102 protein-coding genes and 1 tRNA gene (2 of these 103 running past the window's edge) are annotated in these 115,343 nt (G+C 66.3%); 66 read left to right on the forward strand and 37 right to left on the reverse strand.

The window, feature by feature from the left end; all coding sequences use genetic code 11:
- The 3 genes in view from uvrB to N2K98_RS08845 are tightly spaced (at most 53 nt apart) and all read left to right on the forward strand, a layout consistent with a single transcriptional unit that may run on beyond the window.
- A protein-coding gene (uvrB, locus tag N2K98_RS08835) for an excinuclease ABC subunit UvrB (RefSeq protein ID WP_255797752.1) crosses the window boundary here: on the forward strand, positions 1–928 show its 3' end. 1,151 nt of this gene lie to the left of the window's left edge; 928 of the gene's 2,079 nt are visible here — the last part of the coding sequence; the start codon falls outside the window, past its left edge; the stop codon is at positions 926–928.
- Positions 929–981: 53 nt separating this feature from the next.
- Positions 982–1,461: a hypothetical protein gene (locus N2K98_RS08840; protein WP_255865569.1), complete on the forward strand. Its 480-nt coding sequence runs from the start codon at positions 982–984 to the stop codon at positions 1,459–1,461.
- Positions 1,424–1,609 (forward strand): hypothetical protein, encoded by a 186-nt coding sequence (locus N2K98_RS08845; RefSeq protein WP_255865570.1) that lies wholly within the window; start codon positions 1,424–1,426, stop codon positions 1,607–1,609. Before N2K98_RS08840 ends, N2K98_RS08845 begins: the two co-directional genes overlap by 38 nt.
- 66 nt (positions 1,610–1,675) lie before the next feature.
- On the opposite strand, the gene N2K98_RS08850 is transcribed toward N2K98_RS08845, so the two are convergent.
- The 3 genes from N2K98_RS08850 to N2K98_RS08860 are packed head-to-tail and all read right to left on the reverse strand — an operon-like array spanning position 1,676 to position 6,028.
- Entirely contained in the window at positions 1,676–2,941 is a 1,266-nt protein-coding gene (locus tag N2K98_RS08850; RefSeq protein WP_255865634.1) for an alpha/beta fold hydrolase, read from the reverse strand.
- Positions 2,942–2,988: 47 nt separating this feature from the next.
- Positions 2,989–3,477, reverse strand: a complete 489-nt coding sequence (locus tag N2K98_RS08855) for a GNAT family N-acetyltransferase (protein WP_255865571.1) — start codon at positions 3,475–3,477, stop codon at positions 2,989–2,991.
- Between the two features lie 10 nt (positions 3,478–3,487).
- Positions 3,488–6,028 (reverse strand): DEAD/DEAH box helicase, encoded by a 2,541-nt coding sequence (locus tag N2K98_RS08860; protein WP_255865572.1) that lies wholly within the window; start codon positions 6,026–6,028, stop codon positions 3,488–3,490.
- 68 nt (positions 6,029–6,096) lie between these two features.
- On the opposite strand from N2K98_RS08860, the gene N2K98_RS08865 reads away from it, so the two are divergent.
- Positions 6,097–6,876 (forward strand): trans-aconitate 2-methyltransferase, encoded by a 780-nt coding sequence (locus tag N2K98_RS08865; protein ID WP_255865573.1) that lies wholly within the window; start codon positions 6,097–6,099, stop codon positions 6,874–6,876.
- A gap of 31 nt (positions 6,877–6,907) precedes the next feature.
- Here the strand turns inward: N2K98_RS08865 and N2K98_RS08870 are convergent, their stop codons facing one another.
- On the reverse strand, positions 6,908–7,546 hold the full coding sequence (locus N2K98_RS08870) for an MBL fold metallo-hydrolase (protein WP_255865574.1): 639 nt from the start codon (positions 7,544–7,546) through the stop codon (positions 6,908–6,910).
- A 94-nt stretch (positions 7,547–7,640) separates the two neighbouring features.
- On the opposite strand from N2K98_RS08870, the gene N2K98_RS08875 reads away from it, so the two are divergent.
- The 6 genes from N2K98_RS08875 to N2K98_RS08900 all read left to right on the forward strand — a co-directional run bounded on the left by N2K98_RS08875 (position 7,641) and on the right by N2K98_RS08900 (position 16,420).
- The gene (locus tag N2K98_RS08875; RefSeq protein ID WP_255797746.1) at positions 7,641–9,374 is read left to right on the forward strand and encodes an ABC transporter ATP-binding protein; all 1,734 of its coding nucleotides are present in this window, start codon (positions 7,641–7,643) and stop codon (positions 9,372–9,374) included.
- Positions 9,371–11,356: an ABC transporter ATP-binding protein gene (locus tag N2K98_RS08880; RefSeq protein ID WP_255865575.1), complete on the forward strand. Its 1,986-nt coding sequence runs from the start codon at positions 9,371–9,373 to the stop codon at positions 11,354–11,356. The genes N2K98_RS08875 and N2K98_RS08880 overlap by 4 nt, the downstream gene beginning before the upstream one ends.
- A 9-nt stretch (positions 11,357–11,365) precedes the next feature.
- Positions 11,366–11,782 carry a GntR family transcriptional regulator gene (locus tag N2K98_RS08885; protein ID WP_255865576.1) on the forward strand — a complete coding sequence of 139 codons (417 nt, stop codon included), beginning with the start codon at positions 11,366–11,368 and terminating at the stop codon, positions 11,780–11,782.
- 233 nt (positions 11,783–12,015) lie between these two features.
- Positions 12,016–14,919, forward strand: a complete 2,904-nt coding sequence (gene uvrA / locus N2K98_RS08890; protein ID WP_255797743.1) for an excinuclease ABC subunit UvrA — start codon at positions 12,016–12,018, stop codon at positions 14,917–14,919.
- A 147-nt stretch (positions 14,920–15,066) separates the two neighbouring features.
- Positions 15,067–15,765, forward strand: a complete 699-nt coding sequence (locus N2K98_RS08895) for an HAD hydrolase-like protein (protein WP_255865577.1) — start codon at positions 15,067–15,069, stop codon at positions 15,763–15,765.
- A complete protein-coding gene (locus N2K98_RS08900) occupies positions 15,752–16,420 on the forward strand; it encodes a lysophospholipid acyltransferase family protein (protein ID WP_227921743.1) in 669 nt (222 codons plus the stop codon). The genes N2K98_RS08895 and N2K98_RS08900 overlap by 14 nt, the downstream gene beginning before the upstream one ends.
- An 18-nt stretch (positions 16,421–16,438) precedes the next feature.
- Here the strand turns inward: N2K98_RS08900 and N2K98_RS08905 are convergent, their stop codons facing one another.
- Positions 16,439–17,329, reverse strand: a complete 891-nt coding sequence (locus tag N2K98_RS08905; protein ID WP_255865578.1) for a DUF2510 domain-containing protein — start codon at positions 17,327–17,329, stop codon at positions 16,439–16,441.
- Positions 17,330–17,726: 397 nt separating this feature from the next.
- Here N2K98_RS08905 and uvrC point away from each other — a divergent pair, with 397 nt between their 5' ends.
- The 9 genes from uvrC (at position 17,727) to secG (ending at position 27,171) form a co-directional block, all read left to right on the forward strand.
- Positions 17,727–19,733, forward strand: coding sequence for an excinuclease ABC subunit UvrC (gene uvrC / locus N2K98_RS08910; RefSeq protein WP_255865579.1), 2,007 nt, complete (start codon positions 17,727–17,729; stop codon positions 19,731–19,733).
- Positions 19,734–19,813: 80 nt separating this feature from the next.
- On the forward strand, positions 19,814–20,713 hold the full coding sequence (gene rapZ / locus N2K98_RS08915; protein ID WP_255797739.1) for an RNase adapter RapZ: 900 nt from the start codon (positions 19,814–19,816) through the stop codon (positions 20,711–20,713).
- Positions 20,713–21,726, forward strand: a complete 1,014-nt coding sequence (locus tag N2K98_RS08920; protein ID WP_255797738.1) for a gluconeogenesis factor YvcK family protein — start codon at positions 20,713–20,715, stop codon at positions 21,724–21,726. The genes rapZ and N2K98_RS08920 overlap by 1 nt, the downstream gene beginning before the upstream one ends.
- Positions 21,727–21,736: 10 nt before the next feature.
- Positions 21,737–22,717, forward strand: coding sequence for a DNA-binding protein WhiA (whiA, locus tag N2K98_RS08925; RefSeq protein ID WP_227921727.1), 981 nt, complete (start codon positions 21,737–21,739; stop codon positions 22,715–22,717).
- Positions 22,718–22,820: 103 nt separating this feature from the next.
- Positions 22,821–23,447: a superoxide dismutase gene (locus N2K98_RS08930; RefSeq protein WP_229951956.1), complete on the forward strand. Its 627-nt coding sequence runs from the start codon at positions 22,821–22,823 to the stop codon at positions 23,445–23,447.
- 237 nt (positions 23,448–23,684) lie between these two features.
- Positions 23,685–24,689, forward strand: coding sequence for a type I glyceraldehyde-3-phosphate dehydrogenase (gap, locus tag N2K98_RS08935; protein WP_255865580.1), 1,005 nt, complete (start codon positions 23,685–23,687; stop codon positions 24,687–24,689).
- Between the two features lie 24 nt (positions 24,690–24,713).
- The gene (locus tag N2K98_RS08940) at positions 24,714–25,940 is read left to right on the forward strand and encodes a phosphoglycerate kinase (protein ID WP_229951954.1); all 1,227 of its coding nucleotides are present in this window, start codon (positions 24,714–24,716) and stop codon (positions 25,938–25,940) included.
- Positions 25,941–26,042: 102 nt separating this feature from the next.
- Positions 26,043–26,858, forward strand: a complete 816-nt coding sequence (gene tpiA, locus N2K98_RS08945) for a triose-phosphate isomerase (RefSeq protein ID WP_229951953.1) — start codon at positions 26,043–26,045, stop codon at positions 26,856–26,858.
- A gap of 61 nt (positions 26,859–26,919) precedes the next feature.
- Positions 26,920–27,171 carry a preprotein translocase subunit SecG gene (gene secG / locus N2K98_RS08950; RefSeq protein WP_229951952.1) on the forward strand — a complete coding sequence of 84 codons (252 nt, stop codon included), beginning with the start codon at positions 26,920–26,922 and terminating at the stop codon, positions 27,169–27,171.
- Between the two features lie 73 nt (positions 27,172–27,244).
- Here the strand turns inward: secG and pgl are convergent, their stop codons facing one another.
- Genes pgl through tkt form a run of 6 tightly spaced genes read right to left on the reverse strand, consistent with a single transcriptional unit; the run spans position 27,245 to position 35,510 of the window.
- Entirely contained in the window at positions 27,245–28,069 is an 825-nt protein-coding gene (pgl, locus tag N2K98_RS08955; protein ID WP_255865581.1) for a 6-phosphogluconolactonase, read from the reverse strand.
- Positions 28,066–29,001: a glucose-6-phosphate dehydrogenase assembly protein OpcA gene (locus N2K98_RS08960; protein WP_255797735.1), complete on the reverse strand. Its 936-nt coding sequence runs from the start codon at positions 28,999–29,001 to the stop codon at positions 28,066–28,068. The genes pgl and N2K98_RS08960 overlap by 4 nt, the downstream gene beginning before the upstream one ends.
- Entirely contained in the window at positions 28,998–30,542 is a 1,545-nt protein-coding gene (gene zwf, locus N2K98_RS08965) for a glucose-6-phosphate dehydrogenase (protein WP_255797734.1), read from the reverse strand. Before zwf ends, N2K98_RS08960 begins: the two co-directional genes overlap by 4 nt.
- On the reverse strand, positions 30,543–32,171 hold the full coding sequence (locus N2K98_RS08970) for a glucose-6-phosphate isomerase (protein WP_255797733.1): 1,629 nt from the start codon (positions 32,169–32,171) through the stop codon (positions 30,543–30,545).
- 7 nt (positions 32,172–32,178) lie between these two features.
- The gene (gene tal, locus N2K98_RS08975) at positions 32,179–33,294 is read right to left on the reverse strand and encodes a transaldolase (RefSeq protein WP_229951947.1); all 1,116 of its coding nucleotides are present in this window, start codon (positions 33,292–33,294) and stop codon (positions 32,179–32,181) included.
- 26 nt (positions 33,295–33,320) lie between these two features.
- Positions 33,321–35,510, reverse strand: a complete 2,190-nt coding sequence (gene tkt / locus N2K98_RS08980) for a transketolase (protein WP_255797731.1) — start codon at positions 35,508–35,510, stop codon at positions 33,321–33,323.
- 436 nt (positions 35,511–35,946) lie between these two features.
- On the opposite strand from tkt, the gene N2K98_RS08985 reads away from it, so the two are divergent.
- A complete protein-coding gene (locus tag N2K98_RS08985) occupies positions 35,947–36,885 on the forward strand; it encodes a heme o synthase (protein ID WP_255865582.1) in 939 nt (312 codons plus the stop codon).
- 807 nt (positions 36,886–37,692) lie between these two features.
- On the opposite strand, the gene N2K98_RS08990 is transcribed toward N2K98_RS08985, so the two are convergent.
- Genes N2K98_RS08990 through N2K98_RS09000 form a run of 3 tightly spaced genes read right to left on the reverse strand, consistent with a single transcriptional unit; the run spans position 37,693 to position 40,417 of the window.
- Positions 37,693–38,718, reverse strand: a complete 1,026-nt coding sequence (locus N2K98_RS08990; RefSeq protein WP_407079981.1) for a COX15/CtaA family protein — start codon at positions 38,716–38,718, stop codon at positions 37,693–37,695.
- A complete protein-coding gene (locus N2K98_RS08995; protein WP_255865635.1) occupies positions 38,709–39,419 on the reverse strand; it encodes an ABC transporter permease in 711 nt (236 codons plus the stop codon). The genes N2K98_RS08990 and N2K98_RS08995 overlap by 10 nt, the downstream gene beginning before the upstream one ends.
- A gap of 29 nt (positions 39,420–39,448) precedes the next feature.
- Positions 39,449–40,417 (reverse strand): ABC transporter ATP-binding protein, encoded by a 969-nt coding sequence (locus tag N2K98_RS09000; protein WP_255797728.1) that lies wholly within the window; start codon positions 40,415–40,417, stop codon positions 39,449–39,451.
- A gap of 152 nt (positions 40,418–40,569) precedes the next feature.
- On the opposite strand from N2K98_RS09000, the gene N2K98_RS09005 reads away from it, so the two are divergent.
- The 8 genes from N2K98_RS09005 (at position 40,570) to N2K98_RS09040 (ending at position 48,475) form a co-directional block, all read left to right on the forward strand.
- Positions 40,570–41,322, forward strand: coding sequence for a helix-turn-helix transcriptional regulator (locus N2K98_RS09005; RefSeq protein WP_255869319.1), 753 nt, complete (start codon positions 40,570–40,572; stop codon positions 41,320–41,322).
- A complete protein-coding gene (gene sufB / locus N2K98_RS09010; RefSeq protein WP_304660392.1) occupies positions 41,322–42,797 on the forward strand; it encodes a Fe-S cluster assembly protein SufB in 1,476 nt (491 codons plus the stop codon). The genes N2K98_RS09005 and sufB overlap by 1 nt, the downstream gene beginning before the upstream one ends.
- Complete coding sequence (gene sufD, locus N2K98_RS09015) at positions 42,797–44,131, forward strand: Fe-S cluster assembly protein SufD (RefSeq protein WP_229951941.1); 1,335 nt, start codon at positions 42,797–42,799, stop codon at positions 44,129–44,131. Before sufB ends, sufD begins: the two co-directional genes overlap by 1 nt.
- Positions 44,132–44,235: 104 nt before the next feature.
- Positions 44,236–45,006: a Fe-S cluster assembly ATPase SufC gene (gene sufC / locus N2K98_RS09020; protein WP_229951940.1), complete on the forward strand. Its 771-nt coding sequence runs from the start codon at positions 44,236–44,238 to the stop codon at positions 45,004–45,006.
- A 23-nt stretch (positions 45,007–45,029) separates the two neighbouring features.
- A complete protein-coding gene (locus tag N2K98_RS09025; RefSeq protein ID WP_227921694.1) occupies positions 45,030–45,359 on the forward strand; it encodes a metal-sulfur cluster assembly factor in 330 nt (109 codons plus the stop codon).
- Between the two features lie 92 nt (positions 45,360–45,451).
- Entirely contained in the window at positions 45,452–45,850 is a 399-nt protein-coding gene (locus N2K98_RS09030; RefSeq protein ID WP_255797726.1) for a nuclear transport factor 2 family protein, read from the forward strand.
- A 123-nt stretch (positions 45,851–45,973) separates the two neighbouring features.
- On the forward strand, positions 45,974–46,540 hold the full coding sequence (locus tag N2K98_RS09035) for an RNA 2'-phosphotransferase (protein ID WP_255865585.1): 567 nt from the start codon (positions 45,974–45,976) through the stop codon (positions 46,538–46,540).
- Between the two features lie 192 nt (positions 46,541–46,732).
- On the forward strand, positions 46,733–48,475 hold the full coding sequence (locus N2K98_RS09040) for an HNH endonuclease (RefSeq protein ID WP_255865586.1): 1,743 nt from the start codon (positions 46,733–46,735) through the stop codon (positions 48,473–48,475).
- Positions 48,476–48,577: 102 nt separating this feature from the next.
- Here N2K98_RS09040 and ypfJ read toward each other — a convergent pair whose 3' ends face one another.
- From ypfJ to N2K98_RS09060, 4 genes are read right to left on the reverse strand one after another with little or no spacing between them, the layout of a single operon-like run.
- Positions 48,578–49,480 carry a KPN_02809 family neutral zinc metallopeptidase gene (ypfJ, locus tag N2K98_RS09045; protein WP_255865587.1) on the reverse strand — a complete coding sequence of 301 codons (903 nt, stop codon included), beginning with the start codon at positions 49,478–49,480 and terminating at the stop codon, positions 48,578–48,580.
- 10 nt (positions 49,481–49,490) lie between these two features.
- A complete protein-coding gene (locus N2K98_RS09050; protein WP_255865588.1) occupies positions 49,491–50,147 on the reverse strand; it encodes an energy-coupling factor transporter transmembrane component T in 657 nt (218 codons plus the stop codon).
- Positions 50,144–50,851, reverse strand: a complete 708-nt coding sequence (locus tag N2K98_RS09055; RefSeq protein WP_255865589.1) for an energy-coupling factor ABC transporter ATP-binding protein — start codon at positions 50,849–50,851, stop codon at positions 50,144–50,146. Before N2K98_RS09055 ends, N2K98_RS09050 begins: the two co-directional genes overlap by 4 nt.
- On the reverse strand, positions 50,851–51,543 hold the full coding sequence (locus N2K98_RS09060) for a biotin transporter BioY (RefSeq protein WP_255865590.1): 693 nt from the start codon (positions 51,541–51,543) through the stop codon (positions 50,851–50,853). Before N2K98_RS09060 ends, N2K98_RS09055 begins: the two co-directional genes overlap by 1 nt.
- Before the next feature lie 253 nt (positions 51,544–51,796).
- Between N2K98_RS09060 and N2K98_RS09065 the strand changes: the two genes are divergently transcribed.
- Positions 51,797–53,395: an ABC-F family ATP-binding cassette domain-containing protein gene (locus N2K98_RS09065; protein WP_255865591.1), complete on the forward strand. Its 1,599-nt coding sequence runs from the start codon at positions 51,797–51,799 to the stop codon at positions 53,393–53,395.
- Between the two features lie 93 nt (positions 53,396–53,488).
- On the opposite strand, the gene N2K98_RS09070 is transcribed toward N2K98_RS09065, so the two are convergent.
- The 3 genes from N2K98_RS09070 to N2K98_RS09080 are packed head-to-tail and all read right to left on the reverse strand — an operon-like array spanning position 53,489 to position 55,030.
- On the reverse strand, positions 53,489–54,367 hold the full coding sequence (locus tag N2K98_RS09070) for an SURF1 family cytochrome oxidase biogenesis protein (protein ID WP_255865593.1): 879 nt from the start codon (positions 54,365–54,367) through the stop codon (positions 53,489–53,491).
- On the reverse strand, positions 54,368–54,622 hold the full coding sequence (locus N2K98_RS09075) for a hypothetical protein (RefSeq protein ID WP_255797717.1): 255 nt from the start codon (positions 54,620–54,622) through the stop codon (positions 54,368–54,370).
- A 9-nt stretch (positions 54,623–54,631) separates the two neighbouring features.
- Positions 54,632–55,030, reverse strand: coding sequence for a DUF3099 domain-containing protein (locus tag N2K98_RS09080; protein WP_255797716.1), 399 nt, complete (start codon positions 55,028–55,030; stop codon positions 54,632–54,634).
- Between the two features lie 137 nt (positions 55,031–55,167).
- Between N2K98_RS09080 and N2K98_RS09085 the strand changes: the two genes are divergently transcribed.
- Both N2K98_RS09085 and N2K98_RS09090 read left to right on the forward strand, forming a co-directional pair.
- On the forward strand, positions 55,168–55,896 hold the full coding sequence (locus tag N2K98_RS09085) for a beta-ketoacyl-ACP reductase (protein WP_255865595.1): 729 nt from the start codon (positions 55,168–55,170) through the stop codon (positions 55,894–55,896).
- Positions 55,897–56,018: 122 nt separating this feature from the next.
- Positions 56,019–56,783 (forward strand): SDR family oxidoreductase, encoded by a 765-nt coding sequence (locus N2K98_RS09090; protein ID WP_255865596.1) that lies wholly within the window; start codon positions 56,019–56,021, stop codon positions 56,781–56,783.
- Here the strand turns inward: N2K98_RS09090 and serB are convergent.
- On the reverse strand, positions 56,780–57,685 hold the full coding sequence (gene serB, locus N2K98_RS09095) for a phosphoserine phosphatase SerB (RefSeq protein ID WP_255865598.1): 906 nt from the start codon (positions 57,683–57,685) through the stop codon (positions 56,780–56,782). The two genes, N2K98_RS09090 and serB, sit on opposite strands and share 4 nt — an antisense overlap.
- Before the next feature lie 126 nt (positions 57,686–57,811).
- On the opposite strand from serB, the gene N2K98_RS09100 reads away from it, so the two are divergent.
- From N2K98_RS09100 to N2K98_RS09125, 6 genes are all read left to right on the forward strand, one after another.
- A complete protein-coding gene (locus N2K98_RS09100) occupies positions 57,812–58,600 on the forward strand; it encodes an ABC transporter ATP-binding protein (RefSeq protein ID WP_255865599.1) in 789 nt (262 codons plus the stop codon).
- Between the two features lie 13 nt (positions 58,601–58,613).
- Positions 58,614–59,417 (forward strand): TrmH family RNA methyltransferase, encoded by an 804-nt coding sequence (locus N2K98_RS09105; RefSeq protein ID WP_255865600.1) that lies wholly within the window; start codon positions 58,614–58,616, stop codon positions 59,415–59,417.
- A gap of 94 nt (positions 59,418–59,511) precedes the next feature.
- Entirely contained in the window at positions 59,512–60,420 is a 909-nt protein-coding gene (locus N2K98_RS09110) for a hypothetical protein (RefSeq protein ID WP_255865601.1), read from the forward strand.
- A gap of 131 nt (positions 60,421–60,551) precedes the next feature.
- Positions 60,552–60,809, forward strand: a complete 258-nt coding sequence (locus N2K98_RS09115) for a type B 50S ribosomal protein L31 (protein WP_146361982.1) — start codon at positions 60,552–60,554, stop codon at positions 60,807–60,809.
- A gap of 119 nt (positions 60,810–60,928) precedes the next feature.
- Positions 60,929–62,005: a lipoate--protein ligase family protein gene (locus tag N2K98_RS09120; RefSeq protein WP_255865602.1), complete on the forward strand. Its 1,077-nt coding sequence runs from the start codon at positions 60,929–60,931 to the stop codon at positions 62,003–62,005.
- A gap of 60 nt (positions 62,006–62,065) precedes the next feature.
- Complete coding sequence (locus N2K98_RS09125) at positions 62,066–62,404, forward strand: cupin domain-containing protein (protein WP_255865603.1); 339 nt, start codon at positions 62,066–62,068, stop codon at positions 62,402–62,404.
- A gap of 25 nt (positions 62,405–62,429) precedes the next feature.
- Here the strand turns inward: N2K98_RS09125 and pepN are convergent, their stop codons facing one another.
- The 3 genes from pepN to N2K98_RS09140 form a co-directional block, all read right to left on the reverse strand.
- Entirely contained in the window at positions 62,430–65,039 is a 2,610-nt protein-coding gene (pepN, locus tag N2K98_RS09130; RefSeq protein WP_255865604.1) for an aminopeptidase N, read from the reverse strand.
- An 8-nt stretch (positions 65,040–65,047) separates the two neighbouring features.
- Positions 65,048–66,649, reverse strand: a complete 1,602-nt coding sequence (locus N2K98_RS09135) for a glycosyltransferase family protein (protein ID WP_255865605.1) — start codon at positions 66,647–66,649, stop codon at positions 65,048–65,050.
- A 174-nt stretch (positions 66,650–66,823) separates the two neighbouring features.
- Complete coding sequence (locus N2K98_RS09140; RefSeq protein ID WP_370646408.1) at positions 66,824–67,864, reverse strand: YeiH family protein; 1,041 nt, start codon at positions 67,862–67,864, stop codon at positions 66,824–66,826.
- 201 nt (positions 67,865–68,065) lie between these two features.
- On the opposite strand from N2K98_RS09140, the gene N2K98_RS09145 reads away from it, so the two are divergent.
- On the forward strand, positions 68,066–70,828 hold the full coding sequence (locus N2K98_RS09145; protein ID WP_255865606.1) for a cation-translocating P-type ATPase: 2,763 nt from the start codon (positions 68,066–68,068) through the stop codon (positions 70,826–70,828).
- Here N2K98_RS09145 and N2K98_RS09150 read toward each other — a convergent pair.
- Together N2K98_RS09150 and glgC are read right to left on the reverse strand one after the other, a co-directional pair.
- Entirely contained in the window at positions 70,807–72,243 is a 1,437-nt protein-coding gene (locus N2K98_RS09150; protein ID WP_255797706.1) for an SDR family oxidoreductase, read from the reverse strand. The genes N2K98_RS09145 and N2K98_RS09150 overlap by 22 nt on opposite strands.
- Positions 72,244–72,396: 153 nt before the next feature.
- Positions 72,397–73,641 carry a glucose-1-phosphate adenylyltransferase gene (glgC, locus tag N2K98_RS09155; protein WP_308219825.1) on the reverse strand — a complete coding sequence of 415 codons (1,245 nt, stop codon included), beginning with the start codon at positions 73,639–73,641 and terminating at the stop codon, positions 72,397–72,399.
- A 78-nt stretch (positions 73,642–73,719) separates the two neighbouring features.
- Between glgC and glgA the strand changes: the two genes are divergently transcribed.
- Positions 73,720–74,916, forward strand: a complete 1,197-nt coding sequence (gene glgA / locus N2K98_RS09160; RefSeq protein ID WP_255797705.1) for a glycogen synthase — start codon at positions 73,720–73,722, stop codon at positions 74,914–74,916.
- Between the two features lie 921 nt (positions 74,917–75,837).
- Here the strand turns inward: glgA and N2K98_RS09165 are convergent.
- Together N2K98_RS09165 and N2K98_RS09170 are read right to left on the reverse strand one after the other, a co-directional pair.
- A complete protein-coding gene (locus tag N2K98_RS09165; RefSeq protein ID WP_255797704.1) occupies positions 75,838–77,937 on the reverse strand; it encodes an acyl-CoA dehydrogenase family protein in 2,100 nt (699 codons plus the stop codon).
- On the reverse strand, positions 77,934–78,659 hold the full coding sequence (locus N2K98_RS09170; RefSeq protein ID WP_255865607.1) for a TetR/AcrR family transcriptional regulator: 726 nt from the start codon (positions 78,657–78,659) through the stop codon (positions 77,934–77,936). The genes N2K98_RS09165 and N2K98_RS09170 overlap by 4 nt, the downstream gene beginning before the upstream one ends.
- Before the next feature lie 80 nt (positions 78,660–78,739).
- On the opposite strand from N2K98_RS09170, the gene N2K98_RS09175 reads away from it, so the two are divergent.
- The 4 genes from N2K98_RS09175 to N2K98_RS09190 all read left to right on the forward strand — a co-directional run bounded on the left by N2K98_RS09175 (position 78,740) and on the right by N2K98_RS09190 (position 83,643).
- Positions 78,740–80,077 carry an acetyl-CoA C-acetyltransferase gene (locus N2K98_RS09175; RefSeq protein WP_229951914.1) on the forward strand — a complete coding sequence of 446 codons (1,338 nt, stop codon included), beginning with the start codon at positions 78,740–78,742 and terminating at the stop codon, positions 80,075–80,077.
- Positions 80,078–80,079: 2 nt separating this feature from the next.
- Positions 80,080–81,420, forward strand: coding sequence for a 3-oxoacyl-ACP reductase (locus N2K98_RS09180; protein ID WP_255865608.1), 1,341 nt, complete (start codon positions 80,080–80,082; stop codon positions 81,418–81,420).
- Positions 81,417–82,337, forward strand: coding sequence for a MaoC/PaaZ C-terminal domain-containing protein (locus tag N2K98_RS09185; RefSeq protein ID WP_255865609.1), 921 nt, complete (start codon positions 81,417–81,419; stop codon positions 82,335–82,337). The genes N2K98_RS09180 and N2K98_RS09185 overlap by 4 nt, the downstream gene beginning before the upstream one ends.
- An 82-nt stretch (positions 82,338–82,419) precedes the next feature.
- Positions 82,420–83,643, forward strand: coding sequence for a kynureninase (locus N2K98_RS09190; RefSeq protein ID WP_255865610.1), 1,224 nt, complete (start codon positions 82,420–82,422; stop codon positions 83,641–83,643).
- Between the two features lie 6 nt (positions 83,644–83,649).
- Here N2K98_RS09190 and N2K98_RS09195 read toward each other — a convergent pair whose 3' ends face one another.
- The 4 genes from N2K98_RS09195 to N2K98_RS09210 all read right to left on the reverse strand — a co-directional run bounded on the left by N2K98_RS09195 (position 83,650) and on the right by N2K98_RS09210 (position 87,066).
- Entirely contained in the window at positions 83,650–84,042 is a 393-nt protein-coding gene (locus N2K98_RS09195; protein ID WP_255797699.1) for a universal stress protein, read from the reverse strand.
- A gap of 37 nt (positions 84,043–84,079) precedes the next feature.
- Positions 84,080–85,483 (reverse strand): APC family permease, encoded by a 1,404-nt coding sequence (locus N2K98_RS09200; RefSeq protein WP_255797698.1) that lies wholly within the window; start codon positions 85,481–85,483, stop codon positions 84,080–84,082.
- An 88-nt stretch (positions 85,484–85,571) separates the two neighbouring features.
- Positions 85,572–86,870: a hemolysin family protein gene (locus N2K98_RS09205; RefSeq protein WP_255865611.1), complete on the reverse strand. Its 1,299-nt coding sequence runs from the start codon at positions 86,868–86,870 to the stop codon at positions 85,572–85,574.
- Between the two features lie 113 nt (positions 86,871–86,983).
- Positions 86,984–87,066, reverse strand: a tRNA-Leu gene (locus N2K98_RS09210).
- Between the two features lie 192 nt (positions 87,067–87,258).
- On the opposite strand from N2K98_RS09210, the gene N2K98_RS09215 reads away from it, so the two are divergent.
- Together N2K98_RS09215 and N2K98_RS09220 are read left to right on the forward strand one after the other, a co-directional pair.
- Positions 87,259–88,581, forward strand: coding sequence for a M20/M25/M40 family metallo-hydrolase (locus N2K98_RS09215; RefSeq protein ID WP_255797696.1), 1,323 nt, complete (start codon positions 87,259–87,261; stop codon positions 88,579–88,581).
- Positions 88,582–88,610: 29 nt separating this feature from the next.
- On the forward strand, positions 88,611–89,762 hold the full coding sequence (locus N2K98_RS09220) for an acyl-CoA dehydrogenase family protein (protein WP_255865612.1): 1,152 nt from the start codon (positions 88,611–88,613) through the stop codon (positions 89,760–89,762).
- 32 nt (positions 89,763–89,794) lie between these two features.
- On the opposite strand, the gene N2K98_RS09225 is transcribed toward N2K98_RS09220, so the two are convergent.
- Positions 89,795–90,028 carry a DUF5703 family protein gene (locus N2K98_RS09225; protein ID WP_229951905.1) on the reverse strand — a complete coding sequence of 78 codons (234 nt, stop codon included), beginning with the start codon at positions 90,026–90,028 and terminating at the stop codon, positions 89,795–89,797.
- 41 nt (positions 90,029–90,069) lie between these two features.
- Between N2K98_RS09225 and N2K98_RS09230 the strand changes: the two genes are divergently transcribed.
- Genes N2K98_RS09230 through mshC form a run of 3 tightly spaced genes read left to right on the forward strand, consistent with a single transcriptional unit; the run spans position 90,070 to position 92,564 of the window.
- Positions 90,070–90,384 (forward strand): hypothetical protein, encoded by a 315-nt coding sequence (locus N2K98_RS09230; protein WP_255797694.1) that lies wholly within the window; start codon positions 90,070–90,072, stop codon positions 90,382–90,384.
- A 52-nt stretch (positions 90,385–90,436) separates the two neighbouring features.
- The gene (locus N2K98_RS09235; RefSeq protein WP_255797693.1) at positions 90,437–91,261 is read left to right on the forward strand and encodes an undecaprenyl-diphosphate phosphatase; all 825 of its coding nucleotides are present in this window, start codon (positions 90,437–90,439) and stop codon (positions 91,259–91,261) included.
- A 22-nt stretch (positions 91,262–91,283) separates the two neighbouring features.
- Positions 91,284–92,564: a cysteine--1-D-myo-inosityl 2-amino-2-deoxy-alpha-D-glucopyranoside ligase gene (gene mshC, locus N2K98_RS09240; RefSeq protein WP_255865613.1), complete on the forward strand. Its 1,281-nt coding sequence runs from the start codon at positions 91,284–91,286 to the stop codon at positions 92,562–92,564.
- 33 nt (positions 92,565–92,597) lie between these two features.
- On the opposite strand, the gene N2K98_RS09245 is transcribed toward mshC, so the two are convergent.
- A complete protein-coding gene (locus tag N2K98_RS09245; RefSeq protein ID WP_255865614.1) occupies positions 92,598–93,482 on the reverse strand; it encodes a PAC2 family protein in 885 nt (294 codons plus the stop codon).
- A 104-nt stretch (positions 93,483–93,586) separates the two neighbouring features.
- Here N2K98_RS09245 and N2K98_RS09250 point away from each other — a divergent pair, with 104 nt between their 5' ends.
- The 18 genes from N2K98_RS09250 to N2K98_RS09335 all read left to right on the forward strand — a co-directional run bounded on the left by N2K98_RS09250 (position 93,587) and on the right by N2K98_RS09335 (position 114,258).
- Positions 93,587–94,315 (forward strand): HAD family hydrolase, encoded by a 729-nt coding sequence (locus N2K98_RS09250; RefSeq protein ID WP_255865615.1) that lies wholly within the window; start codon positions 93,587–93,589, stop codon positions 94,313–94,315.
- Complete coding sequence (locus N2K98_RS09255) at positions 94,312–95,466, forward strand: site-2 protease family protein (protein WP_255865616.1); 1,155 nt, start codon at positions 94,312–94,314, stop codon at positions 95,464–95,466. The genes N2K98_RS09250 and N2K98_RS09255 overlap by 4 nt, the downstream gene beginning before the upstream one ends.
- A 77-nt stretch (positions 95,467–95,543) precedes the next feature.
- Positions 95,544–96,593, forward strand: a complete 1,050-nt coding sequence (locus tag N2K98_RS09260) for a tRNA (adenine-N1)-methyltransferase (RefSeq protein ID WP_255797689.1) — start codon at positions 95,544–95,546, stop codon at positions 96,591–96,593.
- A 105-nt stretch (positions 96,594–96,698) separates the two neighbouring features.
- The gene (gene arc, locus N2K98_RS09265) at positions 96,699–98,456 is read left to right on the forward strand and encodes a proteasome ATPase (RefSeq protein ID WP_255797688.1); all 1,758 of its coding nucleotides are present in this window, start codon (positions 96,699–96,701) and stop codon (positions 98,454–98,456) included.
- A 14-nt stretch (positions 98,457–98,470) separates the two neighbouring features.
- Positions 98,471–100,066 (forward strand): depupylase/deamidase Dop, encoded by a 1,596-nt coding sequence (gene dop, locus N2K98_RS09270; RefSeq protein WP_255865617.1) that lies wholly within the window; start codon positions 98,471–98,473, stop codon positions 100,064–100,066.
- A 40-nt stretch (positions 100,067–100,106) separates the two neighbouring features.
- Positions 100,107–100,307, forward strand: coding sequence for a ubiquitin-like protein Pup (locus N2K98_RS09275; protein WP_227921592.1), 201 nt, complete (start codon positions 100,107–100,109; stop codon positions 100,305–100,307).
- Between the two features lie 3 nt (positions 100,308–100,310).
- Positions 100,311–101,135, forward strand: coding sequence for a proteasome subunit beta (gene prcB, locus N2K98_RS09280; protein WP_255865618.1), 825 nt, complete (start codon positions 100,311–100,313; stop codon positions 101,133–101,135).
- 2 nt (positions 101,136–101,137) lie between these two features.
- Positions 101,138–101,878, forward strand: a complete 741-nt coding sequence (gene prcA / locus N2K98_RS09285) for a proteasome subunit alpha (RefSeq protein ID WP_229951896.1) — start codon at positions 101,138–101,140, stop codon at positions 101,876–101,878.
- Positions 101,878–103,239 carry a Pup--protein ligase gene (pafA, locus tag N2K98_RS09290; RefSeq protein ID WP_255865619.1) on the forward strand — a complete coding sequence of 454 codons (1,362 nt, stop codon included), beginning with the start codon at positions 101,878–101,880 and terminating at the stop codon, positions 103,237–103,239. Before prcA ends, pafA begins: the two co-directional genes overlap by 1 nt.
- A gap of 169 nt (positions 103,240–103,408) precedes the next feature.
- Positions 103,409–104,362: an FKBP-type peptidyl-prolyl cis-trans isomerase gene (locus N2K98_RS09295; RefSeq protein ID WP_255797685.1), complete on the forward strand. Its 954-nt coding sequence runs from the start codon at positions 103,409–103,411 to the stop codon at positions 104,360–104,362.
- A gap of 36 nt (positions 104,363–104,398) precedes the next feature.
- A complete protein-coding gene (locus N2K98_RS09300) occupies positions 104,399–104,794 on the forward strand; it encodes an FKBP-type peptidyl-prolyl cis-trans isomerase (RefSeq protein WP_229951893.1) in 396 nt (131 codons plus the stop codon).
- A gap of 96 nt (positions 104,795–104,890) precedes the next feature.
- Positions 104,891–106,861 (forward strand): helix-turn-helix transcriptional regulator, encoded by a 1,971-nt coding sequence (locus N2K98_RS09305; protein WP_255865620.1) that lies wholly within the window; start codon positions 104,891–104,893, stop codon positions 106,859–106,861.
- 43 nt (positions 106,862–106,904) lie between these two features.
- Positions 106,905–107,240, forward strand: coding sequence for a hypothetical protein (locus N2K98_RS09310; protein ID WP_255797683.1), 336 nt, complete (start codon positions 106,905–106,907; stop codon positions 107,238–107,240).
- Positions 107,241–107,272: 32 nt separating this feature from the next.
- Positions 107,273–107,581, forward strand: coding sequence for a Sec-independent protein translocase subunit TatA (tatA, locus tag N2K98_RS09315; protein WP_229951890.1), 309 nt, complete (start codon positions 107,273–107,275; stop codon positions 107,579–107,581).
- A 5-nt stretch (positions 107,582–107,586) separates the two neighbouring features.
- On the forward strand, positions 107,587–108,414 hold the full coding sequence (tatC, locus tag N2K98_RS09320) for a twin-arginine translocase subunit TatC (protein WP_255797682.1): 828 nt from the start codon (positions 107,587–107,589) through the stop codon (positions 108,412–108,414).
- A gap of 69 nt (positions 108,415–108,483) precedes the next feature.
- The gene (locus N2K98_RS09325; protein WP_255865621.1) at positions 108,484–111,345 is read left to right on the forward strand and encodes a DEAD/DEAH box helicase; all 2,862 of its coding nucleotides are present in this window, start codon (positions 108,484–108,486) and stop codon (positions 111,343–111,345) included.
- 42 nt (positions 111,346–111,387) lie between these two features.
- On the forward strand, positions 111,388–113,034 hold the full coding sequence (locus tag N2K98_RS09330; protein ID WP_255865622.1) for an amidohydrolase: 1,647 nt from the start codon (positions 111,388–111,390) through the stop codon (positions 113,032–113,034).
- A 495-nt stretch (positions 113,035–113,529) separates the two neighbouring features.
- Positions 113,530–114,258, forward strand: coding sequence for a polyprenol monophosphomannose synthase (locus N2K98_RS09335; protein ID WP_255797679.1), 729 nt, complete (start codon positions 113,530–113,532; stop codon positions 114,256–114,258).
- Positions 114,259–114,355: 97 nt separating this feature from the next.
- On the opposite strand, the gene N2K98_RS09340 is transcribed toward N2K98_RS09335, so the two are convergent.
- Both N2K98_RS09340 and N2K98_RS09345 read right to left on the reverse strand, forming a co-directional pair.
- Positions 114,356–114,703, reverse strand: coding sequence for an RNA polymerase-binding protein RbpA (locus N2K98_RS09340; RefSeq protein ID WP_229951869.1), 348 nt, complete (start codon positions 114,701–114,703; stop codon positions 114,356–114,358).
- 245 nt (positions 114,704–114,948) lie between these two features.
- Positions 114,949–115,343, reverse strand: partial view of an SPFH domain-containing protein gene (locus N2K98_RS09345; protein WP_255865636.1) — the final stretch only. The gene runs 571 nt beyond the window's last position; the window shows 395 of its 966 coding nt (coding positions 572–966); its start codon lies off the right edge, out of view; the stop codon is at positions 114,949–114,951.

A 115,343-nucleotide genomic window follows, 5' to 3' on the forward strand; every position in this document is an offset into this window, starting at 1 on the left:
GCTCAAGTGGGACGAGTTCCTGGAGCGGATCGGCCAGACCGTGTACATGTCCGCCACCCCCGGCAAGTACGAACTGTCCAAGGCGGACGGCTACGTGGAACAGATCATCCGGCCCACCGGCCTGGTGGACCCGCAGGTGGTGGTGAAGCCCAGCAAGGGCCAGATCGATGACCTGCTCGGCGAGATCCGCACCCGTACCGAACGGGATGAACGCGTCCTGGTGACCACCCTGACCAAGCGGATGGCAGAGGACCTGACCGGCTATCTGCTGGAGCACGGGGTCAAGGTGGAATACCTGCACTCCGACGTCGACACGCTGCGCCGCGTGGAGCTGCTCCGCGAACTGCGGATGGGCACCTTCGACGTGCTGGTCGGCATTAACCTGCTCCGGGAAGGCCTCGACCTTCCCGAGGTGTCCCTGGTCAGCATCCTCGACGCCGACAAGGAGGGCTTCCTGCGTTCCTCCACCTCGCTGATCCAGACCATCGGCCGTGCCGCCCGTAACGTCTCGGGCGAGGTGCACATGTACGCGGACCGGATTACCGACTCCATGGCCAAGGCCATCGACGAGACCAACCGCCGCCGCGAGATCCAGGTGGCGTACAACAAGAAGCACGGCGTGGACCCGCAGCCGCTGCGCAAGAAGATCGCGGACATCACGGACCAGCTGGCCCGCGAGGACGCCGACACCAAGGCTCTCCTGGCGGAGGCGGCCAAGCAGAAGACGAAGGGCAAGGGCAAGGGGGTCCGGAAGGACGGTCTGGCAGCTGCCCCCGCCGAGGACCTCACCAGCCTGATCGCGTCCATGACCGAGCAGATGCATGCCGCTGCGGCCGAGCTGCAGTTCGAATTGGCGGCCCGGCTGCGCGACGAGGTGGGGGACCTGAAGAAGGAACTGCGGCAGATGCAGGCCGCCGGGCACGCCTAGGCGGGCGCTGCCCGGGTCCCTGCGGTGTCAGAGGCGGCGGATAGGCTGGCGTTATGTTCTTGACGCTGCCTTCCCCGCTTCCGGATGTACCGCCGGAGGTGCTGCCGGATGGTGCTCCGGCTCTTTCCGTCGACAGTGCACCATGGTGGGAAATCCTCGCTGCCCTTGGCCCGCTGGCGGTCCTGCTCGCCGGCGCCCTGACCTTCTTTATCGGCTGGAAGACACTGGAGCAGCGCCGGAAGGCGGATCAACGCTCGGAATGGTGGACCCGCGCCCAGTGGGCCATCGAAGCTTCCCTGTCTGATGATCCCCGGCGGCAGGAGACGGGACTGGGCGTCCTGGACCTGCTGGCCCAGAGCGACCTTGCCGGAACCGAGGAAGCGGCTATCATCAGCATTGCGTGGGCACGCCCGCTGACGGCGATAGTGGACTCGACCGGCGATATGAGCCAGAATGAAAACATCACGAGCGCACCCGGAACGGAGGAGGCTGACGATGACAACAGCAGCACTGCCGCTGGCACGCGGTTCTAAGGCTCCCGCCGATCAGGCTGAACGAGAACGAGATCGAGACCGCGAACGGGTGCAGATCCGGGCCGCACGGCTCCGCCTCACCACCGACCGCAAGCTCGGCAAGCCCACCCCGGAATGGGTCCGGAAACTCGCTGACCGTCCGCTCTAGCGGCCCCTAAGACAAACAAAAGGAAGGTCCCCGGTATACCGGGGACCTTCCTTTTGTTTGCCGACCCTATGCGTCCTGGCCGCGGACCATGTCCAGCAGGCGGTTGAAGATGGCCTCGCCGTCGTCCGCAATGCCGTCATGGTGGAAATCCGCGGTTTCCCAGGCCTGAAGTCCCTTCACGGCACCGGCAGTCTCCAGGGAGAGGTCCCGGTCCACGTAAATGTCGTCCGTGTAGACGGCGGCGGCCACGGGCACGGTGTTCCGGGCCAGTTGGCCGGCGTCGTAGAGGGGGTCCCAGTCGGACTTCCGGGCCAGCAATTCTGCTGTGTCGCGAAGCGGGACCAGTGCCGGGTCCTCGTCGAAGTACCAGGGGTAGACCATCTCACCGGTGAAGAGCGGCTCGGGTGCCGTGGGCTCGAACTCGGGGAAGGACTTCAGCACGCGCTCCGCAGCCCAGTTGGTGGCTTCGCCCTGGCCGTAGATGGACTCGTGCATCACCGCGTACAGCGGATTCGCCGCCCGGCTGACCAGCCCGTGGACGGCCTCCAGGAAGGTGTCGGAGAGGCGTTCCCCGGCCGGGGTGGGAATGAAGGCTTCCTGCAGCAGGTAATGCAGGCCGTCTACCCGCGTGTTGCCGCCCAGATAGGAGCCGGCCATCTGGAAACGCCGTACGCTCAGCCGTTCCCCGGAGGGCAGGAACTCCGGGACGGACTCGAGGTGCCGGGCAATCCGCGTAGTGGTTTCCCGGTCCTCGGGGTAGCGGGAGAAGTACTCGGCGTTGCGTGCGGCCACCCGCCGGAAGGTTGCCTCGTAGACCCGGTCCGCCGGACCAGTCAGGGGTGCCAGCCCGCCGGTGATGAGGCATTCGCGCAGCCCCTGGGGCGCGAAGGACAGATAGCTCAGGGTGCAGAAGCCGCCGTAGCTCTGCCCGTAGGTACTCCAGGGACCCGAGCCGAGCGCCTGCCGGGTGAGCTCGGCGTCCGCGACGATGGAATCGGCCCGGAAACGGGTGAGGTACTCGGCCTGCGCCGCGGCGTCTCCGCGCAGCGGCAGGGTCTGCCGGTCCGCCGGCGTGGAGAGCCCGGTCCCGCGCTGGTCCAGCATCAGGATCCGGAAGTGCTTGGAAGCGGCCTTCGTCCAGCCGCCGAACTGCAGCAGCCGGTTGCCCTTGCCGCCCGGACCGCCCTGCAGGTACAGCAGCCACGGCAGCTCCTGCGCTTCGGCGGCGGGCAGTTCGGCGTCGACGTATTCGCGGGCAAAGACGGTAATGGTCTCCCCGTCCGGAACCGCGTGGTCCAGCGGCACCGTGAACCAGTGGTCCGTCACGTTCATTCCGCGCACCGGATACGTGCGCGACGCCGTGTGCGGAACGGCCGCCGTCACTTCGCCGCCTCCGGGGAGGCGCCGAAGGAGGCCAGCGCGTCGCCGGTGAGCCGGAAGGTGGTCCAGTCGTCCTGCGGGAGGGCACCCAGGGACTTGTAGAAGCCGATGGAGGGCTCGTTCCAGTTCAGCACGCACCACTCGACCCGGGCGTAGCCGCGCTCGACGGCGGTTTCCGCCAGCGTGCGCAGCAGCGCCTTCCCGATGCCCCTGGCCCGCGCTTCGGGCCGGACGTAGAGGTCCTCGAGGTAGATGCCGTGCACGCCCTCCCACGTGGAGTAGTTCAGGAACCAGAGAGCGAAGCCCTGCACCGCGCCCCGGTCCACCGCCACATGGGCGAAGATGGCCGGATGCTCGCCGAAGAGGTTAGCTTCCAGCGCCTGAACGGTGTTCTTCACCGCGTGCGGCTCTTTTTCGTAGATGGCCAGGTCATGGATCAGCTCGAGGATGACGGGGACGTCTTCCCGGCGTGCGGGACGGATCTGCATGCTGCCCAGCCTAATCCAGCCGTCCGGCGGTGATCACCTTGATGACGGGGCTGCCGGCCTCGTCCGACGCGGCCAGGTCCACTTCCGCGGTGATGCCCCAGTCCAGGTGGTTGGCCGGGTCCTTGAAAATCTGCCGGACTTCCCATTTGCCGGGCAGTTCCTTGATGATCAGCAGGTTCGGGCCGCGGCCGTCGGGGCCGTCGTCAATGTCCTCGTGTTCCTCGAAGTACGCGTCCAGGACCTCTGCCCAGCGGTCGGCGTCCCAGCCGGCGTCGCCGTCGAGCTCGCCCAGGGCGCGGTCGTCCTCGTCGGCAAAGAGCTTCACCCGGGAGAACATCTCGTTGCGGACCATGACCCGGAAGGCGCGCACGTTGGCGGTCAGCCGGTCCGGCACCGGCGGCAGCACCGGTTCGTCAGACGCACTGGGGTTGATGCCGTTGGTCAGCTCTTCCCATTCGTCCAGCAGCGAGGAATCGGTCTGGCGGACCAGTTCGCCCAGCCACTCGATGATGTCTTCCAGGTCTTCGCGCAGCCGTTCCGGAGGGACGGTGTGCAGCAGGGCCTTGTAGGTGTCCGAGAGGTAGCGCAGCAGCACGCCTTCGGAACGGGCCAGCGAGTAGAACTGCACGTATTCGCCGAAGCTCATGGCCCGCTCGTACATGTCGCGGACAATCGACTTGGGGCTGAGCTCGAACTCGCCCAGCCAGGGGGCACCGGACCGGTACACCTCGAAGGACTGCTCCAGGAGCTCGGCCAGCGGCTGCGGATAGGTGACTTCCTCGAGCAGCGCCATGCGCTCGTCGTACTCGATGCCCTGGGACTTCATGGCGGCGATCGCCTCGCCGCGGGCCTTCTTCTCCTGGGCGGAGAGGACCTGCCGTGGCTTTTCCATGATCGCCTCGATCACGGACACCACGTCCAGGGCGTAGGACGGGCTGTCCGGGTCCAGGATCTCCAGGGAGGCCATGGCAAACGGGGACAGCGGCTGGTTGAGGGCGAAGTTCGGCTGCAGGTGCACCTTCAGGCGGACGGTGCGGCCGTCGGCGTCGGGCTCGGGCAGCACCTCGACAATGCCGGCGGTCTTCAGTTCCCGGTAGATGCTCAGGGCCTTCTTCATCAGGGCCAGCTGCGAGGACCGCGTCTCATGGTTGTTGGTGAGCAGCTTTTTGGCCGCAGTGAACGGATCGCCCGGACGCTCCAGCAGGTTCAGCAGCATGGAGTGGGTGATGTTGAAGCTGGAGGTCAGCGGTTCCGGGGTGCCGTCCACGAGCTTCTCGAAGGTGGGCTTGCCCCAGGACACGAAACCGGCCTGCGGTTTCTTCTTCACCACCTGGCGCAGCTTCTTCTGGTCGTCGCCGAACTTCGCCTGCGCCTTGGCCATGGCCTTGACGTTTTCGATCACGTGTTCCGGTGCCTGTACGACGACGGTGCCGGCCGTGTCGTAGCCGGCCCGCCCGGCACGTCCGGCGATCTGGTGGAACTCGCGGACCTTCAGGGGCCGGGTGCGGGTGCCGTCGTACTTGGACAGGGCGGTGATCAGCACGGTGCGGATGGGCACATTGATGCCGACGCCCAGGGTGTCGGTGCCGCAGATGACCTTCAGCAGGCCGGCCTGCGCCAGCTGCTCCACCAGGCGGCGGTACTTGGGCAGCATGCCGGCGTGGTGCACGCCGATGCCGTGCCGGACCAGCCGGTTCAGCGTCTTGCCGAAGCCCGGGGCGAACCGGAAGCCGGCAATCAGCTCCGCGATCCGGTCCTTTTCCTCGCGGGTGCAGACATTGATGCTCATCAGGGCCTGGGCCCGGTCAATGGCTTCGATCTGGGAAAAGTGCACTACGTAGACCGGGACCTGCTTGGTGGCCAGCAGCTCCTCGAGGGATTCCTGGACCGGGGTCTCCACGTAGTAGTAATGCAGGGGGATGGGCCGCTGCACGGAAGACACCGTGACGGTGTCCCGGTTGGTGAGTTCACTGAGTTCATTCGCGATCCGGGTCATGTCGCCCAGGGTGGCGGACATCAGCAGGAACTGCGCCTGCGGCAGTTCCAGCAGCGGAACCTGCCAGGCCCAGCCGCGCTGCGGGTCCGAGTAGAAGTGGAACTCATCCATGATGACGGTGCCCAGGTCGGCGTCGGGGCCTTCGCGCAGGGCAATGTTGGCCAGGATCTCCGCGGTGCAGCAGATGATGGGGGCGTCCTTGTTCACCGAGGAGTCACCGGTGACCATGCCGACGTTCTCGGCGCCGAAGATTTCGCACAGCGCGAAGAACTTCTCCGACACCAGGGCCTTGATGGGGGCGGTGTAGTAGCTGCGCTCATCGTGCGCCATGGCGTGGAAATGCGCAGCAATCGCCACCATGGACTTGCCGGACCCGGTGGGGGTGGCCAGGATGACGTTGTTCCCCGTCACCAGCTCCATCACTGCCTCGTCCTGCGCCGGGTACAGCGACATTCCCCGGCTCTCCACCCACTCCAGGAAGGACGTGTAGGTCTCGTCGGGATCGATGGTGCGGGTGCTGGACGGGCCGGAGGCAAGCTGCTCAAGAAGTTTCATGTCCATACCAGACTAACGGGGACGTGCCGGTCCCGTTTTCCGCGGGGTGCGGCGGTAGGCTCGGGCGCATGAAATGGGACCCGGAAAAGTACACACAGTTCTCCTCGCACCGCGACCGTCCGTTCTTCGACCTCACGGCCCGGGTAGCGGCTTCTTCCCCGGCCCGGGTGGTGGACCTCGGCTGCGGCACAGGGGCCCTCACCGCCTCGCTCGCGGCCCGCTGGCCGCAGGCGCAGGTCACCGGCGTCGATTCCTCGCAGGAGATGGTCGACTCGGCCCGGGCCCTGGAGGGCGCGCCGTCGAACCTGGACTTCGTGCAGGGCCGGATCGAGGACTGGGAACCGGAGCCGGGCACGGACGTGGTGGTGTCCAACGCCGCACTGCAGTGGGTGCCGGGCCACCAGGACCTGATGCGCCGGTGGGCCAAGCAGCTCGACGACGGCGCCTGGCTGGCCGTGCAGGTGCCTGGCAACTTCACCGCACCCTCGCACGTGCTGATGCGGGAGCTGGCGGCGAGCGCCGCCTGGGCCCCGAAGCTGGAGGGGGTGCTGCGCCATGCCGACGCCGTGGACGAACCCCGGGACTACCTTGCCCTCTTCACCGAGGCCGGATTCGAAGCGGATGTCTGGGAGACCAGCTACTCCCAGGTCCTGCCCGGCGTGGACCCGGTCCTGGAATGGGTACGCGGCACCGCCCTGCGTCCGGTGATCAACGCGTTGTCCGCCGACGACTTCGCCGCCTTCGAAACCGAATACGCGGCGCTGCTGCGCGAGGCCTACCCGCAGCACGCCTGGGGAACAGTCTTTCCGTTCCGGCGCCTGTTTATGGTGGGGCGGAAGGCGGCCTAGCGGCGCACCCTAACGGCAAGGAACGCGGCAGCTACCAGCCGCGTTCCTTCCATTCCCGCAGGTGCGGACGCTCGGCCCCCAGCGTGGTGCCGGCGCCGTGACCGGGGTGCACCACGGTGTCATCCGGCAGATAATCGAACACACGTTCGAATACATCCTGGTACAGCTGCGCAAACCGTTCCGGATCCTTCTGCGTGTTGCCCAGCCCGCCGGGGAAGAGCGAATCCCCGGTAAACAGGTGGGCCGGTCCGTGCGGGTCACGGTAGAGCAGGGCAACGGATCCCGGTGTGTGGCCGCGCAGCGAGATCGCCTCCAGCTCGAAGTCGGGGAACGTGCCGGTGTCCCCGTGCTCCAGGGGAACAAGCGTGGGTACCTCAATGTCGGGGATGTCCGCCGTACCGGCCGCGGTCTTCGCGCCGGTGGCCGCCGCCGTTTCGGCGAGCGCCCGGACATGGTCCCAGTGGCTGTGCGTGGTGATGACCAGTTCCAGCTTCGCCGGCACTGCCGCGTCCTGCGCACCTTCGGCCAGCAGCCGCTGAATGGCGGGGAAGTCGGCGGCGGCATCGATAAGCACCTGAGCACCGGACGCCTTACCGGTGAGCAGGTAGACGTTGTTGTCCATCTCGCTGACGGACACGCTGCGGATAGTGATGTTCTCCAGGTCTTCCATTCCGCCAGTCTAGCGATCCGGCCCCGCACCGGCCCGGGGGCAGCAGTCCTATCCGGGTATTGTCTGCGCTCGCGGACGGGCGTACGTTGCAAGGATGCTTCTGAGGCTGGTCCGGGAAAATCTGGCCCCCTATAAAGGCGCCGTGGCCGCCGTCGTTCTCCTGCAGCTGCTGCAGACCGTCGCCACGCTGTATCTGCCCACCCTGAACGCGGACATTATTGACCGCGGCGTGGTTACCGGGGACACGGACGTCATCATGCAGGTGGGCGGCTGGATGCTTGCCGTCACGGCAGGCCAGGTCCTGTGTTCCGTCTCGGCCACCTATCTGGCGTCGCGGGTGGCCATGAGCGCCGGCCGCAATATCCGGGCGGCCCTGTTCACCAATGTGGAGACCTTTTCCTCCCGGGAAGTCGGGCTGTTCGGCCCGCCGTCGCTGATTACCCGGACCACCAATGACGTGCAGCAGGTGCAGATGACCCTGCTGATGACGTTCACCATGATGGTTTCGGCTCCCATCATGGGAGTGGGCGGGGTGCTGCTGGCACTGAACCAGGACATACCGCTCTCCGGCATCCTGCTGTTGATCCTGCCCGCACTGTTCCTGGTGATCGGACTGGTGCTGAAGCGCCTGATTCCCCTGTTCCGGCGGGCCCAGCGGCAGATCGACCGGGTCAACTCGGTCCTGCGGGAACAGATCATGGGAATCAGCGTCATCCGCGCGTTCATCCGGGAGCACTCCGAGCAGGACCGCTTCGCCGGGGCGAACAGGGACCTCACCTCCACTCAGCTGCGGGTGAGCCAGCTGCTGGCCCTGCTGTTTCCCGCCGCCATGCTGGTCGCCAACCTCGCGACGGTCGCGGTGATCTGGTTCGGCGCGTTCCGGATTGACGCCGGGCAGATGCAGATCGGTGCACTTACGGCATTTATCGCGTACATCATGCAGATCCTGATGGCGGTGATGATGTCCATGTTCATGATCATGATGCTTCCCCGTGCAGCGGTCTGCGCCGAACGTATCTTCGAAGTGCTGGATACCCGCACCAGCGTTGCCGATGCCCCCGGGGCGGGGAAACTGGCGTACGACGGCGGGAGGCTCACCTTTACCGACGTCGGGTACAGCTACCCGGGCGCCGAGGACCCGGTGCTGTTCAACCTCAGCTTCGAGGCCCTGCCCGGGGAGACCACAGCCATCATCGGTTCCACGGGGGCGGGGAAGACCACGCTGCTCAACCTGGTTCCGCGGCTGCTCGACTCCACCTCCGGCAGCATTGCCGTCGACGGGCAGGACATTGCCGGGGTGACCCTGTCCTCGCTGCGCCGCGGCATCGGGCTGGTGCCACAGCGTGCCTACCTCTTCAGCGGCACCATCGCCTCGAACCTGCGCTTCGGCCGGCCGGACGCCACCGACGCTGAACTCTGGGAGGCCCTGGAGACCGCCCAGGCGGCTGACTTCGTCCGGGCCGCAGAGGGGGGACTGGACCATCAGGTGGAACAGGGCGGGGCCAACTTCTCGGGGGGGCAGCGGCAGCGTCTGGCGATTGCCCGGGCACTGGTGGTCCGGCCGTCCATCTACCTCTTCGACGACAGCTTCTCCGCCCTCGACTTCGCCACGGATGCCCGGCTCCGGGCGGCGCTGAGGCCGCAGACCCGGGATGCCACGGTAATCGTCGTGGCACAGCGGGTGAACACCATTACCGACGCCGCGAAGATCCTGGTGCTCGAAGAAGGGCGGATCGCGGGGCAGGGAACCCACGCGGAGCTGATGGCATCCTCGGACACCTACCGGGAGATCGTCGCTTCGCAGCTCACCGCAGAGGAAGTGGCATGAGTACGCCGGGGGTACGGGGACGCCCGGGAGCTGCCGCAACCGTCAAGCCGGAGAACTTCGCCGCCAGTGTCCGTCGGATCCTGGTGCTGATGGCACCGGACCGGATACGGGTAGCGGCGGTACTGGTTGCCGCCGTCGTCTCCGTGGCGCTCGCCGTCAGCGCGCCCCGGATCCTCGGGGAGGCCACCAACGTCATCTTCGACGGCTTCATCGGCCAGGGCCTGCCCGCGGGGATGTCCAAGGAGGCACAGGTACAGGCACTGCGGGACTCGGGGGAGCGGCAACTGGCGGACATGCTCGCGGCGATGGACGTGGTCCCGGGACAGGGGCTGGACTTCGGGAGACTGGCGGGGATCCTGCTCGGCGTGCTGGGGATCTACCTGGCGGCCTTCGCCTTCGGCTGGTTCCAGGCACGGGTGACCGCCCGCATCGTGCAGAACGCCATGTACCGGCTGCGCCGCGACGTCGACGGCAAACTGTTCCGGCTGCCCATGTCCCACTTCCAGCAGCAATCGCGGGGTGACGTCCTCAGCCGGGTCACCAACGACATCGACAACCTGGCCCAGACCCTCTCCCAGAGCCTGACCCAGATCATCACCTCGGTCCTGACCATCGCGGGCGTGCTGGCAATGATGGTGTCCATCTCCCCGCTGCTGGCTCTGATCGCCGTGATTACCGTGCCCGTCTCGGCCCTGGTCACCGTCCTCATTGCCCGGCGCTCGCAGGCAGAGTTCAAAACCCAGTGGAAGTCCACCGGCGAGGTGAACGGCTATATCGAGGAAATGTTCACCGGACAGGACGTGGTGAAGGCGTTCGGCCAGCAGGAGCGGGTCATCGAAGGCTTTGCCCCCGCCAACAACCGTTTGTACCGCTCCGCCTTCCGCGCCCAGTTCGTCTCGGGCATCATCATGCCGGCCATGATGTTCATCTCGAACCTCAATTACGTGGCCGTGGCGGTCGTCGGCGGACTGCAGGTTGCCGGCGGGCAGCTGTCCATCGGCGGCGTGCAGGCCTTCGTGCAGTACAGCCGCCAGTTCAGCCAGCCGCTGGGACAGCTCGGCGGGCTGATCAACATGCTCCAGTCCGGCGTCGCCTCCGCCGAACGGGTGTTCGCCCTGCTTGACGCGAAGGAGCAGCAGCCGGACCCTTCCCGGCCCGAACACCTGAAGGCTGTGCGGGGCCGGGTTGCCTTCGAAGACGTCTCCTTCAGCTACAGCCCCGATGCGCCGTTGATTCGCAATCTGTCCTTCACCGCGGAGCCCGGGCAGACCGTGGCCATCGTGGGCCCCACCGGCGCCGGCAAGACCACCTTGGTCAACCTCCTGATGCGTTTCTACGAGGTGGACGCGGGCCGCATCACCATCGACGGGGTCGACATTGCCCGGCTGCGCCGCGAGGAACTGCGCAGCCACATCGGCATGGTGCTTCAGGACGCCTGGCTGTTCGAGGGCACGGTGCGGGAGAACCTGGCCTACGGCGCACCCGGCGCCACGGAGGAACAGATTGTCGAGGCGGCGCAGGCCACCCACGTGGACCACTTCGTCCGATCCCTCCCGGAGGGCTACGACACCGTACTCGGCTACGACGGCGGGGCGCTGAGCCAGGGCCAGCGGCAGTTGCTGACAATCGCCCGGGCCTGGCTTTCGAACCCGTCCATCCTGGTGCTGGACGAAGCGACCAGTTCCGTGGACACCCGCACCGAAATCGCCATCCGGCTGGCAATGAACGCCCTGCGGCAGGACCGCACCAGCTTCGTGATTGCCCACCGCCTGTCCACCATCCGGGACGCGGACATCATCCTGGTGGTGCGGGACGGGCGGATTGTGGAGCAGGGAACCCATGAAGCGCTGCTGGAGGCCGAGGGGTTCTACACCGAGCTCTACCGCTCCCAGTTCGCGGGACCCGCTCAGGAGGCCGCGGCGGACGTCGCCGGGCCGGACGCGGGCGGGGTTTCGGCGCCGGCCGATCCGGCCGGGCACTAGCATTGCAGCATGACGCCTGACACAACCCATGCAACCGCACTGACTCCTGCCGGCAACGATGCCGGTGTGCTGGCAGGAGTCCGGATCGACGCGGCCAGCTCGGTCCCGCCCTACGAACAGCTGCGCCTGCAGATCCTGGACGCCGTGAACGAGGGACGCCTCGCCATCGGGACCCGGCTTCCACCGGTGCGTGCACTTGCCGGACACCTCGGACTGGCCGTCAACACGGTGGCGAAGGCCTACCGGGAGCTGGAGCAGGCGCAGGTGGTCACCACGCGGTCCCGCGCCGGCACGGTTGTCGCGGCGGGCGGCGATACCGGCCGCGGCCGGGTGGCGGAAGCTGCCGCCGCGTATGCCGCGGCGGTGCGGGCCAACGGCGTCTCGGATGACGACGCCGTGTCCCTCCTGCGGGCGGCCCTGCAGTAAACCGAAACCTCCGCTCCGGCTTGCGATTCTGCGCGCTGGCGTGTCCCCGCAACGCCGCCCCACAGCACAGCATCCCACTCGGTGGCACTGCTGATGCTCGTGGGATCCCAGACGGTACCAGCCGCCCCAAACCGTGGGACCCCGTGCAGGCCGGGCCGGCTCGGCTTCGCCCGCGGCGAAACCCGGGGGGTCGAATACTTTTTCGAATCGGCGTTTGAACTACAGTGGAAAACGTGCCTAAATCGACTCTTCCGACGGCTGACACCACGTTCGTGCCGCATAAAGCCAATGACCTTTCCCGCCTGGTAGTGAAAGGTGCGCGCGAGCACAACCTCCGCAACGTTGACCTGGACCTGCCGCGGGACGCCATGATCGTGTTCACCGGCCTGTCCGGTTCAGGCAAATCCTCCCTGGCCTTCGACACCATCTTCGCGGAGGGCCAGCGGCGTTACGTCGAGTCCTTGTCCGCGTACGCGCGCATGTTCCTCGGCCAGGTGGACAAGCCCGACGTCGACTTCATCGAGGGGCTTTCGCCCGCCGTCTCGATCGACCAGAAGTCCACCAGCAAGAACCCACGGTCCACGGTTGGCACCATCACCGAGATCCACGACTACATGCGCCTCCTCTGGGCCCGTGTGGGGCGGCCCTTCTGCCCGGTCTGCGGCGAGCCCGTCAGCCGGCAGACCCCGCAGCAGATCGTGGACCAGCTCCTCGAACTGGAAGAGGGAACCCGCTTCCAGATCCTGGCCCCGGTGGTCCGCGGCCGGAAGGGCGAATTCGTCGACCTGTTCAAGGAACTCGCTGCCAAGGGCTACTCCCGTGCCCGGGTGGACGGCAAGCAGATCCAGCTGTCCGATCCGCCCAAGCTCGGCAAGCAGTACAAGCACAACATCGAAGTGGTCGTGGACCGCCTGGTGGCCAAGGACGGCATCCGGCAGCGGCTCACGGACTCGGTGGAAACCGGGCTCGGTCTGGCCGACGGCCGCGTGGTGGTGGACTTCGTCGACATCCCCGAGGACAGCAGCGAACGTACCCGAACCTTCTCCGAGAACCTGGCCTGCCCGAACGAGCATCCGCTGGCCATCGACGAAATCGAACCGCGGTCCTTCTCCTTCAACAACCCGTTCGGGGCCTGCCCGGTCTGCACCGGCATCGGGTCCCGGCTGGAAGTCGATGAGGACCTGATCATTCCTGATCCTTCCAAGTCCCTGGCCGAGGGCGCCATCGCCCCGTGGTCCCTGGGCACCGCCACCACCGAGTACTGGAACCGGCTGCTCGACGGCCTGGCCAAGGACATGGGCTTCTCCATGGACACCCCCTGGAAGAAGCTGCCGGCCAAGGTGCGCGAGGCAGTGCTCAACGGCAAGGACCACAAGGTGGTGGTCCAGTACCGGAACCGCTTCGGCCGCGAACGCAAGTACAGCACCGGCTTTGAAGGCGTCATCCAGTACATCCACCGCAAGCACGGGGAAACCGAATCGGACCACGCCCGTGACCGGTACGAAGAGTACATGCGGGAAATCGCCTGCCCCGAGTGCGGGGGAGCGCGCCTGAACCCGGCGTCCCTGTCCGTGCTGATCAACGGCCGCAACATTGCCGAGATCAGCGCCCTGCCGCTGCGTGAAGCCGCGGACTTCCTCAACACTCTGGTCCTCACCGGGCGCGAAGCACAGATTGCCAACCAGGTGCTGAAGGAGATCCAGGCCCGCCTGACCTTCCTGCTCGACGTCGGCCTGGAGTACCTGAGCCTGAACCGCCCGGCGGCCACGCTGTCCGGCGGCGAGGCCCAGCGCATCCGTCTGGCCACGCAGATCGGCTCCGGCCTCGTCGGCGTGCTGTACGTCCTGGATGAGCCGTCCATCGGCCTGCACCAGAAGGACAACCGGCGCCTGATCGATACCCTGATCCGGCTGCGCAGCCTGGGTAACACCCTGATCGTGGTGGAACACGACGAAGACACCATCCAGGAAGCGGACTGGATTGTCGACGTCGGCCCCGGCGCAGGAGAGCGCGGCGGCGAGGTGGTGCACTCCGGCCCGTTGGCGGAGCTGCTGACCAACGAGCGTTCCATCACCGGCGCCTACCTGTCCGGCCGCAAGAAGATCGAAATCCCGGCCAAGCGGCGCAAGGTGGACAAGTCCCGCCAGCTGAAGATCGTTGGTGCGCGGGAAAACAACCTGCAGAACCTGAACGTGGATGTTCCGCTGGGCGTCTTCACGGCCGTGACGGGTGTCAGCGGATCCGGCAAGTCCACGCTGATCAACGACATCCTCTACAAGACCATGGCGAATAAGCTCAACGGCGCCAAGCACGTCGCCGGGCGGCACACCCGGGTCGAGGGCCTGGAGCAGCTGGACAAGGTCATCCACGTGGACCAGAGCCCCATTGGACGGACCCCGCGGTCCAACCCGGCCACCTACACCGGCGTGTGGGACCACATCCGCAAGCTCTTCGCCGAGACCAACGAGGCGAAGGTCCGCGGCTACCTGCCGGGCCGCTTCTCCTTCAACGTCAAGGGCGGCCGCTGCGAGGCCTGCCACGGTGACGGCACGCTGAAGATCGAGATGAACTTCCTGCCCGACGTGTATGTGCCCTGCGAGGTGTGCCACGGCGCCCGGTTCAACCGGGAAACCATGGAGGTGCACTACAAGGGCAAGAACATCGCCGAGGTGCTGGACATGCCGATCGAGGAAGCAGCGGAGTTCTTCGCCGCCTTCGGTCCCATCTCCCGGCACCTGAACACCCTGGTGGACGTGGGCCTGGGCTACGTCCGGCTGGGCCAGCCCGCCACCACGCTCTCCGGCGGCGAAGCCCAGCGCGTGAAGCTCGCCAGTGAACTGCAGAAGCGCTCCAACGGCCGCAGCATCTACGTCCTCGACGAGCCCACCACGGGCCTGCACTTCGAAGACGTGCGCAAACTGCTGGAGGTGCTGCAGGGACTGGTGGACAAGGGCAACACCGTGATCACCATCGAGCACAACCTTGACGTCATCAAGAGCGCCGACTGGATCATCGACCTCGGCCCCGACGGCGGCACCGGCGGCGGCAAGGTGGTTGCCTCCGGCACCCCCGAGAAGGTTGCCAAGGTGGAAGGCAGCCACACCGCGACGTTCCTGGCGGAGATCCTCAACCCGTAGTCCAATGAAGGCCGGCGGCCGCCCATGCGGGCGGCGCCGGCCTTCGGCATGTCCGGCCCGGTCCCGGGAACATCGGCCCCCGGGAGATATACTCCGCCGGGCATACCTTTTTCCCTTAGGCCGCCCGGATATGCCAAACTTAGGCCCGTGACTTCTCCCCGGCTTTTGGTGCTGTTCGATCTCGATGGAACGCTGGTTGATCCGGCCGGTGCCATCACGGGCGGCATCCGTTCCGCCCTCACCGCCTGCGGGCTGCCGCAGCCGTCAGAGGCGGACCTCTTCCGGATGGTCGGCCCCTCGCTGGTCACGTCCCTGCGTGAAATTGCCGGCGTTCCCCAGGACCGCCTGGAAGCGGTGATCCGGCACTACCGCCAGGGCTACCGGCAGACAGGCATGGCGCAGAGCCGGCCTTACCCGGGTATCCGGGAACTGGTGGAGAAGCTGCGCACCGAGCACACCGTGGCCGTGGCCACCCAGAAACCCGAGCACTTGGCCATGGATCTGCTCGGGGTGCAGGGGATGGGTACCCTTTTCGCCTCCGTACACGGCTCACCGGCAGACGAGCAGGCCGCAGCCGCGCTGGACGGCAAGGCCGGCATCATCCGCGCCGCCCTGGACCGGCACGCGGGCTCCTACGACCGTGCCGTCATGATCGGGGACCGCCGGCACGACTGCGAGGGAGCCGCTGCCAACGGAATCGACTGCATCGGTGTGTCCTGGGGCTTCGCTGCCGCCGGTGAGCTCGAAACGGCGGGGGCCGCCGTCGTCGTTGACACCGCGGAAGAACTGGCCGATGCTGTGCTGGCCTATGCACAGAACGGAGCGGCACTGAATGGTTCTGTATAACCTGACCCGCGCAAGCACCCGCGGGCTTGTCGCCGGTCTCTGCCGGCCCACGATCACCGGGCTTGAGCATGTTCCGGCTCACGGGCCGTTCATTGTCGCCTGCAACCACCAGTCCTTCCTGGACAGCGTCCTGGTCCAGGCCCTGCTGCCCCGCCGAGTGGGATTCTTCGCCAAAGCCGAGTACTTTACCGGTACCGGCCTCAAGGGACTCGCGATGAAAAGCTTCTTCGAGGGCGTCGGTTCCATTCCGGTGCAGCGCGACCAGCAGGCGGCCAGCGTTGCGGCACTCAAGACCCTGCTGGACATCCTCGAGGAGGGCGGCGGCGTCGGGATTTACCCCGAAGGCACCCGCTCCCGCGACGGGCTGCTTTACCGCGGCCGCACCGGCGTGGGCTGGCTGGCGCTGACCTCCGGGGCACCGGTGGTGCCGGTGGGGCTCATCGACACCGACAAACTGCAGCCCGCCGGCAAGAAAACCGTCAAGCCCGGGCACTTCACCCTGAAGGTGGGGCAGCCGCTGTACTTCCAGAAGACCGGTCCGGAGCATGCGCTGCCGGCCCGCCGCCAGGCCACCGACCGGGTCATGGACGCCATCGCCGAGCTCAGCGGCCAGCAGCGTTCGGACAGCTACAACCGGAACCGGCCGGAGGGGTAGCCAGGCGTCCGGGCCCTCCTACAACTGCGTCATGCGGACCCGGGAGGTCCAGGCTTCCCCGTCCCAGTAGCGGAACGGTGCAACACCTTCGGGATCCGGATAGAAGCCTGCTGCCCGGCCGCCCGTACGCTTTGCCGGGACCGGTTCGGCCTCAACCTTGTCCTGGCTGATCTTCCTGAACCTCGCGATGGCCTCGCGGATCCCCGGAATCTGCGAGTCCTCGGCCAGGATCTTCTCCAGGTCCGCAACGGCCGGGCCGTATTCGTGCTCCGCGAGGTGGATATTCGAGCGGAGGACCAAAGCTTTGAAGCGGACGTTCCTGGACAACCCGCGGTTCTCTGTCACGGGTTCCAAACATTCCTCGGCTGCCACCCGGTGACCGAGTTCAAGGTGCGCCTGGGACCTGAGGATAGCCAGCAAAGCGGTGACGTCTGAGTCCACGTTGACCCCGTCGGTCAACCGAAGAACCTCTTCCCAGTCGCGGCGATCCGAATAAAGCTCGGTTAGGCTCAGCAGCGCCGGAAGCGTCGGCTCAAGCTGTTCAATGTACTGGATGGCTTCGGGACCCCTCCCCAGCGATTGGAGCCCCTCCGCGAGTGCCAGGGTGAGCGCGGCGTTCGTCAAAGGAAGCCGAACGCTCACGCCGCCCGCTATTTCCAGGGTGAAGCTAAAGCCGGGGAGGTACTTCAGGACAAACAGATTGGTTTCGACAGGCTCGGGAGCATGGATAGCACTCTGCAGCTGCCGGACACACGCCTCGTGATCTCCGGCGTGCAGCAGCTGCAGCCCCAGCAGGGCTGCAGCCGCCTGCCCGTATACGGGATGCTGCAGCACCAGGGGGTCCAGCCCGGCGGCCGTGCGGGTCACCCCGTAGGCGTAGAGGGCTTTTTCTTCCCTGGGTGCGAGCAAACCCGGCCTCGGCGCGGGTGCGGGGGTTCCGGGAGCGGGTGCGAAGTATTGACCGGATGCGTTAAGCATGGGGGATCCAAGGGAGGCTTGTCCCGCCAGTGTCGACACCGGCGTTGCCCCGAGGAGCCTCGTCCGCCCCACGTACGTGGTGACGGTCACGGTGGAAACGTGGACAGTCACCCCCGGCATCGCGTGGATCGAAGTACTTCGCGCAAAACCCATTGCATCCCTCTCGCTCACAAAAGCCGGAGCCCCCCGGACCCAGTCGCATCAGACCCTATAACGAAAGCCGGGCAAACATGCGCACCGGCGCCGGCAGCGGCGGGGCCTGTTCAGCGCCCCGCGAAACCCCGAGCCGCCGTCCGGGTCAGGAGAAAGGCGAACGTAGGATGGAGAGGTGGCAGATCCAGCAACCTACCGGCCGAAAACAGGGGAGATCCCCACGGCCCCGGGCGTATACCGCTTCCGGGACGAGCACGGCCGGGTCATCTACGTGGGCAAGGCGAAGAACCTCCGCTCCCGCCTGAACTCCTATTTTGCCAACCCGCGCGGGCTGATGCCCAAGACGCGGGCCATGGTGCATACCGCGGCCGGCGTCGAGTGGACGGTGGTGGGCACCGAACTCGAAGCGCTGCAGCTGGAATACACCTGGATCAAGGAATTCAACCCCCGGTTCAACATCATGTTCCGGGACGACAAGTCCTACCCCTATCTGGCCGTAACCATGGGGGAGAAGTACCCCCGCGCCCAGGTCATGCGCGGGGACCGGCGTAAGGACACCCGCTACTTCGGGCCGTTCTATCCGGCCAAGGCCATCCGCGAAACCCTGGATACGCTGCTCCGGGTCTTCCCCGTCCGCACCTGCAGCAGCGGCGTCTTCAAGCGCGCCGAGCGCACGGGCAGGCCCTGCCTGCTCGGCTACATCGACAAATGCTCCGCCCCCTGCGTCGGACGGATCAGCCCAGAGGACCACCGCGAGCTGGCCGCGGAACTCTGCGACTTCATGGCCGGCGAGGGCAAGCGCTTCATCTCCAGCCTGGAGAAGGAAATGCAGGCCGCCGTCGCCGAACTGGACTATGAAACCGCCGCCCGGCTCCGCGACGATATCTCGGCCCTGCGGAAAGTATTCGAACGCAACAACGTGGTCCTCAGCGAAGACACGGACGCCGACATCTTCGCCCTGGAGGAGGACGAACTTGAGGCATCAGCCCAGGTGTTCCACGTCCGCGGCGGGCGCATCCGCGGCCAGCGCGGCTGGGTGGTGGAGAAGGTGGAGGACAACGACACGGCTGATCTTGTGGAGCACCTGATCCAGCAGGTCTACGGCGAGGCGAACTCGACCGACCGCATTCCCCGCCAGGTCCTCGTCCCGGTGCTGCCGCCGGACGCCGAGGAACTCGCCGAGTGGCTGGGCGGCCTGCGCGGGGCACGCGTGGACATCCGGGTGCCCATGCGCGGCGACAAGAAGGCCCTGATGGAGACCGTTGCCCGCAACGCCGCCGATGCCCTGCGGTTGCACAAGAGCCGCCGGGCCGGGGACATCACCACCCGCTCCGCTGCGCTGCAGGAACTGCAGGAGGCCCTGGACCTGCCCTCGCCGCCGCTGCGCATCGAGTGCTACGACATTTCCCATGTGCAGGGCACCAATGTGGTTGCCTCCATGGTGGTGGCCGAAGACGGCCTGCCGAAGAAATCGGACTACCGCAAGTTTTCGATCACCGGCGACGCCGCCCGGGATGACACGTCCTCCATGTACAACGTCATCTCCCGGCGTTTCCGCAATTACCTTGCGGAGAACGCGGATCCCGCCGCCGACCCCGATGCACCGGCGGACCTGCCGGACGAGCGCGGCGGCGACGGCGATGTCCAGCCGCTGACCGACACCCTCACCCCGGCGCCCAAGGCGAAGTTCGCCTACCCGCCGAACCTGGTGGTGGTGGACGGCGGCCAGCCCCAGGTCGCAGCGGCGTCGAAGGCCCTCGCGGATCTGGGCATCACCGACGTGCAGGTGGTCGGGCTGGCCAAGCGCCTTGAGGAGGTCTGGGTTCCGGACAGCGACTTCCCGGTGATCCTCCCGCGGGCCTCCGAGGCATTGTTCCTGCTCCAGCGCGTCCGGGATGAGGCACACCGCTTCGCCATCACCTTCCACCGGCAGAAGCGGGGCAAGTCCATGACCGCGTCCTTGCTCGATGATGTGCCCGGACTGGGGCCGTCCAAGCGGCAGGCACTGCTCAAGCACTTCGGGTCGGTGAAGAAGCTGCGTGCCGCCACTGAGGAGGAACTCCTGGAGGTGCCGGGCATTGGCCCGGCCATGGCCGCCAACCTGCGCAGCCGCCTGGCCGACAAGGAAACGGCGGGAGTTCCGGCGGTCAATATGGCCACCGGCGAAATCCTGGAAACTTAGTTAGGCTTGGGAACCGGCGTGTCAGCTTCGAACCGTTCGGAGTTCTTCGAAAAGCAGGAACAATCAGGATGGGATCAGTAATGACGCAAGAGGACGGCTTGACCGTAGTCAAACCGGAGGAATCGGAGCTGCTCGTAGTCACGGGCATGTCTGGCGCCGGGCGCAGCACCGCTGCCAATGCCTTGGAAGACCACGGCTGGTACGTCGTCGAGAACCTGCCTCCGATGATGCTGGGCACCCTCACCGAACTGGTGTCCCGGATGCCGCAGTCCATCCCGAAGCTGGCCGTGGTGGTTGACGTCCGCAGCAAGGAACTCTTCCAGGACATCCGCGAAGCCCTGCGCAACCTGCGTAGCGCCGGCGTTACCTACCGCCTGCTGTTCCTCGACGCCGATGATTCCACCCTGGTCCGCCGGTTTGAACAGGGACGCCGGCCGCATCCGCTCCAGGAGGACGGCAGCATCCTGGACGGCATCGCCGTCGAACGCGAGGTCCTGAAGGAGCTGAGGGAGTCCTCCGACATCATCGTGGATACCTCCAAGCTGAATGTCCACGCACTCGCCACGACGGTCACCGAGCTGTTCACGGAGTCCGGCCCGATTGTGCTGCGCCTGAATGTCATGAGCTTCGGCTTCAAATACGGACTGCCGGTGGACGCAAACTACGTTGCCGATGTCCGTTTCATCCCCAACCCGCACTGGGTCCCGCAGCTGCGCCCGCACACCGGGCTGGACGAAGACGTCCGCGACTACGTCCTGCAGGCCAAGGGCACCGCGGAGTTTCTCGACCGTTATGTTGACGCCCTGGAGCCCGTCATTGACGGCTACCGCCGGGAAAACAAGCACTACGCCACGATCGCCGTCGGCTGCACGGGCGGTAAGCACCGCTCCGTTGCCGTCACCGAGGAGCTGGCCAAGCGCCTGGCGCAGCTTCCGCACGTGACCGTCAGCTCCCACCACCGGGATCTGGGGCGCGAGTAATGTCCTTCCTCACCGGACCCCTGCCCCTGATTCCCCAGGGGCAGGGGCGTGAGAGCGACGGCGGATCAATCGTCGCGCTCGGCGGCGGCCACGGACTGTCCGCATCTCTCTCCGCCCTCCGCCTGCTCACCACCGACCTCACCGCCATCGTTACGGTTGCGGACGACGGCGGCTCCTCCGGCCGCCTCCGCCGTGAACTCGGCGTCCTTCCGCCCGGGGACCTGCGGATGGCCCTGGCGGCGCTCTGCGACGACACTGACTGGGGTCGCACCTGGCGAGACGTTATGCAGCACCGCTTCCGCTCCCAGCCGGGGGTCGAAGGTTCCTTGGATGACCATGCCCTCGGCAACCTGCTGATTGTCACGCTCTGGGAGCTGCTGGGGGATCCCGTCGCCGGACTCCAGTGGGCCGGCGCCCTGCTGGGTGCCCGCGGCCAGGTGCTGCCGATGTCCACGCTGCCGCTCACCATTGAAGGTGATGTCCTTCGGCGCACCGAGGACGGAGACGTGTTCGAGACCATCAGCGGCCAGGCCAGCCTCGCCGCTGCCGGCGTCCGCAGCAACGTCAGCGACGTCCGGCTGCTGCCAGTCGATGCCCCGGCCTGCCCGGCAGCGCTCCAAGCAATCGAGCTGGCCGACTGGGTGGTCCTGGGACCCGGCTCCTGGTACACGTCTGTCCTGCCGCATCTGATGCTGCCGCAGCTTCGGGATGCGTTGTGCGCCACATCCGCCAAGCGCTGCCTGACCATGAACCTCAGCAATGAGACCACCGAAACGTCCGGAATGACAGCCGTCGACCATTTGGCGGTAATCCGCCGCTACGCGCCGGAGTTCAAGGTGGACGCCGTGCTGGTGGATCCGTCGGTGGTGGCGGACAAAGCTGCCTTTGAAGATGCTGTAGCAGAACTGGGCGGCCGTGCGGTCTTCGGTAAGGTAGGGGCAGCGTCGGGGCGTCCGATCCATGATCCGCTCCGCCTCGCGACCGCCTTCCACGATATTTTTGGGGAGAATTAGGAGTGTATTTGTGGCGTTAACCGCAGCTGTAAAAGAGGAACTGTCACGTCTGGACGTGAAGAAATCCTCAGTCCGCAAGGCCGAGGTGTCGGCAATGCTGCGTTTTGCCGGCGGCCTGCACATCATTTCCGGACGGATAGTCATCGAAGCCGAGGTTGACCTGGCTTCGACAGCCCGGCGGCTGCGGGCAGCCATTGCCGAGGTCTACGGCCACGCCAGCGACATCATTGTGGTGTCCGGCGGCGGGCTGCGCCGTGGCAACCGCTACGTGGTTCGGGTAGTGAAGGACGGCGAATCGCTCGCCCGGCAGACCGGCCTCCTGGACGCCCGCGGGCGTCCGGTGCGGGGGCTGCCCTCCGTCGTGGTCAACGGTTCCGCAGCCGACGCGGAGGCCGTCTGGCGGGGTGCCTTCCTCGCCCACGGTTCCCTTACCGAACCCGGACGGTCGTCCTCGCTTGAAGTCACCTGCCCGGGACCTGAAGCGGCCTTGGCCCTGGTCGGATCCGCCCGTCGGATCGGCATTGCCGCCAAGGCACGCGAAGTGCGCGGCGTGGACCGGGTGGTGATCCGCGACGGCGACACCATCGCTGCCCTGCTCACCCGGATGGGTGCGCATGACGCGCTCATGGTGTGGGAAGAGCGCCGGATGCGCAAAGAGGTGCGGGCCACCGCGAACCGGCTTGCCAACTTCGACGACGCCAACCTGCGCCGCTCCGCGCAGGCTGCCGTTGCCGCCGGCGCGCGGGTCGAGCGCGCCCTGGAGATCCTCGGCGAGGACGTCCCGGAGCACCTGCGCTACGCCGGCGAGCTCCGCGTGGCGCATAAGCAGGCCAGCCTGGACGAGCTGGGCCACCTCGCCGACCCGCCCATGACCAAGGACGCCATTGCCGGACGGATCCGGCGGCTCCTGGCCATGGCGGACAAGCGGGCAGCGGAACTGGGCATTCCAGGTACTGAGTCCAGCGTCACTCCGGAAATGTTGGATGAATAGCGTTATTGCATAGGATGGAAGCCTGCTGCCTTTCGGCGGCACAACGAGTTTCCGGACGGGAATTCCGTCCGGAACATTGATCCGACACCAACGGAGGATTTTCGTGAACGAATACACACTGCCGGAACTGCCGTACGATTACGCGGCCCTTGAGCCGCACATTTCCGCACGCATCATGGAACTGCACCACGACAAGCACCACGCCACCTACGTGGCCGGCGCAAACACGGCTCTGGCCCAGATGGCCGAGGCACGTGAAAAGGGCGAGTTCGGCACCATCGGCAAGCTCTCCAAGGATCTGGCCTTCCACCTGGGCGGCCACACCAACCACAGCATCTTCTGGAACAACATGTCCCCGGACGGCGGCGACAAGCCCGAAGGCGAACTGGCAGCGGCCATCGATGAGTTCTTCGGTTCCTTCGACGGTTTCCGCGGCCAGTTCACTGCCGTGGCCAACTCCATCCAGGGCTCCGGCTGGTCCATCCTGGCCTACGAACCGCTGGGCAAGAACCTCGTCATCGAGCAGCTGTACGACCAGCAGGGCAACGTCCCGGTGGGAACCATTCCGCTGCTGATGCTCGACATGTGGGAGCACTCCTACTACCTCGACTACGCCAACGTTAAGGGCGACTACGTCAAGGCATGGTGGAACATCGTGAACTGGGCCGACGTCGCCGCACGTTTCGACGCCGCCCGCACCGGTGCCAAGAGCCTGATCGTCCCGGCCTAGTCTGCCCCCTGCCGCACATTTGTGCGGGTGCCCCGGTCCCTACGGAGACTGTGACGCGTAAGATAAATCCGTAGGTCCGGTCCCGCCCGGAGCCTTCGGGCACCGGCGGGACGGGGCCACGGCGCCGCGGCCGGAAGGGTTTCCCAAGCGGAAGTGTCAGGCCGCAGTCAGTCCGGTGGCTTCTAACCCTGAGGTCACACAGCTCTCGATTGAACCCCTACTCAAGGAGACAGAACAGTGACTACTCGTGTTGGAATCAACGGATTCGGGCGTATTGGCCGCAACTACTTCCGGGCGGCCCTGGAGCAGAACGCCGACCTCGACATCGTCGCGGTAAATGACCTCACCAGCCCCGAGACCCTCGCCCACCTCCTCAAGTACGATTCCGTCACCGGACGCCTGGGGGCCGACGTCGAAGTCAGCGAGGGCAACATCGTCGTCGGGGGTAAGACCATCCGTGTCCTCGCCGAACGGGATCCCTCGAACCTCCCGTGGAGCGATCTGGGCGTGGATATCGTCATTGAGTCCACCGGATTCTTCACCAAGGCCGAGGACGCCAGGAAGCACATCGATGCCGGCGCCAAGAAGGTCCTGATCTCCGCCCCGGGCAAGGGTGCCGACCTCACTGTCGTGATGGGGGTCAACGACGGCGACTACGACCCCGCGTCGCACAACATCATCTCCAACGCCTCCTGCACCACCAACTGCCTCGGCCCGCTGGCCATGGTCCTGCACGAGGCGTTCGGCATTGAACGCGGCCTGATGACCACCGTCCACGCGTACACCGCGGACCAGAACCTGCAGGACGGCCCGCACCGCGACCTCCGCCGCGCCCGCGCCGCAGCCCTCAACATCGTCCCGACCACCACGGGCGCCGCCAAGGCCATCGGCCTCGTCCTGCCGGCCCTCGACGGCAAACTGGACGGCTTCGCGCTTCGCGTCCCGGTGCCCACCGGTTCGGTCACCGACCTCACCGTGACGGTTTCCAAGGAGGCCTCGGTGGAACAGATCAACGATGTCTACAAGACCGCAGGCAACGGGCCGTTGGCGGGCATCCTCCGCTACACCGACGAGCCGATTGTTTCTTCCGACATTGTCACCGATCCTGCCTCGTGCATCTTCGACTCGGGCCTGACCCGCGTTATGGGCAACCAGGTGAAGGTCGTGGGCTGGTACGACAACGAGTGGGGCTACTCCTGCCGTCTGGTGGACCTCACCAAGCTTGTTGGCTCAAAGCTTTAATCAACCGAGTACGCAAAGGTAGACATGACTGTCAAAACTCTCCCCGACCTGATCAGCGAAGGCGTTGACGGCAGGTACGTCCTCGTCCGCTCGGACCTGAACGTCCCGCTCGACGACGGCCGGGTTACCGACGACGGACGTATCCGTGCGTCGATTCCCACCCTGCAGACCCTGGTGGAGCACGGTGCCAAGGTTATTGTGATGGCCCACCTCGGCCGCCCGAAGGGCAAGCCGGATGAGAAGTACTCGCTGCGTCCCGCCGTCGACCGCCTCGCCGAACTGTCCCCGTTCCCGGTGGAGTTCGCCGAGGACGTGGTGGGCGACAGCGCCCGCGAACTGGCATCCTCGCTGGCCGCCGGGTCCGTCCTGGTGCTGCAGAACATCCGGTTCGATCCGCGCGAAACCTCCAAGGACGATGCAGAACGCCAGGCGCTGGCAGGGGAACTGGCTGCCCTGGCCGGCGGCAGCGGTGCCTACGTGGATGACGCCTTCGGCGCCGTGCACCGCAAGCACGCCAGCGTTTACGACGTTGCCGAGGCGCTGCCCGCCTACGAAGGCGGTTTGGTGCACACCGAGGTTGAGGTCCTCAAGCGCCTCACCGAGAACCCGGAGAAGCCCTACGTGGTGGTTCTGGGCGGCTCCAAGGTGTCCGACAAGCTGGCAGTGATCGAGAACCTGATGGACCGGGCCGACTACCTGCTGGTGGGCGGCGGCATGGTCTTTACCTTCCTGGCCGCACAGGGCCACAAGGTCGGCGCATCGCTGCTCGAGGCAGACCAGATCGAAAATGTGAAGGGATACCTGAGCCGCGCCAAGGAGGTCGGCTGCGAGTTTGTACTGCCCACCGACATTGTGGTGGCGGACAAGTTCGCTGCGGATGCCGACGTCGACACCGTTCCTGCGGACGGCATCGAGAACAGCCGGTTCGGCGCGTCGGGTATCGGCCTGGATATCGGTCCCGATTCCGCCGCGGCCTTCGCTGAGCGGATCCGCCACGGCAAGACCATCTTCTGGAACGGTCCGATGGGCGTGTTCGAGTTCGAAGCCTTCGCCAACGGCACCCGTGCCGTGGCCCAGGCCCTGAAGGACTCCAGCGGCTTCAGCGTGGTCGGCGGCGGCGATTCAGCTGCGGCAGTCCGCAAGCTGGGCTTCTCGGAAGCCGACTTCGGGCACATCTCCACCGGCGGCGGCGCCAGCCTCGAGTATCTCGAAGGCAAGGCCCTTCCGGGCCTTACCGTCCTCGACAAGTAAAACCAAAGGTGCGGGTCCGCTGTCCCAGCGGGCCCGCACCCGCATGTCCCATCCCGCCCGGCCCAGCGGCCGGTGCACCGCGAGTAAGAAACCGGAGTAACCATGACCACCTCCACGAACGGCAAGTTCGACCGCACACCCCTGATCGCCGGCAACTGGAAGATGAACATGGACCACGTCCAGGGCATCACCCTTTTGCAGAAACTGGCGTGGACGCTGAGCGACGCACGGCATGACTACGGCCGCGTGGAAGTTGTGGTGTTCCCTCCGTTCACCGACCTGCGCAGCACGCAGACGCTGGTGGCGGGCGACAAGCTGAAGGTGGAATACGGCGCGCAGGACCTGTCGCCCAAGGATTCCGGCGCCTACACCGGTGACATCTCCGGCCAGTTCCTCGCCAAGCTCGGCTGCAGCTACGTCCTCGTAGGCCACAGCGAACGCCGGTCCGTCCACGGCGAGAGCGACGAGCTGCTGAACGAGAAGCTCAAGGCCGCCTACCGCCACAATCTGGTGCCCGTCCTCTGCGTGGGCGAAGGGCTCGAGGTCCGGCAGGCCGGGGACCACGTGATCCACACCCTGGAGCAGGTCCGCCGGGATCTCGCCGGGTTGGACGCCGAGCAGGTGTCCCGCCTTGTCATTGCCTACGAGCCCGTCTGGGCCATCGGCACCGGTGAAGTTGCCGGCCCCGAGGATGCCCAGGAAATGTGTGCCGCCATCCGTGCCGAAATCGCTGACCTGTATGACGATGCCGTTGCCGCCAAGACCCGCCTGCTCTACGGCGGCTCGGTCAAGGCCGCCAATGCGGCCAGCATTCTGGGGGAGCGGGACGTGGACGGCGTGCTGGTAGGCGGCGCCAGTTTGGATGTAGGCGAATTTGCTAATATTGTCAGGTTCGAACAACATCTGGTGACTGACTGAACTGCAGCTGAAGGGCGTCGCAGCGGCGTCTCCAATCCATGAGTCACCCGAAAGGCCGTAAGTGGAAATTCTGAAGATCGTCCTGCTGGTGCTCCTTGCGATCACGAGCCTGCTGCTGACGCTGCTCATCCTGCTCCACAAGGGCCGCGGCGGCGGTATGTCGGATATGTTCGGCGGCGGCATGACCAGCAGCCTCGGATCCTCCGGTGTTGCCGAAAAGAACTTGAACCGCTTCACGGTGGCGCTGGCGCTCTCCTGGGGCTTGGTTATCGTGGCCCTCGGGCTGATCCAGAGCTTCGCCGGCGAAGCGTAGGCAGCAACAGCTCCAAAGGAATGGCCCCCGGATTTTTCCGGGGGCCATTCGTTTTCTGTAACGCTGGTCGGGCCTAGTCCTCGTCCCCTGCGTCCGGGTCGTCGGAGTCGAAGAGCCGCTGGGACAGCTGCGACGCCGCAGCCTGGTCAATCAGCCACCGGGTCTTGGTGCGGCCGCGGGCTCCCGCGGCCGGGACCTGGATTTCCCCTGCGCCGGCGAGAGCCAGGCCAACGGCGCCGGCCTTGTCATTGCCGGCGACACCCAGCCATACCTCGGAGGCCGTGTTGATGCTCTCCAACGTAAGCGAGATCCGCTCGGGCGGCGGCTTGGGCGCATCCCGCACGGCTACGGTGGTGGATCCGACGGTGCGCACGCCCGGGGTTTCCGGGAAGAGGGACGCAATGTGCGCGTCCGGGCCCACCCCGAGCAGCAGGACGTCAAAGCGGGGGAGCCGCGGGTCAACGGCGTTGAACCCAGTCGCAAGCTGCTCGGCGGCAGCCGCTTCGGCCAGCTGACGGGCGTAGTCGGCTGCGGCGTCTTCCACTGTGTCGACCTCATTGGCGGAAGCAACCGCGTGGATGCGGCCGGCCGGGACGCCAAGCGGATCCAGCATCGCCTGCCGCGCCTGGAATGAGTTCAGCTCCGGATTGCCGGCGGGGAGGAACCGTTCATCGCCCCACCAGAAGTTGACCTTTGTCCAGTCCACTGCCGTCCGTGCCGGGTTGGCCGTCACGGCCTCCAGGGTCGCGATGCCCACCGTTCCGCCGGTGAGGACCACGGTGGCTTCCCCGCGCCGGCTCTGCACGTCCACGAGCTTGGTGATCAGCCGGGCTGCCGTTGTCGAGACGAGCGCCTGCGGATCCGGGTGGATGCTGACGCCGTTGGGGGAGTGCTTCATGCGTCCGCCCCTTCCTTGGACAGGCACGCGGCCAGTCCCTCGGTGAGTACTTCTCCGAAGACCTCGTCCGGATCGAGCCGGCGCAGCTCCTCCGCCAGGCAGTCCCGCAGGGTGCGGCGCGGAAGCGCAATCTGCTGCTCCGGCTGCCCGGGCTGGGTCAGATGGGCGGTGACCTGGTCCGGCCGGGCCAGCTCCACATCTCCGTCGCCGCGGCTAAACACTACCCTGTGGATACCGGTTCCGGCTTCCCCTTCAATGATTTCCAGCGGTACATCCAATGCCTTTTTCAGCCAGGCGGCCAGCAGGAAGGTACTGGCCGAATCCGAGGCACCTTCGACGATGACGGACTGGACCAGGGCCGCTCCTCCGCCGTCCAGGACTGCGGCCAGTTGGACGCGCCAATTGGTCAACCGGGTCCAGCTGAGGTCCGTGTCCCCGGCAGCATAGCTGTCCGCCAGTCCCAGCAGCGCCTTCTTCGGATCGTCCTCGGTGGCTGCATCGGTAATCCGGCGGTGGGCAATGCAGCCCAGCGGCGTCTGCGCCGGGTCCTGCGGCACTCCGTGCGGCCACCAGACCACTATGGGTGCATCGGGCAGCAGCAGGGCCGACACCAGTGACTCACTTTCGCCGGCCAGTTCGCCGTGTCCGGACAGGACAATGACCTCTGAGGCCCCGGCGTCGCCTCCTACCCGGATCTGGGCGTCAAGGCGCGTGTCATCATCCGGGCTGCCCTCGGCCAGCACGATGATGCGGCACGGGTGTTCCCGGCTGGCCTCGTTGGCGGCCGCGATGGCCTCCTCAACGAAGTCCGGCTGGGTATCCACCACCAGGGTCAGGACGCGGCCGAGGGTGACCACGCCGCCCTTTTCCCGCATGGCAACAATTTCCTTGGACACCTTGGAGGTGGTGGTGTCCGGCAGTTCTACTATCACGGCCTTCTCCAGGTCCTTCCGTCTTGGGCGAGCAGCTCGTTGGCGGAGTCCGGCCCCCAGCTGCCGGGAGCGTAAGGCTCCGGCTGCGTGTCGAGCGACGCCCAGTATTCTTCGAACGGATCCACGATCTTCCATGACAGCTCAACCTCCTGGTGCCGGGGGAAGAGCGGAGGCTCGCCCAACAGCACGTCCAGAATCAACCGTTCATAGGCTTCGGGGCTGGACTCGGTGAAAGAGTGCCCGTAGCCGAAGTCCATGGAGACATCGCGGACCTCCATCTGTGTACCCGGCACCTTGGAGCCGAACCGGATGGTGGCGCCTTCGTCCGGCTGTACGCGGATGACGACGGCGTTCTGGCCGAAGTCGTCGCCGTCGTGTTCGCGGAACAGCAGATTGGGGGAGCGCTTGAAGACGACGGCGATCTCGGTGACACGCCTGCCCAACCGTTTGCCGGCCCGCAGGTAGAACGGCGCTCCGGCCCATCGGCGGGTATTGATATCCAGGCGGATCGCAGCGAAGGTCTCGGTCTTGGATTCCGGGTTGAACCCTTCCTCCTCCAGGAAACCGGTAACCTTCTCACCGCCCTGCCAGCCGCCGGTGTACTGCCCGCGGGCGGAGCTGCGCGAGAGGTCCTCCGGCAGCCGGACGGCCGCCAGAACCTTTTCCTTTTCCGCGCGAAGGTGTTCCGCATTGAAGGAAATGGGCTCCTCCATGGCGGTCAGCGCCAAAAGCTGCAGCAGGTGGTTCTGAATCACGTCGCGGGCCGCGCCCACGCCGTCGTAATAACCCGCACGGCCGCCGATGCCGATGTCTTCGGCCATGGTGATCTGCACGTGGTCCACGTAGTTGGCGTTCCAGATCGGTTCGAACAGCTGGTTCGCGAAGCGCAGCGCCAGGATGTTCTGGACCGTCTCCTTGCCCAGGTAGTGGTCGATGCGGAACACCGAATCGGCGGGGAACACCGATTCCACCACATTGTTGAGTTCCCGCGCGGAGGCCAGGTCGTGGCCGAACGGCTTTTCAATGACCACCCGCCGCCATTTGCCCTCGGAGGTCTTAGCCAGTCCGTGTCCGGAAAGCTGCTGGCAGACCTGTTCGAAGGACTTGGGCGGCACTGAAAGGTAGAACGCGTGGTTCCCACGGGTTCCGCGTCGCTCATCGAGGTCCTCGAGGGTCGCCTTGAGGTCCTCGAAGGCTTCGTCGCTGTCGAAGCCGCCTTCGACGAAACGGATGCCCTCGGCCAGCTGCTTCCACACGCCCTCATCGAAATCGGTCCGGGCATACGCCTGCACCGACTCCTTCACCTGCGCGGCGAACTCCTCGTGGCTCCACGGCCGGCGGCCGAAGCCCACCAGCGAGAAGCTGGGCGGAAGCAGGCCGCGGTTGGCCAGGTCATAGACAGCCGGAATGAGCTTCTTCCGGGCCAGGTCTCCGGTCACGCCAAAAATCACAAGGGAGGACGGACCCGCGATCCGGCTCAGCCGGCGGTCCCGTGGATCCCGGAGCGGGTTGCCCTTCCTGGTCTTTTCCGCGGCCGTCATTTACTTGCTGCTAACTTCTGCGGCCAGAGAACGCACAACGTTTTCAATTTCACGGACCCCTTCGTCGCGGTTCAACAGGTGCAGCCGCAGTACCGGGCGGCCCTGGTCCGCGAGGACCTGCGCGTCCCCGGCAGCCTGCGCGCTGATGAGTTCACCGAAGGTGAAGGGCCGTTCCGGGATGCCGATGTCCTGCGCGGGCTTGCCGGTGATCTGCAGGTACACCCCCTGCGCCGGGCCGCCCTTGTGGAACTGGCCGGTGGAGTGCAGGAAGCGGGGCCCCCACCCGAAGGTGACGGGACGGCCGGTGGCTGCAGCAAGCTCCGGCCGGATCTGTTCGAGCTCGGCCTGCCGGAAACGGTCCAGGTAGGCCTGGATGCTGAGGTAGCCGTCCGTGCCGAGCTGACGGAGCAGGGCTGCCAGCGCCCCGCGGAGGGTGTGTGCCGTGCCAAGGAGGTCAGCCGGCCCGCGCACCTCGACGGAGCCGTCGATGAAGGACGGTTCCGTGGGCGCCGGAGTGGCGTCCAGCAGTCCGCGTGCTGCCTTCTTCGCAGCTTCGACATCCGGCTGGTCAAAGGGATTGATGTTCAGCAGGCGTCCGGCCACCGCGGTGGCGAATTCCCACAGCATCATGGAGCTGCCCAGGCTTCCGGAAACCACTACCTGGTCTCCTTCGGGGAGGACGTCGGAATCGACGGGGACAATCCGTACGGTGAGTACGTCGCCGGCACCGGATACCATTTCCGGGGCGCCGGGTTCGACGGCGACGGGCAGCAGGCCCGTGCCGAGCTTGCCGGTGGATTCCGCGATAAGCTGCTCGGCCCAGTCGGGGAAGCCTGCCAGCCCGGAGCCTTCGTCCACGATCACGATCTTGTTGCGCAGCGGGTCGGTTCCGCCCAGTGCCGCTCCGAGTTCCAGGCCGATGTTGTCCGGTGCGTCGTCCCGCAGGATTTCCGCCGTCATCTCGGCGTCGTCCAGCAGGGTTTCAATGTCCGCTCCGGCCAGGCCCGAAGGCACCAACCCAAAGGCCGTCAAGGCGGAGTAGCGTCCGCCGACGTTGGGGTCGGCGTTGAAGACGGCGCGGTAGCCGGCTTCGCGGGCCGCCGCGTCCAACGGCGACCCCGGGTCGGTGACAACCACAATGCGGGACTTGGCGTCGATACCGGCATCGGTGAAGGCCTGTTCGAAAACCCGGCGCTGCGAATCCGTCTCCACCGTGGAACCCGATTTGGAGCTCACGACAATGACGGTCTCAGCCAGCCGGTCACCGAGGGCGGCTGCAACGACGTCCGGGTCGGTGGAATCCAGCACTGTCAGGTCCACGCCCGCGGTGCGGGTGATGACCTCGGGCGCCAGGGAAGAGCCGCCCATGCCGGCCAGGACCACGCGGGTCACTGACTCGGCGGCAAGCTCTTCCCTCAGCGCCGCGATCTGTCCCACGAGCGGCCGGGAGCTTTCTCCGGGGTTGAGCCAGCCCAGGCGGATGGACGCCTCGGCTTCGGCATCTGGTCCCCAGAGAGTGGGATCCTGGGCCACGAGGCGGGAGGCGACTTCATCCCCCACGAGTTCGGGCACCTTGGCGTCGACGGCAACGCTGGCCGCCCCGGCTGCTTCAAAGGACAGAGTTGTCATTTTTTTCCTATGCCTCTTTCGCGGTATCCAGTGCGGTCTCAACGGTCTGGAGGAGCTCGCCCCAGCTGACCACGAACTTATCGAGGCCTTCGGTCTCCAACTGCTCCACGACGTCGTTGTAGGAGATGCCAAGGCCGTCCAGCTGGTCCAGGACGGCATTGGACTCGGCGTACGTGCCGGTGATGGTGTCACCGGTGACTTCGCCGTGGTCCGCAGTGGCTTCCAGCGTCTTTTCCGGCATGGTGTTCACCGAGTTCGGTGCCACGAGGCCGGTGACGTACAGGGTGTCCGGCAGGGCCGGATCCTTCACGCCGGTGGAGGCCCAGAGCGGGCGCTGCGCGTTGGCACCGGCCGCGGCCAGTACCTGCCAGCGTTCGCTGGCGAACTGCTCTTCGAAGACCTGGTAGGCCAGGCGGGCGTTGGCCAGGCCGGCCTTGCCCTTCAGACCCTTGGCCTCGTCGGAGCCGATGCCGTCCAGGCGCTTGTCGATCTCGGCGTCGACGCGGGAGACGAAGAAGGACGCCACCGAGTGGATGGTGGAGAGGTCGTGCCCGTTTTCCTTAGCCTGCTCAATGCCGAGCATGTACGCGTTGATGACCTCGCGGTAGCGCTCGAGGGAGAAGATCAGGGTCACGTTGACGCTGATGCCCGCGGCCAGCGTGGCGGTGATTGCCGGCAGGCCTTCCTGGGTGGCGGGAATCTTGATCAGGACGTTGGCGCGGCCAACCTTGTCGAAGAGTTCCTTCGCCTCGTTGATGGTGCCCTGCGTGTCACGCGACAGGCGCGGATCAACCTCGATGGACACGCGGCCGTCGACGCCGTTGGTGGCCTCGTAGACCGGTGCGAAGAGGTCGCAGGCCTGGATGACGTCGTCGGTGGTGATTTCGAAGACGGACTTGTCGACGTCGGCACCCGAGCGCGAAAGCTGCTGCACCTGGGCGGCGTAGGACGCGCCGTTGGCCAGGGCTGCTGCGAAGATGCTCGGGTTCGTGGTCACGCCGACCACGTTGCGCTCATCGATGAGCTTCTTCAGGGAACCGGAAACAATCCGTTCGCGGGAGAGGTCGTCCAGCCAGATGGAGACTCCGGCTTCGGAAAGCCGGGCGGTGGGAGTGGAAGTCATTGTTGGTGCTCCTTTAAGTAAGGGGATTACTGCTGGTCGCCGGTCTCGGTGGACTGTGCTCCGGAAGCGGCGCCGGTGGTGCCGTCGGGGGCGGATCCGTTGCCGCCGGCAGCGGCGAGGGAGTCGCGCGCAGCCTGCGCCACGGCGTCGGCGGTGATGCCGAATTCGCGGAACAGCGTCTTGTAGTCGGCGGAAGCGCCGAAGTGCTCCAGGGAGACGCTGCGGCCGGCGTCGCCGACGATTTCGCGCCAGCCGAGGGCAATTCCAGCTTCGACGGAAACCCGGGCGCGGATGTCCTTGGGCAGTACCGACTCGCGGTATTCCTTGTCCTGCTTGTTGAACCACTCGATGCTCGGCATGGACACCACGCGGGCGGCTACGCCTTCGGCGGCGAGTGCTTCGCGGGCCTCAACAGCCAGCTGGACCTCGGAACCGGTACCCACCAGGATGACGTCCGGCGTCACGACGCTGCCGTCGCGGACGGCTTCGGCAAGGACGTACCCGCCGCGGGCGGCACCTTCGGCGGAGCCGAACTCGGTGGCGGTGGCTGCGCCTTCCCCTCGGGCGTAGGTGGGGATGTTCTGGCGGGTCAGCACAATGCCGGCCGGGTTCTCGGTGTTCTCAAGAATGGTCCGCCAGGCGACGGCCACCTCGTTCGCGTCGCCCGGGCGGACGACGTCGAGCCCCGGGATTGCGCGCAGCGAAGCGAGCTGCTCCACGGGCTGGTGGGTGGGACCGTCTTCGCCCAGGCCGATGGAGTCGTGGGTCCAGACATAGATGGCAGGCACGCCCATCAGTGCCCCGAGACGGATGGCCGGACGCTGGTAGTCGCTGAAGATCAGGAACGTACCGGAGAAGGCGCGCGTGTTGCTGTGCATCGTGATGCCGTTGACGATCGATGCCGCGGCGTGTTCGCGGATGCCGAAGTGGAGCACCCGGCCGTACGGGTTGCCGGACCAGGCGTTGGTCTGCTTCCCGGCGGGGATGAAGGAGGGGGAGCCTTCAATGGTGGTGTTGTTGGATTCGGCGAGGTCGGCGGAGCCGCCCCACAGTTCCGGCAGTGCCGGGCCGATGGCGGACAGGACCTTGCCGGAAGCCGCGCGGGTGGACATGTCCTTGCCGGCTTCGAAGACGGGCAGCGATGCTTCCCAGCCCTCCGGCAGCTCGCCCTTTTCCAGGCGGGCCAGCAGAGCGGAGCCTTCGGCGTTGGCTTCTTCCCAGGCCTTGAAACCTTCATTCCACTTCTCGTGGGCCTCGGCGCCGCGGGCCACTGCCTGGCGGGCGTGCTCGAGGACCTCGGGGTCGACGTCGAAGTTCTTCGCCGGGTCAAAGCCCAGGGTTTCCTTCAGTGCGGCCACTTCGTCGGTGCCGAGGGCGGAACCGTGGATCTTGCCGGTGTTCTGCTTGTTCGGTGCAGGCCAGCCGATGATGGTGCGCAGGGAAATGATGGAAGGCCGGTTTGTTTCGGCCTTGGCTGCCATCAGGGCGTTGTAGAGCTCGTGAACGTCCTCGACGTATTCGCCGGTCTTGGTCCAGTCCACCCGCTGGGTGTGCCAGCCGTAGGCTTCGTAGCGCTTGAGCACGTCTTCGGTGAAGGCAATGTCGGTGTCGTCTTCGATCGAGATGTGGTTCTCGTCGTAGATCACCACGAGGTTGCCGAGTTCCTGGTGTCCGGCGAGCGAGGAGGCCTCGGCCGTGACGCCTTCCTGCAGGTCGCCGTCGGACGCGATGACCCAGATGGTGTGGTCGAACGGGCTGGTGCCTTCGGCAGCATCGGCGTCGAGCAGGCCGCGCAGGCGGCGCTGGGCGAACGCGAAGCCAACGGAGGACGCAAGGCCCTGGCCCAGCGGGCCGGTGGTGATTTCCACGCCGTCGGTGTGCCGGTATTCGGGGTGGCCGGGGGTCTTGGAACCCCAGGTGCGCAGGGACTGCAGGTCCTCGAGTTCCAGGCCGTAGCCGGAAAGGAAGAGCTCGATGTAGAGCGTCAGCGAGGTGTGACCGGGGGAGAGGACGAAGCGGTCGCGGCCAATCCACTGCGGATCGGACGGGTCGTGGCGCATGACCTTCTGGAACAGAAGGTAGGCGGCCGGAGCCAGGCTCATGGCGGTGCCGGGGTGGCCGTTGCCGACCTTCTCCACGGCGTCGGCAGCGAGGACGCGGACAGTGTCCACTGCCTTGCGGTCTGTCTCGGTCCAGATCAGTTCTTGCTCTTCCATATGTGGCACGTTTACCGGGCCCCTCTCTCTACAGACAACCGGCGCCGTACAGCGCCGGACATGCCCGGAAGCCCCCGTGAACGGAGTGCGTCCGGTTCCTTTACCACTACAACCAACCGCAGACGCAAATCCATACCGCGTTTACGGCATAACTTGTTCCGCGTTCCGCAGCGAACGCCGCAGATACTGCTTAATACTGTTTGCTGCTTTTCCCGTGCCGCAGCCTAATTAGCCGCGGGAAAGGTCCGTTCCAACCTTATCCTCTAAGGCTGCGTCCTGCCCGCCTCTGTCACATGATCCCGGCCTTCGGCCCTGAGCTGTTCCGGTTCCTGCAGGTGTGCGGGCGCATGCGTATTCCATGCTTCGATTTCTACAGCCGATAGAGGTTATGATTAGGACGGATTTTTCGTTCCAGATTGGATAAAGTGATCGCTTCGTGACTACCCAGCATGCCGAGTCTCCGGTCCACACGGGGAAGATGACGGCGGGCCGCAAGGTCCGGGCTTACGTGGCGCTCACCAAACCGCGCGTCATCGAACTCCTGCTCGTGACTACCCTTCCCACCATGATCTTCGCCGAGCAGGGACTTCCTTCCCTGGGCCTGATCCTGGTCACCATGATCGGCGGCGCACTGGCAGCAGGCAGTGCCGGTGCCTTCAACTGCTATATCGACCGCGACATGGACAAGCTGATGAAGCGGACAAAGAACCGTCCGCTGGTCACCGGCGAGGTGTCTCCGCGGGAAGCCATGGTCTTTGCGTGGGTGCTGGGCGTTGTCGCCATTGCCCTGCTCTGGTTCGGGGCCAACCCGCTGACCGGCCTCCTGGGCCTCGGCGCGATCCTCCTGTACGTGGTCTTCTACACCCTGATCCTCAAGCGCCGCACCACCCAGAACATTGTCTGGGGCGGCGCCGCCGGCTGCATGCCGGTACTCATCGCGTGGGCTGCCGTCACCGACAAGGTGGAATGGCCGGCCATCATCCTGTTCATGATCATCTTCCTGTGGACACCGCCGCACTACTGGCCGCTGTCCATGAAGTACGGCGAGGACTACCGCAACGCCAGCGTGCCGATGCTCGGTGCGGTGGCCGGCGCCAAGCTCGTCTCCGTCCAGGTGGTGCTGTACGCCTACGCTACCGTGGCCTGCTCGCTGCTGCTGGTTCCCGTGGGCGGTGCCGGCTGGGTCTACACCATCGCCGCACTGCTCTCCGGCGGCTGGTTCGTGGCCGAGGCCCACAAGCTGCACTCCAAGGCGCAGCGCGAAGACCTCAATGACAAGTCCGCCATGAAGGTCTTCCACCTGTCCATCAGCTACCTCACGATCCTCTTCCTGGCCCTGGCCGTGGATCCGTTCGTGGGCGGCGCGCTGCTCTAGCCTTTCCGCTTTACGGTGGCCGGATCCCTTCGGGGTCCGGCCATTGCTGTGTGCGGGACTTCTTGGTTGCGGGCTTCTTGGTTGCCACGCGCGCTCCGGGCGTTCCGGAACGGCGGCAACGAAGCTCCCGGCTCGCAGAGTTCGCAGGGAGTATTAAAGCCGCCTAACCCGGAACGTCCTACGCGCCTGTTACAGAGCCACGTGCCTCATCGGGCAGAACCCCCGCCCGTTGGGTTTCCCTTGTCGCCGGTTGTACAGATAACGGGGCCAAGAAGGTCGCATAACCCCGTTATCTGCACAACCAACACCCCGGGCCCACGCATAACCCCGTTATCTGTACAACCAGCACGCCCGGCCCGCGCATAACCCCGTTATCTGTACAACCAGCACGCCGGGCCCGCACATAGCCCCGTTATCTGTACAACCAGCACCCCGGGCCCGCACATAACCCCGTTATCTGTACAACCAGCACGCCCGACACAGGTTTCCCTGGCAGTGGGACACAGCCCTGGCGACAGCCCCTTCGCGTGCACAGGATCCCAGGCAATGGGACTCCTGTTGCTGCTGGGGTCACACCCGCAACAGCAACACCGAGACGTGGGACACCGTGCGGGCGAGACAGCCCCCTGCGTGCACAGCATCCCAGGCTTTGGGACTCCTGTTGCTGCCGGGGTCGCACCCGCATCATCAGCACCAGGGCGTGGGACACCGTGCGGGAGACAACCCTCCCGCACGCAGCACCCCGGACACGAAAGAAGGGCCGGACCCCGCGGGGAGTCCGGCCCTTCAATCGGGAACCGAGACGCGTTACTTCCGGGCGGTGCGGACCTTCCGGCCAGGTCCTGCCCGCCGTGCCTGCCGCACTGCGATGGCAGCCCCGCCGGGAACCTGCTTGTTGAAGCCGATGTAGACGGCCTGGGCCGCAGCCGCCGTCAGCAGGCAGGCACCGAGCATGTGCAGGGCCACCAACGCAATGGGCAGGTGCAGGAAGTGCTGCACGTAGCCGATGGCTGCCTGTGCCAGTACGACGACGGCCAGCACCATCACGGCCCGGCGCACCCGGGCATCGGTCGCCCGGCGGAACACCAGGTACAGGGCCACGGCCAGCGCAAAGACCAGCAGGTAAACGGGGACCACGTGGATGCGGGTAATCAGATCCGGATTCAAGCCGTTGCGGGCAGCTCCGTGGTCGCCGGCGTGCGGTCCGGATCCGGTGACCACAACGCCCAGCACCACGGTCAGGGCGGAGAGGACGCCGATGGCACCCAGGACAGGTCGGAGGCTCTTGTCTGCCAGCGGAGCATGGCGTGCCTGAAGATCCATCGCGGAAAGCCTTGAGCGGTTCACCATGACCACGGCCACGGTGATCATGACGGTGGAGGCAAGGAAGTGCAGGCCCACAACCCACGGGTTGAGGTCGGTCAGGACGGTGATCCCGCCGATGACGGCCTGGGCCGGGACGCCGGCCAGCAGGGCAACGGAAAGCCACCAGAGATCGCGGCGTTCGGACCGCAGGCGCCACACGGAGAAGACCATCGCGAAGGCAATGGCCGTCAGCACGAAAGTGAGCAGCCGGTTGCCGAACTCGATGACGCCGTGCAGTCCCATCTCCGGGGTCGTGACCAGGGAATCAGCCGTGCACAGCGGCCATTCGGGACAACCCAGTCCGGACGCAGTCAGGCGTACGGCACCACCGGTCACCACGATTACTATGTTGGCCACCAGTGAGGCAACGGCAAGGTTGCGGATGAGGCGTCCGGCCACCGGCAGCGGGCTGTTCGATTGCCGGGCGGGGACACCGGCCGAGGTCTGTGACACGGTTTCTAACTCCATTTGAACCAGCGGACAGCACCCAGGCCGCCCAGTATTGTCCACGCCAGAAGGATCAGCGTGGCGGAAATGTTGAACTGCGAGTCGATCAGGGCCGAGCGCAGTGCGTCACCAAGGGCCGCAGAGGGGAGGACCTCGATAAACGGCTGCAGTACATGGGGCAGGTTGCCTACCGGGATGATGATACCGCCGGCGGCAGCCAGGAGGATCCACAGCAGATTGGTAATGGCCAAGGTGGCCTCGGGTCGTACGGTCCCGGCGACCAGGAGGCCCAGGGCAGTGAACGCCACCGCGCCCAGCACCAGTTGCACGGCGGCGGGCAGCAACCCGCTCAGCTCCGGCTGCCAGCCGAACAGCAGCGCCGCAGCCGAGACCAGCACCACTTGGATGACCAGGACGGCCAGGACCGCAATGACCTTCCCGGCAATCAGGCCGGTGCGGCCCAGGGGAGTGGTGGACAGGTAGCGGAGCACCCCGTACCGGCGGTCAAAGCCGGTGGCGATGCCCTGCCCGGTAAAAGCAGTGGACATTGCGCAGAGGGCGAAGATGCCGGGGGCAGCCATGTTGATCCGGCTAGTTCCGTAGCCGTCCAGCAGGGGGGTGACCACCAGGGCCACCATGGCCAGCAGCGGCAGGACCACGGCGAGGATCAGCTGTTCACCGTTGCGCAGCATCGTCAGGGCCTCATAGCGGCCCTGGTTCATGATGCGCGCGGGCAGCGATGCGGGAGCACTCAACGGATGGTCCTTCCGGACAGGTCGAGGAAAACGTCCTCGAGGGTACGCGAAGCCATGTGCACTGAAGAAGGAAGGATGTTCCGTTCTGCCCACCACGCGGCCAGTGCGGCCAGGTCGTGGGGAGTCAGGGCACCGCGGACGCCGTAGTGCCCGGGCGCAGCTTCCTCCACCTCCAAATGGTGCAGCGGCCCCGAGGCGAGGGCGACGACGTCGAGGCCGGGTTCGGCGTCGAACGTCAGCAACCGCTGCTCGGCCGTGGAGCCGGTGGAGGAAATGAGTTCGGCCACGGTACCCGAGGCGACGGTCTTGCCGGCGTCGATGATGTAGACATAGTCGGCCAGCTTCTGCGCGTCGTCCATCAGGTGCGTGGTGAGGATGATGCCGAGCCCTTCGTCCCGCAGCTCGGAGATCAGCTCGAACACGATCTGGCGTGACTGGGGATCCAGGCCGGCGCTGGGTTCGTCCAGGAAAAGGACCTCCGGGCGGCCGATCAGGGCCGCGGCCATGGCCAGTCGCTGCTTCTGCCCGCCGGAGAGGCGCCGGATGCCAGTGTCGGCGAAGCTGCGGATGCCCAGGCGGTCCACAAGCTCGGCGACCGGCCGGGGCGCCTCATACATCCGGGCCACATGCTCAAGCAGGGCTACGGGACGGGCCGACGGCGGGAGTCCGCCTTCCTGCAGCATCACGCCTACGCGGCTGCGGAGGTGGGCATCGGCACGGTAAGGGTCCTGTCCGAGCAGGCGGATTTCCCCGCCGTCAATGGACTGCAGGCCCTGGGCGCATTCAAGCGTGGTGGTCTTGCCTGCTCCGTTGGCACCGAGGAGGGCAGTGACGGATCCGCGGCGGGCGGTGAAGTCGACGCCGGCCAGCACACGGATCATTTTGCCGTCGAGACCAGCAACCGGGCCGCAGTCCTTGATTAGACCTTTAATGGTCAGGCAGGGTTCATCGATAGGCACCTGCATATTCTACGTTAGGTAGTACAGGGCCCCGCACGGGCGGACGCGCGGGATGGAGCATGGCGATGGCAAGCCTTGCCTTAGTGGAATCGGGGAACAGATTAGGTCATGCTTGTGTTGTGTATTCTGTGAAAAACTCTGAGACTAAGGCGGCGGCCGTGCCGAGCGCTGCCCGCGAAGCGGAGGAGCGTACCCGGGACAAGGTTCTGGGTGCGGTTCTGGAGCACGGTCCGGTCAGTGCCGCGGAGCTGGGGGAACGGTTGGGCTTCACGCCCGCCGCCGTGCGCCGGCACCTTGACGCCCTCTCGGGGAAGGGCCTGATCCAGATCAAGCTCGTCCGCAATTCCTCTTCCGGTGCAGGAAGGCCCGCCCGGCGGTACGTATTGAGCCCGCAGGGACAGGCCCATCTGGGTAACGACTACCTCGACATCGCCACCGAGGCGCTGCGCCAGCTCGGTGCAGCCCTTGGACCTCAGGCGATCGAGGCGTTTGCCGCGGAGCGGTTCGGCCGGATGGAGGAACGTTACCGGCCCGTCGTCGACGCCGCCGGTCCCGAACTCGCCGACCGCGCCGAAGCGCTGGCTGCCGAACTGACGAAGGACGGTTTCGTCGCGTCGACCACCATGATCGGCGCCACCGCGAAAAAGAGCACGCTGCTGAGCATTCAGCTGTGCCAGGCGCACTGCCCCATCCAGGGACTCGCCACGGCCTACCCCGTCTTCTGTGACAAGGAGACCGAAGTTTTTGCCCGCCTGCTGGAGGTGGACGTCCGCCGACTGTCCACGCTCTCCCGCGGCGGCCACGTTTGTACGACCCACATCCCCGTGGGTCGGACCCGATCCGCGCCGCAGGTTCCACTGCACGCCGAGACCAACCAGTCCACATCCATTCATCAGCAAGAAAGGCCGTGATGACGGATCAAGTAACCCAGAAGCCAACGGCACCTTCCATGGTGCCGGAGTCTGTGATTTCAGACATCCTGGAGAAGAACCCCGAACTCGAGGGCATCGGTACATACGAGTACGGATGGGCAGACTCGGACATCGCCGGTGCTACGGCCCGCCGCGGCCTGAGTGAAGAAGTCGTCCGCGACATTTCGGCTAAGAAGAACGAGCCGCAGTGGATGCTGGACCTTCGCCTGAAGGGCCTGAAGTACTTTGAGCGCAAGCCGATGCCGACCTGGGGCGCAGACCTCTCCGGCATCGACTTCGACAACATCAAGTACTTTGTCCGTTCCACGGAGAAGCAGGCCAACACCTGGGAAGACCTCCCCGAGGACATCCGCAACACGTACGAGAAGCTCGGTATCCCCGAAGCTGAGCGCGGCCGCCTGGTTTCCGGCGTCGCAGCGCAGTACGAGTCCGAGGTTGTCTACCACCAGCTCCGCGAGGACCTGGAACGCCAGGGCGTCATCTTCCTGGACACCGACACCGCGCTGAAGGAACACCCGGAAATGTTCCAGGAGTACTTCGGCACCGTCATCCCCGTCGGTGACAACAAGTTCGGCTCGCTGAACACTGCCGTGTGGTCCGGCGGTTCCTTCGTGTACGTCCCCAAGGGCGTCCACGTGGAGATCCCGCTGCAGGCCTACTTCCGTATCAACACGGAGAACATGGGTCAGTTCGAGCGCACCCTGATCATTGCGGACGAGGATTCCTACGTCCACTACATCGAGGGCTGCACCGCGCCGATCTACACGTCGGATTCGCTGCACTCCGCCGTCGTCGAAATTATCGTGAAGAAGGGCGCCCGCGTCCGCTACACGACCATCCAGAACTGGTCCAACAACGTGTACAACCTGGTGACCAAGCGCGCCATTGCACACGAGGGCGCCACCATGGAATGGATCGACGGCAACATCGGCTCCAAGGTCACCATGAAGTACCCGGCTGTCTACCTGGTCGGCGAGCACGCCAAGGGTGAGACCCTGTCCATCGCCTTTGCCGGCGAGGGCCAGCACCAGGACACCGGATCCAAGATGGTCCACATTGCCCCGAACACCAAGAGCTCCATCATTTCCAAGTCCGTGGCCCGCGGCGGCGGCCGTGCCGCTTACCGCGGCCTGGTCCAGGTCCGCGAAGGCGCCACGCACTCGGCCAACACCGTGCGCTGTGACGCCCTGCTGGTGGACACCATCTCGCGCTCGGACACGTACCCGTACGTGGACATCCGCGAAGATGACGTCACCATGGGCCACGAAGCCACTGTCTCCCGCGTAAGCGAGGAGCAGCTGTTCTACCTCATGTCCCGCGGCCTTCCCGAGGACGAGGCAATGGCAATGATCGTGCGCGGCTTCATCGAGCCGATCGCACGTGAACTGCCGATGGAATACGCCCTTGAACTCAACCGCCTCATCGAACTCCAGATGGAAGGAGCCGTCGGTTAATGTCGAAGCTTAACGACGTCGTCGAAACCGTGACCGAAAAGGTCAGCAATGTAGTGGAGGAGGTCAAGGCGAAGGTAGGTTCCCCCAAGGAAACCAACCGTGTGCGCATTGACGGCTTCACCGAGGAGGGCGAAAACCTCTCCCCGCTGAACGAGGACTCCTCACCGCTGGGCGGCGACAGCAGCAAGTCCCACAGCCATGGTGGCGGAGAGGGCATCCCGGACAGCTCACGCGCCGGCCGCACCACCTCCTTCCACCGGGCTGACTTCGGCAGAATGACCGGCCGCGAAGAAGACTGGCGGTTCACCCCGCTCAAGCGCCTGCGCGGTCTGCACACCGCGGACCTCGACGGAACGGCTCCCGAGCTGGCCGTCGTCGCCCCCGACGGCGTGCGGGTCGAAAGCATTGCCCGCACCGACGCCCGTATCGGTTCGGCCGGCATCCCTGAAGACCGGGTTGCCGCAGCCGCGTGGGAAGACTTCCGCGAGGCCACTGCCGTGACCATTCCCGCAGAGACCGTAGTTGACGGCAGCGTCACGCTGACCATCAACGGTGTCAGCAAGGATCCGGCCGCGCAGCACATCGTGATCACCGCGGAGAAGTTCTCCAAGGGTGTTGTGGTCCTGGACCACAAGGGTTCCGCGGTGCTGTCCCAGAACGTGGAAATCGTCGTCGGCGACGGTGCTGAACTGACCGTGGTGTCCGTTCAGGACTGGGACGACGACGCCGTGCACGCCTCCGCGCAGTACGCCAAGATCGGCCGCGACGCGAAGTTCAAGCACGTCGTCGTGAGCCTCGGCGGCGATCTGGTGCGCGTCACCCCGTCCTCCAAGTTCACGGCCACCGGCGGCGACGTGCAGATGTTCGGCCTGTACTACGCCGACGCCGGCCAGCACCTGGAACAGCGCCTGTTCGTGGACCACGCGGTGGCGAACTGCAAGTCCCGCGTGATGTACAAGGGAGCCCTGCAGGGCCGCGACGCGCACACCGTCTGGGTTGGCGACGTCCTGATCCGCAAGGAAGCAGAAGGCACCGACACGTACGAAGTCAACCGCAACCTGCTGCTGACCGACGGCGGCCGCGCCGACTCCGTACCGAACCTGGAGATCGAAACCGGACTGATCGAAGGTGCCGGCCACGCCAGCGCCACCGGCCGGTTCGACGACGAGCACCTGTTCTACCTGATGGCACGCGGTATCCCCGAGGACACCGCCCGCCGCCTGGTGGTCCGGGGCTTCCTCACCGAGATCATCCAGCAGATCAAGGTACCTGCCCTGGAAGAGCGTCTCACCGACGCCGTCGAGCGCGAGCTCGAAGCCTCCGGAGCCTACTGAGACCGAGTCCGGGTGCCGGAGTAATCCGGCACCCGGACCCTCTCGCCTTCCATCCCCAAAGCTTAGTAACGCACCCGCGGGTGCAAAGGAGAAAGCCAACTCGCATGTCTACTCTTGAGATCAAGGATCTTCACGTCAGCATTGAGACCGAACAGGGCCGCAAGCCGATCCTGAAGGGTGTCAGCCTGACCATCAACACCGGTGAGACGCACGCCATCATGGGCCCCAACGGGTCCGGCAAGTCCACCCTGGCCTCCACCATTGCCGGCCACCCGCGGTACAGCGTGGACAGCGGCTCCATCACGCTGGACGGCGAAGACGTTCTGGCCATGAGCGTGGACGAGCGTGCCCGCGCCGGTCTCTTCCTGGCCATGCAGTACCCGGTCGAGGTTCCCGGCGTCACCATGACCAACTTCCTGCGCACCGCCAAGACCGCGCTCGACGGCGAAGCCCCCTCGCTGCGCCACTGGACCAAGGACGTCAAGGCGGCCATGGCCGACCTTCGCATCGATGCCGACTTTGCCCAGCGCAACGTCAACGAGGGCTTCTCCGGCGGCGAGAAGAAGCGCGTGGAGATCCTGCAGATGGAACTCTTCCACCCGAAGATCGCCATCCTCGACGAGACCGACTCCGGCCTCGACGTCGACGCCCTGAAGATCGTTTCCGAAGGCGTTAACCGCGAGCACTCCAAGGGCGGCATGGGCACGCTGCTCATCACGCACTACACGCGTATCCTTCGTTACATCAAGCCCGACTTTGTTCACGTCTTCGTTGACGGCCACATTGCCGAGCAGGGCGGCCCCGAACTTGCCGACCGCCTCGAAGAAGAAGGCTACGACCGCTTCACCGGCGCCAACGCCGCAGCCGGCGCGTAGTAAAGACAGCTGAAGGAGCAAATATGAGCGACTCCGATCTGGCCTCAACGTCCCTCGAGGACGTCGAAGAGGCTCTCAAGGACGTCATTGACCCCGAGCTTGGGGTGAATGTCGTTGACCTTGGCCTGCTCTACGGCCTGAAGTACGCCGAGGACGGCGCACTGCTGATCGACATGACGCTGACGACGGCGGCCTGCCCGTTGACCGATGTGCTTGAAGAGCAGACCGCCCAGGCACTGGACGGCGTCGTTGATGAGTGGCGCCTGAACTGGGTATGGATGCCGCCGTGGGGACCTGACAAGATCACCGACGACGGCCGCGACCAGATGCGCGCCCTCGGCTTCAACATCTAAAGGGTTCTGCACCTAGTAGCTGAACCGGCAACAGGCAGGGCCGTTTCCCCAATGCGGGGAAGCGGCCCTGTCTGCGTGCTAGCGTGTGCGCCATGGGGAACAGCATCCATTTTCATGACCAGTATCTGGCGGCGTGGAACGAGGCCATGGCTTCGGGGGACAGCGCTCCCATCGAAACCTTCCTGTCACCGGATTACCACGGCTGGCTGGGGTCCGAAGCAGCCATCACTGAGCCGTTTGATGCAGCGACGGCCCGCGAAGGTTTTGGCGGCACCGTGTCCGCCCTGCGGGGGAGCACCGTGCATGCGGACTTCCGGACCGTCACGCCCCGCGGCCGGGACGAAGCAGTGGTGTTCTACGAAATGACGTACCGTTCGGACGGCGACGTGACCGGGCGGGCACTGCTGCTGGAATCCTGGCGGCTCCAGGACGGCCGGTGGCTGCTTTGCCGCGATTTCACCGAAGTTAACGTCGGGCAGCCGGCTGCCTAGGATGCCGGAGCAGTCCCTGCCGCCGCTTTACACCCGGATGATCGAATGCGGCGTGGTCGATTTGGATCCGTGGCACCTGCTGCGCGGGGAAGGTCAGTTGTCACGTTGAGGAAAGTGGGACCGATGGCTAAGGCACCGAGCCGGACAGAGATCAGCCGGGTGTTGTCCCATGCGCTGCGTCATGCTCCGGGCGAGTATGCGCTGGAGCTGGATCCGGAGGGTTGGGCGCCTGTTAGTGAGGTGCTCAGCGCCCTGCACCGGCTGGGCCCGGAGTGGGAGCCCGTTGACGAGGCGGTGCTTCATGAGGTGCTTAAAGCAGCGGAGAAGAAACGGCACCAGATAAGGGACGGTCGAATTCGTGCCGTCCACGGCCACTCCGTGCCGGTGGAGCCGGCAGGGGAGCCCGGTTCACCGCCCGCGGTGCTGTTCCATGGGACCTCACCTGCTGCTGTACCGCAGATTTGCGCAGACGGAATTCTGCCCATGCGGCGGCAATACGTCCATCTGTCGGACTCCGTGGAGCAGGCTCGTCAGGTGGGACAGCGCAAGGACGCCGATCCCGTGATCCTTACGGTGGATACCCGGGTGGCCGTGGCCCAAGGGGTATCTTTCTACCAATCGGATTCGGGAGTCTGGCTGGCCGCATCTATTCCTGCGACTGCTGTGGGGACGGGGACGCCGGGAGCCTAAGTTGAGGGGCTGGGTGTAGGCCGTGTCTACCGCCCCGATGCCCGAGTCGATGGTCCGTGAACAGGCCAACGCAACTGGCGCGTCCGGGGTAGGTAGTTGCGTTCAAAAGACGGGTATTTCCGGTTTTCGGATCAGGCCCGTTTGGGCCTGTTTTTGGTCCGGAAATGTCAGTGCGGGATGAAATCCTGAGGTATGGATCAGCTCGGGAACACCGAATGGACAACCGAAGAACCAGGCAGTGAAGACCAGCAGCCGGTTGGCGCCGCTGGTGAAAAGGATGACCCCTGTTCGGCCTGCACCCTGTCGGTGTACCGGGCTGAACTGAAGGCCGAGCCTTCCGTGGCCGCCGAGGCCAAGCCTGGCACCGAGCCAGTTGACCATGCCGTCCCTGACGAGGGTCCCGTCCCTGCCGGGCCCGCCGAGGTCGGCCGTCCCGCAGCTTCCACCTCCGCCGCTCCCGATCCTGACGCCGGCGACGCCGATGCCGGTGTCTCCGAAGCCGGGAGTCCTGCCAGTGAGTATCCGGACGGCTTTACCGGGACTCTGGCCCTGCAGAACCTTGAGTCGTTCGATGCCCAAATGGTGGGCGATGCCTTGGTCCGGATGGAGCATTTGATTTCCTGGGGGCAGGCGCAGCGGGCTCACCTATTGAACCAGATGGAGCAAATCTTCCGGCACAACTTCTTCGACCCGTCGGAGCGGGATAAACCCGGGATCGCTTTCAGCCTCGCAGCGGCCGAATGCGCTGCCATCCTGAATCTCCCGCAGGTCACGGCCCAGCGCATGATGTGCGAAGCGGGCGAACTGTGCAGCACCCATACCGCCACCCTGATCGCCTTGGAAGAAGGAAAGCTTAGTTACCAGCACGCGCAGGTGGTGCTGGACCAGTGCCAAAACGTTCCCGCCGCGGCACTCCCTGAATTCGAGGCGGACCTGCTGAAGGCGGCGGAGGGCCAGACCCGGTCCCAGTTCTCCTGCAAGGCCCGCCGGCTGCGGGAGCGGAAGTTTCCGGAGAGCATCAGTAAACGGCATCTGACCGCGTTCGAGCAGCGCAAGGTCACCCTGGACCGGGAGGAGGACGGCATGTCCTGCCTCTCCGCCTATCTTCGGGCCGCGGAAGCCCAGCATATCTATACCGCCCTCAGTACCGCAGCACGGGGCGAACAGGCGGCCGGTGATTCCCGGACCACGGATCAACTGCGTGCGGATATTCTGGCTCAGTTGCTGATGGGTGGCCTCGGCTCAACCCGTGCCACGGATACCGGCGGGACCGGCCGTCGCGGCGGGACAGACCATACGGGTGACGGTGCAGGCGGGACTGGCCGGAGTGGGGGTGCTCCCAGCGGTGCTCACGGAACCGGGGGAGGCGGGGCAGGACCGGACGAGGGAACCGTCCCTCGGACGGAAATCATGGTCCTGATCAGCGCCGAAACCCTCTTCGGAGCCGACGACCAGCCAGCGGAACTGCACGGTTACGGGCCCATCAGTGCCGAAGCTGCCCGCAGGCTGGCCCGCAACGCCGTCGGCTGGACGGGCCTGGCCCAGGACCCGCAGACCGGTGAGATCCTTGGGGTAGGGAGGCGACGGAAAGTCCCGGCCGGGCTCCGCCGGTGGCTACGCGCAAGGGATGGAACCTGTCGGTTCCCCGGCTGCCGGGTCAGCACCGCAAATGCGGACATCGACCACACGGTCGATTGGGCCCGCGGCGGCCCAACGGACCACGGGAACCTGGAACACCTCTGCCGTCGGCACCACCGCTTCAAGACCCTGGGTTACTGGAAAGCCTTCCAGCCCGAGCCGGGAGTCATTCAATGGACTTCGCCGACCGGAAGGGTTTACCGGACCGAGCCGTTCCTGGAACTCGGACCGCTGCACCCGGCACCGCCGCCGGACCCGCACCCGGACGATGAGCCCGAGGCAGTAGCGCCATTCTGACCTGCACTGCCTTAGTCGAACGCCTCGTTCGAACGCACCCCTTGGGGCCCGGCAATGGGTCGGCCCCAAGTGCGAGACGGACGTTGGGCGTAGGGTCACCCCTTAGGGGCGGGACAGATCCGCAGCACTGAAGGTATCGCACGTTTCCAGGCTGCCGCCGTCGTTATAGCCGGAAAGGAACCATGCCTGACGCTGGGCGCTGGAACCGTGGGTCCAGCTCTCCGGGTTGACCTGCCCGGTAGCCGAAGCCTGGATCCGGTCATCGCCGATGGCGGACGCTGCAGAGAGGGCGTCACTAATGTCGGCTTCCGTGAAAGGCGCTAGGAAAGGCACGTCCGAGCCCGGAGCCGGCTGGTCCGCCGCATGCCGTGCCCAGAGGCCGGCATAACAGTCGGCCTGCAGCTCTGTGCGTACGGAGGCAGAGTCCGCACCCTGAGGATCGGCGTTCCGGCCCGCACTGGAGCCGGTGATCTGCTGGATGTGGTGGCCGAACTCGTGCGCCACCACGTATTCCTGCGCCAACGGACCGCCGGAGGAACCGTAGTTGGTGACGAGGTCGGAGAAGAAGGCGGTGTCGTAATAGGTCTGCTCGTCCGCCGGGCAGTAGAACGGCCCGACAGCGCTGGTCGCCGTGCCGCAGCCGGAAGTGGTCCGGTCGGTAAAGAGCACCACGCCGGGCTCCGTGTAGGTCAGGCCGTATCCGTCCAGATACGGTTCCCAGAAGCTGTCCAGGCTTTCGGCAGTGCCCAGAATGCGGCAGTCCAGCCGTTCATTGGCGTCTTGGCCGTTCAAGCAGGTGTCGATGCTCTCCGACTGCGCCTCGCCGGCAGCTACGCCGGAGCCGTCGCTCAGCCCGAGCCCGTCAATGACGTCCGATCCGAAGAACAGGGACAGGATCAGCAGCAGCCCGCCGCCCAGTCCGCCGCCGACTGCAATGCCCTTACCCTTGCCGCGCCGATCACTGACCCGGGAGGAATCCAGACGCGCGTTGTTATTGAAACTCATGCCCCTCAGGTTATCGGTTGCCTTTGGCAACCTTCGCGTCGGAGGAGTCTTCGCCGATGCCCCGTGCAGCCAGCGCATCACCCGTTTGCCGGGCATAGGCAACCGCACGGATCACCACCGGAACGGTCAGCGCACGGGGATTGCGCTCCAGTCCGCGGGCCATGGCAGATTCGCGCACGTCGCGGGCGGACCCGAGCAGGAACGGAATGCTGCGCAGCATCAGAGCAAGGGTCAGCCCGAAACGTTCCGGATCCGCACCGAACGGTCGGAGCGGACGGGCCAGTGACACGAGCCCGTCCAGGAGCACCTGAGGGGCGGTGGTCAGCGTGAGCAGCCGGGCCGCCACTACGCAGACCGCAATGCTGCCGGTCACCAGCAGCGCCGCCAACACGCCGGACGCCCACCACTGGAAAAGCCCCAGCAGCACCAGGACCGGCCACATTAGCTTCAACGGCACCCAGACCTCCCGCAACAGCCGGGCACCGGCATAGGCGGCCAGCACCAGGACCGCGGCAACCGCCAACACCACAGGGGAGCGCAGCACCAGCACAGCCACGGACAGCACAACCAGGACGCCGGCCTTCACTCCCAGCGGTGCCGCATGCACCTCAGAGGTGCCCGGGCGGTAGGCGCCCAGCAGGTCATTTGAGCCAGTGGAACGCTTCATCCGACCCCCAGCGCCAGCGCCCGGTACGCGGCGATACCTTCGCGCGGTCCGCCGTCGAACACCACCCGCCCGCTGTCCATCACCAGCACCCGGTCCGCGTCGGCAGCGAAATCCAGGTCATGGGTGGTGTAGACAACCTGCTGCGGCAGGGAGGCAAAGACTTCCCGCAGCCGGGCAGTGTTCCTCAGGTCCAGCAGCGTGCTGGGCTCATCTGCCACCAGCACAGCGGGCTCAACCGCCAGCACCGATGCCAGAGCCATCAACTGGCGTTCACCGCCGGAAAGGTCATAGATGCTTCGGTCCGCCAGTTCCAGCAGCCCCAGCGCCTCCAGCCGAGCTTCGGCCGCTGCGCGCCGCTGGGACCTGTTCCGGATCGAGGCACGCAGGGACAGTTCGACGTCGTCCCGCCCCGTGGGCATCACGAGCTGCGAGAGGGGATCGGTGAAAACAAACCCGACCCGCCGCCGCACATCCGCTCCGTGCCGCGCCGTGTCCAGGCCGTCCACGCTGACCGTGCCGGTGTCCGGCAGCACCAGCCCGTTCAGCAGCTTCAGCAGGGTGGACTTGCCCGAGCCGTTGGCGCCGACGACGGCGGTGCGGGGCGTGTCCAGCTTCAGCGACAGCGGGTGCAGGATCGGTTCCGCAGACTCCCCGGGCACCTTGGGAGGAACCACGGAAACGTCCTGCAGCAGGATGCAGGACATCAGCGGGCACCGCGGTCCCGAACAGCCATGCGCGGGAAGGCTTTGAAGACACTGACGGCCACCGCGGCGGCAAGCAGGTTCTTGAGCACGTCACCGGGCCAGAACGCCATGTCCGCTGCCAGCGCCGCGGGGAAGGACAGGTGCCCGTTCAGCATCAGCCCCGCGATGCCGGCCGGATGCACCACGGCGAAGCTCGTGGCCAGTCCCGCGGCAAACAGGAGGACAGTCCGCCCCCGCCGGGCGCGGCGCAGCACCAGTCCGGACAGCAGGCCGACGACGGCAGCCGCCACCGGGAAGGACAGCAGATACCCTGCCGACGGCCCGGCCAGGACACCCAGGCCGCCGCGGAAACCGCTGAAGACCGGCAGGCCGGCCAGGCCCGCTGCCAGGAAGAGGCCCACAGCCGCGGCTCCGCGCCCGGGGCCAAGCAGCATCCCGGTAAGCATTACCGCCAGAGTCTGCAGGGTGATCGGCACACCGGCCCCCAGCGGCACGCCGGGAAGGATGGAGAACACGGCGGTAAGGGCGGCGAAGACGGCAATCAGGGACAGGTCCGCGGAGGTCCACCGGGAGCGCGACGGCGTGCCCAGTGAACCGGGGGACCCATGGGAGCCGGGGGACCGATGGGAACCGTGGGGACCGGAGCCGGTGCCGGAGAGAGGGCGCGGCGCGTCGGCCGATGTGTTGTTCATCGCTGCACTTTTCCTTGTAGGGGAAGAAAAACGGTCCGGATTGCGTTTCGAACATTAGCTGCGCCGGAGCGGGATTCCATTGGAGGTTTTCTACAAATGGGCATGGGCGGCTAGACTGGAAAGGCTGTTACGGCCAACCAGGCCCCCATGACCGGTCAATGTGACCCTTCCAGCCTCGGTGGAATCCCACCGTTCAAGGCCCGCGCACCGCGCAGCGTATCTGCAATACAAAAACCTTCGAAAGGTCCACTGAGTGATTTCCGTATCTGGTCTCGAGCTGCGTGCAGGCGCACGGCTGCTCATGGAAGCGGTTTCATTCCGTGTTGACAAGGGAGACAAAATCGGGCTGGTCGGCCGCAACGGCGCCGGCAAGACCACCCTCACCAAGGTTCTCGCCGGCGAAGCCCTCCCGGCCGCCGGCACCGTCAAGCGCGTAGGCGACATCGGCTACCTGCCCCAGGACCCGCGCACCCCGGACATGGACCAGCTGGGCCGGGACCGGATCCTCTCCGCCCGCGGTCTGGACAAGGTTTCCGCGCAGCTGAAAAAGTGCCAGGACGAGATGGCCAGCGATGATCCGAAGATCTCACAGAAGGCCATGAACCGCTATGACCGGTTGGAGTCCGAGTTCCTCTCCGCCGGCGGGTACGCGGCGGAATCCGAAGCGGCCACCATCTGCTCCAACCTGGCCCTGCCGGACCGGTTGCTGAACCAGCCCCTGAAGACCCTCTCCGGCGGCCAGCGCCGCCGCGTGGAACTGGCCCGCATCCTGTATTCCGACGCCGAGACGATGCTCCTCGATGAGCCCACCAACCACCTCGACGCCGACTCCATCGCCTGGCTGCGCGAGTTCCTGAAGAACCACACCGGCGGCCTGATCGTGATCAGCCACGATACCGAGCTGCTCGAAGCGACCGTCAACAAGGTCTTCAGCCTGGACGCCAACCGCGCCACCATCGACATCTACAACATGGACTGGAAGCGCTACAAGGTCCAGCGTGAGACCGACGAGCGCGCCCGCAAGCGCGAACGTGCCAACACCGAAAAGAAGGCCGGCATCCTGCTGGCCCAGGCCAACAAGATGAAGGCCCGCGCCTCCGGTGCCTCCGCGGCCCAGAGCATGCTCAAGCGCGTGGACCGCCTGATGGGCGGCCTGGACGCCGTCCGCGCCAATGACCGCGTGGCAGCCCTCCGCTTCCCGGATCCGGCCCCGTGCGGCAAGACCCCCATGACCGCCGAGGGCCTCAGTAAGAGCTACGGGTCCCTGGAGATCTTCACCGACGTGGACCTGGCCATTGACCGCGGTTCAAAGGTAGTCATCCTGGGCCTCAACGGCGCCGGCAAGACCACCCTGCTGCGGATGCTGGCCGGCGTCGACAAGCCGGACACCGGCAAGGTCATTGCCGGACACGGACTCAAGGTGGGCTACTACGCCCAGGAGCACGAGACCCTCGATACAGACCGGACCGTCCTGGAGAACATGCGTTCTTCCGCGCCGGACATGGACGACGCCGAGGTCCGCAGCGTGCTGGGTTCCTTCATGTTCAGCGGCGACGACGTCGAGAAGAAGGCCGGAGTCCTTTCCGGCGGCGAGAAAACGCGCCTGGCGCTGGCCACCATCGTGGCTTCTTCCGCCAACGTCCTGCTGCTGGACGAACCTACCAACAACCTTGATCCTGCGTCGCGTGCCGAGATCCTGGGCGCCCTGAGCAACTACACCGGTGCCGTGGTGATGGTCAGCCACGATGAGGGCGCCGTTGCGGCCTTGAACCCGGAACGCGTAGTACTCCTGCCGGACGGCGACGAGGACCACTGGAACGAGAACTACCTTGACCTGGTGACCCTGGCCTAACAGCCCACCCATCCCCGTACAAAAAGGCGGCCCTGCTCCGATTGGAGCAGGGCCGCCTTTTTGTCAGTGGGAGTGTGCGGGGAACGGTCGGGGCTAGAACCCCTGGGCGTCCAGGATCGCGTCCTCTTCCTCTTCGCCGGTGGGCCCGCGCTTCCTGCGGCGCGGCGGACGACGCCGGGACGGAGCCGGGTGGGCGGCGATAATTTCGTCGTCGTCCTCTTCGTCTTCGTCATCGATGCCCTCGTAATAGCGGTTCAGGGCTTCCTGCCGTGCCGCGTAACCCAGCCCGATGAACATCATCAGCGCGAACCCGTACCACTGCAGCCCATACGAGAGGTGCAGGCCGTCGTCCACTTCCGGCCGCGGCGCGCTTTCGGGTACGACGGCGGGCCCCGGGTCCTCGCTGGCCATGAGCCCGTAGGAGCCCTGATGCAGCGGATAGTCCAGCTGCTCGGCAAAGGCGCCCAGGTCGATCGAGGGCAGCTGGCCTTCAGGGGCGCTGCGGGTCAGGGTGGGTTCGGCGGCCTTGATCCGGGCCACCACGCTCACCCGTCCCTCGGGGGCGGCAGGGATGCTGTCCGGCCTGCCGGCCTCGTCGTCGCCGATCGGCAACCAACCGCGGTTGACCGCCACGCTGGTGCCGTCATCAAGCTTCAGCGGCACCAGGACCTCGTAGCCGGGCCGGCCCTTCAGCGGGCGGTTGCGGATGATGCGCTGCTCGGAGGAGTCGTACGTTCCCTCAAGCTTCACGGGCAGCCATTCGACTGCTTCGTCGTAGGTGTCGAAGTAGTCCTTGGCCTCGTCATAGGGGACCGGCGCGGCGTCGTAATTGGATTCAATCCGGTCGGTGTCGGCCAGGGAGGCTGTGCGGCGATCCATCTGCCACTGACCCAGTCCCACACAGGCAGCAGCAAGGACGCAGACGAGGACAAACCAGCCGAGCCAGCGGGCCGAAAAGAGGAAACGGTACATCTACGCCGTACCACCTTCAGTGCTGCCATTCAGCGGGAGAGTTTCCTTCCAGAGGCCGCGCGTACGCAGGTAATCCTCCAGCCAGTCCCGGTGCTCATCGCAGGCAAGCCAGGTCTTGCGGCGTTCCGGGGTATGGATGCGGGGGTTGTTCCACAGCAGCTGCCAGCCGGCGTTGAGCCGGCAGGCCTTTCGGGAACACACCGGGGTGCCGGCGCCTGTGTCCGGGTTGCCGGAGAGGGAATCGAGGAGGTTCATGCGGGGGGATCAGGCCTTGTCTTCGTCGTCGTGGATTTCGTAGTCATTGTCTACGATTTCGCCCGGCAACACAGTGGTTTCGGGACTTTCTCCGGGTTCTTCCGCCGCCCGCGGAGCGTCCAGCGTTGTGGCCGGCGGACTGTCAATCATCGCATCCGAGGCGGTCATAAGGCGGGAATCCGACCCTCCGTTAGCAATGATGACTGCGAAGTAGGGGAGCACCACCGCTCCGGCAATCACCACCCACAGCAACCAGCCGTGCACGAAGAACATCAGGAACAGGCAGACCACACGGATGCCCATGGACACGCTGTACTTGATCATGCGCGCGCGCATTTCGTCCGTGTGCGGGCTGGGTGCGTCGGTGATTCTGGGGACGCTCTCCCCGCGGTTCGTGTCCCTAGCCATCAGTAGCCATCGGTAGTCTTCCTCACCCTCCAAACAGGTTCGTTCATTCTCTCACTAGCAGCAGCGTTGCAGAAGTTGAATCCGGCGCACGTAGGATCGAGACAACCCCCAATCGCTGGCTGAAAGAAGGAACATCCGTGCAGAACACCCAAGAGAACGAGTCCGGCCGCAGCGTCCTGGTGACCGGAGGAAACCGCGGAATCGGGCTGGCAATCGCCAAGTCGTTCCTCGCCGCAGGTGACCGCGTAGCCATCACGTACCGCAGCGGCGAGGTCCCCGACGGAATGTTGGGCGTCAAGGCGGATGTGACGGATATGGCATCGGTTGATGCAGCGTTTACCGAGGTGGAGGCTGCGCACGGGCCGGTTGAAGTCCTCGTGGCCAATGCCGGAATTACCCGGGACATGCTGCTGCTGCGGATGAGTGAAGACGATTTCTCCGATGTGATTGACACCAACCTCACGGGCGCCTTCCGGGTGGTCAAGCGTGCGTCCAAGGGCATGCTCCGGATGAAGAAGGGCCGGGTGGTCCTGATCTCCTCGGTGGTCGGGCTCTACGGTTCACCCGGGCAGATCAACTACGCCGCCTCCAAGTCCGGACTGATCGGCATTGCCCGTTCCCTCACCCGCGAACTGGGTTCACGCAACATCACGGCCAACGTCGTGGCGCCGGGCTTCATCAACACCGACATGACCCGTGCCCTGCCCGAGGACACGCAGAAGAACTACCTGTCCTCCATCCCCGCCGGCCGGTTCGCCGAGCCGGAGGAAGTTGCCAACGTGGTTCGCTGGATTGCGGGCGACGAGGCAGGCTACATTTCCGGTGCGGTCATCCCGGTCGACGGCGGCCTGGGCATGGGGCACTAGCCCGGCCCAACGCGACGCTCCGGAATCATTGGAGGTTTCCTCAACTGCCAGCCGGGTTCCCGGCTGGCAGGATGGGTTCAAAGAGCTGAACGCTTAGATACTTTCTACAACAAGGAGTTCACATGGGTCTGCTGGAGGGCAAAGCAGCGATAGTCACCGGATCATCGCGCGGAATCGGAGCCGAAGTGGCCCGGTTCCTGGCAGCCGAGGGTGCCGGCGTCGTCGTCAACTACCGCCAAAAGGCACCGCGTGCCAACAAGGTGGTGGCTGCCATTGAGGAAGCCGGCGGACGCGCAGTCGCCGTTGGCGCAGACCTCACCGCCGCCGAGGGGACAGCTGCCCTGGTGGCCGCTGCGCAGGAAAACTTCGGTGGGCTCGACATCCTGGTGCTCAATGCCTCCGGGGGCATGGAAACCGGCGTGGAAGAGAACTACGCGCTGAAGCTGAACCGCGACGCGCAGGTCAACATGCTCACTGCTGCCCTCGAAGTGATGCCTGCCGGTTCGCGGGTGGTCTTCGTCACCAGCCACCAGGCGCACTTCATCAAGTCGGTACCGACCATGCCGGAATACGAAGCCGTCGCACTCAGCAAGCGTGCCGGCGAGGACGCGCTGCGCAGCATGCTCCCGCAGCTGGAAGAGAAGGGCATCACCCTGGTGGTGGTCTCGGGTGACATGATCGAAGGCACCGTGACGGCCACCCTGCTGGACCGGGCCAACCCGGGCGCCATCGAAGCCCGCCGCGAAGAAGCCGGAAGGCTTTACTCCGTGCAGGAGTTCGGCGCCGAAGTAGCCCGCATGGCCACGGCCGATGTTCCGTCCGGACACACCGAATACGTGGGCGGTGCGGACTACCTGACCGCGGGAGCGGCAGGCGGGCCCGCCTAAAGCTTCACGAAGTGCTGAACCACGTCCAGTTGGGGCAGGTTCACCACGGCATCCGCGGCGGCCTGCACTGCCGGTTTGGCGTTAAACGCCACTCCCAGTGCGGCCGCCGCGAGCATGTCCAGGTCATTGGCGCCGTCGCCCACCGCAATAGTGGAGCCGGGTGCCACCTCCAGGGCCCGTGCCCACTCGGCCAGTGAACGCGCCTTGACCGCACGGTCCACGACTTCCCCGGACACCGCGCCAGTCAGCACCCCGTCTTTTATTTCCAGGAGGTTCGCCCGGCGGAAGCTGAGCCGCAGGCGATCGGCCAGCGGGTCAAGCACCTGGGTGAAACCGCCCGACACCACGGCAACTCCGTGTCCGGCCGCAAGGAACTCCTTCACCAGCAGTTCCGCGCCGTCGGAAAGTTCAATCCTGGCCCCCACTTCGTCGATGACGGACGCCGGCAGCCCGGCCAGCGTTTTCACTCGGGCATGCAGGCTCGCGGCAAAATCCAGTTCCCCGCGCATGGCGGCCTCGGTCACCGCTGCGACCTCCGCTTCCCGTCCTGCATGCGCCGCCAGCAGTTCAATGACTTCCTGTTTGATCAGGGTCGAGTCCACGTCCAGCACCAGCAGCTTCCGGGCATCCTCAAGCAGCGACGGCGGCACCACGGCGCTCTGCTCACCGCCCGGCCGTGCCGGTACGGCTGCCGCAGCTGCGGCGACGGCGCGCCGCAGCCGGGGGAGGCCGCCGTCGTACCCCACATAAAGCTTGGACACGGTGAAACCGTTCCCCGCAGCGTTCTCCAGTTCCAGGATCCGCGCCCCCAACCCGGAGACGGCGCCCTGCACCGCCCCCAGATAGGCGTCGGACAGATCCCGCCCGTAGCTGACGACACTGTATTCGGGGGAGTTCGGCATGGTTTCCGTTCTGCTCGGTCCAACGGGGAAGTACGTGTTCGGTACGGGGATCCCCGGCTGCGTCTGCGTGGCGGCCGGGCGCATCGTTTCGCCAATGCCCCTTTCTTTAGCCTAATGTCTAGTGCTATGAGTGATGTTCTTGAATTTGCCGGCGTAAGCGTTGTCCGCGGCGGCAAAAACCTGTTGGACGGCGTTAACTGGCAGGTCAAGGAGGGGGAACGTTGGGTCATCATGGGCCCCAACGGTGCCGGAAAGACCACGCTGCTGCAGATTGCCAGCGGCCGGATGCACCCTACCCGAGGCGTAGCGGGAATCCTCGAGGAAGTCCTCGGCGCGGTGGACGTCTTTGAACTCCGCCCCCGTATCGGTCTGGCCTCCGCGGCACTTGCCGGGCAGATCCCCGAGGACGAAACAGTCCTCAACGTGGTGCTCACGGCGTCCTACGGAATGACCGGGCGCTGGCGTGAAAAGTACGAAAAGCTCGACGAACGGCGCGCCTTCCGCCTCCTGCACGAGTGGGGCATGTCCACCTTCATGAACCGCCGCTTCTCCTCGCTCAGCGAAGGGGAGCGCAAGCGCGTCCAGATCGCCCGCGCCCTGATGACGGATCCGGAACTGCTGCTGCTGGACGAGCCGGCCGCCGGCCTGGACCTCGCAGGCCGAGAGGACCTCCTGTTCCGGCTCGGCGAACTGGCCCGGGACGAGGAAGCACCCGCCATGGTGCTGGTCACCCACCACCTGGAAGAAGTCCCCACCGGTTTCACCCACGCCCTGCTGCTCCGCGAAGGCGGCGTGGTGGCGTCCGGTCCCATCGAAGAGGTGTTCACCGAAGAACACCTATGCACCGCCTTTGACCTGCCGCTGGACCTGCGCCGCGACGGCGGCCGGTATTCGGCCACTGCCCGGCGCGGCTAGGAGCAGTTTCCGGGTGAACCTCCAGTATTTAGAGTCCGCCGACGATCCCCGCGTCTACGACTACACCTCCCTCACGGACACCTCCCTCCGGAAGCGGCGGGAACCGGAGGAGGGCATGTACATTGCCGAATCCTCCAAGGTCCTGCGCCGCGCGGTCGACGCCGGACACCGCCCGCGGTCCTTTTTCCTGGCCGAGAAATGGCTTCCGGACCTGGCGGACATCCTGGCCCGGTTCCCGGACGTGCCTGCCTACGTAGGTACGCCCGAGGTCCTGGAGCAGATCACCGGGTTCCACCTGCACCGGGGTGCCCTGGCGGCCATGGAACGCCCTGCGCCCCTGGACCTGCCCGGCCTGCTGGGTACGGCCCGCAGGATCGCGGTGCTGGAAGACATTGTCGACCACACCAACATCGGTGCGATCTTCCGTTCCGCCGCTGCCCTGCAGGTGGACGCCGTGCTGGTGACACCCCGCTGTGCGGACCCGCTGTACCGCCGGGCCATCCGCGTAAGCATGGGAGCAGTCTTCCAGGTTCCGTGGGTGCGGCTGACGGACTGGCCGGGACAACTCGAACAGCTCCGTGAAGCCGGCTTTGTGACTGCTGCCCTGGCACTGCGCGAGGATTCCCTGACCCTGGATGAACTGAGCGCCCGCCGCGACGAGCGCCTTGCACTGGTCCTCGGCACGGAAGGCGACGGCCTGGCCGAGGCCACCCTCACCGGCGTCGACCTGGCCGTACGCATCCCGATGAGCGGGGGCGTCGATTCGCTGAATGTAGCCGCCGCCAGTGCCGTGGCATTCTGGGAGTGCCGGCCCTGATGCCGCCGGGCAGTCCGCTGCCCTTACCCTGCAGTCCCTCAGGTGCCAGACTGTGCGCAGTCATCCACCCTTCGAGGAGACCAGCGGAGCTGCTATGGAATCCCGTGCAAGCACCCGGCCAGGCAAGGTCCTGGCGCTGTGCGCCGGATTACTGCTGACCGTTTCGGCCTGCGGCCCCACCGCCGGTCAACTGCAGGAACGGGAAACATCGGCTTCAGCGGCGCCGTCCGGCACCGTTGCCGCAGAGCCGTCCCGCACCGCCTATCCCACCCGGCCGCCGTCGCCCGTTCCCGAAATCACCGCTCCGCCGACGCAGGTGGGTGTCACCGGCAGCCAGGTTGGTATGCCGCAGTCGGTCCAGGATGCCTGCCAGTGGCTCCTTCGCCGGGATCCGGAGCCTGCGTCCGGGGCCGAAGCGGGGGCCTGCGTCTCCGCCGCCATGGCCGCGGGCGGAGGCGGCGTGCAGACCCTTCGGACAGACACCAGCTGGCTCCCGGCCGGCACGTACAGCGTCCGGTTCGCCACCGGCCCCGACTTCGCCATGACCCTGCAGGACACGGATGCGGACCTCTCACTCACCATCCGCGAGGGGCAGCGGGTGCTGCGCAAGGAGAACCAGGACATTTCCGCGGACCGGGAAGGAACGGCTGAAGAGGCCTACGCGGCGATCCTTGCCGATGCCGCCGAGTTGACCGTCCGGCCGGAGAGAGTGGCCGCGCTGCTTGCACCGGCGGAAGAGGTCGCCGTCCGGTACGGGGTAGTGCTCGACGGGAAGCCCTGCACGCAGATCAGCGGGAGCTTCGACACGGGGGAGGCGCAGCAGCCCGGAAACGGCACCGGACCTCCGGCAGGGTCATCCGCGGTGCTTCCGGCCGGTTCCTTTTCACTGTGCCTGGATGATTTTTACCGCCCCGTACAGATTGAAATCACCGGCCTTAACCAGGGCATCACCTCGAAGATCACCGCCGTCAACGCCCAGTGGGGCACCCGCCCGCTCTCTTGAGACGAGAGCCGAAGGGTTTCCTGCGGGTCCGGGAAATGCGCTAGTATGGGTTGCTGGCCGAATGTACGGCCGATAAAGCTTTCAACCACACTGTGCCTGGCAAAATCCAGGCACCAAAAGAAGGTAAAACTGTGAAGTCTGATATCCACCCCAAGTATGCTCCGGTTGTCTTCCGTGACCTCGCGTCCGACACCGCTTTCCTGACGGCCTCCACCGCCACCTCCTCCAAGACGATCGAGTGGGAAGACGGAAACACGTACCCGCTCATCGAGGTGGAAATCTCCTCCGCATCGCACCCGTTCTACACGGGCAAGCAGCGCATCATGGACTCCGCCGGCCGCGTGGAGCGCTTCAACGCCCGCTTCAAGGGCTTCGGCGCGAAGAAGTAACCAGCACGGAAATACAGCAGTACTTAGAGAAAGGTCCGCCGGCATCAGCCCGGCGGGCCTTTCCCTGTAACGGGGGACCGTCCGGTCCCGGCAGAGCGGTTCGGAGCTAAGGAGTCTTGATGGCAAGCACGGATAACACTGGACGCCGGCACGGGGAATACAAAGTTCCCGGCGGCAAACTCGTTGTAGCGGACCTGGAAGTCCGTGACGGCAAGCTGGCCGATGTTTCCCTTGGCGGCGATTTCTTCCTGGAACCCGATGAAGCACTCGGGGATATCAATGCCGCCCTTGAGGGCCTGTCTGCCGAGACGTCGTTCGGCGATATTGCCGCAGCCGTCCGCTCCCGGTTGTCCCCGGATACGGTCCTCTTCGGTTTCTCGCCCGAAGCCGTCGCCACCACCGTACGCCGCGCCCTCGGCAAGGCCACCGGCTGGGGGGACCACCAGTGGGAGATCATCCCGCCCACCCCGCTGTCCACGCATATGCACGTAGCCATGGACGAGGTCCTGGCGGAGGAAGTGGGCACGGGTAAGCGCAATCCCACCCTTCGGTTCTGGGAATGGGAGTCGCCCTCCGTGGTGATCGGCAGCTTCCAGTCCCTGAAGAACGAGGTGGATCCGGAGGGAGCGGAACGGCACGGTGTCACCGTAGTCCGGCGCATCACCGGCGGCGGTGCCATGTTCATGGAGCACGGCAACGCCATCACCTACTCCCTTTACGTTCCCCAGTCCCTGGTGGATGGGCTCAGCTTCGCGGATTCCTACCCCTTCTTGGACGCCTGGGTGATGGAATCCCTGAAGAAGCTCGGAATCTCCGCCTGGTACGTGCCGCTGAACGACATGGCCACGGACCAGGGCAAGATCGGCGGTGCCGCACAGAAACGTTTCAGCAGCGGCGGGATGCTGCACCACGTCACCATGTCCTACAACATCGACGCGGACAAGATGGTGGAGGTGCTGCGCATCGGCAAGGAAAAACTCTCCGACAAGGGCACTACGAGTGCCAAGAAGCGGGTGGATCCGCTTAAGCGGCAGACCGGGCTTTCCCGCGAAGACATCATTGCAACCATGATGGACACCTTCGCCACGCGTTACGGCGCAGTCGAGGCGTCGATCTCCGACGAGGAGCTGGCCCTCGCGGAGCAGAAGGTCGCTGAAAAGTTCGACACCCCGGAGTGGCTGAGCCGCGTCCCCTAACCCGCCGGCCTGCGGACCGTCCGCTACCCCGGCGGCGGTCCGTAGGCCTAGACTGCGGAGATGGAGAAAAAGTCGCTGACCGCCCTCGTCCGCCAACACATGGAATCCTCACGGCAGGCGGCCAGCGGACGCAGCGCCTCCACTGTCTACGGCGGACACGAGCACGTGCTGCGGCAGACCGTGATTGCCCTCCGGGCCGGGTTTGTTATGGACGAGCATGAGAATCCGGGCGAGGCCACGGTCTATGTCCTCAAGGGCCGGGTTGCCCTGGCCGCGGAGGGCAACACCTGGGACGGCGCCGCGGGAGACCTGCTGATTGTTCCGCAGGCGCGGCACTCCGTCGCGGCCCTGGAAGACTCGGCCATCCTCCTCACCGTCGCCAAGCCGCAGCTGGCCTGACGCCGGGCCTGCTGCCTCCCCGGACCTACAGTCCGGCCGCCTGGACGCGCAGGGACCGAAGCAGCTGGTCCTGCTGCTCGATGATGATCCGCCGCAGCGCGCCCGGCGCGCCGGGATGAAGCTCCAGCCATTCGACCGATTTCTGCACTACCGGATGGTCGGCCGGTGCCATGCCCGGCGCTGCATCCTGGTGCCCGGGGTAGAGCCCGCCGACCACGCGGGAGGCCAGCTCGATGCTGCGTGCGGACCAGACCTCGGTGAGGGAGGCGAAATAGTCCTCCACGTATCCGTCCAGCAACTCGTGGCTGCCCAGGCCGAACCCGGTGATTGTGGCCGAGAGCAGCTCGTTGGAGAGGCGATCGGAGTGGACTGCCGCCTGCCAGGCCGCAGCCTTCACCTCCGGATCCGGGAAGGCAGCCGCTGCGGTCGTGTGGCCCACCCGTCCCGACGCCGTGGTGTCCCGTTCCAGTTCGGCGTCCAGTTCCGCGCGGGTGGCGGAATCGGTGGCCGCGAGTGCAACCCACAGGCGCCAGCGAAGATCGGAATCCACTGCCAGGCCCTCGACGCCGGCACTGCCGTCCAGCAGTCCGCGCAGCAGCCGGTTGTAGGTGCTGCTGCGCCGCCCGGCCCCTGCGGCGGCCCGGGCCCAGATGATCTGCCGGTCGCTGCCCGGTGCCGCCGTCTTCAACTGCTCGGCAATGTGCGCGTAGAACTCCTCGCGCAGTTCGTCCCGCCGCGACGTCGGTGCGTAATACTCGATGGCACTGAGGGCATTGTCCAGCAGTACCTGCAGTACGCCGGCACCGCTTTCCTGCGGCGCCACCCGCTGGACCAGCCGTACGTAGTCCTTGGCACTGAGGACCCCGTCCCGGACGCTGTTCCACAGCGCTGAAAGCGTGATGGCCCGGGCCAGGGGATCGGTGAGCCGGTGCAGGGACTCCAGCAGCGTGCCCAGTGACGCGTCGTCGAAACGGATCTTGGCGTAGGTAAGGTCCTCGTCATTGAGCAGCAGAAGGGCAGGACGCTGCCTGCCGAGCAGTTCAGGTACCTCCGTCCGTGCACCGGCGACGTCCAGTTCCACGCTGTCAATGCGGACCAGGGCTCCGGCGGCGTCGAAATCGTACAGTCCGACGCGGAGCCGGTGCGGCCGGGGGACCTGTTCGCCGCTGACCGGATCCGGAGCATTCTGCCGGATAACCACGGAAGTGTAGGCACCGGCGTCGTCGGTTTCGGTCTCCGGGGCCAGGACCGGAACGCCGGCGGTCTGGAGCCAGCGGCTGGACCACAGCGCCATGTCCCTGCCGGACGCCGTTTCCAGGGCACTGAGGAGGTCCGCGAGCGTGGTGTTGCCGAAGGCATGGGCCCGGAAGTACCCCCGGGCAGCCTCGATAAAGGCATCGAACCCGACGTAGGCCACCAGCTGCTTGAGCACCGAGGCGCCCTTGGCATACGTGATGCCGTCGAAGTTCTGCTTCGCGGCCTCCAGATCGGGGATGTCCGCCACGATGGGGTGCGTGGTGGGCAGCTGGTCCTGGACGTAGGCCCAGGCCTTGCGCCGGTTCGCGAAGCTCACCCAGGAGTTGGTGAAGTCGGTGGCACGGTCCACGGCCAGGGCGCCCATGTAGTCCGCGAAGGACTCCTTGAGCCACAGGTCGTCCCACCACTTCATGGTCACCAGGTCGCCGAACCACATGTGCGCCATCTCGTGCAGGATGGTGTTGGCGCGCGCCTCGTACTGCGCCTCCGTGGCCCTGGAGCGGAACACGTATGCCTCGGTGAAGGTCACCAGGCCGGGATTCTCCATGGCGCCGAGGTTGTACTCGGGGACAAAGGCGGAATCGTATTTCCCGAAGGGATACGGGAAGGCAAAGAGGCGGTGGAAGTAGTCCAGGCCCCGTTTAGTGACCGCGAAGATGTTCTCCGCGTCGAAGTACTCGGCCAGGGAGGAACGGCAGTACGCCGCCAGCGGAACGCGAAGGTCGGTGCCGTCGTCGAGCCGGGTGCACCACTCGTCGTCGGCGCGGTGGTACGGGCCGGCGAGGACCGTGGTGATGTAGGTGGAGATGCGCTGGGTAGCAGCGAACTCCCAACGGCTCAGGGCGCCGTCACCCAGCGGTGTCCGCTGCGTTTCGACGCCGTTGGAAGCCACCTCCCAGCCACTCGGCGCCGTCACCGTGAAACTGAAGGACGCCTTCAGGTCCGGCTGCTCAAAATCGGCAAATACGCGCCGCGCGTCGGCGGGCTCGTACTGCGTGTAGAGGTAGATCTGCCCGTCCGCCGGGTCGCGGAAGCGGTGCAGGCCCTCGCCGCTCCGGCTGTAGAGGGCCGTGCCGTCGACGGTGACGGTGTTTTGCCGCTGCAGGCCGGGCAGGCGGATCCGGGAGGAGTCCACAACGTCTGCCAGGTCCAGCTCGGCCCCGTTCAGGACAACCGAGGACACCCCGCCGTGGATGAAGTCCAGGAACGTCTCGGCACCGGGCTCTGAACAGCCGAAGGTTATGGTGCTTCGGGACCGGAAGCCTGCGGCGTCCTGGTTCTGGGCATTGCCCAGGTCCAGATGGACATCGTAGGAGGTCACGGACAGCAGGCGGGACCGCAGAGCGGCTTCGTCACGGCTCAGGTTCTGGTTAGGCACCTGTTCATTCAATCACTTCTGCGGGCGCCGGCGGTGCCGTCCGATGCGATGGTCGCCGTAACCGGCCCCCTACGCGGCTCGGAACCGCTGCCGGGCAATCGTTCCATCACCGCGGAGAAGGACAATGAGGCCAGCACTATGAAATACGGTGCGTAGAGATAGAGGAACCGGGCACGCGCCTCGAAGAGCAAAAGGAACAGGAGCAATCCGAACAGTGCAATCCGCATTGCCGACAGCTCCGGGCGCAGGAGGCGCGGCGTCCGCAGGAACAACGGCACGGACACGAGGGCAAGGGTCGCGAACCAGGTTCCCTGCCAGATGGAGAGCATCCATTGAAAGTTCGGACGGGTATTGCCGAACAGGTCCTGGATGCCTTGGTCCGCGGGGCGGGATGAAAGGAAATTCTCCCCGGTCATCCGTCCCTCGCCGAAGGAAAAGAAGGATCCGTCTCCCGTAATCCATGCCAGCTTATGGTGGAGGAAGGCAACGTAACCGCCCGGCCCCATGGCGGACACCCGGTTCTGGTAGGCCTGCACGCCCTGGCGGAATTTCTCCTCTTCACCGGTGATGGCAACCGTACTCTGGTAATCATCCTCGTTGTAGGCCCCGTAGTAGGGCCCGTGAGGTCCCTCCGTGGAGCGCGCGCCGACCTTCAGGAAATGGCCCATGTTCATCGCGTGGGGATTGTCTTGGACATCGAACGCAATCACCGGGCTCCGTTGTTCAAAGCCCGCAATCAGCCGGTTACCGATGAAGAAGCTCCCGCCGACAATAACCACGGCGAGCAGCAGGACCAGGGTGTCCTTCCGCCCGGCGAGCAGGCATACCGCCGTGATGCCGGCAGCCACCAGGCAGATCAGCACGGTGGGTTTGATCCCGTAGCCCACCGCGGCCACCGCACCCGCAAGGATCCACAGCGGCACACGGACGGTAAGGCTGGCCGAGCGCCGGGACACCAACAGCAGGCAGAGGATCAGGACGGTGAACAGAACACCGACCGTGTCCGAGTAGAGCACTCCCGCCCACGGCGATAGAACCAGGAAGACCGTCGTCGGCACCAGCGAAACGGCGGCGGCGATCCGGCCGCCCAACATGCGTACCGCGCAATACGTCAGCACCGTCCCGGCGAAGAGCACCGACCCGTTAAGGAATGCCGTAATCATTCCCAGGTCCTGAAAACCGAGCGAGAGCGCCAGCTCGTAGTACGCCGCTATCAGCAGCATCAGGAGCAGGTTGTTCGGGTTGGTCTCGAAATAGGGAGGCACGGAGTCAATCGTTTTGCCTGCCAGCCCGGCGGCGGCATCGGCGACGGCATACGCATCCCAGTCCGGGGGAAGCCGGACGGCGTAGGCCACCCGCATCTGGATCCACAGCAGCAGCGCCCACACCGCTGCCCACGGCAGGTACGTCCAGGGGCGGTGCCGCGCAGCTGCCGCCGCGGTTCTCCGCAGCAGCCAATACAGCCCGGTCATCAGCCCCGGTACCACTGCCGCGGCCAGCAGTGCCCACCCAGTGCGGTACTGCGAAGCACCGTAGTGCGGGAACACCACGTTGGTCAGCAGGGCCCACAGGATCAACCCGCACAGCACCAGACCGGCGGCAGCCGGCAAGTTCGCGAGCTGCGGGCGGATTCGCAACGGCGCGGCATGACGCCGTTGGGCGCCATCTACCGTGTGTTGCGCAACTCCTTCTCCGGACATGGCTCACAGGTCCTTGGTGGGTGGGTGGGCACGGGAGTTGGGTGGGCAGGGGCTGGTTGCTACCCTGACGGCACCCTGGTCCCACTATCCGGCCAGCAGCAACGCCGCGGCTAGGCCCAGGCCGGATATCAGGGCCCACGACGTCAACGCCGCTGCCGCCGCACGGACACCGGAGGCGAAGAGCGCCCTCACCCGGACACCGGCCCCCAGCGCAAACAACGCCGCGGCGAAGAGCAGCTCCTGCAGGACGGCGGCGGTTTCCAGCGCCGCCCCGGGCAGCACGCCCCAGGTACGGACCAGGATCAGCGCGAGGAAGCCCAGGACAAACAAAGGGACCAGCGGAGGGCGTTTGCCTTGCAGCGGAAGCTGCGCGCGCCGGGCCCGCAGCCCGGCGGCTGCGGTCATCGGTGCCAGCAGCACTACGCGCGCAAGCTTCACGACGACGGCGGCCGCCAACGCCGCTGTACCGGCGGTCTGCGCGGTGGCGACCACCTGCCCGACGTCGTGCACCGACGCCCCGGCCCAGGAACCAAAGACTTCCGCCGGCAGGCCCAGCATCCTGCCGGCCAGCGGCAGCACCGCAATGGCCAGCGTGCCGCAAAGCGTCACCAGGGCGACCGGCACCACCGTTTCTTCGGTGCGGGTCCTGCGGACTGCGGCCATCGCCCCGATGGCGGAAACACCGCAGATGGAGAAGCCGGCGGCGATCAGCACCGGTTCATCCCCTGGAAGGCGGAACAACCGGCAGATGCCGTACGTGCCCGCAAAGGCCGCCAGCACCAGCGCCACGATCAGGAGCAGCGCTGTCCACCCCAGTCCGGCGATGTCGACCAGCGAAACCTTCAGCCCCAGCAGGACAATTCCAAGGCGCAGGAACTTCCGCGCAGCCAGGGCCAGTCCCGGTTTCCAGGCACCGGCGGCCATGGCCGCACTACCGGGTACATTCGCCGCCAGCAGGCCCAGCACCACCGCAGCCGTCAGGACAGGTACCGCGGGCAGGAGCAGATGTACGAGGAAGGACGCGACGACGGCGGCAGCCGCGGTCAGCAGTCCGGGGACAGTGCCGCGCAGGCGGTCCCATCGGGAGGACGGTGCGGGGGAGGAGGCTGCGGGGGATTCTGGCACGTCTACACCCTGCCGCAGTCGCGTCAGTTATCCAAAGCGCATCCAACGCGCTCCGGCTTTCGGTGTCTCCTGCGCGGGCTGGCCCGCAGTAGGCATACTGCTGCCGCGGCCTGCGTTGCTACCATTGGGGCACCATCCTCAAGGAACCGGGAAGCACCCATGAGTTCGCAAGGCAACAGTGGAAGCGTCCCAGGCGTTTCCATGCAGCAGCAGGTCCTGGAGTCCCCGTGGCTATTCCCCGCGGAAGAGGTGGCCTCGGTACTGGACACGAACCCGGATGCCGGGCTCGACGCCGGCGAAGTCCGGAACCGGCTGGACCGTTACGGGCCGAACCAGCTCGCCGAGGGTAAAAAAGTACCGGTGTGGCGGAAGATCCTTGCGCTGCTCTCGGACCGGCTGACCATCGTCCTGATCATCGCCGCGGTTGTCAGTGCCGTTGTCTCCCAGGAGTGGGAAACCCCGGTGGTGATCCTGCTGGTCATCATCCTCAATACCGCCCTGAACTACGTGCAGGAGCAACGGGCCGAGAACAGCCTGGAGGCCCTGCGCAACGCGTCGGTGGACAATTGCCGGGCGCTCCGGTCCGGCAACCCGGTGACCGTGGAGCGCACGGACCTGGTGCCCGGCGACGTCGTGCTGCTGGAGGCCGGGGACAGCGTGCCGGCGGACGGACGGCTGCTGGAGGCGGTGCGCCTGCAGGTGGCCGAGGCGGCACTCACCGGCGAGTCCAAGCCCACCAACAAGGTAGCCGCCCCGCTTTCAGATCCTCAGCTTCCGGTGGCCGACCGGGTCAACCTGCTGTTCATGGACACCGATGTGACCCGCGGCCGCGGCGTGCTGCTGGTGACGGGGACCGGCATGGACACCCAGATCGGCACCATTGCGCATCTGCTGGGGAGCACCCGCGAGGAAAAAACCACCCTGCAGCGCAGCATCGACCAGCTTGCGCGGGTCCTGACCTACATCGCCTTCGCCGTCGTCGCCCTCGTGTTCGTGCTGGGGCTGCTGCGCGGGGACAGCTGGGAAGACCTGTTCCTGACCGCCGTCTCGCTGGCCGTGGCCACCATTCCCGAGGGGCTGACCGCCGTCGTTGCCTTCACGCTCGCCATGGGTGCCTCCCGGCTCGCCGCGCGCGGGGCCATCATCAAGCAGCTCGCAGCCGTGGAGACCCTCGGCAGCACGTCACAGATCTGCACGGACAAGACCGGCACGCTCACCCTCAATGAAATGACGGTGCGGCGGTTGTACTCGCCCGCGGGCCGCAGGTTCCGGGTGACCGGGAACGGCTACTCCACGGACGGAAAGATCCTCAGCCCCGACGGGGAGGCCGCCCCCCTGCCCCCGGAGGCATACATGGCCATGGCGCTGTGCAACGACGCATCGGTCGAGGACGGCAGGCTGACCGGCGACCCGACCGAGGGCTCCCTCGTGGTCCTGGCGGAAAAGGGCGGGATCGACGTCGCCGGCGCCCGGGCCACCCACCGGCGCGTCGCGGAAGTTCCGTTCGACTCCGGCTACAAGTTCATGGCCACGTTCAACCGCGACGACGACGCCGGGGCCCCCGTGCACTGCAACGTCAAGGGGGCGCCCGGCGTCGTCCTGGACCGGACCGCGTTCCTGCAGACCCCGGACGGCCTGGTCCCGCTGGACCCCGAAGAACGGGCACGCATTTCCCGCGACGTGGAGTCCCTGGCCAACGCCGGCCTGCGGACCATGGCCGTGGCGGGGCGGGTGCTCGATGCACCCCTGCCGGCCAGCCCGGATGCACTGTTTGCCGAGGCAGCGAGCCTGGTGCTGTACGCCGTCGTCGGGATCCTGGATCCACCGCGGCAGGAGGCCGCCGAAGCCATTTCCCGGGCGCGGGCCGCCGGAATCGACGTGCACATGATCACCGGGGACCATCTGATCACGGCCTCGGCGATTGCCAGGGACCTCGGGATCGAGGGCAGGGCCGCAGCCGGCACCGCACTCGATGCCATGGATGACACTGAGCTGCGCAGGCAGGCGCCGCAGCTGGGGGTCCTGGCCCGGGTTTCCCCGGAACACAAGATCCGGATTGTGGAGGCGCTTCAGGCGGACGGCTACATCGTGGCCATGACCGGCGACGGCGTGAATGACGCTCCGGCGCTGAAACGCGCCGACATCGGGATTGCCATGGGCATCACCGGCACCGACGTGTCCAAGGGTGCGGCCAAGATGATCCTCACCGACGACAACTTCGCCACTATTGTGGCGGCTGTCGAAGAGGGCCGCGGCATCTACGACAACATCCTGAAATTCGTCCGGTTCCAGCTGACCACTGCCTGGGGCTTCGTGCTGATCTTCCTTGCAGCGGCAACCTTCGGCTTCGCCGGAGGGGCGCCCTTCACCGCACTGCAGATCCTCTGGGTGAACATCATCATGGACGGCCCGCCGGCCCTGGCGCTTGGGGTGGACCGGACCGATCCGGAGGTGATGAAACGGCCGCCGCGGCCGGCCACCGAGCCCCTGCTGACGGGCAGGCGGATTGCCGTGCTGACAATGCTCGGCATCGTGATGGCGGTGGGTACCTGTACGGTCCTGGTCAATGCGCCGCGGTGGTTCCCCGAAAGCGCCGGCAGCACCAACTTCGCCACCACCATGGCGTTTACCACCTTCGTGTTCTACCAGGTGTTCAACCTGTTGAACGTCCGCTCCGAAACCGGCAGCATCTTCACCCTGCGGACCTTCACCAACCGCGCCATCTGGGTTTCCCTCGTGGCCGTGGTGGTGCTGCAGATCCTGGTGGTTCAGCTGAGCTTCTTCGCGGGGATCTTTGACACGGTGCCGCTGACCTCGGCGCAGTGGTTCCTCTGCTTCGCCGTCGGCGCCACCGTCCTGGTGGTCTCCGAGATCGGCAAGGCAGTGCAGCGGCTGTCCGCCCGCCGTCGTCGGCCGGAGCTCACGACGGCGGGACGGAAGTCCTACCAGGGGGAGGGCTTGTAGTCCTTGAGGAAGACGCCGTACTGGTCCTCGCCGTTTTCACCCATGACAATCGGGTCATAGACGCGGGCAGCGCCGTCGACCAGGTCCAGCGGGGCGTGGAAGCCTTCCTCCGCCAGGCGCACCTTGGTGGGGTGCGGACGCTCGTCGGTGATCCAGCCGGTGTCCACGGCCGTCATGAGGATCCCGTCCGTTTCCAGCATTTCCTCGGCACTGGTGCGGGTAAGCATGTTCAGCGCCGCCTTGGCCATGTTGGTGTGCGGATGCCCGGGTCCCTTGTAGCGGCGGGAGAACTGACCTTCCATGGCCGAGACGTTCACGATGTACTTGCGCCGCGCCGAGGACGCCGCCATGGCGGGGCGGAGCCGGTTGACCAGCAGGAACGGCGCCGTGACGTTGCACAGCTGCACCTCGAGCATCTCCAGCGGGTCCACCTGGTCCACCACCTGCGTCCAGCTGTTAATGGGCGCCGTGTCCGGCACCAGCCCGCCGGCGTCGATCGCCGTTCCGGCCTCCATCCGCGCCAGTGAGGAAGAGCCGGCGGTGAGCGCCAGGGCTGTGACGGCGTCGGCCGCCAGGACCGGGTGCGCGGCGACTGATCCGGCCAGCGCCGTGGGGTGCGCGTCGTAGGTGTGGCCGAAGGTCACCAGCTCGGGCATGGGACCGTCCGGCAGCGGCGCCAGTTCGGCGTCGGTCAGCGGCCGGTAGGCGTTGGAGGAACGCCGGACGGTCTGGGCGGCGTTGTTGATCAGGATGTCCAGGGGGCCTGCCTCCGCCACGGATTCGGCCAGCGAGATGACCTGGGCCGGGTCGCGCAGGTCGATGCCGACAATGCGCAGCCGGTGCAGCCAGTCCGCCGAGTCTTCCATCGCGGCGAAACGGCGTGCCGCGTCTTTCGGGAAGCGGGTGGTGATGGTGGTGTGCGCGCCGTCGCGCAGCAGCCGCAGGGCGATGTACATGCCGATCTTTGCACGGCCGCCGGTCAGCAGTGCCCGCTTGCCGGTCAGGTCGGTGCGGGCGTCCCGCTTGGTGTGGCTGAAGCCGGCGCATTCGGGGCAGAGCTGGTGGTAGAAAGCATCCACCACGGTGTAGGGCTGCTTGCAGATGTAGCAGTTGCGCGGCTTGAGCAGCGTGCCGGCGGACGGTCCGTGCGCTGCGGTGGTGAGCTGCGCCCCGCGGGTTTCATCATCAATCCGGTCAGCGGCGCCGGTGGCGGTGAGGGCGACGACGGCGCGGTCCGCCTCTGCGATAGCGGAGCGCTTTTCGGTCTTCCGGTGCTTCTTCACGGACTTGAACATCTTGGCGGTGGCCCGCCGGACCGCGACGTAATCGGGGTTTTCTTCATCCAGGACATGGATGGAAGCCAGGACCTTGAGGGCTGTCTGGATTTCTTCCGGGCTTAGTTCAGGGGTGCTCATTGGGGCCTTTACGCTCATCGGCACCGGAGGATCCACAGTGCAGGCGCACCATGTGCGCCTTCCGAGGATACCGGAGAAGACCGCAGGCACCCGTATCGGGGGCAGGGGCACCGGGGAATCTCACACCCGGCGCCCCTGCTCCTACCTGTTTTTTCAGGCCTCGGGGACGCGCTGTCCCTTGCTGAGCACGGTGAGGCCGGATTCGGTCACGGTGAAACCGCGGCTGAGGTCCAGTTCCCGGTCCACACCAACCGTGGCTCCGGCGGGGATCCGCACGTTCTTGTCGATGATGGCGCGGCGGATGATCGCCCCTTCACCCACATGCACCTTGTCCATCAGCACCGAGTCGGTCACCTCTGCGTTGGAGCCCACATAGACGTCCTGCGCCAGCACGGAACCCGTCACCTTGCCGCCGGAGATCACCGTGCCGTCGGAAACGATCGAGTCGAAGGCGGTGCCGGCCTGGTCGGAGGCGCTGCGCACGAACTTGGCGGGCGGGGAGATGCTCTGCCGCGTGTAGATGGGCCACTGCAGGTTGTACAGGTTGAACGCCGGCAGGGGCGAGATCAGGTCCATGTTGGCGTCGTAGTAGGAGTCCAGGGTGCCGACGTCGCGCCAGTACTGGTGGTCGCTGCCGGTGGCACCGGGGATGATGTTGCGGGTGAAGTCGTACACGGCGGCGTCGCCGCGTTCCACGAAGTAGGGGATGATGTCCCCGCCCATGTCGTGCTTGGTGACCAGGCGTTCCTCGTCCCACTGCAGTGCCTTAACCAGGGCGTCGGTGTTGAAGACGTAGTTGCCCATGGAGGCCAGGAAGCTGCCCGGATCATCGGGCAGGCCCGGCGTGGTCTCCGGCTTCTCCACGAACGCGGCGATGCGCTCCGGGTTCTCGGAATCGGTTTCGATCACGCCGAACTGGTCCGCGAGGTGCAGCGGCTGCCGGACGGCGGCAACGCTCACCGATGCGCCGGAGGCAATATGCGCCTCTACCATCTGGGAGAAGTCCATGCGGTACACGTGGTCCGCGCCGATCACGACGACGATGTCCGGCTGGGCATCCTCAATCAGGTTCATGGACTGGTAGATGGCGTTCGCGCTGCCGAGGAACCAGCTCTTGCCCACGCGCTGCTGTGCGGGCACGGAAGCCACATAGTTCTGCAGCTGGGTGGAAAGCCGCCAGGTTTCGGAGATATGCCGATCCAGGCTGTGGGATTTGTACTGGGTCAGGACCACGATCTGCAGGTACCCGGAGTTCACCAGGTTTGAAAGTGCGAAGTCGATGAGGCGGTAGCGCCCGGCAAAGGGAACCGCCGGTTTAGCCCGATCTGCTGTAAGCGGCATTAGCCGTTTACCCTCGCCGCCTGCGAGAACTACTGCCAGGACCTTCTTTGGCGCCATTGTGTTGAACCTCTTCCGAAAATAAGTCTACTGACTTCAGACTAGATCACTGGTTGCCCGGTGCACTACGTTGGTTTAGTGCGAGTAGATATTGTGTCGAAGGAATTCCCGCCGGAAATCTACGGAGGAGCAGGCGTTCACGTTGCCGAGCTCAGCCGGGTCCTGGCCGGAGAAGTAGATCTCCATGTGCATTGTTTCGGGGCCCCGCGACCCGAAGATTTCCACGGAGCCAAAGTAAAGAGTTATGCGGTGCCGGCGGAGCTGAAGTCTGCGAATCCTGCCGTGCAGACCCTCGGGACGGACCTTGAAATCCTGGGTGGACTGGCCGGTGCGGACCTGGTCCATTCACATACCTGGTATGCGAATATGGCCGGTCACCTGGGCTCGCTGCTGCACGGCGTTCCGCACGTGCTCAGCGCCCACAGCCTGGAGCCGCTGCGTCCGTGGAAGGCCGAGCAGCTCGGCGGGGGATACGCCGTGTCCTCCTGGGTGGAGAAAACCGCCTACGAGGCAGCCGCGGCCATCATTGCCGTCTCCGAAGGCATGCGCCAGGACATCCTGCGCAGCTACCCCGACGTGGACCCGGAGCGGGTTCGGGTAGTCCACAACGGCATCGACGTGCAGCAGTGGCAGCCGGACATCGACCCCGACGGCGTCCGCGCCTTCGACATCGATCCGGACCGTCCCAGCGTGGTCTTTGTAGGCCGCAACACCCGCCAGAAGGGTGTGCCGTACCTGCTGCGCGCTGCCGCGCTGCTGCCGCCGGAGGTCCAGCTGGTGCTGTGCCTCGGCGCCGCCGACACGCCTGAACTGGCTGCGGAAACCGCCGTGCTGATCGAGGAACTGCGGCGCACCCGCACCGGCGTCGTGGTGATTGAGCGCATGCTGCCGCGCGCCGAGCTGATCAAGATCCTCTCCATCGCCACCGTGTTCGCCTGCCCGTCGGTCTACGAACCGCTGGGCATCGTGAACCTTGAGGCAATGGCGTGCGGCACCGCCGTCGTCGCCAGCGCCACCGGAGGTATTCCCGAGGTCGTCGATACCGGCGTCACCGGGTTGCTGGTGCCCATCGAGCAGGTCACCGACGGAACCGGCACGCCGCTGGACCCGGAGAAGTTCGTGCGGGACTTCGCCGAGGCACTGACCGAAGTGGTCACCGATCCGGCGCTGGCCCAGCGTATGGGCGAGGCCGGCCGCGCCCGGGCCACCGAGCAGTTCTCCTGGGAGTCCATCGCGGAGGAAACCCTCGCCGTGTACCGCTCCGTCCTGGCCTAGCTGACACCCGGAAGGCGCCGTCGCACCTGCGGCGGCGCCTTTTCGCTGTCCGGACCGGGGACCGCCGACTCGCTCCGCCGCAGAGGGTCCCACGGTTTGGTGCTGCTGTGACTGATGGGACACCGGGAGGCAACACCAGCCCCACATCGTGGGACGCTGTGCTGGTCCCAGGCCCGGCGACCTGCCCCCGCCGCACAGGGTCCCACAGTTTGGTGCTCCTGTGACTGGTGGGACCCAACCAGGCAACACCAGCCCCACATCGTGGGACGCTGCGCGGACTCTCGGCCCGGCGACCCGCCCCGCCCCGCCGCAGAGGGTCCCACAGTTTGGTGCTGCTGTGACTGGTGGGACACAACCAGGCAACAGGGGCCCCACCCACTGGGACGCTGTGCGGACTCTCGGCCCGGCGACCCGCCCCGCCGCAGAGGGTCCCACAGTTTGGTGCCCCTGTGACTGATGGGACCCAACCAGGGACCCAACCAGGCAACACCAGCCCCACATCGTGGGACGCTGTGCTGACGATCGGCCCGCCGCACAGGGTCCCACAGATTGGTGCTCCTGTGACTGATGGGACCCCACCAGGCAACGCCAGCCCCACATCGTGGGACGCTGTGCTGACGATCGGCCTGGCGACCCACCCCGCCGCAGAGGGTCCCACAGTTTGGTGCTGCTGTGACTGATGGGACCCAACCAGGCAACACCAGCCCCACCGGATGGGACGCTGTGCGGACTCTCAACCCCGGACCCCGGCCGGAACCGCAGAAAGGGCACCACCGCACAGTGTGTGCGTCGGTGCCCTTTCAGCTGCCCAGCTGCCCAGTGCCCGGCTTCGCCAGCCCGGCTGCCCGGCTTCGCCAGCCCGGCTGCCCGGCTTCGCCTGCCCAGCTGCCCGGCTGCCCGGCTGCCCGGACCGCAGGAAACCTACTTCCGGGACTTCTTCTGCTCAGCCTTGCGGCGGGCAATCAGGACCTTTTCGTCCACCGGCGCGGCGCCGCTGGCACGCAGCAGGCGCTGGTACTCCATCGCCTCGTCCTGGCGGACCTTCTCCGCACCCGTGGCAATCTTTGCCCGCAGGTGTTCCTGGCCGTAGCCGAACGAGTCGACCAGGTCCAGGGCGTGCGGACGGATCTTGGCCAGCAGGCGGTTGATGTACGGCCCCAGGGTGCGGGCGCGCTGCGCGGACAGACGCCCGTTCATGAGGTACCAGCCCAGGTTCTTTTCAATCAGGCACAGTCCGAACAGGTCGCGGACCCAGGTCATGACCTGGCGGGTGCCCGCGTCCTCCATTCGTTCCAGGCCCCGGGTGAAGGCTTCCCACTGGAGCAGTTCTGCGTGGGCGCGCGCAGCTTGGATCAGGGCGTGCTGGTTCTCGTTGAACACCGCCGCACCCTTGTCCTTCGGCAGCCCGCGGGCTTCCTTGAGTGCAGTGGCAACCTCCGCCACCATGGTGCCGACGCGGTCCGCCAACAGATCATGCTGGGTGCGCGGATCGCGCAGCGCAATGGCGGATTTCTTCTCCGACCCGGAGTCACGGAAGGACTGTGCAATCCGGCGCAGCCCGGTGCGGTGCAGGGTCACGTCCGTGGCCTGGCCCACCACGTAGCGCGCAAGGACGCCGAAGTCGGCACCGGCGAATTCCTTCGCGTAATCAGCCAGCAGGCGCTTGGCAACCAACTGCAGCAGCACCGTGTTGTCGCCCTCGAAGGTGGCGTAGATATCCAGGTCCGCGCGCAGGGCGGTGAACCTGTTCTCGGCCAGGAACCCGGCGCCGCCGGTGGCTTCGCGGCATTCCTGCAGCGTGTCCAGGGCGTGCCAGGTGGACAGGGACTTCAATCCCGCCGCAAGGGTTTCCAGGTCCTGGCGGTCTTCGTCGGTGTCATGGGCACCGGAGAAAACGTCGTCGAACTTGTGCAGCAGTTCCTCGTGCGCGAACGTTGCAGCGAACGTGGTGGCCAGCAGGGGCAGCAGGCGGCGCTGGTGCTGCTGGTAGTCCATCAGCACCTCTTCCTTGATGTCGGAAGCACCGTTGAACTGGCGGCGCTCCGTGCCGTACTGGATGGCCGTCTTCAGCGCCAGCTTGCTCGCGTTGACGGCTGCGCCGTCGAGCGAAACGCGGCCCTGCACCAGGGTGCCGATCATGGTGAAGAAGCGGCGGCCGGGGCTCTCGATATCGGACGTGTAGGTGCCGTCCGCAGCGACGTCGCCGTACTTGTTGAGCAGGTTGGTCCGGGGGATGCGCACATTGGAGAAGTGCAGCCGGCCGTTGTCGATGCCGTTCAGGCCGCCCTTGATGCCGTCATCCTCGCCGCCGATGCCGGGCAGGAACCCGTTGTCGTCGCGAAGCTCCACATAGAAGGCATGCACGCCGTGGTCCACGCCCTGGGTGATCAGGTGTGCGAAGACGACTGCGGCCTTGCCGTTGACGGCGCCGTTGCCGATGTAATCCTTCCAGGCGGCCCGGAAGGGGGTGTTGATGATGAACTCTTCGGACGCGGCGTCGTATTCCGCGGTGGTGGCGATGCTCGCGACGTCGGAACCGTGTCCGGTTTCCGTCATGGCAAAGCAGCCGGGAATTTCCAGGCTCATGATGCCGGGCAGCCACTTTTCATGGTGTTCCCGGTTGCCCAGGTGCATCACGGCGGAACCGAAGAGACCCCACTGGACGCCGGCCTTGATCTGCAGGGACGGATCGGCCACCACGAGTTCCGTGAAGCCGGCGACGTTGGCGCCGTGGCTGTCTTCGCCGCCCACGTACTTGGGGAACGCGCCGTGGACGGACTTGCTCTCCACCAGGATCTTCAGCTGGTCCATGACCCGCTCACGGTGCTCGGTATACGTCAGCCCCGCGGGAGTCTGCATGGCTTCCATGCCGGCGATCTTGCGGGCCGCGAGCCGGTTGTCGGCCCATTTGCCGAGCAGGACACGGCCCAGCGACTCGACGTCCACGACGGCGGCGTCGTTGTCGCGGATCGTGGCACTGGCCGGGAGCTGCCGTTCGGTGGGGGAAAGTGTTTGCGTCATTGCGTTTCCTTCTCGTGGTTGGAGGGAGTAGCTGGAGGGGTCGGGAGCGGATGCCCCCGGTCGTAGCCGATGCCGTCAAAGAGCCAGGCGGTCAGCTGGTCGGTCATTTGTTCTTCGGTCGGCTTCCCGGGGCCGGGGGGAGCGGCAATCCAGCGCTCACCGGCTGCCCGGATCATCCCGAGTGCCGCCGTAGGCCAGTACTGCGCGGTAGCGCTGGCCTCGGGCGGAACCTCCCGGCCCGCCAGGTAATGGCGCATGGCCGAGTCCATCATTGCGGTGATGGCTTCGAAGAAGGAGGAGAGGGTGCTGTCGATCTGTCCCGGTCCGCCGTCTGCCAGCTGTCCGGTCACGAACAGGTAGACGTTGGGGGAGGTTTCGGCCATCTGCAGGTAGGCGGAGACCATCGCACGGAGCCCCGACCTGGCGGAGGGGGCGGTACGGCCTGCATCCAGGATCTTTTCCTGCATCCGGGCCACCGCCATTTCGCCCATGGCTTTCTGCAGTCCGGCCTTGTCCCCGAAGTAGCGGTAGAAGACGGACTTCGAGGTCCCGGACGCGGCGGCAATCTCTTCCATCGACGCCGCGCAGCCCAGGGTGTGGACGGCCCGGCGCGCCGTCTTGATGAGGGTACGACGGCGCTCGGCCCGGTGCGCTTCCCAGCGGAGGGCGCGGCCGTCCGCAGCCGGGGACGGCGCGGAAGGATCTTCAAGTGCGTTGTTCACGATACTGAGCGTATCAGGTACGCTGGGTTACAGTAACTGGCGTCACACCCACCCCCATGGACTCCCAAGGAGAACGACGAATGGCTGCACAGCCTGAACCCGCACGAGCTACACCCACGAACAACGGCGCCGGGTCTTCGGTGCGCAAGGCGGTGGTGATCGGCGGAAACCGCATTCCCTTCGCCCGCTCGGGCGGCAAGTACACGTACAGCTCCAACCAGGACATGCTCACGGCCGCCCTTGACGGGCTGATTGCCCGCTTCGGCCTGCAGGGCGAGCGGATCGGCGAAGTAGCCGGCGGAGCAGTCCTCAAGCACTCCCGCGACTTCAACCTGACCCGCGAAGCGGTCCTGGGCTCGGCGCTGTCGCCGGAAACCCCCGCCTATGACGTGCAGCAGGCCTGCGCCACGGGCCTCGAGACAGTGGTCAGCCTGGCAAACAAGATCAAGCTGGGACAGCTCGAATCCGCCATCGCCGGCGGCGTCGACTCCGCCTCGGACGCACCTATCGCCGTCAGCGAAGGCCTCCGCCGTGCACTGCTGGACCTCTCCCGCGCCCGGACCACCAAGCAGAAGCTGGCAGCCGTTGCCAAGATCCGCCCCAAGGACCTGTCCCCGAACGCGCCGTCCACCGGCGAACCGCGCACCGGACTGTCCATGGGCGAGCACCAGGCGCTGACCACCGCCCAGTGGAAGATCACCCGCGAGGCCCAGGACGAGCTGGCCTTCAACAGCCACCGCAACATGGCCGCCGCCTACGACCGCGGTTTCTTCGACGACCTCGTGACCCCGTACCGCGGCCTGGCAAAGGACGCGAACCTGCGTCCCGACACCACCATGGAAAAGCTTGCCAAGCTCAAGCCGGCCTTCGGCAAGAGCCTGGGCGATGAAGCCACCATGACCGCCGGCAACTCCACCCCGCTGACCGACGGCGCCTCCGTGGTGCTGCTGGGCTCCGAGGACTACGCCCGCGAACACGACCTGCCGATGCTGGCGAACATCGTGGATGCAGAAGCCGGCGCCGTCGACTTCGTGCACGGCAAGGACGGTCTGCTGATGGCTCCGGCCTTCGCCGTACCGCGCCTGTTGGCCCGCCACAACCTGACCTTCGATGACTTCGACTTCTTCGAAATCCACGAGGCCTTCGCCGGCACCGTCCTCTCCACCCTGGCTGCCTGGGAGGACGAGGAATTCTGCCGCACCCGGCTGGGCCTGGATGCGCCGCTGGGCAGCATCGACCGCAGCAAGCTCAACGTCAACGGCTCCTCGCTGGCAGCCGGGCACCCCTTCGCCGCCACCGGTGGACGAATTGTGGCCTCGCTGGCCAAGATGCTGCATGAAAAGGGTTCGGGCCGCGGCCTGATCTCCATCTGCGCTGCCGGCGGCCAGGGCCTCGTCGCAATCCTCGAGGCGCGCTGATCATGAGTGATACCTACCTGAACCTCGTAAACAGCGGTTTCACCAAGGAGCTGTCCAAGAAGCTCGGCCTGCCCCGGCCGGCCATCCTGCGCCGCTTCGACCCGTCCAAGCCCCTGGTGCCGGGCCCGGTGCTTGTGCTCGGCAGGAGCGCTGCCGCCGATGAGCTCTCCCGCCTGCTCCTTGACTGGGACCAGGACGTCCGCCGGCATGCCACGCCAAAGGAAAAGCTCGGCGCCATCCTGATTGTGCTCGACGACGCCGCGGCGCCTACGGACCTGGGCGAACCGACCCTGGCCGCCGGCGCAGCCCTGCGGGATCTGGCTCCCGGCGGACGGATCGTCACCGTTTCCCGGCCCGCCCCGGAAGCCCAGGACCCGGCCGCCGCCGCGGCGCGCCAGGGTGTCGACGGCACCCTGCGTTCCATTGCGCACGAACTGCGCGGCGGTGCGACGGCCAACGGCATCGTGCTGGCCAACGGCGTGCAAGCAACGGCCCCCTCGGTGGCGGCCGCACTGCGGTTCCTGCTGTCGGGCAAGAGTGCCTACGTCAACGGCCAGTTCATCACCGTCGGTTCCGATGCCGGTGAGCTTCCGCAGGACTGGAACGCGCCTCTCGCCGGCAAGGTCGCCGTGGTCACCGGTGCCGCGCGCGGCATCGGTGCGGCCATCGCCCGCGTGCTGCACCGCGACGGCGCCTCCGTGATCGTGGTGGACGTGCCGGCCGCGGGGGAGCAGCTGGCGAAGGTGGCCAACGAAATCTCCGGCACCGCGCTGCAGGTCGACATCACGCGCGAAGATGCTGCGGACCGCATCCTCACCCACGCCGTCGAACGCTACGGGCACCTGGACATCGTGATCCACAACGCCGGCATCACCCGCGACAAGCTGCTGGCCAACATGGACGAAGCCCGCTGGGGTTCGGTCATTGCCGTCAACATTGCCTCGCAGCTGCGGATGAACGAAACCTTCCTCGCTTCGGGCGGCTTCAGCCCCGAGGGCCGGATCGTTTCGCTGGCCTCCACCAGCGGCATTGCCGGCAACCGCGGCCAGACCAACTACGCAGCCTCCAAGGGCGGCGTCATCGGCATGGTCCGGGCCACTGCCCCGCTGCTGGCACCGCGCGGCGGCTCGATCAACGCCGTCGCACCGGGCTTCATTGAAACCGACATGACCGCTGCCATTCCCGCGCTTACCCGGCAGGTGGCCCGTAGGCTGTCCAGCCTGCAGCAGGGCGGCCTGCCGGTGGACGTGGCCGAAACCATTTCCTTCCTCGCCTCCGACGCCGCAGCCGGCGTCAACGGCCAGGTAGTGCGGGTCTGCGGTCAGAACATGGTGGGCGCATGACCGACACCCAGCTGAGCGAGATTCCCACGCTCGGGCGGCTTTACGCCGGTGCGGTGGGGAGCGCGGCGAAGTCACGCCTGTCACCGTCGAAGGCCGCGGGCACGCTGACGGCGGACCGGCACGTGGTCCGCGGGGCGTCCGTGGACCTGGCCCGGCTCACCGATTTCCAGCGCCTGGTCCAGCACAGCGCCAGCGACTACCTGCCCACCGGCTACGTGCATACCTTCGCGTTCCCGGTGGCCATGAGCCTGATGGCGCGCGAGGACTTCCCGCTGCCGCTTTTGGGCATGGTGCACCTGCGCAATGAGGTGCAGCATCTGCGGCCGATCCACTACGGCGAAGCGCTGACGGTTACGGCGTGGGCGGAGAACCTCGCCGGGCACCGTGCCGGCACCCAGGTGGAACTCGTTGCGGAGGTCACCGTTGAGGCCGACGGCGGCCCGGAAACCGTGTGGCGGGGCCGTTCCACCTATCTGGCCAAGGGTGTTTTCCTGCCGAAGTTCGACCGCCCGGACAAGTCTGCGGTGCGCGCGGAATTCGTTCCCCCGCTCCCGACGGCGCTGTGGCGCCTGGGTGCCGACGCCGGACGCAACTACGCCCGGGTCTCCGGCGACTTCAACCCCATCCACCTGAGCCGCCTGTCGGCGAAGGCGCTGGGCATGAAGCAGTCACTGGCCCACGGCATGTACCTGGCCTCACGGGTCGTCGCGGATTCCGTGCAGACCCACGAGGGCCCGTTCCAGTGGACCATCGACTTCGAGGCTCCGGTGTTCCTGCCGGCGACCGTGGCCGTGGCTATCTCGGACGAGCAGACGCCCGGCGGCTGGTCCGGCTCCACCTTCACGGGCTGGAACCCGCGTTCCCACCGGCGGCATTTCTCCGGTTCGGTAACTCCGCTGGCCGCAGCCCGGGCCTGAGCCCCCGGCCCCAGAGCCCGTCCGTCTCCGGCAGCACCCGGAAGCGGACGGGCTTTGATGCGCCTGATGCTAAGGTTCCCTCATGATTGATGCTCCCGGCCTGCTGGTTGCCGCCAAGGAACTCGACGCCGCAGACCCCCTCGCCGGATACCGGAACCGGTTCCTGCCGGCGGAGGGAGTCCACGCATATCTGGACGGAAATTCGCTCGGCCGCCCGCTCCGTGCCACCGCCGAAAACCTCCAGGACTTCGTCTCCCGCCAGTGGGGCGGGCGCCTGATCCGCGGCTGGGACGAGGAATGGCTCGAACTGCCCGGCCGGATCGGCGACGCCCTCGGCGAGGTGGCGCTCGGTGCCGCTCCCGGGCAGTGCATCGTGGCGGATTCCACCACCGTGCTGCTCTACAAGCTGGCACGCGCCGCCGTCGCCGCCCGTCCCGGCCGCACCGAGATCCTGCTCGATGCCGACAACTTCCCGACGGACCGGTACGTCCTCGAAGGCGTGGCCCGCGAATGCGGGCTGACCCTGCGCTGGGTGTCCGCCGACTACGCCGGCGGAGTGAGCGCCGAAGCGGTGGCGGCCGCCGTCGGCCCGCAGACGGCGCTGGCCGTGTTCAGCCACGTGGCCTACCGCTCCGGGTACCTTGCCGATTCAGCGGCCATCAACAAAATCGTGCACGACGCCGGCGGGCTGGTCCTGTGGGACCTGTGCCATTCGGTGGGTGCCGTACCCGCCGAGCTGGACGCCGAGGGAGCGGACTACGCCGTCGGCTGCAGCTACAAGTACCTCAACGGCGGCCCGGGCGCACCGGCCTGGGCCTACGTGGCGGCCCGCCATCAGGCGGACTTCTCCCAGCCCATCCAGGGCTGGCTGGGTTCCAGTGACCCGTTCGGCATGGCGCAGGGCTATGTTCCGGCCGAGGGCATCCGCCGCCTGGTCTCCGGCACCCCTCCCATCCTGGGCATGCTCGCCATGCAGGACATGATTGCCCTGCTCCGGGAGACCGGCATGGAGGCAGTGCGCGCGAAGTCGCAGGCGCTTACCGAATACGCTGTCACCGCCGTTGACGCGCTGCTGGCTCCGCGCGGCGTCGTGCTGGCCTCGCCGCGCGATCCGGAGCGCCGCGGCAGCCACATCACCATCGACCATCCGAAGTTCAAAGCAGTGACCGCCGCACTCTGGGAGCAGGGGATCATTCCGGACTACCGCAATCCGGACGGCATCCGACTGGGCCTGTCGCCCCTGTCCACGTCCTTCGTGGAGACGTTCACCGGAATCGAAGCGGTACTGGCCAAGCTCCAGGACTAACAGGCCTCACGCCTGGCCCGCTTTGACCGCCAGGACCGGGCAGGCAGCCTCCAGCAGCACGCGCTGGGACGTGCTGCCAAGGAAAAGCTTCCCTACCGGCGTCCGGTGCCGGATCCCCAGCACCACCAACTGCGCACCGTGGTCCTGGGCGGCCTTCAGGATTTCCTCGGAGGCATCAAAATCCCCCATGGGGTGAAGCAGGACATGGGAAACCCCGCTGCCCTGCAGGACACCGGTCAGCGTCTGCAGATAATCCGGGGTATGTTCCGGCCGCGGTTTGCGCGTGCTCTCCACGTTGACCACCACGAGTCCGGTGGCCAGGTCCCGCGCCGCCCGGAGCGCGGCGCGCAGCGCTGTTTCCCCCTCCGGTGTAGGTACGTATCCGACGACGACGGTCATGGTTTCCTTCTTCCTGCCTGCTTCGCCACTGGCTCGCTCAGCTCAGCTGCGAGGGGTCGCTGAAACGGGTTTTACGCGCCTTGACCGCCCGGTTCCAGATCCAGGTGAGCACCCACAGCGCCAGTCCGAGCAGCAGCAGCAACCCGGCAATCCGGTACTCGATGGCATCCTGCGCCCACGGGCCAAGCAGGAAGGCGCAGGTTCCGGCGCCGATGAAGGGCATGATGCCGGGGGAGCGGAAGTGCGGCCGGTCGATCGGCGTTCGGCGCAGGACGATGCACGCGATGTTCACCACCGTGAAGACGGCCAGCAGCAGCAGTGCGGTGGTCCCGCCGAGTGCCGTCACCGTTTCCCGGCCCATGAAGTTGGTGACCACGATGATCAGGCCCACCGCGATCGCCGTCGTAAACGCAATGGACGCCCAGGGGGTGCGGCGTCCGGGCAGGACCGCGGACAGTCCGCGGGGCAGGACATCCTGCTTTGCCATGCCATAGAGCAGCCGGCTGGCCATCAGCATGTTGATCAGGGCGGTGTTGGCGACGGCAAAGATGGACAGGAAGGGATAGATAACGTCCACGGGAAGGTTGGGGGCACCGGCACGCACCACCTCCAGCAGCGGGGTGGCGGATTCGGAGAGTTGCCCCACCGGCACCACGGCGACGGCGGCGATGGACACCAGCAGGTAGACCGAGACCGTGATGGTCAGGCCGGTAAGCATCACTTTCGGGAAGATCCTCACCGGATCGCGGGTTTCTTCCGCCATGTTCACCGAGTCTTCGAAGCCGACCATGGAGAAGAACGCCAGGGCGGTGGCACCCGTGAGGGCGAGGAACACGCTCTTGCCGGTTTCCGTTTCAAACACGACCACCCGGGAGAAGTCCACATTGCCCTGGCCCATGGCCCAGAACCCGATGGCGATCACGATCAGGAGCCCGGTAAGCTCAATTGCCGTCAGGACGATGTTGAACTTCACGCTTTCCGCGGCGCCCCTCAGGTTCACCACGGCCAGCAGCAGCATGAAGGTGACAGCGACCGCGGTGACCCCGGTCTGCCCCCACCCAAGGTGGAATCCGACCATGAAGTTCTCGGCAAGGAACTTCGACGCCGTGGACGCGGAAGTGATACCGGAGCACAGCACCCCGAAGGTCACGAGGAAGGTCAGAAAATGCACGCCGAAGGCCTTATGCGTGTAGAGGGCTGCACCGGCGGCCTGCGGATACTTTGTCACCAGTTCGAGATAGGACAAAGCAGTAATCGTCGCCACCGCGAAAGCGAGCAGGATCGGCGCCCAGGCTGCACCGCCGATTTCGCCGGCCACCTGTCCGGTCAGGGCGTAGACGCCGGTGCCCAGGATGTCGCCGACAATAAAGAGCAGCAGCAGCTTGGTGCCCATGACCCGCTTGAGCTCGGGCTGGACGGTTTCCGCCTTGATGTCAGCCATGGCTGTCCTTCCGGACGTTCAGGAGTGCCGCGTTGGTCGGTATTCTGCGCGGTGGCGCCGTCTTTAGGCAATGGGCTGCGGTGACGGCTTACCCGGATGCTGCCGGAATTACCCGGACCACACCGATCCGCCGTCCGCGCACGCCCAGTACCTCGAGCCGGCAGCCCGGGGCCTGCACCGCGTCACCGGGCCGGGCCATCCGGCCCAGCTGCTCCAGGATGTACCCGGCCACCGTTTCATACTGGCCCTCGGGCAGGCCGACGCCCGTGAGCCGCTCGAATTCCTGCAGGATGAGTGCACCGTCCACCACCAGCTGTCCCTTTTCCTTGCGGTAACGGTCTTCGGGGTCCCGGACTGTGTCGTACTCGTCGTAGATTTCCCCCACCAGTTCCTCCACCAGGTCTTCCAACGTGACAATGCCGTCAGTGCCGCCGTATTCATCCGCCACGATCGCGATGTGGCTGTTCTCCCGGCGCATCCTGCCCAGGGACGGCAGGACCGCTGCGGTCCCTGGCAGGAACAGGACCGGCCGCAGGATGTCGGCTACGGTGCGTTTATCCGGACCCGCCGCCTCCGGGTCCGGCATCAGGTCCCGGACGTGGATGAACCCCAGGATGTCATCCACCGATCCGCCGGTGACCGGGTAGCGGGAATAGGGCTGGTGCCGCACCCGGTTCCTTGCTTCCTCCAGCGGAAGGTCTGCCCGGACAAAAACCACTTCGGTCCGGGGCCGCATCACCTCCTGCACCAGCCTCGTGCCTGCTCCGAAGACGTCCGAAAGAATCCTGCGGCTGTCCTCGGCGAGCATCGGACTCGCCGCCACCATGTCCCACAATTCCTGGCTGCTCACCGGCACGGTCTTGACGTTCGGATTTCCGCCCAGCAGGCGCACCACGGCATCGGTCGAAAAGGACAGCAGCCGGATGACGGGACGCATCAGCATGGCGAACAGGTTCAGTGCGGGGGAGAGGATCCGGGCGTAGAGGACCGCATTCTGCATGGCCAGCCGCTTGGGCACCAGTTCCGAGAACACCAGGGACAGATAGGCCACAACGAGGGTCAGCAGAATGAACGCCGTTGCCTCCGCCGCGGACTCGGGCAGCCCCCACTGCCGCAGCACGGGCTCAACGGCCGGGGCCAGCGCCGAGGCACCGTAAGCAGCTGAGAAGAAACCGGAAAGGGTCACGCCGATCTGGATCGCCGACAGGAACAGATTGGGGTTGCGGGCCAGGTGTGCTGTTCGCCGGCCCTGCTTCCCGGTTCGCTCGATGGCGTTGATCTGACTCTCCCGGAGGGACACCAGCGCCATCTCCGCGCCGGCGAAGATTCCGCCCAGCAGAATGAAAAAAGCCACGAGCAGGAGATTAAAGACTCCGCTGCCGTCCATGGTGCGAGGGTACCGAAGGGCGGCAGGCGATGTGAGTCAAAGATCACAGCGGACGGTTCCGGACAAACAAAAAAGTCCTCCCGGAATCCGTGGATTCCGGGAGGACTTCACTGTGCGCGGAGGGGGACTTGAACCCCCACCCTCGTTAGAGGACTAGCACCTCAAGCTAGCGCGTCTGCCATTCCGCCACCCGCGCTGGGTGATCTCCACAGGCTCTTCAGTTGTTCAAAAGCTGTGGAAGCAACGGGAAAAACTCTAACACGGTTTATGCGTGAACCACGAATCGGCCCAAGCCGGAGGCCTGTTGGCCTGCCGTTGCCGCGAAATACGGCCCATCCTGCCATTGCTCTGGCTAAGCTGGCTGCACAGTTCATCGAAGGAGAAGCACATGCCTACAGACGTCCGTGCCGAGCAGCCCCGCGCCGAAGACGAGGTGGCCCGGATCTGCCAGGAGCTCATCCGTTTCGACACCTCCAACTTCGGCGACAACTCCGGCCCGGGGGAGCGTGCCGCTGCCGAGTACACCGCCGGACTGATCGAAGAAGCCGGGTTGTCCGCCGATCTGTTCGAGTCTGCTCCCGGACGCGCCTCGGTAGTGACCCGGATGGAGGGCACCGACTCCTCCCTGCCCGCCCTCGTGGTCCACGGCCACCTTGACGTGGTTCCGGCCCAGAAAGCGGACTGGACGGTGGACCCGTTCAGCGGCGAGGAACGGGACGGGCTGATCTGGGGCCGCGGGGCCGTGGACATGAAGGACATGGACGCCATGATCCTGTCCGTAATGCGTTCCATGGCCCGCACCGGAACACGTCCGCGGCGGGATATCGTCTTCGCGTTCTTCGCCGATGAAGAAGCCGGCGGCGACTACGGCGCACGCTGGGCAGTGGAACACCGCCCGGAACTGTTCGACGGCGCCACGGAGGCCATCTCCGAGGTGGGCGGCTTCTCGGCCACCATCGGCGGGAAGCGGACCTACCTGCTGCAGACAGCGGAAAAGGGCATCTCCTGGCTGCGGCTGGTGGCCCACGGGCGTGCCGGGCACGGTTCCCAGATCAACACCGACAACGCGGTCACCCGCCTGGCCCGCGCCGTCGCCAATATCGGCAGCCACCCCTGGCCCATCGAGCTGACGGATACCACCCGCGCCTTCCTGGACGGCGTCACCGAACTGACCGGTGTCGAGTTCGATCCGGAGAACCCGGACCGGATCCTTGCCGAACTGGGCACCGTAGCCCGGTTTGTGGGCGCCACCCTGCAGAACACCTCCAACCCCACCGTGTTGAAGGCCGGGTACAAGCACAACGTCATCCCCGGCACCGCCGAGGCCCTGATCGATGCCCGGACCCTGCCCGGGCAGGAGGAACAGGTGCTGGCCACCATCCGCGAACTTGCCGGCGAAGGCATCGACATCAGCTACGAGCACCAGGACGTGTCCCTCGAAGTGCCGTTCAAGGGCAACCTGGTCGACTCGATGATCTCCGCCCTGCAGGCAGAGGACCCCGGTGCTCCGGTGCTGCCCTACACGCTCTCAGGGGGCACGGACAACAAGTCCCTCAGCCGGCTGGGCATCACCGGGTACGGTTTCGCCCCGCTGCGCCTCCCGGCGGACCTGGACTTCACGGGCATGTTCCATGGCGTTGATGAACGGGTGCCGGTGGATTCCCTGAAGTTCGGCACCCGGGTCCTGTCCCGCCTGCTGACCGACTACTGATCCCTTCCCGCCTTCTGAAGGAGAACCCCTTGCCGGCCCCCGCCGATATCCTCACCCCGGAACTGCTGGAGCGCCTGCGCTCCCGTGCCGCAGGCTATGACGAAACCAACAGTTTCTTCACCCAGGACCTGGCGGAGCTGCGCGCCGCGGGCTACCTCGCCCTGTTCACCTCAAAGGACGAGGGCGGAGCCGGTTTGGGGATTCCCGACGTCGTCTCCTGCCAGCGGCTCCTGGCCTCCGCCGCTCCGGCGACGGCACTGGCTGTGAACATGCACCTGGTCTGGTGCGGCGTCGCGCACCTGCTCGCCCTGGCGGGAGATAACTCGCTGGACTTCGTCCTCCGCGAGGCGGCGGCGGGCGAGCTGTTTGCGTTTGGAGTGTCCGAGCCCGGCAACCCCGCCGTGCTCTTCGATTCGCACACCGCGGCCCGTCCCACGGGCGACGGCGGCTACGCCTTCACCGGCACCAAGATCTTCACCAGCCTGTCCCCGGCCTGGACCCGGCTGGGCATCTTCGGGAAGGACTCCTCGGACCCGGAGGAGCCGCGCCTGGTCTTCGGATTCGCGGACCGCGGTACCGGGGGCATCACCATCGCGGATGACTGGGACACCATGGGCATGCGGGCCAGCCAGTCCTGCACCACGCACCTGGACAACGCTGTGGTGCCGGCCGCACGGATGGTCCGCACGACGCCGGTGGGCCCGCACGGGGATGCCTTTGTCTTCGGAATCTTCGCCTTGTTCGAAACCCTGCTGTCCGCCGTCTATACGGGCATCGGGGACCGCGCCGTGGAACTGGCCGTTGAGGCAGCCTCCGGGCGCGTCGGGCGCGAGGGCACTCCGGCGTCGGCGGATCCCGCTACCCGCTGGAAGATTGCCGACGCCGCGCTGCGGATGGACGGCGTCCATCTGCAGCTCGGAGCAGTGGCACGGGATCTTGAGGAGGGCACGGACCACGGCAGCTACTGGTTCCCGCTGCTTTCCGGCCTGAAGTACCGGACCACCGAAACGGCGCGCGGCGTGGTGGAGACCGCCGTTCGGGTTGCGGGTGGCCGCAGCTATTTCCGGGGCTCCGAACTGGAACGGCTCTACCGTGACGTCCTTGCCGGCATGTTCCACCCCTCAAGCGAGGATTCGGTGCATGGCAGCGTGGCCAACGCGGTCCTGGGCCCGGTGGAGTAAGGCCCGGCGGAGTAAGAACCGGCGGGCGGAGGCTAGGTGGTCCGCTGGACGCGCAGGACTCTTCGGCGCAGCCAGAACCGACGTCCGCCGCCGCTGTAGATCCGGCTGCGGTGCAGTTCCCACTTGCCGTACTCGGCGTGCTCCACGAGGCGGCGCCGGGCATCGGGCAGTGATTCGTTCGGGTCCACCGACACCACCAGGTACTCGTAGTCCCGGGAATTTTCGCGCCGGCGGGAGACATCAGGTGCAAGAATTTGTTCGCGCATTTCCCTCCAATTTTCCCTACTTTACCGATAACGTCTAGGTCATGAGCATAGATCCGCGCATCGCGCTCCAGTCCCTTGTCACTGCGTTCGAGGAGCACCTCGCGGCCGCGGCCGCACGACGCGGTGAGAAGGATCCGGTGGTCGAAAGCGCGTACCTGGCCATCGCCGATGCCTTCGAAGTCTATGAGGAAGTCCTTTACGACGCCTACGGCGAAGTGACGCCGCTGGAGATCTACGAAGACGATGAGGACGAAGGCGACTACGACGCCGCGGACGAGGTGGACGAAGTTCCGCAGGATCCGACAGCTGCCGGAGACCAGGACAATGGCCCGCTGGGACGCTCAGCCAACCGGTAGCGGCCGCCACGGGTGAACGGATGCGTCACAGGAGTCTATTAGAGTCTTAGGTGTGAATTGGTTTGAAGCGATCTTCCTTGGCCTGATCCAGGGTCTGACAGAGTTCCTCCCCATCTCCTCCAGCGCACACCTGCGCATCGTGGGGGAGTTGCTGCCCGGGGCACAGGACCCGGGAGCGGCCTTTACCGCCATCACCCAGCTGGGCACGGAAACCGCCGTGGCGGTGTATTTCTGGAAGGACATTGTCCGGATCATCAAGTCCTGGTTCGGTTCGCTGTCCGGCCGGGTGCCCCGCAATGATCCGGATGCCCGCATGGGCTGGCTGATCATCATCGGCACCATCCCCATCGTGGTCCTGGGCCTGCTCTTCCAGGACCAGATCGAAAGCACCTTCCGCAGCCTCTGGATCGTCGCCACCATGCTGATTGTCTTCGGCATCATCCTGGCCGTAGCCGACGCGGTCGGCCGCCAGCAGCGTAAACTGGACCAGCTCACCTATCGCCACGGCATCCTGTACGGCTTTGCCCAGGCCCTGGCGCTGATCCCCGGCGTTTCCCGGTCAGGCGGCACCATTACCGCCGGGCTGCTCATGGGCTACACCCGTGAAGCCGCGGCCCGGTACGCCTTCCTGCTGGCCATTCCCGCAGTGTTCGGCAGCGGCCTGTTCCAGCTGGTCAAGTCGCTGGACGAGCCCATGCCCTACACCGCGCTGCAGACCGGTGCCGCTACGGTGGTCGCCTTCGTTGTGGGCTTCATCATCATCGGCTGGTTCCTGCGTTACGTCTCCACCCGCAGCTACCGCCTCTTCGTCTGGTACCGCATCCTCCTCGGCATCTGCATCTACCTCCTCCTGGGCTTCGGCGTCCTTACCGCCTAGCCGTGCCCGTTAGAGTGGAAGGGTGATTGCCTGGAAATCTTCCTCCCTGCCCTCCCTGCCCGGAAAGTCGGACGACGTCCGGCTCTATGACACGGCCGCACAGGCCAGGGTGACCGTGCGTCCCGGCGGCGACGCGAGCATGTACGTCTGCGGGATCACTCCGTACGACGCCACGCACATGGGCCACGCCTCCACCTACGTGGCGTTCGACCTGCTCAACCGCCAGTGGCGCGACGCCGGACACACCGTCCGGTACGTCCAGAACGTCACCGACGTCGATGATCCGCTGCTCGAGCGCGCCAACGCCACCGGTGCGGACTGGCGGCAGCTCGCGCAGGAGCAGACCCAGCTTTTCCGTGATGACATGGAGGCCTTGAACGTCCTGGCCCCGGACCACTACATCGGCGCTGTAGAGGCAGTGGAGTGGATCGTGCCGGTGGTGGAGGACCTGATGGACCGCGGCCTGGCCTACCGGGTTTCCGGCAACGGCGGAGAGCCCGACGGCGACCTCTACTTCGACGTCGACGCCGCTTCCCGTCTGGCTGAAGGGGATCCGGATGCCTGGTGGCTGGGACAGGTCTCGCACCTGACCCGGGAACAGATGCTGCCGGTCTTCGCGGAGCGCGGGGGAGACCCGGAGCGTCCCGGCAAGCGGAACGCCCTGGACCCGCTGCTGTGGCGCATGGCCCGGACCGGTGAACCGTCCTGGGACGGCGGCCGGCTCGGCACCGGACGTCCGGGCTGGCATATTGAGTGTTCCGTCATCGCCCAGCGTTTCCTGCCCCGTCCCTTCACGGTGCAGGCCGGCGGCTCGGACCTGGTCTTCCCGCACCACGAAATGAGTGCCGGACACGCCTTTGCCTGCGAGGGCACGCCTCTGGCCTCGCACTACGCCCATGCCGGCATGGTGGGGTTCGACGGCGAGAAAATGAGCAAGTCGCTGGGCAACCTGGTCCTGGTTTCCCGGCTGCGTGCCGAGGGAGTGGAGCCGGCAGCCATCCGCCTGGTGCTGCTGTCCCATCACTACCGCACCGATTGGTTCTGGACTTCAGACCAGCTGCGGCGGGCAGAGGAACGCCTGGTGGCGTGGCGGAAGGCCCTGCAGTTCACCAATGATGACGACGCCGCCGCCCTCGTGCAGCAGATCCGCGCCGCACTGGCTGATGACCTGGATGCTCCGGCCGCACTGCAGGCCGTCGATGCCTGGGCCGGTGCAGCGGTCCGCGGCGAAACGAAGGGGAGCCAGGCCGGCGCCGAACTCGTTTGTTCCGCACTGAACGCCTTGCTCGGACTCCAGCTCTAGGGCTCAGTTCCAGGGACGTCCAGCCGCCGGGACTCAGTCCCGGCGGCGGCGCTTCAGGTACCGCTCGAATTCACGGGCAATCGATTCGCCGCTGGCTTCGGGAAGATCGGCGGTGTCCTTGGCCTCTTCCAGCTGGCGGACGTACGCCGCAACCTCGGGGTCTTCGGTGGCGAGTTCATCCACGCCGCGTTCCCAGGCTTCGGCCTCTTCGGTCAGCAGATGCGTGTCCAAGGGCGCCTGCAGCAGCTCCTCGATGCGGTTCAGCAACGCCAGCTGCGCCTTGGGCGAGGGCGCCTGCCCCACGTAGTGCGGTACGGCTGCCCAGAGCGAGATGGAGGGAATATCCGCCAGGCCGGCCATCTCGGACACCACGCCCACAATCCCGATCGGCCCTTCGTAGGAGGACGGCTCCAGGCTCAGGCTTTCCTGCAGGTCCGGTTCCTCGCAGGAAGCGCTGACCGGGATGGGCCGGGAATGCGGAACATCGGCGAGCAGCGCACCGGCCAGGACAATGCAGTCCACATCCAGTTCCTTGGCCAGGGCTATGAGCTCGGCGGTGTAGGCCCGCCACTTGTAGGACGGTTCGACGCCGGTGACGAAGATGATGTCCAGGTTGCTGAACGGCACCTCGGCACGGGAGATGCGCGTCGTCGGCCACTTGATCCGGTGCCCGCCGGAAGCCGTCCGTTTCAGGGACGGTCTGGTGAACTGGAAGTCGTAGTATTCGTCCGCGTCGATACTGGCAATTTTTTCGCTGTCCCAGTGCCGGCTCAGGAATTTCAGGGCATCGGAGGCTGCTTCACCCGCATCATTCCAGCCTTCGAACGCGGCCAGCATCACCGTGACGCGTTCGGAGGACGTCCCGTCGCCAAAAAAGTCCTGGAGGCCTGTGGCTTCAAAGCCTTCGGTATTGCTCACCACTTCACACTATGCCCCGTCCGCCCCGCATGTCAGGACCGGGCAACGGCGCTTCGCGGAGAGCAAAAGAAACACCGGCTTCCGCCGCCCCGTAGACTTAGGACATGCCCCTCCTTTCCGCAGAAGATTCTCCCCACAGCCACGCCGACGCAGCACTGCAGGCGGTTTTCTGGGATATGGACGGCACCCTCGTGGATACCGAGCCGTATTGGATCGCCGCCGAAAAGGAACTGACCTCGAGTTTCAACGTCGGCTGGACGGATGCCCAGGCCGAGGCAATGGTCGGCCAGGCCCTGGAGGTCAGCGCGGGTATGCTGCAGCGAGCCGGTGTCCCCTTGGAAAACCGCGAGATCATCGACCGGCTGATCGGCCAGGTTGCGGCACAGGTCCGCCGCGAGGTGCCTTGGCGCCCGGGTGCCCGCGAACTGCTGGCGGAGCTGCAGACAGCGGATATTCCCTGCGCCCTGGTCACCATGTCGGAGCCGGTGCTGGCCCGGGAAATCATCCGCGCCCTTCCCGCCGGAACGTTCGACGTCGTGGTGACCGGTGACATGGTCAGCAACGGCAAGCCGGATCCCGAGCCGTATCAGCTGGCCTTCGACACGCTTGCCGGCTCCGTTCCTGACCTGGACAAGGCCTGCGTGGTCGCCGTGGAGGACTCCCTGCCCGGGGCAACCTCGGCGCAGGCGGCCGGCCTGGTGACCCTGACGGTGCCCAACTTCGTTCCGTTGCCGCCGGGTGCGTTCGAGCATGAATGGCAGTCCCTGGCCGGCCGTGGAATAGACCAGCTGCGCGAGCTGCTTCCCGGTTCCGTCCTGGAGTCCGCTAGGTGAGCAGCAACGGGCCCGCCGGAACGGAACGCCGGGAAGGTATCCCGCTGGGCAGCATCGCCGGAGTACCGGTGACCCTGGCGTATTCGTGGTTCCTCATCGCGGCGCTGATCGTGGCGGTATTCGGTCCCCAGGTACGGGAGGCCTTCCCCCGCCTCGGCGCCGGTGCCTTCGCCGTGGCCCTGGGTTACGCGGTCCTGCTGCTGCTCTCGGTCCTGGCACACGAGGCGGCGCACGCCTTAACCGCCCGCGCCTACCACTGGCCTACCTCCAAGATCGTCCTGACGCTGTGGGGCGGACACACCCAGTTCGGGGACCTGCGCTCCACGCCGGGACGGTCCCTGCTGGTTGCCCTGGCCGGCCCGGCAGCCAATTTCCTGCTGGCAGCAGCCGGATTCGGGGTCCTGCAGCTGGTTCCCGAAGGCAGCGTGGCCGAGCTGGTCACCTTCATCTTTGTGTCCGCCAACGTGCTGATAGCCGTTTTCAACGTCCTGCCCGGGCTGCCGCTGGACGGCGGACGCATTGTGGAAAGCGCAGTTTGGAAGATCACCGGGTCGCAGGAACGCGGCACCGTTGCCGCCGGCTGGGCCGGACGCATCATTTCGGTCCTGCTCCTGGCTGCCGTTTTCATTCCGCCCTACCTCCGGGGAGAGGCGCCCGCACTGAGCCTTGTCCTGTTGGCGGCCCTGCTGTGCGGCTTCCTCTGGATGGGGGCCGGCGCTGCCATCTCCAACGCGCGGGTGCGCCTGCGGCTGCCGCAGGTCAGTGCCGGTGCCCTGATGGAACCGGCGGTTTCCCTGCCCGGCCGGGCATCCGTCGGCGAGGCGCTCCGGCTGGCCCGCGAGTATCCGGACGCCGCCGTGCTGGTCACTGCCGCAACCGGCCAGCCGGAGGCCGTCGTGGACCGCGGGGCCCTCGCCTCGGTTCCGGACGAGCAGGCCGGCCAGGTGCCGGTGAGCGCCGTCGCCCGCCCGCTGGCGGCCGGCGCCTACGTCCCCGAAGCCGCGGCCGGGCAGGAACTCGTCCAGTACCTGGCCAAACTGCAAGGCAGCGAATACGCGGTCATTGACCGGGACGGAACGGTCACCGGCCTGCTGCGCCAAGCCGCCGTCGTCGCCGCCGTCACCGGGAAACCCGCCCGGCCGCAGCGCTGACACCTCCAGCTTTTTACCGCCCCGCCGGCACAAGCACGCCGGCACCCATAATCCAGCAAGAGAACCAAAGGAATACCATGAACGCCGATAACCAGGCCGCCGCTGCTGCACCCCACGGGGCCGAGATCCGCAGGGGACCGCTCCGGCCCGGGGAACGGGTCCAGCTCACCGATGAGAAGGGCCGCCGCAACACCATCACCCTCACCGAGGGCGGCGCCTTCCACACGCACCGCGGCTACCTGCAGCACGACACCGTCATCGGACTGCCCGAAGGGTCCGTCGTGTCCAACACGGCCGGACACCAGTACCAGATCCTGCGCCCGCTGCTCTCGGACTTCGTCCTGTCCATGCCGCGCGGCGCCGCCGTGGTCTATCCCAAGGACGCGGCCCAGATTGTCACCATGGCGGACATCTACCCCGGCGCCCGCGTGGTCGAAGCCGGCGTCGGCTCCGGCGCCCTGAGCATCTCGCTGCTGCGTGCAGTGGGCGACCACGGCAGCCTGCACTCCTTTGAACGGCGCGAGGAATTCGCGCAGATCGCCCGCGGCAACGTGGAGACCTTCTTCGGCGGACCGCATCCGGCCTGGGACATCACCCTCGGGGATTTCCAGGACGAAGTCGTCAAGACCGAAGAGCCCGGCAGCGTGGACCGCGTGGTCCTGGACATGCTCGCCCCCTGGGAGTGCACCGACGCCGTAGCCACCGTGCTCGCCCCGGGCGGCGTGTGGATCTCCTACGTGGCCACCGTCACCCAGCTCTCCCGCACCGCGGAAGCCATCCGGGCCGACGGCCGCTTCACCGAGCCGGATGGCTGGGAATCCATGGTCCGCGGCTGGCACCTGGAGGGCCTGGCCGTACGCCCGGACCACCGCATGGTGGCCCACACCGGTTTCCTGCTCACCGCGCGCCGGCTCGCAGAGGGCGCCACCGGCCTGGTCGCCAAGCGCCGTGCGTCGAAGACCAACTTCAGCGAAGAGGATCTCAACGCCTGGACTCCCGCGGCAGTGGGTGAGCGGGAAGTCTCCGCCCACAAGCTGCGCCGTGCGGCCAAGGATGCCAGTTCCACAGTGCAGCGCGGAGCCCTCGAAAACGCCGAAAAGTTCCAGCAGGAGACAGATACCCCATAGCGGGGGTAACCGGCGAAACACAAGACGCCGGACCCCGTGTATCTTGCGCAGCGCTGGGTTACTGTCATTGGACAGACCCAGAGCTACGTGAAGGCGGTCGGTATCATGGCTGAACCCGAAAACGCTGGACCCGGGACCGGGGGATCCCGCCCGGTGTCCGCAGCGGCTGTAGCAGGCACCGAAGCACGCCAATTGAATGTCCTTCGGGACAAACTCCGGAATCTGGACCGGCAGCTCGCTGCCCTTACGCACAACAACGCCCGGCTCGTGACCATGCTGGAGACCGCGAAAGCCGAAATCATCCGGTTGAAGGATGCCCTGGAGAACGAGGGGGCAACGCCCTTCAGCTTCGGCACCGTCATCGGAGTGAACCAGCGCCGCGAAGCGGAACCCGGCGTGACAACCATCGCGGCAGTGCAGGAAAGCCTGGACATCATCCAGTCCGGCCGCAAGCTCCGGGTAGCCGTTTCGCCCCTCCTGGACCTGGGACAGATCGTCCCGGGCCAGGAGGTGCTGTTGAACGAGTCCCTCACCGTCATTGCTGCCCTCGGCTTCGAACGCGCAGGGGAACTGTTTACGGTGAAAGAGCTCCTGGACCCGGACCGGGTACTGGTGATCGGACGGGCCGACGACGAGCGCGTGGTGCGCCTCAACGGGCCCCTGGGCCGGGAAAAGGTCCGGGTAGGGGATGCCCTGACCGTGGATACCCGCATCGGCTACGCATTGGAAAAGATCCCGCGCAGCGAAGTGGAGAACCTGGTCCTCGAAGAGGTTCCGGACATCTCCTACGCAGACATCGGCGGCCTCGGCCCGCAGATCGAGCAGATCCGCGACGCCGTCGAGCTGCCGTTTATGCACCCTGACCTCTACCGCGAACACGGACTGAAACCGCCCAAGGGCATCCTGCTCTACGGCCCTCCCGGCTGCGGCAAGACACTCATTGCCAAGGCCGTGGCTCACGCCCTCGCGGCACGGGTGATGGAGCAGACCGGCACCCTTGGTGCCCGCAGCTACTTCCTGAACATCAAGGGACCCGAGCTGCTGGACAAGTACGTGGGGGAGACCGAGCGCCACATCCGGCTGATCTTCGGCCGCGCCCGGGAGAAGGCCTCAGACGGCAGCCCCGTGGTGGTGTTCTTCGATGAGATGGATTCGCTCTTCCGCACCCGCGGCACCGGTGTATCCTCCGACGTCGAAACCACCATTGTTCCGCAGCTGCTCAGCGAGATCGACGGCGTCGAGAAGCTGGAGAACGTGATTGTCATCGGTGCCTCCAACCGGGAGGACATGATCGATCCGGCCATCCTGCGTCCGGGCCGCCTGGACGTGAAGATCAAGATCCAGCGGCCCGACGCCGAAGGCGCTGCGGAAATCTTCGCGAAGTACCTGACCCCGGACCTGCCGCTGCACCGCGACGACCTGGCCGAGCACGGCTACGACCCGGTGGAAACGGTCAACGACATGGTCCGGCGCACGGTAGAGAAGATGTACGCCGAGGACAAGGCCAACGAATACCTGGAGGTCACCTACGCCAACGGCGACACCGAGATGCTCTACTTCAAGGATTTCAACTCCGGCGCCGTCATCCAGAACGTGGTGGACCGGGCCAAGAAGTACGCCATCAAGGACCTGTTGCAGCTGCACCAGCGCGGCCTGCGCATCGAACACCTGATGCGTGCCGTGGTGGACGAATTCCGCGAGCATGAGGACATGCCCAACACCACCAATCCGGATGACTGGGCACGGATCTCGGGGAAGAAGGGCGAGCGGATCACCTACATCCGCACCATCGTCCAGGGCAAGGCCGGCCAGGAACCGGGCCGGACAATCGAAACGGCGGCCAACCCGGGACAGTATCTGTGACCGTGCGCCGTGTCATGGGGACGGAAACCGAGTACGGCGTGCTCGCTCCGTCCCTGCCGTCCGCGAACGCCACCGTCCTGTCCAGCCAGATAGTCAACGCGTACGCGGCCACGCTGCGGACCGGAGCGGGCAACCTGTCGGGCACCCGCTGGGACTACACCGACGAGGCGCCGCTGAACGATGCCCGCGGATTCGCGGTGCCCCGTGCCGCTGCGGATCCCACCCAGCTGACCGACGAACCGCCGGTGCTGGACGCCGAACAGATCGCCATGGAGGGCGGCGGACCCGCAGCACTTTACGGGGAACAGACGCAGGACAACCCCGTGCTGATGAACATGGTCCTGGGCAACGGTGCGCGGTTGTACGTGGACCATGCCCACCCGGAGTACTCCTCGCCCGAGGTCACCCGCCCCCGCGACGCCGTGCTGTGGGACAAGGCGGGGGACATGGTGGTGCTGTCCGCCATGCGGCATATCGCCAGGATGCCGGGATTCGCTCCGGTCAACCTGTACAAGAACAACACCGACAACAAGGGCGTCTCCTACGGGTCGCATGAAAACTACCTTGTTCCCCGCAGTGTTCCTTTCGGAGCCCTCGTCCGCGGGCTGGTGCCGTTCTTCGTTTCCCGCCAGGTCATCGCCGGTTCCGGCCGGGTGGGCATCGGCACCAACAACCAGCGCCAGGGATTCCAGCTGAGCCAGCGGGCGGACTTCTTCGAAACGGAAGTGGGACTGGAAACCACCATCCGCCGACCAATCATCAATACCCGGGACGAACCGCACGCGGTGGCCGAAAAATACCGGCGCCTGCACGTCATCATCGGGGACGCGAACCTCAGCGAGGTGTCCGCCCTGCTGAAGATCGGCACCACCTCGCTTGTCCTGTCAATGATCGAAGCCGGCAGCGCCCCCGACGTCGAGCTCCGGGACCCGGTGGGCGCACTGCAGGCCATCAGCCACGACCCGTCGCTGGAACAGCTGGTGGAACTGACGGACGGCAGGATGGTCAGCGGCCTGGACCTGCAGGAAATCTACTTCGAAGCAGCAGCGGCGCACTCCCGCGCCGGCGGCCCAACGGACGCAGACACCGAAGACATACTGGCCCGCTGGTCCGCGTTGCTGGGCACCCTGAAGCGCGACCCGCTGGAGGCCGCCGCTGCCGTGGACTGGGTGGCGAAGCTGAAGCTGCTGCAGGCCTACCGCGAGCGCGACGGGTTGGCCTGGTCAGACGCCCGGCTGCACCTGGTGGATCTGCAGTACTCGGATATGCGCCCGGAGAAGGGGCTGTATTACCGGCTGGCGGCCCGTGGGCAGATGGAACGGGTGCTTACCGACGGGGAGATTGCCCGTGCCGTTACCTCCCCGCCGGACGACACCCGTGCCTACTTCCGCGGGAACTGCCTTACCCGGTTCCCCAAGGAAGTGATCGGCGCCAGCTGGGATTCGATCATCTTCGAACTTCCCTCCCGCCGGCGGCTCCAGCGGATCCCCACCCGCGAGCCGCTGCGCGGCACCAGGGCCCTGACCGAGGAACTTTTCAACGCATCAGCCGATGCGGAGGATTTTGTCGCCAGACTCCTGACCGGTTCCGACGCCGCCGTGGCACCATAGGACTAGGATTCATCCCCCGGGCAAGAAAGGGCTAGGCATCATGGCAACCCAGGACCGCAAAAACACCGGAACGCATCCCGTCGAAGAAGAAGAAACCGAGGCCGTCCCGCCCCCCGCAGCCGAAGCGGAAGCTTCCACCGAGACTGAAGGCGTGGACGACCTGCTGGATGAGATCGACGGCGTGCTGGAGAGCAACGCCGAAGAGTTCGTCCGCGGCTTCATCCAGAAGGGCGGTCAGTAACGGATGGCCCCCCGGGACCCCGCCGCTTCCATCCATCAAGCCCCGTCCTCTTCCTTTACCGACCATCTCGCCCTCCACCGCCCCGAGCTGCTGCCGTCCTCCCGATCCCTGGGACCGGCGTCGAACGGCTCGGCGGGGGAGCTGGCCCCGCAGGGCACCACCATCGTTTCCCTCACCTATGCAGGGGGAGTCCTGATGGCAGGGGACCGGCGGGCCACGATGGGCAACATGATCGCCAGCCGGCACATCAAGAAAGTCTTTCCGGCGGACAACTACTCCGTGCTGGGGATCGCCGGTACGGCAGGGCTCGCCCTGGACATGATCCGGCTGTTCCAGGTGGAACTGGAGCACTACGAGAAAATAGAAGGAACTCCCATGAGCCTGGACGGCAAGTCCAACCGGCTCGCGGCCATGGTGCGCTCCAACCTTCCGCTGGCGCTGCAGGGACTGGCCGTCGTCCCGCTCTTTGCCGGGTTCGATACCCAGCGGCGGACCGGACGGCTCTTTTCCTATGACGTGACCGGAGGCCGGTATGAGGAATACGAGCACCACAGCGTCGGCTCCGGCTCGGTGTTCGCACGCGGCGCCCTGAAGAAACTCTGGCGGCCGAACCTGGACGAGGAGGATGCGGTCCGGGTGGCCGTGGAGTCCCTGTACGACGCGGCCGACGACGACTCGGCCACCGGCGGCCCGGACATGGTCAGGCGTCTGTGGCCGGTGGTTTATGTGGTCAACAGCGCCGGCAACCGGGAGATCCCCGAACGGGAACTGCAGGAACTCTCCCGTGAACTCATCTCCAGGCGCACCGCCGCCGGACTGGAGGCGTAGCCGTGACCCAGCAGTTCTACGTCTCGCCCGAACAGCTGATGAAGGACCGGGCGGACTTCGCCCGCAAAGGCATCGCCCGGGGACGGTCGGTGGTGGTCCTGACCTGCAGGGAAGGGATTGCCCTGGTGGCGGAGAACCCCTCACCGTCCCTCCATAAGCTCAGCGAAATCTATGACCGGATCGGTTTCGCCGCCGTCGGCAAGTACAACGAATTCGAGTCCCTGCGCCAGGCCGGCATCCGGTTCGCGGATGTGCGCGGCTACTCCTATTCCCGCGACGACGTCTCCGCGCGCGGGCTGGCCAGCGTCTACGCGCAGAGCCTCGGTTCCGTTTTCACCACCGAGGGAAAGCCGTTCGAAGTGGAGCTGGCCGTCGCAGAGGTAGGGGAGGACCCGTATACGGACCGTCTGTACCGCCTGAACTTCGACGGCTCCATCGCGGATGAGAGCAATTACACGGTGATGGGCGGGCAGGCGGAGATCGTCAACGAGGCCCTCAGCCGGACGTGGAACCAGGACGCGGATTTCGGTTCCGCCATCCGGACGGCGGTCCAGGCGCTTTCCGCCACGCGCACAGCCAATGGTTCGGGCGACGGGCAGGCACCAGAGCCCCTGGGCGCCGGCCTGCTGGAGGTCGCCGTCCTGGACCGGGACCCGCTTTCCACCCGCGGCACCGTCAGGGCGTTCCGCAGGATAAACACCGTTGAGCTGGACCGTTTGCTGTCCAGCGCGGAAGGAGACTGATGGACCGCAGGATCTATGGAGTGGAAACGGAATTCGGCATCGCCTATTCCGGCCCCGATTCGCGTCCCCTTTCCCCCGAGGAAGTGGCCCGCTACCTCTTCCGCAAGGTTGTCAGCTGGGGCCGCTCATCAAATGTCTTCCTGACCAACGGCTCACGCCTCTACCTCGACGTCGGCTCGCACCCGGAGTACGCCACCGCGGAATGTGACGATCTGGCACAGCTGGTGGCCCATGACCGGGCTGGCGAGCTGATCCTGGAAGACCTGGTGGAGGAAGCGGAGGACCGGCTGAAGGCGGAAGGCTTCAACGGCAGCGTCTATCTGTTCAAGAACAACACCGATTCCGCCGGCAACTCCTACGGTAGCCACGAAAACTACCTCATTCCGCGCCGCCTCGAATTCTCCCGGCTGGCGGACGTCCTCATTCCGTTCCTGGTCACCCGCCAGCTGCTGGTCGGTGCCGGAAAGGTGCTGAAGACCCAGTCCGGTTCCCTCTTCGCGTTTTCCCAGCGGGCAGACCACATCTGGGAGGGCGTCTCCTCTGCGACTACACGGTCCCGGCCCATCATCAACACCCGGGATGAGCCGCACGCCGACGCCGAGCATTACCGCCGGCTGCACGTGATCGCCGGTGATTCGAACATGTCCGAGACCACCATGCTCCTTAAGGCCGGGTCCGTTGACCTGATGCTGCGGATGATCGAGGCCGGCGTGCTGATGCGGGACCTCCGCCTGGAGAACCCGATCCGCAGCATCCGGGAAACCTCCCATGACCTCTCCGGCCGGCAGCCGCTGAAACTGGCCAACGGTTCCACCATGTCGCCGCTGGACCTGCAGCGCATCTACCTGCAGCGGGTCCAGGACTTCGTCGCTGCCAATGGCGAGCACAACCGGCATGTCGGACGGATCATCGATTTGTGGACACGCACGCTGGACGCCATCGATTCGGGCGACCACTCAGGGATCGACACGGAAATCGACTGGGCCATCAAGAAGAAACTGGTGGACCGGGTGGCTGAGCGGCACGGACTCCAGATGTCTTCCCCGCGCCTGGCCCAGATCGACCTGACCTATCACGACATCTCCCGGCGCCGCGGATTGTTCTACCTGCTGCAGTCCCGCGGGGAAACGGCCCGCGTGGTGGAGGACAGCGATATCAAGGAAGCCGTGGACCAGCCGCCCCAGACCACCCGTGCCAAGCTGCGCGGCGACTTCGTCCGGCGCGCCAAGAACGCCAACCGCGACTTTACGGTGGACTGGGTGCACCTCAAGCTCAATGACCGGGCCCAGCAGACGGTGCTGTGCAAGGATCCTTTCGCGTCCGTCGATGAACGGGTCGAGGCACTGCTTTCCACTCTCTGATTCCTCTTCGCCACGGTCCGCCGCAGCCGCCGCAGCGCCTCACCTAGGCTTCATCCAGCTGGACCGGCTACTCTGGGGCGTATTGCGGCCGCGCGGCGTCTGTCTGCCCGGCGTACCGGCAACTTCGGTAAGGCCGCCCTGCTCACTGTCCACCACTGAAAGAAGTACTGTGCGTAAAGTACTAGCAATCCTCCTGCCCTTCCTGCTGTTCCTCACCGCCTGCTCCGGCGACGACGAGGCCAAGAGCAGCGGGCCGTTGTCCTCCGTGAAGATCGAGCGGGGCGACGACGAAACCTCCGTCCCGAGCGTCGAGTTCGACGAGCCGCTGAGCGTCGAGGAGCCCACCCTGACCCGGATCAACGACGGGGACGGCGACGAAGTAGCCGATGGCCAGACGGCGATGATCCGCCTCGCGATCGTCAACCCGGAAGACGGTACGGTCGGCCAGGAAACCTACAGTGCCGAGAACGCCGAAGGCATCGCCGTGAACGAGAGCCTGAAGACCGGCAATTCACAGATGTATGACGCCCTGCTGGGTGCTCCCGTGGGCTCCGACTTCGCGTATTACATTCCGGCCAACGAGGAATCAGGAACCGAAGCGAACTTCCTCGTCTTCACGATCACTGATGCAATGGACACGGTCCCGACGTTGACCCCGGACGAAGCCGCTGCCCGGAACGCCGACGGCACCCTGCTGATGAGCAGCGAAGACGTCGATGCCCTTGAGGCCGAAGGAAAGCTCCCCGAGGTTACCTTCGCCGAAGACGGCACCCCGTCCATCACCATCCCGGAAGGCGCCGAGGAACCGGAGCGCCTGGTGGTAAAGGTCCTTGAAGAAGGCGACGGTCCGGTGCTCGAATCCACCGGGACCGTTGTAGCCGATTACCTGGGCGTCGGCCTGCGGGACGGCGAGACGTTCGACTCCAGCTACGAGCGCGGCGAGCCTGCCGAGTTCCCCCTGGGCAACGTGATTCCGGGCTGGACCTACGGCCTGGCCGAGCAGAAGGCCGGCTCCAAGGTCCTGCTCGTCCTGCCGTCCGAGCTTGCCTACGGCGATCCCGCCGGCGGCAGCAGCCCCTCGGGTCCGCTGGTCTTCGTCGTGGACATCAAGGAAGTCAAGTAGCCTTAACTCCTGACCCACCAGCCATAAGGAGCACCAATGTCATTCGGAAAGCGTGAATACGACCGCGAGAAGCCGGAAATCGATTTCCCGGCCCACGATGCCCCCACGGATCTCGTTATTGAGGACCTGGTGGTAGGCGACGGCCGGGAAGTACAGGCCGGAGACACGGTTTCCACCCACTACGTGGGCGTGGCCTTCTCCACCGGCGAAGAGTTCGACGCGTCCTGGAACCGGGGCACGCCCCTGGACTTCCGCGTGGGCGTCGGCCAGGTCATCCAGGGCTGGGACCAGGGACTGCTGGGCATGAAGGTCGGCGGCCGCCGCCGGCTCGAAATCCCCTCCTCGATGGCGTACGGGGACCGGGGCGCCGGTTCCGCCGTGGCTCCGGGTGAGTCGTTGATCTTCGTAGTGGACCTGCTCGGCGTCCGCTGATCCGTCCCTCCTGCCAAGGGCGGAACCGCTGTCCCCTGTGACGGCGGTTCCGCCCTTTCGCATGTCCCGGCCCGGAAGGAAGGTAGATTAGCTCCCGTGTCCGCCAAGAGAACCGAACGCCTGCTGAACCTGGTCATTGCGCTGCTGTCCACGCGCAGGGGCTTCACCAAGCACGAGCTGTTCGAAGAGATTGAACTGTATTCCGAAGCCTCCACGGCAGATGCCCGGGAAAAACTCTTCGACCGGGACAAGGCCTTCCTGCGCGAGCAGGGCATCCCGGTGGAGTCCTACAGCGAAGAGACCCTGTTCGAGGACAACACCACCCAGCGCTACCGCATCCGGCAGGACGCGTACCGGCTTCCGGGTGTCCGGTTCACGCCCGAGGAGTCCGCCGTCCTGACCCTGGCCGCCCGCATGTGGGACCAGGCCTCGCTGGGCTCTGCCGCCGCCCGCGCCCTGCGCAAGCTCCACGCCCGGGGAGTGCTTCCCGACGACGCCGCAACCATCCCCCTGCAGCCCAGCATCCGCACCAATGACGCGCATTTCGACGAGATCTGGCGTGCCGCCACCACCCGCACCCCGGTCACCTTCGGCTACCGGCCGGTCGGCAGCACGGAGCAGTCCGTCCGGCAGGTCCAGCCGTGGGGCATGGGCAGCCGCTTCGGCCACTGGTACCTGGTGGGCTACGACCTGGACCGCGGCGCGGAACGGATCTTCCGGCTCTCCCGCATGGAAGGGCCGGTACGGCTGCGGCCGGGCGCCTACACGGTGCCGGCGGACTTCGACATCGACACCTCGCTCGCCTCCCTGGACGACGTTTACGCACCGCGGCCGGCAGCAGTGGATGTGGACCCCGGCGCCGGGGCGGCCCTTCGGCTGCAGGCGGAATCCATCGAGCCCGGAGAGGCAGGCCGGGACCGGCTGCACCTGCTGGTCCGCGACCTGGATGCGCTGGCCGCGGACACTGCTGCCCTCGGCGCGGCTGCCGTCGCCGTCGAACCGGCCGAATTCGCCGACGCCGTCCGTACCGCCCTCACGCGGGCCCTGGAAACCCAGCGCCGGCCGCTGCCAGAGTTCGAACTGGCCGTATCCGCCGCTCCTGCCCGCCGTCCGGCGTCGGGGGCGCAGGACCACCTCACCCGCCTGCTGGACCTGGTGCCCTACGTCCTGGCGAACCAGGGGGCGGACATGAACGAGACCGCCGCTGCCTTCGGCGTCAGCAAGGAACAGCTGGGCAAGGACCTGGACCTGCTGTTCGTGAGCGGCCCCCGGCATTATCCCAACGGGCTGATGGACGTCAGTTTCGACGACGACCGGATCTACATCGAAAACGCCGAGAACCTCTCCGAGCCGGTCCGTTTCGGCATGGATGAAGCCGCGGCCCTGATCGTGGGGTTGGACACATTGTCGGCCCTGCCGGGCATCGGTTCCTCCGCAGCGGTTGCCAGCGCCCTGGAGAAGCTGACCGAGGCGGCGGGGGAGGCCGGCGGCGTCGGCACCGCCGTCGCGGCCCGCCTGGACGATGCCTCCGGCGGCGCCGTACTGGCCGAACTCCAGCAGGCGATCAGCGGTACGCGCCAGCTTGAACTGCGCTACCTGGTTCCGCGCCGCGACGAAGTCACTCTCCGCACCGTCGACCCGAGGCGGCTCTTCTCCGTGGACAACACCTGGTACCTGGAAGCATGGTGCCACCGGGCGGAAGCGCCGCGGAATTTCCGCGTGGACCGGATCCACGGCGTGCGGGACACCGGCCCGGCACTGACCCACGCCCCGGAGCCCGGAGCTGCGTTCCCCGCCAGCCTGTTCACGCCGGGCCCCCTGGATCACCGGGTCACGCTGGTCCTGGACCCCGCCGCCCTCTGGGTGGCCGAGGCCTACGACGTCGAACGGCAGGCCCCGCTGGCGGACGGACGGACGGCGGTGGAACTGCGCACGGCGGATACCGGCTGGATTCCGGCTTTCACCGCCCGGCTGGGCGGAGCTGCCGCGGTTGCAGCGCCGGACGAGCTGCGTTCCGCCACCCTGGCCTGGCTGCAGGAGGCTGCCGGAAATTATCCGCCTGTCTAGGTGCCGGTCGGGCCGGGCCGGCAGTCTCCACTATGCTTGGGATATGCCTTGGTGGTCCTGGATACTCATTTGGTTTGCCCTCGCGGCAGGCGCGGCGGCCTTCTACGCCCTGATCGGCTACCGGCTCTTCCAAAGGTTCCTCGGTATCCTCCGGGAATTCGAAGCCGCATCTGCGAAGCTGTCCCTACGCACTCCGGATACCGTCCCGTCTTCCGTCCTCCGGGAAGAGCCTGCCGGCATCTTCACGGAGCCGGACGAGGCACGCAAGGCCTACGACGCCGGCAAGGCGGCCCGCCGGGAAGCCCGGCGCCTGCGCCGGATCGAGCGGCGCACCGCCAAGGGACAGCCGCGTGCGTGGCGGGATTTCCCGGAACTCTGACATAGAATATTTCCCAACGAAAGGACACCGCCATGAGGCTTGAAGGCTGGCAAATCATCGTCATTGTTGTACTGGCCATTCTGCTCTTCGGCGCTCCGAAGCTTCCGGGGCTGGCAAGGAGCTTGGGGCAGTCCCTTCGCATCTTCAAATCCGAAGTCCGCCAGATGAAGGACGACGGTCCTTCGAACACGGCGTCCACCGATCCGGTGGAGGGCAAGGTAGTGCCGCCCGCACCGCAGCCGAAGGCGTCCGAGCAGACATTCTTCCCCGGACAGACTCCGCCCACCGGTACCCCGGGCGGGTCCGCGGATTCTGCGGGTAACCCGCCAACCAGCCGCTAGCAGCCGTGGCGCTGAGCAAAGGGCGCAAATCCAACCCCGAAGGGCGGATGGCCCTCAAGGAGCATCTGCGCGAATTCCGCAACAGGCTCTTCAAATCCGCCATCGCCGTGGTCCTGGGGACCGTGGGCGGCTTCTTCGTCTACCTGCCCGTTTTTGAGGCGCTGACCCGGCCGCTCCTGGACGCCGGCAACAGCGGCGGCCGTTTCACCACCATCAACTTCGAAGGCGTGGCAACTCCGTTCGACCAGATGGTCCAGGTGTCGGTTTTCGTCGGACTCGTGGCCTCGAGCCCGGTGTGGCTCTATCAGGCCTGGGCGTTCATCACGCCCGGGCTCAAGCGCAAGGAACGCCGCGCGGCCCTGGGCTTCCTGGCCGCCGCCGTTCCGCTGTTCATCGGCGGTATTGTCCTGGCATGGCTGATCCTGCCCCAGGCGGTGCGGGTCCTGACCGATTTCACGCCCGCAGGCGGGTCCAACGTCATTACGGCTTCGGTCTACCTGGCCTTCGTGCTGCGGTTGCTCCTGGCCTTCGGCATCGCCTTCCTGATTCCGGTGTTCCTGGTGGGCCTGAACCTCGCCGGCCTGCTGAGCGGGCGGACCATCATCAAATACTGGCGGATCACGGTGTTCCTGATCTGCCTTTTCGCCGCCATGGCCGCCCCGGGCGCGGACGCCCTAAGCATGTTCTACCTCGCCGCGCCGCTGCTGCTGCTGTTCGCCGTAGCGGTGGGCATCTGCCTGCTCAATGACCGGCGCCGGGTCCGGAAGCAGGCGGAGCGGGAAGCAGCCGTGGAGGCCGAAGCGGACACCGCCACCCCCATTGACAAGCTGTAAGGCCCCGGGCGCGTTCGCCCACCGATGATATTGGCGTACCGCGGCGGGCGCAGCGCATAGGCTTGGTTCATGACTTCTCCTTCGGAGCGGTACCTTGCCGCAAAACAACGTTCCGAACATGCCAAGACCCAGCTGGGGGTCTTCGAGCAGTCGCTGGGCTTCGAACTGGACGCTTTCCAGTCGGAAGCCTGCCGGTCCCTCGAAGCCGGCCGCGGCGTCCTGGTCGCAGCTCCCACGGGGGCCGGCAAGACGGTGGTGGGGGAGTTCGCCGTCTATCTGGCCCTGCAGAAGGGCCTGAAGGCCTTCTACACCACCCCCATCAAGGCCCTGAGCAACCAGAAATACACTGAGCTGGCAGCGGCCTACGGCAGTGACCGGGTGGGCCTGCTGACCGGAGACACCAGCATCAACCCGGACGCCGACGTTGTGGTGATGACCACCGAAGTGCTGCGGAACATGCTGTACTCGAACTCGGACACCCTCATGGACCTGGGCTACGTGGTCATGGACGAGGTCCATTACCTGGCGGACCGGTTCCGCGGTGCGGTCTGGGAAGAGGTCATCATCCACCTGCCTTCCGACGTCCGGGTGGTTTCACTCAGCGCCACCGTGTCCAATGCCGAGGAATTCGGCGCCTGGCTGGACACCGTCCGCGGCGACACCGACGTAGTGGTTTCAGAGCACCGGCCCGTTCCGCTCTGGCAGCACGTGATGGTCGGCCGCGACATCTTCGACCTGTTCGAATCCGATGTTTCCTTCGACGAGGCAGCCGATGAACAGCCCGGCGCCAAGGAACGCTACCGGGTCAACCCCGAGCTGATGGAACTGGCCCGTGCCGAGTCCCGTGTCAACCAGCGCGGCCACTGGGGCGGTCCGCGCGGTTCCTCCCGCGGCGGACGCCGTGACTCCTCCCGCGGCGGACGGCCGGGCGGTCACGGCGGCGGCCACGGCGGGCCGCCGATCACGCGCATCCAGCGGGCATCGCGGCCGCAGGTCATCGCCCAACTGGACCGCAACGGCCTGCTGCCTGCCATTACCTTCATCTTTTCCCGCAACGGCTGCGAGGGTGCTGTGCGCCAGTGCGTCGACTCGGGGCTTTGGCTGACCAACGAAGACGAGCGCCGCGAGATTGCCCGGGTGGTGGACGAAGCCACCCAGGACATCCCCGAAGAAGACCTCGAGGTGCTGGGCTTCTGGACCTGGCGCGAGGGCCTGGTGCGCGGTTTCGCCGCCCACCACGCCGGCATGCTCCCCACCTTCAAGGAAGTCGTGGAACGCCTGTTCGCTGCCGGGCTGGTCCGCGCGGTTTTCGCCACCGAAACGCTGGCCCTGGGCATCAACATGCCGGCACGGTCAGTGGTGCTGGAAAAGCTGGACAAGTTCAACGGCGAAGCGCACGTGGACATCACCGCCGGAGAGTACACCCAGCTGACCGGCCGGGCAGGGCGCCGAGGGATCGACGTCGAGGGCCACGCCGTGGTCCTGTGGCAGCCGGGCACCGACCCTGCTGCCGTGGCGGGCCTGGCCTCGCGGCGCACGTACCCGCTGAACTCCAGTTTCCGGCCCACCTACAACATGAGCATCAACCTCATCGCGCAGTTCGGCCGGGAACGGGCCCGCGAGATCCTCGAATCCTCCTTTGCGCAGTTCCAGGCGGACCGGTCCGTGGTGGGCCTGGCGAAGCAGGTGCGTTCACGCGAAGAATCACTTGCCGGCTACGAAAAGGCGATGACCTGCCATCTGGGGGACTTCAACGAGTACGCGGCCCTGCGCCGGCAGCTCTCGGACCTGGAAAGCACCGCGTCAAAAACCAAGGCCCGGAACCGGCGGAGTTACGCCGCAGCCTCGCTGGAGAACCTGCGCCCCGGGGACATCGTGTTCCTTCCCGCCGGCCGGAACTCCGGCCACGCCGTCGTCCTGGACGTGGATGCCTCCGCCCGCGAGGTGCGGCCGGCCATCCTGACCGAGGACAAGCAGATCCGGCGGATCAGCGCTGCCGACATCGATGACGCCCTTGAACCGGTCTCGCACATCCGCATCCCCAAGTCCTTCAACGCCCGCTCGCCCAAGGACCGGCGCGATCTGGCCTCGTCCCTGCGCAACGCGCTGCACGACCACCGGCCGCCCCGGCCGGCGTCGGCCCGCACCAGTGCCATGCACACGGCGGGCACGGAGCGGCAGGAAAAAGCGATCGCTGAGCTGCGCCGGAAAATGCGGGCGCATCCCTGCCACGGCTGCAGCGAACGGGAAGACCACGCCCGCTGGGCCGAGCGCTGGTGGAAGCTGCGCCGGGAAACCGACAACCTCGTCGGACAGATCCGGGGCCGTACCAACACCATCGCCAAGACCTTCGACCGGGTCTGCGAGGTGCTTACCCGGTACGGCTACGTGGCCCCGGACGAGTCCGGCTTCGACGCCGTGACCCCGGCCGGACAGAAGCTGCGGCGGATCTACGGCGAAAAGGACCTCCTCGTGGCCCTCTCCCTGGAGCAGGGGGCCTTCAACGACCTCGACGCCGCCGAACTGGCCTGCCTTGCCTCCGCCCTGGTCTACCAGGCCAAGCGGGAAGAGCGCGGGCTGCGGCCGAAGATGCCCAGCGTTTCGCTGGAGTCGGCGGTGGACATCGTCATCCGACAGTGGTCCGAGCTCACGGACCTCGAAGAGGCGTCCCGGCTGCCGCAGACCGGCGAACCGGAACTGGGCCTGGTCTGGCCCATGTACAAGTGGGTCAAGGGCAAGCACCTGCAGGTGGCCCTGAACGGCACTGAGCTGGCTGCAGGGGACTTTGTCCGCTGGGCCAAGCAGGTGATCGACATGCTGGACCAGCTGGCCAAGGTCCCGGACCTGCCGCCCGGCATGCGCCGCCGCTTCCTGGACGCCATTTCCCTGGTGCGGCGCGGCGTCGTCGCCTACTCCAACGTCGGCGACTAAACCGCCGCCCCCCTCCATCGCCCTACAGAAACAGGTGAGTCCTTGAACGGCAGTCCCATCCCGAGCGCCCGCACCCTGACGCTCTACCGCAACGGTTCCGTCTACAGCGCCGGCGATCCCTTTGCCACCGCAATGCTGGTCGACGGCGACACCATCGCCTGGGTGGGGTCGGAACAGGCCGCCACCTCCATCCAGGACAGCAAGATGGACGTGGTGGACCTGCACGGAGCGCTGGTGGCGCCCGGGTTCGTGGATTCCCACGTCCACACCACCGAGCTGGGCATGTCCCTGGTCACCCTGGACCTGAGCGGATGCGCCTCCCTTGACGAGCTGCTGGACAAGGTCCGGAACCATGCGGCCGGGACCACCGGCCTGATCCTCGGATCCAACTGGGACGAATCGCGCTGGCCGGAACGGCGGGCGCCCACCGCCGCCGAGCTCGACGCAGCCTCCGGCAACCGCGCCGTGTACCTCTCCCGCTCCGATGTGCACTGTGCGGCCGTCTCCGGCACGCTGGCGGCCGAACTCCGGCTGCAGGAGTACGACGGGTGGGACAACGGCTTCGTAGTCCGTGCCGCCCACGACGCCGCCCGCACCGTGGCCCGCAACGCCGATCCGGACCAGCGCGGCGTCTTCCAACTGGCCGCGCTGAAGCATGCCGCCTCCCGCGGGGTGGTGGCCGTCGCTGAAATGGCCGCACCGCACATCGCACCGCCGGAGGACCTGCGCCGGTTGCTGGGCCTGGACGGGCCCCTCAGCGACGAGGCGCTGCCCCAGATCCTCCCGTACTGGGGGCAGCTGGTGGAGACCGAGGCGCAGGTAGCCGGACTGGTGGACTTCTTTGAGGGCCGGCTGCTGGGCCTGGCCGGCGACCTGAACATTGACGGGTCCTTCGGCGCCCGCACGGCTGCGCTGCGTGAGCCTTACGCCGACCGTCCCGACAGCACCGGCAGCATGTACCTGACGCCGGAACAGGCAGGGCGGCACCTGGAGCTGATGACGAAGGCCGGACTGCAGGGCGGCTTCCACGTTATTGGCGACGCCGGGATGGACACCGCGCTGGCCGGGCTGCGCCTGGCTGCCGAGGCCGTCGGGGAACCGGCCGTCCGGGCAGCCCACCACCGGCTGGAGCACGCGGAACTGACCGACGACGCCGCCATTGCCGAGCTGCTGCGCTTCGGCGTCAGCGTCAGCCTGCAGCCCGGATTCGATGCGGCCTGGGGGCATCCCGGCGGACTGTACGAACAGCGCCTCGGGGACCGACGGCAGAACATGAACCGGATGGCCTCACTGCTCTCCGCAGGTGTGCCCGTCGCCCTCGGCTCCGACACACCCGTCCTCCCGCTGGACCCCTGGTCCGGCGTGCGGGCCGCCGTATCCCATTCCAACCCGAAGGAGCGGGTCTCTGCACGGGCAGCGTTCATTGGGCATACCCGGGCGGGCTGGCGGGCAGCCGGGGAGACCAACTTCATGAGGGGCCAGCTGGCCGCCGGAGCACCCGCATCCTTCGCGCTCTGGGAAGTGCAGGAACTGATGGTCCAGACACCGGATGCCAACGTATCCGCTTGGAGCACGGATCCGCGCGCCGGCACTCCGCTGCTGCCCGCGCTGGACAACGGGGACGAGCCGCGCTGCCTGCAGACGGTCCATAACGGGCGGGAGCTCTACCGCGCTCCCGATCTTGCCTGAACAGCGAAACTACCTGCCCGCTCCGGCTTCCTCCGCACCGCGTCTGACCTGCATTGATGTGTAAACGTCCTAGTCAGGAGCCTTATTGACAGGGGCTCGACAGCACGTAGGCTATGAGGACTGTAGTCGGGACCGGCTTTTTGAGGTATCCCGGTCACCGTCCGGAGCTCTTTTCCAGACGGTGGCCGGGTGATGCTCCGGCCGGCCCGCGCTGCCATGGCCCGTACTACGCGCACCGGGGCGGATGCTCCGCGGGTGCCGGTTACCGGGTCCAGCATCACACAACCGGGTGGATTCAACCGTCAGTAGAAAACAGGGCCGGCAGTTCGCCGGAACTGGCCCGAAGACGGCTGGATCCGCCCGGTTGCGCTGTCCGGGGCCGCGCGGTGCTGACCCGTGGGGCCGCGTACTCCCATATACTGGATAGTCTGCCGGGGGAGTAACCCCGTCCCTGCCGCGAACAACGCGGCGTGCGTCCGCTGAAAGGCTTACTGAGTGCGTGTCCTGACTATCATCCCCACTTACAACGAGATCGAGTCGCTCCCCATCACACTGAAGCGGCTGCGGGACGCAGTTCCAGATTCGGATGTATTGATTGCGGACGATAACAGCCCGGACGGCACCGGCGGCTATGCCGACGAAGCCGCTGCCAACGATCCCAAGGTGCATGTGCTGCACCGCAAGGGCAAGGAAGGCCTCGGCGCGGCCTATATTGCCGGCTTCCGGTGGGGCCTGGAACGCGGCTACGACATCCTGGTCGAAATGGACGCTGACGGGTCGCACCGCCCGGAGGAGCTGCCCCGCCTGCTTGAAGCCTCCAAGGCAGGCGCCGACCTCGTCATCGGTTCCCGCTGGGTCACCGGGGGATCGGTGGTCAACTGGCCGCTGCACCGAAAGCTGCTTTCCCGCGCCGGCAGCACCTACTCGCGGTTCATGCTGGGCATCCCCGTCCGGGACATCACCGCCGGCTACCGGGCCTTCCGCCGCGGCACGCTGGAGCAGCTGGACCTGGGCGCCGTCGAGTCCGTCGGCTACGGCTTCCAGGTGGATATGACCTTCCGCGTGGCACGCCTGGGCCTGAAGATCACGGAGGTGCCGATCACCTTCGTCGAACGCGAACTCGGTGACTCCAAGATGAGCGGAAACATTGTCGTTGAGGCAATGGCCAACGTGACCCGCTGGGGTCTGTCTGCCCGCTGGCAGAAGCTCACCGGACGCGGTTGAGTTAAACCCAAAGCGGGGCGGCTGCCATATGGCAGCCGCCCCGCTTTTTTGTCTCTACGCGCCGATTGTCCGCTGACCGGACAGGCGCTGCATGGATCTAGGCGCTGGTGCGCTCTCCGCGGCGTTCACGCAGGATGTTCAGGCGGTCCTGGAGGATCGTCTCAAGTTCCTCGATGCTGCGTCGTTCCAACAGCATGTCCCAGTGCGTCCGCACCGGCTTGTCGTTGCTGGTGTCCGGCTTTTCGCCGTCCACCAGAAGCGCTTCCTTGCCGGTCTTGGAGATCCAGACCGGAGGAACGTCCGCTTCGGCAGCGAAAGTTACGAAAACACGCTCGCCGTCCTCACAGCGGTATTCCACCCGCTGGCGGGGAGCCGGCTCCACACCGGATTCAGTCTCCATGCTCTGCGCGCCCAGGCGCATACCCCGCAGGCTACGATCGCTCATCTTTTCTCCCTCTTCAATCCGCTGGATCCGCTGGCGGATCCCTTGTTATGCCGGTGCCGTGCCCGCCTGCCGCCCGGAGGCGGACCGGCAGGTAAACCTAAGGCTGGCCGTCACAGCCAATACAACGCCGACGACGCCGCAGCTGTTCCCGTCGGCGGTCCCGTTCGGTGCCGCAGCTATTGCCCGGCAAACAACCGATTATACCGGCACCGAACGGGAATCGGCTAACAGGGGAGCGGAACGGGCTAAGCTCCGGCTGCGGGGCCTGATGTTGCTGCAGGGCCGGAAGCCTGGACCGGGGTGCTCCCATTGGACGAGTGCATGGCCGCGTCCGGAACAAAGTCGCCCAATGCGCTGCCGACACCCTTGAGGGCTTCGCCCAGCTCACTGGGGATGATCCACAGCTTGTTGGACGTGCCTTCGGCCAGCTTCGGCAGGGTCTGCAGGTACTGGTAGGCAAGCAGCTTCTGGTCCGGGTTGCCCTTGTGGATGGCATCAAAGACCTTGGCGATGGCCTGCGCCTCACCGTCGGCGCGCAGGATGGCGGCTTTCGCGTCACCCTCGGCGGCGAGGATGGCGGCCTGCCGGCGTCCTTCGGCGGTGAGGATCTGGGACTGCTTGGTGCCTTCGGCGGTCAGAA

Origin of the sequence: Arthrobacter jinronghuae (genome assembly GCF_025244825.1) — a bacterium.
GTDB classification, from domain to species: Bacteria; Actinomycetota; Actinomycetes; order Actinomycetales; family Micrococcaceae; genus Arthrobacter_B; species Arthrobacter_B jinronghuae.

Bases quoted from the DNA above. Each gene is read 5' to 3' on its own strand.
- N2K98_RS09040 (WP_255865586.1), top strand. From the start codon at position 46,733: ATGGATCAGCTCGGGAACACCGAATGGACAACCGAAGAACCAGGCAGT.
- N2K98_RS09180 (WP_255865608.1), top strand. From the start codon at position 80,080: ATGAGTGATACCTACCTGAACCTCGTAAACAGCGGTTTCACCAAGGAG.
- sufC (WP_229951940.1), top strand. From the start codon at position 44,236: ATGTCTACTCTTGAGATCAAGGATCTTCACGTCAGCATTGAGACCGAA.
- N2K98_RS09150 (WP_255797706.1), bottom strand. From the start codon at position 72,243: ATGAGCACCCCTGAACTAAGCCCGGAAGAAATCCAGACAGCCCTCAAG.
- N2K98_RS08870 (WP_255865574.1), bottom strand. From the start codon at position 7,546: ATGGAAGACCTGGAGAACATCACTATCCGCAGCGTGTCCGTCAGCGAG.
- N2K98_RS09100 (WP_255865599.1), top strand. From the start codon at position 57,812: ATGAGTGATGTTCTTGAATTTGCCGGCGTAAGCGTTGTCCGCGGCGGC.
- prcB (WP_255865618.1), top strand. From the start codon at position 100,311: ATGGCCCCCCGGGACCCCGCCGCTTCCATCCATCAAGCCCCGTCCTCT.
- tatA (WP_229951890.1), top strand. From the start codon at position 107,273: ATGAGGCTTGAAGGCTGGCAAATCATCGTCATTGTTGTACTGGCCATT.
- sufB (WP_304660392.1), top strand. From the start codon at position 41,322: ATGACGGATCAAGTAACCCAGAAGCCAACGGCACCTTCCATGGTGCCG.
- N2K98_RS08970 (WP_255797733.1), bottom strand. From the start codon at position 32,171: ATGACAACTCTGTCCTTTGAAGCAGCCGGGGCGGCCAGCGTTGCCGTC.
- N2K98_RS09205 (WP_255865611.1), bottom strand. From the start codon at position 86,870: ATGGACGGCAGCGGAGTCTTTAATCTCCTGCTCGTGGCTTTTTTCATT.
- N2K98_RS09185 (WP_255865609.1), top strand. From the start codon at position 81,417: ATGACCGACACCCAGCTGAGCGAGATTCCCACGCTCGGGCGGCTTTAC.
- N2K98_RS09120 (WP_255865602.1), top strand. From the start codon at position 60,929: ATGGCAAGCACGGATAACACTGGACGCCGGCACGGGGAATACAAAGTT.
- N2K98_RS09165 (WP_255797704.1), bottom strand. From the start codon at position 77,937: ATGACGCAAACACTTTCCCCCACCGAACGGCAGCTCCCGGCCAGTGCC.
- tpiA (WP_229951953.1), top strand. From the start codon at position 26,043: ATGACCACCTCCACGAACGGCAAGTTCGACCGCACACCCCTGATCGCC.
- N2K98_RS09250 (WP_255865615.1), top strand. From the start codon at position 93,587: ATGCCCCTCCTTTCCGCAGAAGATTCTCCCCACAGCCACGCCGACGCA.
- N2K98_RS08990 (WP_407079981.1), bottom strand. From the start codon at position 38,718: ATGGAGTTAGAAACCGTGTCACAGACCTCGGCCGGTGTCCCCGCCCGG.
- N2K98_RS08865 (WP_255865573.1), top strand. From the start codon at position 6,097: ATGAAATGGGACCCGGAAAAGTACACACAGTTCTCCTCGCACCGCGAC.
- N2K98_RS08885 (WP_255865576.1), top strand. From the start codon at position 11,366: ATGACGCCTGACACAACCCATGCAACCGCACTGACTCCTGCCGGCAAC.
- N2K98_RS09300 (WP_229951893.1), top strand. From the start codon at position 104,399: ATGTCATTCGGAAAGCGTGAATACGACCGCGAGAAGCCGGAAATCGAT.
- serB (WP_255865598.1), bottom strand. From the start codon at position 57,685: ATGCCGAACTCCCCCGAATACAGTGTCGTCAGCTACGGGCGGGATCTG.
- N2K98_RS09325 (WP_255865621.1), top strand. From the start codon at position 108,484: ATGACTTCTCCTTCGGAGCGGTACCTTGCCGCAAAACAACGTTCCGAA.
- N2K98_RS09225 (WP_229951905.1), bottom strand. From the start codon at position 90,028: ATGCGCGAACAAATTCTTGCACCTGATGTCTCCCGCCGGCGCGAAAAT.
- ypfJ (WP_255865587.1), bottom strand. From the start codon at position 49,480: ATGAGTTTCAATAACAACGCGCGTCTGGATTCCTCCCGGGTCAGTGAT.
- N2K98_RS09025 (WP_227921694.1), top strand. From the start codon at position 45,030: ATGAGCGACTCCGATCTGGCCTCAACGTCCCTCGAGGACGTCGAAGAG.
- N2K98_RS09090 (WP_255865596.1), top strand. From the start codon at position 56,019: ATGGGTCTGCTGGAGGGCAAAGCAGCGATAGTCACCGGATCATCGCGC.
- N2K98_RS08860 (WP_255865572.1), bottom strand. From the start codon at position 6,028: ATGAAACTTCTTGAGCAGCTTGCCTCCGGCCCGTCCAGCACCCGCACC.
- N2K98_RS08850 (WP_255865634.1), bottom strand. From the start codon at position 2,941: ATGAACGTGACGGACCACTGGTTCACGGTGCCGCTGGACCACGCGGTT.
- zwf (WP_255797734.1), bottom strand. From the start codon at position 30,542: ATGACGGCCGCGGAAAAGACCAGGAAGGGCAACCCGCTCCGGGATCCA.
- N2K98_RS09080 (WP_255797716.1), bottom strand. From the start codon at position 55,030: ATGGCTAGGGACACGAACCGCGGGGAGAGCGTCCCCAGAATCACCGAC.
- N2K98_RS08940 (WP_229951954.1), top strand. From the start codon at position 24,714: ATGACTGTCAAAACTCTCCCCGACCTGATCAGCGAAGGCGTTGACGGC.
- N2K98_RS08995 (WP_255865635.1), bottom strand. From the start codon at position 39,419: ATGAACCAGGGCCGCTATGAGGCCCTGACGATGCTGCGCAACGGTGAA.
- N2K98_RS09175 (WP_229951914.1), top strand. From the start codon at position 78,740: ATGGCTGCACAGCCTGAACCCGCACGAGCTACACCCACGAACAACGGC.
- tal (WP_229951947.1), bottom strand. From the start codon at position 33,294: ATGACTTCCACTCCCACCGCCCGGCTTTCCGAAGCCGGAGTCTCCATC.
- N2K98_RS09060 (WP_255865590.1), bottom strand. From the start codon at position 51,543: ATGAACAACACATCGGCCGACGCGCCGCGCCCTCTCTCCGGCACCGGC.
- N2K98_RS09000 (WP_255797728.1), bottom strand. From the start codon at position 40,417: ATGCAGGTGCCTATCGATGAACCCTGCCTGACCATTAAAGGTCTAATC.
- N2K98_RS09075 (WP_255797717.1), bottom strand. From the start codon at position 54,622: ATGAACCTCCTCGATTCCCTCTCCGGCAACCCGGACACAGGCGCCGGC.
- N2K98_RS09260 (WP_255797689.1), top strand. From the start codon at position 95,544: ATGAACGCCGATAACCAGGCCGCCGCTGCTGCACCCCACGGGGCCGAG.
- N2K98_RS09230 (WP_255797694.1), top strand. From the start codon at position 90,070: ATGAGCATAGATCCGCGCATCGCGCTCCAGTCCCTTGTCACTGCGTTC.
- N2K98_RS09050 (WP_255865588.1), bottom strand. From the start codon at position 50,147: ATGAAGCGTTCCACTGGCTCAAATGACCTGCTGGGCGCCTACCGCCCG.
- tkt (WP_255797731.1), bottom strand. From the start codon at position 35,510: ATGGAAGAGCAAGAACTGATCTGGACCGAGACAGACCGCAAGGCAGTG.
- glgC (WP_308219825.1), bottom strand. From the start codon at position 73,641: ATGGCGCCAAAGAAGGTCCTGGCAGTAGTTCTCGCAGGCGGCGAGGGT.
- N2K98_RS09215 (WP_255797696.1), top strand. From the start codon at position 87,259: ATGCCTACAGACGTCCGTGCCGAGCAGCCCCGCGCCGAAGACGAGGTG.
- N2K98_RS08855 (WP_255865571.1), bottom strand. From the start codon at position 3,477: ATGCAGATCCGTCCCGCACGCCGGGAAGACGTCCCCGTCATCCTCGAG.
- N2K98_RS09340 (WP_229951869.1), bottom strand. From the start codon at position 114,703: ATGAGCGATCGTAGCCTGCGGGGTATGCGCCTGGGCGCGCAGAGCATG.
- N2K98_RS08840 (WP_255865569.1), top strand. From the start codon at position 982: ATGTTCTTGACGCTGCCTTCCCCGCTTCCGGATGTACCGCCGGAGGTG.
- N2K98_RS08900 (WP_227921743.1), top strand. From the start codon at position 15,752: ATGGTTCTGTATAACCTGACCCGCGCAAGCACCCGCGGGCTTGTCGCC.
- N2K98_RS09145 (WP_255865606.1), top strand. From the start codon at position 68,066: ATGCAGCAGCAGGTCCTGGAGTCCCCGTGGCTATTCCCCGCGGAAGAG.
- N2K98_RS08875 (WP_255797746.1), top strand. From the start codon at position 7,641: ATGCTTCTGAGGCTGGTCCGGGAAAATCTGGCCCCCTATAAAGGCGCC.
- dop (WP_255865617.1), top strand. From the start codon at position 98,471: ATGGGGACGGAAACCGAGTACGGCGTGCTCGCTCCGTCCCTGCCGTCC.
- N2K98_RS08920 (WP_255797738.1), top strand. From the start codon at position 20,713: ATGTCCTTCCTCACCGGACCCCTGCCCCTGATTCCCCAGGGGCAGGGG.
- N2K98_RS09125 (WP_255865603.1), top strand. From the start codon at position 62,066: ATGGAGAAAAAGTCGCTGACCGCCCTCGTCCGCCAACACATGGAATCC.
- N2K98_RS09030 (WP_255797726.1), top strand. From the start codon at position 45,452: ATGGGGAACAGCATCCATTTTCATGACCAGTATCTGGCGGCGTGGAAC.
- N2K98_RS09035 (WP_255865585.1), top strand. From the start codon at position 45,974: ATGGCTAAGGCACCGAGCCGGACAGAGATCAGCCGGGTGTTGTCCCAT.
- N2K98_RS09190 (WP_255865610.1), top strand. From the start codon at position 82,420: ATGATTGATGCTCCCGGCCTGCTGGTTGCCGCCAAGGAACTCGACGCC.
- rapZ (WP_255797739.1), top strand. From the start codon at position 19,814: ATGACGCAAGAGGACGGCTTGACCGTAGTCAAACCGGAGGAATCGGAG.
- N2K98_RS09195 (WP_255797699.1), bottom strand. From the start codon at position 84,042: ATGACCGTCGTCGTCGGATACGTACCTACACCGGAGGGGGAAACAGCG.
- pafA (WP_255865619.1), top strand. From the start codon at position 101,878: ATGGACCGCAGGATCTATGGAGTGGAAACGGAATTCGGCATCGCCTAT.
- N2K98_RS09310 (WP_255797683.1), top strand. From the start codon at position 106,905: ATGCCTTGGTGGTCCTGGATACTCATTTGGTTTGCCCTCGCGGCAGGC.
- N2K98_RS08880 (WP_255865575.1), top strand. From the start codon at position 9,371: ATGAGTACGCCGGGGGTACGGGGACGCCCGGGAGCTGCCGCAACCGTC.
- N2K98_RS08845 (WP_255865570.1), top strand. From the start codon at position 1,424: ATGACAACAGCAGCACTGCCGCTGGCACGCGGTTCTAAGGCTCCCGCC.
- N2K98_RS09200 (WP_255797698.1), bottom strand. From the start codon at position 85,483: ATGGCTGACATCAAGGCGGAAACCGTCCAGCCCGAGCTCAAGCGGGTC.
- N2K98_RS09275 (WP_227921592.1), top strand. From the start codon at position 100,107: ATGGCAACCCAGGACCGCAAAAACACCGGAACGCATCCCGTCGAAGAA.
- N2K98_RS09055 (WP_255865589.1), bottom strand. From the start codon at position 50,851: ATGTCCTGCATCCTGCTGCAGGACGTTTCCGTGGTTCCTCCCAAGGTG.
- N2K98_RS09110 (WP_255865601.1), top strand. From the start codon at position 59,512: ATGGAATCCCGTGCAAGCACCCGGCCAGGCAAGGTCCTGGCGCTGTGC.
- N2K98_RS09070 (WP_255865593.1), bottom strand. From the start codon at position 54,367: ATGTACCGTTTCCTCTTTTCGGCCCGCTGGCTCGGCTGGTTTGTCCTC.
- sufD (WP_229951941.1), top strand. From the start codon at position 42,797: ATGTCGAAGCTTAACGACGTCGTCGAAACCGTGACCGAAAAGGTCAGC.
- pgl (WP_255865581.1), bottom strand. From the start codon at position 28,069: ATGAAGCACTCCCCCAACGGCGTCAGCATCCACCCGGATCCGCAGGCG.
- arc (WP_255797688.1), top strand. From the start codon at position 96,699: ATGGCTGAACCCGAAAACGCTGGACCCGGGACCGGGGGATCCCGCCCG.